Here is a 115,343-nt window from a genome sequence, read left to right as displayed (position 1 = left end):
AAATCGTATTTTTGTAAAGAAATCACACTCTTTAGAATAGTGTTTTTCATTTGCATATGAAGGAAAGCGTCTGTGAGTTCATCGTATATTTTTTGATGAAAGGTAAAAAAATATGTAGGAAAATGCATGTAGTTTTATAAAATCAAAAATACGTAAAAAAGCCACTGGAATTATCCAGCAGCTTTTTCCGTATTTTTGTCACCATGCTTTTGTTTTTTTACACTTGCAATGTAAATGAACAGGAAAGCAATAAGTAGTAGAGAGGAATAACGATATACAGTTGCGTAGTTTGTAAAATGTGCAATGAATCCAAAAATAATCGCGCCAGCACCAATTCCAAGGTCAAATGCTGAGAAGAATGTAGCTGTTGCGACTCCTCGTCGGTGCGGTGCTACTCGGTCAATCATCCACGCTTGTAGTGCAGGTTGAATCGCTCCGAAACCACTTCCGTAGCATGCTGCTGCAATAATTAAGCTTGGAATGGTAGTTGTATACGACAATAAAATAATCCCTGTAAACGTAATAATAACTCCTGGAATAATTACGAAGGAATGACCTTTCGCATCATATAACTTTCCGGAAAATGGACGAGTAACAGCGATTGCAAGTGCATTAAATAAGAAGAAGAGGCTTATATCAGCAATGCCGACTTCCGTAGCAAATAACGTAATAAAGCTTCCGATTCCCCCGTACATTAATGTAATACATAATATTAATAATGAAGGAAGTAAAGCTTTACGTTCAATAAATCCATCAAGGAAGGTACCAGATGTTTGCTGTGGTGATTGCGGCGATTTTTTGATTTGAAGTAGTTTCGTTAATATTAATGAAACAATTGTACAGGAAAGTGCACATAAAAAAAGAATCGTGAAGTTATATGTTTGCATAAGCCAAAGTCCGATAAGTGGACCGAGCGCCATTGCAATCGTTCCAGAAAGACCGAAATATCCCATGCCTTCACCGCGGCGAGCTTGCGGAATTAAATCTGAAACGACAGTTCCATATGTAGTCGTTGTAATACCAAAACCAGCTCCGTGTAAAATTCGAACGGCAAGCAATAGGAAAACAGTTGAAGCGAAAAGATAACTACCCATAGCGAGTAAACAAATAGCAGTACCGATCATTAAAATGATTTTTTTGCTGAATTTTTGCAAGGCATTTCCAGTTAGCGGTCTAACAAAAAGTGCCGCAACAGTAAACATACCGACAACAAATCCAATATTGGAACTTGTACCTCCAATTTCTTTCACATAAACAGGTAAAGTCGGAATTAACATTTGAAATCCTAAAAACATACATAAGTTTGCTAGAATTAGCGCAACAAATTCTTTCGTCCATAACGGTTCTCGTTTTACGAGTATTGCTTCTCCCATATATTCATCCCCTATATAAAAATTTCTGTTTTCTTTCGAGTATATGTATTGGCCAATGAAACAGTCAAGGAAGGTGCCTTGAAAACGTACAACAATTTTCGAGGTAAAAAACTGACAAATTTGTGGAAAGACTACACAACTATGAAAAAAAGATGTAAAGTATAGATGTATAGACTGGTAGTTGTTATGAATGATAGAAATTGTTTTTTCTTTAAAGAAAGCGGATTCAAAAAGTAGTGAATGAGAAGGGGATATATACTTTTTCACTACATATATTTGAAAAGGTTTACAAAACAATGAAGAAAGAGGCGTGTACATATGAGACGATTAGGTATTTCTATTTATCCAGAACATTCAACAGTAGAGAAAGATAAGGAATATTTAACATTAGCAAGTAAATACGGATTTACACGTGTATTCACATGCTTATTGTCTGTAGATGGAGAAAAAGAGAAAATTATAGAAGAGTTTAAAGAAACGATTTCTCATGCAAATGCATTAGGGTTCCAAGTATTAGTTGATATTAGTCCAGCTGTTTTTGAACAACTAGGTATTTCGTATAATGATTTATCATTCTTCCATGAACTAGGTGCGTACGGTATTCGTTTAGATGTTGGTTTCTCAGGATTAGAAGAATCAATTATGACGTACAATCCGTATGGCTTAAAAATTGAGATTAATATGAGTAACGGTACGAAGTATGTAGATAATATTATGAGCCATAGACCAAATCGTGAAAATTTAATTGGTTGCCATAATTTTTATCCGCATCGTTATTCTGGATTATCATACGATCATTTCATTAAATGCTCGAAACAATTTAAAGATTACGGTATGAGAACGGCTGCTTTTATTTCATCATTTGATGCAACATATGGACCTTGGCCCGTAACAGAAGGATTATGTACGTTAGAACAGCATCGTGAACTGCCAATGACAACACAGGCGAAGCATTTATTTGCGACAGAATTAATTGATGATGTTATTATTGCGAACGCTTATGCATCAGAAGAAGAATTACAAGCACTAGGTGCATTAAATAAAGAGAAACAAACATTTGATATAGAGTTATATGATACAACGACAGAACTAGAAAGAATTATCGTATTAGATGAACCTCATTTTTATCGCGGGGATGTATCTGAATATATGATTCGCTCGACACAAAGCCGTGTGAAATATAAAAAAGAAGAGTTTAAACCTCATCATACACGTGAAATTAAGCGTGGCGATCTTTTAATTGATAATGAGCAATATGGCCAATATAAAGGTGAATTGCAAATTGCATTAAAAGATATGGTGAATACAGGAAAAACAAATGTAGTTGGTCGAATTGTAGAAGAAGAGATTTTCTTACTAGACTATTTACAAGCATGGGATAAATTCGGATTTACATTAAAGAAATAGATAAATTTAAAAAAGGAAAAAACTACTGACCTCAGCAGCTTTTTCCTTTTTACCCCGCATTAACGGGCAGTAAGACCCACACCTCAAAATTTAGCGAAAACAAAGAAGTTAGGTGGGGATCAACTGCCCGTAAAAGCCCGATTGGTTCAACTAATAATCAGTGGGGGATGAACAAAACCCCCACTGATTAAAGTTTCACTTTATATAATTGCGAGAGGAAGAGCTATGACAAAGGTGCATCAGCGATTAGTTTCTATTTTAGAGGAGTTTTTAGAAGAGAAATCGATGTTAAATCGAGCTTTTTTAGCGAGCCGTTTACATGTATCAACGAAGACGATTCAAAAAGATATAAAATTATTAAATAATATATTGGAAGAAAATGGAGCGAAAATTGAATCGCAAAGAGGGACTGGATACGAACTAGAAATTATACAAGCGAAGAAGTTTGAAGAGTTTTGCGTGAGTCTATTTCAAAAACAGACAGAAAAAATCCCGACTTCTTATGAAGAAAGGGTAGCTTACATTCTGCAACGTATTTTAACGACTGAGGGATATGTGAAGCTTTCACAGTTAGCAGAGGAGATTTATGTCAGTAAATCGACAGTAAATTTAATTATGAAAGATGTTACAGATATATGTGGTCGCTATCAATTACAAATTGAAAAGAGACCGTATTATGGTATACGTATTGTCGGAGAGGAGTTTCATATTCGTTCTTGTTTATCACAATATGGTTTACCGCGTTATGACCATACTCCGTTTCATGAGCAATTTGAGCAGAGTGATACATACTTATCGTTACCTCATATACCGCTTATCCGTTCGGTTATACTAAAGTATATCGAAGGAGGAGCGATATATTTATCAGATATAGAAATTGATAATTTAGTCATTCATATTGCAATTGCATTAAAGCGTTGTGAAGATCAACATTATATGAAAGGACTACATGTAGAGCAAGCTGAACTTATAATAAAGAAAGAATATACAATTGCGAAAGAGATTTTAGAGGATTTAGAGAAAGAGTTGCATCTTTCATTTCCAGAAGAAGAAGTTTTATATGTGACGATGCATTTATTAAGCACTGCTGTTACAACGAAAGATCGTTATGAAAATGTGGAAGAACTATTAGGAAAAGATCTATATGCATTCATGCAACATATTCTTTTTAAAGTAGCGGAAGAACGGAATCTTATTTTTTATTATGATGAAGAATTATTATTTGGGTTTGGTGTTCATTTAAAAACGTTATTAAACCGTTTGAAGTATAAGTTAAATACGAGAAATCCTCTTTTGGCAGAAGTGAAAAAGAATTATCCGTATGCTTTTGAAATTGCGGTTCTCGTTGGAGATATAATTGGTGAATACACGGGAGAATCGATTCCGGAAAGTGAGATTGGTTATATTGCGATTCACTTCGGCGGAGCGATGAGCCGTTTACAGGAACAGAATCAAAAGAAAAGATGTTTATTAGTTTGTGCGACTGGTCAAGGAAGTGCTCAACTATTGAAATATAAAATTCTATCACAGTTCCGAGATAAATTAGAGATTGTAGGGATTACAGGTTATTATCAATTGAAAGTAGAAGATCTCTACAAAGAAAAGATAGATTGTATTATTAGTACGATTCATATACCAAGTGGTTTACCTGTGCCTGTTATAAAAGTAAACTCAATATTTGATGATAAAGAGATTAAGTCAATTGGTCAGCAGTTATTTACGCATGTGAATACTAGTGTGCAGCAATATATGAAGGAAGATTTAATCTTTTTAAATTACAGTGCTTCTACGAAGGAAGAGGTTATCCAATTTTTATGTGAGAAAGCTGCTGAAAAAAATTATGTACCAGAAAACTTTTATGACTCTGTTATGGAAAGAGAGAATACATCCCCTACAGCGGTTGGGAATTTAGTTGCGATTCCACATCCGATGCAGTTATTAAGTGAGAAAACATTTTTGATGTTTTGTACACTTGATAAAGCGGTTGACTGGGGAGATAAGAAAGTACAAGTTATTATTTTATTTAGTGTAAAGCGCAATAATAATGAAGATTTACAAAAGCTTTATGATTTTTTATATGATATTATGTCTAATCAAAATACGATAGAGAAATTAGCTCAGGCTGAAGTGGTTGAAGATTTTCAAGAGATATTATTATCGTTATAAGAGAAGTATATAAAAACTTCCGTTACATAACGGAAGTTTTTTATGTTTAATTGTATGCGTTTTCATAATAAGATAACAATATAGAAAAAAGATGGCTTGGGGGAATTTAAAATGACTGATATGCAAACTCCATTTGCGTTAATTTTACATGGTGGCAACGCGAGAAGCGCGTCACTTGAAGCAATTGCTTTTGCAAGACAAGGAGATTTTGAGAATGCGAGTGAAAAGATGAAACTTGCTAGGGAAGAAATTTCAGCAGCTCATCGTATTCAAACAGACTTAATTCAAGAAGAAGCAAGAGGAAATCATGCAGAAATCAGTTTACTGTTAGTGCATGCACAAGATCATTTAATGAATGCAATTACAGTGAAAGAACTTGCGGAAGAATTTATCACTCTTCATAAACGAATAGAAGAGAAAGTGACAGTATAAGATGTACATTTTATTATGTTGTGCAGCAGGCATGTCAACGAGTATGGTTGTAAGAAAAATGCAAGAAGAGGCAATGAAACAAGGGAAGGATTATAAAATTAAAGCAGTTGATTCAGAACTTGTGAAACTGGAAATAAAAAATGCTGATGTTGTTTTAATTGGTCCGCAAGTGAAATATTTATTTCCAGCCGTAGAGTTTCTTGCAAATTCATACAATATACCAGTTGCGATTATAGACCAACGAGATTATGGCATGTGTGATGGTTTGAAAGTATTGAAACAAGCAGAACAATTAGTTTTAGCATAATTATATTTTTTTAAATACAAACATTATAATGTTATAACTTTATTTCATTCTTTCATAGAAAAGAGAAAGAGGAGGGGTTTTGATGAATGGTTTTATGAGTTTTATGGAACAAAAGATTATGCCAACAACACAAAAGATTGCCGGACAGCGACATTTATTAGCAATTCGAAACGGGGTTATTTCTACATTACCGTTAACGATTGTCGGATCATTTTTCGTTATCTTTTTAAACTTACCAATTGATGCATATATGGAGTGGATTGCACCGTTTCGCCATATTTTAGATATTCCATTCCGATTTACAGTAGGACTAATGGCATTATATGCAGCATTTGGGGTAGGGGCTTCGCTCGCGAACTTTTATCAGCTCAATCAGTTAAGTGCAGGGTTATTATCTGTACTCGCCTTTTTACTAGCATCAGTTGAACCCATTCAAATTACGAAAGCCGTACCAGGTGTTATTGATGCAGGTAGATACATTTCAGTAGGAACATTAAGTGCAACATCTTTATTCGGCGCAATTGTTACAGCTTTAATTGCAGTAGAAATTTATCACTTTATGATTAAGCATAATATCTCAATTAAATTACCAGATAGTGTACCACCAGCAGTTTCAAATTCGTTTGCAGCATTAATTCCAACGTTAGCAGTTATTCTTTTATTCTGGGGCATTCGCTACGGTTTAAAATTTGATGTAAATACAACAATCACATATTTAATCGCACCACTAAAATCAGTATTAGTAGGAAATAATTTATTCGGCGGTTTATTAACAGTATTCTTAATCGTATTCTTCTGGTCATTCGGTATACATGGCCCTGCGATTTTAGGACCGATCATTCGTCCAATGTGGGATTCTGCAATTCTTGAAAATATGGAAGTATTCACAGCTACAGGAAATGCACATCAATTACCAAACTTATTTACAGAGCAATTTATTCAATGGTTCGTATGGATTGGTGGATCAGGCTCAACGTTAGCTTTAGTAATTATGTTTATGTTCTCTAAATCTAAGTTCTTAAAAGAGTTAGGTAGATTATCATTCGTGCCAGGCTTATTCAATATTAATGAACCAATTATTTTCGGGGCACCAATTGTAATGAACCCAATCTTAATTATTCCGTTCGTAATTACACCGTTAGTTACAACGACAGTATCATATTTCGCAGTTGTTTCAGGTATGATTCCGATGATGATGGCGAAATTGCCATTTACGATGTTAGCGCCAATTGCAGCGGTTATTAGTACGGACTGGACAATTATGGCTGGTGTACTTGTACTTGTTAACTTTGTTATCTCATTCGTTATTTACTATCCGTTCTTCAAAATGTATGAGAAACAACAATTAGCAGGAGAGGAGAAAGAAAAATGCTCGGAGCAATTATCATCTTAATTACATTTGTAGCGGGGCAGTGTATTGCACATTATTCAAAATGGGTACAAAGTAAATCTTTATTAGTTTTACTACTAGTATCAATTGTATTTATCGGTAGTTCAATGGGTGCCTATGTAATGCTAAGCTTACAATCACCGTACGTAATTATTGTACCAACGATTTTATGTGCAACATGTTTATCTGCAAAATATAGATTTACGAGCATGGCATTAATACAACGTGTGAAGGAGATGCAAAAGCATGGAGCGTAAATTAGGAATTTCACTTTATCCAGAGCATTCAACGAAAGAAAAAGATATGGCATACATTTCGGCAGCGGCACGCCACGGTTTTTCAAGAATATTCACATGCCTATTGTCTGTGAATCGTCCGAAAGAAGAAATTGTAGCTGAATTTAAAGAAATTATTCATCATGCGAAAGATAACAATATGGAAGTTATTTTAGATGTAGCTCCAGCTGTCTTTGATCAGCTCGGTATTAGTTATAGTGATCTATCATTTTTCGCAGAGTTAGGTGCAGATGGTATTCGATTAGATTTAGGGTTTGACGGATTAACTGAAGCGAAAATGACGAATAACCCGTATGGCTTAAAAATTGAGCTAAACGTAAGTAACGATATTGCGTACTTAGAAAATATTCTTTCGCATCAGGCGAATAAACCAGCTTTAATTGGTTGTCATAACTTCTATCCGCAAAAATTCACTGGTCTTCCGTATGATTATTTCATTCGCTGTAGTGAACGTTTTAAAAAACACGGTATTCGTACGGCAGCATTTATTACGTCACATGCAGCTAACATCGGTCCATGGGATATTAACGACGGATTATGTACGTTAGAACAACACCGTAACTTACCGATTGAAGTACAAGCGAAACATTTATGGGCGACAGGGCTTATTGATGATGTGATTATCGGAAATGCTTATGCGAGTGAAGAAGAGTTAGAGAAACTAGGAAACTTAAATCGTTACATGTTACAGCTAAAGGTACACTTTGTAGACGAAGCGACTGAAGTAGAGAAGAAAGCGACGCTGCAAGAATTACACGTAAGACGCGGTGACATAACAGAATATATGGTACGTTCTACAGAAGTGCGTAAAAAGTACAAAGACTATGACTTCCCAGTACGCGAAAGTGTATTACAGGAAAGAGGGCAAGTTGTAATTGGGAACAACTCATTCGGAAAGTATAAAGGTGAACTGCAAATTATTCTAAAAGAAATGCCGATAGATGAACGGAAAAATATTGTCGGTACAATTGTAGAAGAGGAGTTATTCTTACTAGATTATGTAGGAGCTTGGACGCAGTTTACTTGTGTGGAATAGGGAAGGGCAGGAGAGGATGCTGTGGCATCCTCTTTTTTCTGTTGAAATGGTAGTCTATCGTATATAGAATGCAAAGAGATAGACTTAATTTGGACGGGAGAGAAGGAGATGGAAGAGTATATAGATGATTTATTAAGGCGGATGGATGATGAAGAAGCAGGTATTCGGCAATGTGCGTATGAAGAAGCGAGGGAGTTAAATGATTTATCGCTTTTTTCTTGTTTCCAAGAGAAAGTAACGGAAGCACGAAAAGTATATATAAAAACGAGCCTTTATTTTTTAATTACACAACTTGCAATAAATACTAGAGAGATGTATATTGCAGATTATTTGATAAATCGGTTAGAAAGTGAAGAAAGCAGGGTAGTGTTGGATAGTATGCTTATAGATTTAAGTAAATTATCTGAAGCGAGCAATGCACATAAAATTATTCCTTACATATATCATAAAAATAGTGGAGTTCGTTATTCCGCTGTCATTGCTTTAAAGTTGTGTAAATCGTTAGAAGCAGAAGATGCCTTATTGAAGTTACTTACAGTGGAAGAGAATCGAGATGATATTGTAAATATATGTGCTACTTTACATGAGATTGGAACAAAGCGATCAATTTTATCTTTAACGAAACTTTTACACAGCGATAGTGCTTATATTCGTTCGGCAGCCATTGAGACTTTGGCAGAAATTGGAAGAACAGACTTACAAATAGTTTATATTGATTCTTTATCTGATAGAAGTGTCATGGTGAAATATGAGGCCATTCGAGCTATTTATGCATATGGAGATGAAATGGCGATTAAGCCAATTTGCGAACGTGTAACGAAAGTTGTTTCTAGAAGACGTAAAAATCAAGTAGAGTCTATTGATGAATCAGAAATCCTCATCGCTCTTCGTTTCTTACATAAGTTTGCTAATCATGAAGAAGTTCTAAAGACATTTGATAAAGTGTACAAAAAACGTGGAAACTTGTTTATGTCGGAGAGGAAATGGCTTCGAGATAATATTACTTACTTTCAAGAGAAAGAAAGAATGTAAGAATCATAAAAAAAGAGTCAGCCTCAATGAGACTGACTCTTTTTTTACAAACTAGTTTAATACTTTAACTGTAACTGTTTTACGTCCCCAGTTACTTGATGTACCTTTATCAGGCATTAAAACATCGATTTTGTTTCCTTTAATAGCTCCACCAGTATCACCAGCGATTGCTACTCCGTAACCTTCAACCCATACTTTTGAACCTAATGGAATGACACTTGGATCAACTGCGATTAGTTTCATGTTTGGATTAGCTGTTAAGTTGTGACCTAAAGCTGATTTTACTTGGTCGCCTGCTTTATAACCATTTTCAAGTGGATCTGCTGTGTAAGCTGTTGCTACAACGCGTAACTCACGAGAAGATGATGGTGCACTTGTTTCAGTTTCTTTTGCAACAGGTTGTTGTGTAGCTGGTTTTTGAGCTTTAGCCGCTTCACGAGCTTTAGCTGCTTCTTGAGCTTTAGCTGCTTCACGAGCTTCAGCTGCTTCACGAGCTTCAGCTGCTTCTTGAGCTTTAGCTGCTTCACGAGCTTTAGCTGCCTCTTGAGCTTTAGCCGCTGCTTGAGCTTCAGCTGCTTCTTGAGCTTTAGCTGCTTCACGAGCTTTAGCTGCTTCTTGAGCCTTAGCTTCTGCTTGAGCTTCAGCTGCTTCTTGAGCTTTAGCTTCTGCCTGAGCTTTAGCTGCCTCTTGAGCCTTAGCTGCTTCACGAGCTTTAGCCGCTGCTTGAGCTTCAGCTGCTTCGCGAGCTTTAGTTGCTTCCTCCGCTTTAGCTTTTGCTTGCGTTTCAGCTACTTCACGAGCTTTAGTTGTTGCCACGGCTTTAGCTGTATCTTGAACTGTAGTTGTTTTTGCAGCTTTAACTACTGGTTGAACTTTAACTGGAGCTTTACCTGTTAAGTAAGGAACGTGAACATAAGCTGTTTTTCCGTTATATTCAAATTGGATCCAACCATTTTCAACTTGGTGTGTTGTTTGGATTACGTCATCTTGTTTCAATTTACCAAGAATCTCTGAGTCTGTGTTTGCACCAGCACGCACGTTTAATACGTTAGCTGTTACGTAGTAAGTGTCTTTTGTGTAGTCAGCACTAATGAAAGCTTCTTTACCGCTATTCAATTTCACTTTTGACCATCCGTTTTCTGTATGTAAAACGTTAACTTTATATCCATCTAATAATTTTCCTACAACTTTTGATTCAGTAGTTGGGTTTTCTCGTACATTTAGTACATCAGTCGTTACAATTGTTTCTGCTTTAGCAGATGTTGTGAAAATCCCAAGACCAAAAACCGCTGCTGTTGCTATACCCATAAATTTTTTCATAATAGCCTCCATTGCATTTGTTTTCGTTGACCTCATTATAGCAACCATTATTTTCTTATTTGCGAAAAACATAAAATTACAAAGCTTTCGTAACGGGTCATTAATATTTTGTAATAATTCCAGTAATATCCTAAAAGCGCTTTCTTATAGTTTTTAGGGGAGGTTTGAGCATGTGATGCATAAAAAAGGTAGTATTTCAATTTCTGATAGGTTAATATTATTTCTATAGTGTTACTTAATTATTTCGTAATCATTACAAAAATGGCGTATTTTGCTGTCAGAACAGAAAAGTAGTTATGTAAAAATAACTATTTTAGTTGTGGAGAAATAAAAATGAGGTGAAATTTAATAAAATATCGCTATAATTGTTACAAAATAAGTCGAGGTATGGAAAAAATTACGCCTTGATTTTCGACTTTCACATAGTATTTTTGCAATAATAGGATTCTATAATAGATTTAGTAGATTAAAATAATGAAAGATGTTTATAACGTGAAACATATATAATAGAAGAAACATGATTTAATAGATAAATAAAAAACGTAGGAGTGAAAACTCCTACGTTTTTGTTTATTCATATCGTAAACATTCAATTGGATCCAGTTTTGCAGCTTTGTTAGCTGGCAGTAAACCAAATATAATACCGATTAACATGGAGATACCTACTGCAAGAAGTCCAAGTTCTTTTGAGACAACGAGTGGCCATCCAGCAAAGATGGAGACAATCCAAGCGAAGAAGATACCGAGCATGAAACCGATGAAACCACCGAGTCCTGTTAAAATACAAGATTCAATTAAGAATTGTGTTAATACTTTACCACGCGTTGCACCAAGTGCTTTACGAATACCAATCTCACGTGTACGCTCTGTTACAGATACAAGCATAATGTTCATTACACCGATACCACCAACAAGTAAGGAGATAGCGGCAATACCACCGAATACCATCTTCATCATACCGATTGATTCATCTAATTGCTTCGTAAATTCACCTAAGTCTTGTGCTTCGAATTTGTGCTCAAATTTAGGAGCTTTCATTTCGTTTAAAACAGAAACGGCTTGTTTTTCTACACTTTTACGTTCGGCCGGAGAGGTCATTGTTAATCTTACAGAGTCATACTCAGTTACTCCTGAAATGACAGGCGCGTTTTCAAGTGATGTATAACCTTCAGGCATAGGCATTCCGAAGTCGTTTTTCGTTTCGTATACACCGACTATTTTATACGGCTTTCCTTTTATATCTGTGTATTGATTTGATTCCCAACCACTAAATAATTTGTTGAAAGCTTCTTCATTTAATATAACAGCAGGGATTGCTTGGTTTAGCTCACTGTCGTTTAATTCACGACCGTGAACTAATTTTATTTTCGAATCTGTCATAAAGGCGCCTGTTCCGCCTTTTAAATCAAGATTTACATCTTTTGAACCAGCAGATGCTTTTACTTTCATACTTACATCTGGATACACATCTTTAACGCCTGGTACAGTTTGCAGTCGGTTTAGCATATCAGCTGTAATTTTGGCATTATCTGTTCCATAGTCAGGATTGTTGTAGTAAATCGTTACTTCGTTATCTTTTCCTTGGCCTAACTCTTTTTTAAACTTTGCGTTTGTACCATCACCCATTGAAATGATAGTAATAATGGCACTAATACCGATAATAATACCTAACATCGTTAAAATAGAACGCATTTTATGGGCAAAGATAGAGGAAAGGGCCATGCGTATATTTTCACTCGTGTTCAAAATTAACCTCTCCAATCTTGGACGATATTTCCGTCACGAATTACAATTTGACGTGCTGCAGCTTCCCCGATTTCACGATCATGGGTAATCATAATGATTGTTGAGCCTTGTTTGTTTAATTCGTAAAAGAGGTCCATAATTTGTGTACTTGTTTTCGTATCAAGTGCTCCAGTCGGTTCATCGGCTAAAATGAACTTTGGATTATTTACGATTGCACGTGCAACAGCGACACGCTGTTTTTGTCCACCTGATAATTCGTTCGGTAAGTGAGTAGCACGATCAGCTAAACCTACTTTTGTTAAAGCAGCTAATGAGCGCTCACGTCTTTCCTTTTTATCAACTCCAGCGTAAATAAGAGGTAGCTCTACATTTTGAAGTGCTGTAAGTCTCGGTAATAACATAAAGTTTTGGAATACGAATCCGATCTCTTTATTACGAACGCGTGCAAGTTCTGTTTCAGACATGTTTGAAATGTTTTGTCCAGCTAGTTCGTACGTACCTGTCGTTGGTTTATCTAAACAACCGATAATATTCATTAAAGTTGATTTACCAGAACCAGATGGTCCCATAATAGAAGTGAATTCTCCTTGGTTCAGTGTTACGTCAATTCCGTGTAATATTTGAACGGATTCTGCACCATTTTGGAAGGATTTCGTGATGCCTTTTAAGTTAATCACTGGGCGACAACCTCCATACCATCTTTTAAGTCTTTTTCCGGTTTAGAGATAATTTGTTCTCCTTTTTTCACTCCAGAAACTTTTGCTTCGCTATCAGTCTCGAATTCAACAGTAATTGCTTGTTCTTTCGCTTTACCGTCTTTTATGACGAAGACAACATTTTTGTCACCTTTTTTCACGATGCTGCTTTTCGGAACAATTGTACCAGTTGCTTCGCCAGATTTACTCGTTACGTAAACGTGGAAGCCGTTTTGTAATTCTTCACTATTATCTAATGTGACAGTGAATTGATAGTTAGAAACAGTTTTATTTTCGTCCATGCTCTTTAATGGTGTAGAACCGATTTCTGTTACTTTTCCTGTCCAAGTCTTACCAGCGACAGTTTTTGAAGAAACAGTTACTTCTTGCCCAACTTTCATACTAGCAAGCTCATATTCAGAAAGTTGACCTTTTACTTTAAATGGACCAGCATGACGAAGTGTAATACCGCTCATACCTGTTTTTTCATCAGCAATTTTTACGATATCATCAATTACGCCATCAGCAGGACTCGTTACAGAAAGTGTGTTTACTTTCTCTTTTGCAGCTTTAATCATTTCATCAGATTTTTCAACTTCAAACTTTTTCATTTCAAGCTGTGATTCTAATTGTTGTACCTCGATTTCTGATGCTTTTAATGCTTCAGCAGGAAGGCCTGCATTTTTATCTTTTTGTAACTTTTGTTTTGCTGCATCAATTTGTTTTTGGAACAATGTTACTTCTTTTTGTGCGATTTTCTTTTGCATTTCTGCTTCAGTTACACCTTGTTTCGCAGTTGGGTCATTGTATTTAAATAGAAGCTGCCCTTTTTTTACTTCATCACCTTTTTTTACAGCTAATTCATACGTACCTTTTGTTGGATCAAATGAAATTGTTTCAATTCCGTTTGGAATGACTTCACCGCCAAATTTTTGCGCGTTTTCAATTTGTTTTTCTGTTACTTTATATCCGCTATATGCTATTGCTACTTCTGAACCGCCGCCAGCAAATGCAAAGTATGATCCAGCTGCAATTCCGATTGCTACTACACTAGTAATTAACACTTTATTTTTCTTCTTCATCTATTTATCACCTTTTCGTTCGTTTTAGTATCTACATTAAGTATAGAAGAGGGAAAGAATCTGACAAATCGTTTTAGCTTACAATAACCTTACAGTTTTGTAAGGTATGAATATGTAAATGTAAGGTAGAGCTTGTCCCAGTGTAAGCAAATGAATTGACGCGTGTTTTTTTTCTTACAATAATATTGTATGAAGGAGAGGAGGAAGGAAGATGGAAGCTTATTTTAGTGCGCATCCATTAAAACCGTTTATTCCCTACTCAAGGCAACATGCCATTATATTATTTATTCTGTTGGTGGGAATCGTTTTTTTATATCAATACCAAGATGTATTACGTCAAAATGAGTGGAATATAACGGTTCGATATGCGATTGCATTTCTATTTATAGGGAGTGAAATTGGACTTCATATGTGGGAGTGGAAAGCAGGGATTTTTGAGCTAGCCACTTCATTACCATTTGAGTTATGTACGATTAGTTTGTTGTTAGCGTCAATTATGATCATAACGAAAAGTTACCGTATATATGAGATTGTATTTTTTACAGGAATTATCGGTGCATCACAAGCCATTTTAACGCCAAACTTGCAGTATGCTTTTCCGCATTTTCGGTTCATTGAATATTTTATCGCGCATATATTGCTCATTTGGGCTCCACTCTTTATGACTTGGGTGGAAGGATATCGTCCGACAGTACAATCTATTAAACGCACAATGATATTTTTAAACATATTGATTCCGATTGTTTCGTTTGTAAATTACAAAACAGGTGGTAATTATATGTTTTTAGCTCATAAGCCAGAAACAGCTTCATTACTTGATATGTTAGGACCACATCCTTACTATATTATTTCATTAGAACTCGCAGCGCTTATTGGATGTTTTATTTTGTATATGTCGTTTGCGAAAAGAGAAAAACAGTTACATAAAGAATCGTTAGGGTCATAACCTAGCGATTTTTTATGTATTAAATATTTACAATTCAGAAAATTAAGAATAAAATTGAAGAGTAAATTATAGAGAGAGAAGGGCGAAAATGGTCAAAAAAGTATTTTTGAATGGGATGGAAGTGACGGTTCAATTTCTTATTTCGATTTTGGGTATTATTTGTTTAGGGACATTGCCGAAACTATTTTATGGATTTGAGCTGCATGCATCACAGTACATACAGAGTTTACAAGAAGTGTTTGTGAATTTAATGGACATCTCCAATTTTAAATATGTGGGAGATAAATTTTTATTTCCACAGTTGTTTGTCCATTATAAAGAAACAATTATTATATTTTTAGCTGCTTTTTTCATTTCATTATTTGTAGCATTTTGTATTGTTTATGTAATTATGAGTAGTTCACCGCGTATACAACATCGAATTAAATCATTTCTTATCTTCCTAGAATCCATTCCAGATATCCTTCTTATTTTAGTATCACAAATTTTAGTTGTATGGTTTTTTAAACAAACAGGTTTTTTACCTTTTCAAATTGCTTCAATTGGAGGCGAGTCGATTAGAGGGTTGCCAATATTATGTTTGAGCATCCCAACTACGATTATGTTTGTAAAAATGGTAGTGCTCCGTTTTGAAAATGAACTAGAAAAAGATTATGTACTATTTGCTAAGGCGAAAGGGCTGGGGCGCTTTCATATTTTAAATCGTCATATTTTACGAAATGTGTTGCTTAGTACATTATTCTTTGCGAAAACGAATATCTTTTTTATGTTATCTAATTTATATATTATAGAATGGATTTTTAATACGGGTGGTATTTTTATGTTTTTGAAATCGTATGAGGGTATTAGAGTTGAAGTTTTTATCGTGAGTGTACTGCTTATTTATATTCCGATTTTTATTTTATTTAAATTGTTTCATTATCTCATTCCGGCTGCGATGAAGGAGAGATTATAATATGTGGACGTATATAAAACGTGATAAAAGATTTTGGATAAGTATTGGGTTTCTTCTTCTATTAGTTCTTTTGAGCATCGGAAATACGTTATGGAATGATGGACATATTAGACAAGTTACATTGCAATATGATGCGGATGAAAATCCACAAGTGCCACCGTTTCCACCTTCATTACAATTTTTACTCGGGACAGATCGGAAAGGGTATGACCTGTTACATTTAGTCATTGAGGGCGCGAAATGGACGGTTGGTATATCTATTTTAATTGCGGCACTTAGAATGGTAATAGGTGTATTTTTCGGTGTCGTGCTCGGAACGTACATAAAAAGAGGATTTTCAAAAATTGAGGCTTTCTTTGATAGTTTTACAGTTATTCCGACAGTTATGATTGCGTATTTTTTTCTTCAATTTGCAAGTACATTTGGAAGTGGGGAGGAAACAACAACCTTTTTTGAAAGGGCTTCGTTTCAAGTGGTCTTACTTGTAATGCTTGTAATGCCAGTTATTGCACTGTATGTTGCGAAGGAAGTTCGTAAATTGCGAACGGAGGAATTTGTTGATGCCGCGCGCATATTAGGTGGATCGAGAAGACATATTGTTATAAAACATCTTTTCCCGCATCTTTATATGACGTTTATACTTGTATTTTTTCAGCAGTTTACGCAGACTCTTACTATTTTACTGCACTTAGGGTTACTAGAAATATTCTTTGGCGGAACGGTTAAGTTTTTAGGACCGATAGAAGAAATAGAATCTTACACACATGAATGGTCAGGGTTAATTGGAGTCTATTTTAGATCATTAACAGTGAATCCGTGGATCCCTCTCGTTCCGATTACATTTTTTGGACTTACTATTTTTTCAGGAAATATGATTGTAAAAAGTATCGAAGAGGCGATGATGAAAGTAAGGTTAGGAGGAGAGCTAAAGAAGGATGTTGTAGAAGAGGAACAATCTGTTGTGCAGTCAAAGGAAGAGCTGTTTACGTTTAAACATACGATGTAAAGAATCTAGGAAACTAGGTTCTTTTTATTTTGTTATATTACAATATCGTAAGAGAGATGTAATGAAAATCGATAGGGGAGAAATACGATTTCGTATACACTTCATGTATAGAGAAATACGAGGGCGGGTGAAGGTATACGATGGATTTTTTAGAAGTATCAAAACGTAGTATAAAACGAAATATGAAAGATTATTTTCTATACTTTATTTCATTAGTAGGCAGCATTATTATTTATTTTACATTCGTATCGATTAAACGAAATGAAAGTGTAGTAGCTCTTTTAAAAGAATCGGATAAGGTGGAAACGACATTTACGTTTGCACAAATATTGTTGATTATCTTTTTAACGATATTTATTTTTTATTGCAATAGCTTCTTTTTACGAAAGAAGAAAAAAGAAATTGCACTATACAGTTTATTAGGTATCCGTAAAGAGGAGATTGCGAAGTTACTCTTTTATGAAACATTATTAGTTGGTGCTGCGGCAAGTGTGTTAGGTATTCTTGCTGGTTTATTTATAGCGAATATGTGCGCAGGGTTTCTCGTAAAGTTAATGGGAAGTGCATTTACTTTTACATTTACGATTTCATTTTTATCTATAGTAGAAGTTCTTATAACGATAGGTGCAATTTTCTTTATTGCATCATGGAAAAGTAAAAAGTTAATTTATAAGCATCGTTTAGTTGAATTACTATATGGTGAAAATCAAAAAGAAGAGGCACCTACGTATGCAAGTAAGAAGGCAAAACGAGCAATTGTTTTATTAATTACAGGTTATATTATTGCGCTACTTACACAAGTTTTTGGATTTGGAGCAATTTTTATTACAGGTCTACTTATTTTTGGTTGTATTGTAAAAGGTACGTTTTTACTATTTGAGCAATATACAGTGAAATCACTCCATAAAATAAAGGAAGATAAAACGAAATATTGGAATGGAACGAACATTTTATCCATTTCTTCATTGTTCTTCAGAATAAAAGGAAACGTAAAGATGCTCGCGCTATTATCTTTATTAAGTGCGGTAACATTATGTACCATTGGAATTAGTTCTAGTATGTATTATGGAGCGCAGAAGACAGCGGCATTAATGAATCCAGTTAGTTATGAGTATGTAACGACTGGAAAGGAATTAGATAAGAAAGTTAGAGAAGAAATTCAAAAACATGAGCTAGCAATTAAAAATGAAACATCTGTAGCTATGCTCTCTATGCAAGGAAAGATAGATGGAGAACAAATATTAACTGGGTACTTAATAGGTAATGGTAATGTGCAAATGATAAAAGTGACAGATTATAATAAAGTAGCTTCTATGTTAGGTAAGAAACAAGTTATTCTCGGTTCTGAAAAGGAAGTTATTTTATTAGATCCGTATAAGTCGTATAACATCGAAAACAATTCACTTGAAGGAAATAATGTATCCTTTGAAGGGATGAAGGATGATATTACAATCGTTGACCATCGAGAGGAAACAGTTGTGAGTGCGAAACTTGCACCAGTTGGACTTGTTGTTCAAGATTCATTATTTAATAAGTTGCAGCAAGGACATGCTGTTTCTACAGTTAGAGGATTTATCGTCGAAGGAAATGGTAATGCAGAGGTAACGAAAAATTTAGCGAATATCCTTTCCAAAGAAGCGAAATTCCAATCATTTGAAGAGGCAAGCCAATCTGAATTGCAAGATGGCGCAGTGTTATTGTTTGCTAGTGTATTTTTAGGGATTGTCTTTATTCTTGCAACAGGTTGTATTTTATACTTTAAACAAATAACAGAAGCGATGGCAGAGCAACCAGCGTACGGAATATTAAAGAAAATTGGACTAACGAAAAAGGAAGCAACAGAGTCTGTAAGAAAGCAAGTAGGTGCAATATTTTTAGTACCATTACTTCTTGCGATTTGTCATACATTCTTTGCATTTTTAAGTTTGATGGGCTTTACAGGAATGTTTGAATATAGTCTTCCTTTATTAGGAAGTATAGGTGTGTATATCATCATTTACTTTGGTTACTATATGTTAACGGTCCGTTCGTACACAAATACAGTATGTAGCGATAGAAAATAAAAAGAAGCAAGCATGAAATCCATGCTCGCTTCTTTTTATTTTGTAGAAACTTCGCCTTCAGCTTCTGTTTGCGGAATAAAGTAACCAATTATACCACCGATGATTGCTGGAATAATCCAGCCAATTCCTAAGTTGTAAAAAGGAATGGTGTGTACGATATTAGCGATAAAGTTTGGTATCATTTCCACATTATCAAGTGCGTGAATACAGCTAATAATGAATGCTGCGATCATTGCCCCGATGTAGACAGAAGGTTTACGTTTCGTATATTTATCTATAAATGATACGAAAATTAAAATAATCGTAATTGGATATAAAATAATTAATACAGGTAATGTAATTTTGATTAATAAACTTAAACCTAAGTTTGAAATCACGAAGCTGAAAATACAAACGTATAGTACGAGCTTTTTGTAAGAAACATTTGTTAGTACTGTTGCGAAATAGTTTGCAAATGCACTTACAACACCAATTGCTGTCGTTAAACAAGCGAAGATAATGGCGATGCTTAATAAAACATTCCCGCTTGTCCCAAAGAAGTGGTACATAACAGTCGCTAATAGTTGACCACCGTTCTCGAATTGTCCTAAGTTGCCGTTTGAAGCACCGATATAACCGAGTAAGAAGTACACAATTGTTAAAAATAGAGCTGCAATGCTTCCGCAAATAATTGTATATTTGGCGATAGATTTCTTCTCTTGTATACCGTTTTGGCGAATTGCATTTACAACAATCGTTGATAATACAAGTGCACCGATTGCATCTAACGTTAAAAACCCTTCAAGAAATCCTTTGAAAAATGGGATTTCTTTATAGTCACCAACAGGTTCTGCAAACGTTCCTGGTGAAAGAATCGCTTTTGTTGCCATAATTGCAATAATTCCAAGTAAAATTGGTGTTAATATTTTTCCGATATGATCTACTAATTTTGATGGATTTAATGATAAGAAGTAGACGACTGTAAAGAAAATCGCACTAAAGATTAACATAGAGTACCATTGGTCCGGGAAAAGTGGTGCAATCCCAATTTCATAAGATACAGATCCAGTTCGTGGAATAACAAATAGTGGGCCGATTGAAAGATAAATAATGATAGCGAATATTGCTGCGAATTTTGGGTGAACACGGCTTGCTAACGTGTTGAAACTACCACCGGCAAGGGCAACAGCGACAATAGCAAGTAGAGATAAACCGACGTCTGTAATAATAAATCCTGTAATGGAAATCCACATATTTCCTCCGGAAGAAAGACCGAGAAGGGGCGGGAAAATCATATTACCAGCACCGAAGAAAACTGCGAATAGTAATAAACTAATCGAAAGTATTTGCGCTGGTTTTAAAGTTGTACGCATATAAAGAAAATCCTCCTACTGAGTGTTTTTGTCGAAAATTCAAACAATTTGTCGAGTAACTGTTATTATTTTAAAGGTCTGATGACTAGAAAGCAATAGGGAATTTTGAAAAAATTAAAAAATAATGCATTAAATCGAATAAATATACTATTTATATGTTTGATAGGAAGGATTTAACTTTGAACGTAAAAAAACACATATCGCTAGGATATGTGTTTTAAAAAAATATTTTTTTATCACGTTCTTCTTTTAAAATTTCAACTGCTTCTCGGAAACGTTGTGAATGGACAATTTCACGTTCACGTAAGAAGCGTAGACTATCATTTATATCTGGATCATCGGATAAATTAATGAGCCATTGATATGTTGCTCGTGCTTTTTCTTCGGCTGCAATATCCTCGTATAGATCGGCAATTGGATCACCTTTAGCCTGTATATACGTTGCAGTAAATGGAACACCAGCCGCATTATGGTAATGAAGTGCACTATCATGATCAGCGTAATGAGGATCAAGTCCAGCGGCTTTCATTTGTTCAGGCGTTGCATCTTTCGTTAGTTTATAAACCATCGTAGCAATCATTTCAAGGTGGGCAAATTCTTCTGTACCAATATCAGTAAGTAGGCCAATGACTTTATCAGGAATTGTATAACGTTGATTTAAGTAACGTAGTGCAGCAGCTAGCTCGCCATCTGCCCCGCCGTATTGCTCAATTAATAATTTTGCAAGTGCTGGATTGCAAGTTCCCACTTTAACGGGGTATTGTAATTTCTTTTCATAAATCCACATAGTTTCTCTCCTTTATATTTGCCATGGCCAAGGACCTTTGCTCCATTCCCAAGGGGCATTCGAATAACTGTTTCCAAACTGTTGGAGTGGTCCGTATTTTTCTTCCATCTTTTGTTTTAATACTCTCCGTTTATAGGAAAAGTCATTAAATTGATTAATTGCAGCGGTGTCATCTGGATGTGTATCTAAATAAAGAGTGAGTTCAACTAGTACAAAGTCCAGTTCTTGAAGCTCCAGTAAAAGTTGATAGTATTCTTCTGGTAGCGATTGATTCACGTCAGTAGTCACCGCCCTTTTTTATAAGGATTTTCATAATAGTCATAAAAAACAGGCCATAAAGTTCCTTTTTGGAGTGCTTCTTTTGGCGTGAATTGCGGTAAGTTTGGCGGTTGAAAGCCTAAAAATAAATTAGGAGGAGTAGAATAATATTTTTTTCCGATAGGAGGACAAGGATCGAGAGGACTATGATAGGGCACAAATGATCTCATATATTTATTCACGAATAAACCTCCTTACATGTTCATTACTACGTATTGTATTCAGACATAATGAGCATTTATGACACATATAAAAAAGTAATAGGTACGGGGGGAATGAATGTGGAGACTGTGAAACAATTCATTGTATTGGAAGTGAAAAACTTAAAGGAAACGTTGTATTTTTACGAAGGGATTTTAGGAATCAAACCTAGTTTAGAAAGACCGCAATTAGATACAACAGGAGTTTGGTATCATTCTGATTCAAAGAGAATTAGTTTTGTCATGAATCGCGTGTTAGGTGGACGGGAAAAAACTGTTACAGATTCATGTGAGGTTTTAACGTTTACGATTTCTAACATAGAGAAATTGAAAAAGAAGCTAGCGTTTTATGAGATTTTATATACAGAAAATGAATATGCGAAGAGTATTGTAGTACAAGACCCAGATGGATATAAACTTGAAGTGATAGAGAAGAATGAATAGATGGAGGGGATTTGGTGGAGAGAAATTATGAAGAAAGTGCGTTGTTTGAGCATCAATTTTGGCTAAAGGTACTTACTGATCATGCGCAGTTTTTACTTGATGCATTAGCTCCAAAGGAAAAAGAAGATATAAAAAAAGCTATTTATTTTGTTGAAACATTTACGAATCTGTTAAATAAAGTTCATAATGTGAATCTCGTGGCATTTTCCAAAGAGGCGGAACAAGCAGCTAAGGAAATACGAATGTTTAAATTAAATATTATACAGAAACAGTTGGAAGGAAAAATTACCATTCATTTTACGCCAACTTTTATCAATCATATGGTAAATGAAGTTGAGGAGTATATAACGGTTTTAGAGTTTTTAAAGAAAGGGGAAGTACCGCCTGTTTTTCATGAATTACATTATCATCTTGTTTGGCTAACGGATGCGGCTGGTCATGCGGGCTCTATTTCTGGTGGGCTAGATCTTGTTGAAAAAAGATTAAAAAAGAAAAGTGAAGAATTCGAAAAGCACTTTGAACAATTTTATTTAAAGGCAGTTGAAATGACGGGGTATTTAAGAACAGAGCTTCATCATTTTCCTGCATTAAAGAAGTTTACAAAAGATGTTTCACTTGAACTAAAATTATTTTCACATTTTTTACATGAAGTGGAAGAGCTCGAGTTATCAAATGAAATATTAAGTGCATTATCAGCGAGAATGGCAGATCATATGGCAAGAGAAGAATGTTATTATTTATTAAAATTAGCCCAATCATCTGGACTCGAAATGCCGAAATGTAATCCGCTTTAAAGAAAAAGAGGTCAATTTTATTTGGCCTCTTTTTCTGTTTTATTGTCTCTTTTTATTTTTGCTTGTTCAATACTTGCCTGTAATGTCTCCATAATATTGATGATGTTTGGAGCAGGAGAGATGGTTTCCGTTTTTTCCTGTTCTTCAATTTTATTTTCTATTAATTCGGTAAGAGCTTCTTTATATTCATCTGTATATAACTCTTGTTCGAAAGGGTTTGTAAGATGGTGGATTAAATTAATTGCTGCGGTGAGTTCTTGTTTTTGAATCGGATAATTTTCGTTACTTGGTAAGTTAGGTGTATTTGTTATATCGCGAATTTCATTAGGATAGTGAATAGTTTGCAACATAAGCCCATCTTCAAAGTTACGGATAATAGCTAAATGTTGTTTTTTTCTAATGGAAATATGGATAAGACCAAGTTTATTCGTACGTTCAAGAGCTTCTTTTAATAATAAATACGATTTTTCGTGTCCTGGAGTAGGGCCTATAAAATAAGAACGATCATAGAGAACAGAATCAATTTCGTTATTTTGGATAAAAGATATAATACGAATAGATCGTGGTTCGTGAGCTTTTTGCAACGCAGATAATTCTTTTTCATCCATAATAATGTACTTATGAGGTGCGTATTCATAGGCTTTTACAATATCTTTATCATCGACTTCTTCATCTGTACAATCGGGAGCGAATTTTTTATATTTAATAGGTGTTAAGCATTCTTTATGGAGGCTTAAAAATTTTATATCGTTTTCATCTACGGCGCTATATAGTTTAATTCCTATATTTAATAGTCCAAGTGAAAGTGCACCTTTCCAGACGGTATGCAAATGAAACATCTCCTTTCGTTCAAAAATGGTTATGTATATTATGAGATAGTAGGAAATTTCCTATACGTGTATTTGTTTTTTATGGAAGGGATTGGAATATAAAAGATATTGACAAGCCCTCTGAAATATTTTAATGTGAGTGTATAAAATTGTGTATAAAGGGGAGTAACTTATTACAATAAAGTCGTCATTACAGGGAGAAACCCTCGGCTTTATTGGCAACGTTTCGTTGTTAGTGAGACCTTTACCAGCAATGGTAAAGGCCCCTTATTGTCTTTTTTAGGACCCTTACCATATTTGGTAGGGGCCTTTTTGTATACAAAGAGAGGAGAAATAAAAATGAAAAAACTGATTAGTAGATTAAGAGTTGTATTTCATGTTCGCCGATTTGTTCCATTCCTATTTGACTTTTTTACTTCAAAAGAGGTTTCAATAAAGAAGAAAATCTTATCCATTGCTTTTTTAGTTGGTTATGTAGCGATGCCGCTCGATTTAATTCCAGACTTCTTACCGTTCATCGGTATTTTAGATGATATTGGGATTGTGTTATTTATTTTGAACCGAATTGTAAAAATGGCGCCAGTTCAATTACAAGAAAAGCATAATGTAAACGTAGGATAGGAGTTAAAATATGGAGCAAATTATTTTAGATATAATTGAGTTTTTAAAGCAGTTTTCTTATTTTGGAGTTGTATTGGCTTTAACGTTTGAATTTATTCCAGCAGAAGTCGTTTTGCCTATGGTTGGATATTGGGTGTACGAGGGGGATATGAATTTTTGGCTAGCTGTATTAGCTGGAACACTTGGCGGAACGACAGGACCGTTAACGTTATACGCACTCGGTTATTACGGTGGTCGTCCTCTATTAATAAAGTACGGGAAATACTTCTTTATTAAAGAAGAACAAATTCAAAAAGCAGATGATTTCTTTGAGAAATATGGACCAGTTGTAGCATTTGTTGGACGCTTTGTACCGGGAGTTCGAACACTTATTTCTGTTCCATGTGGTATGGCAAAAATGAATATATGGAAATTTAGTATTTATACATTTGTAGCAATGTTCCCGTTAACAACTTTATATGTCTATTTTGGAATGAAATTAGGTCCGCATTGGGCAAAAGCGGCGGATGTTGTTGGACAATATATGCTACCGATATTACTAGTCGTAGTTATTGTTGTAGGTGGTATATTCATCTATAAATTTATGAAAAAAAGAAATAAAACTGAATCTATCTAGTCATTTGAATATTTTTTGAAAATAGATGAATCGTACAGGCAAAAGACTCTGGGGGACATACACATATAGGGAATAACAAAGAGAGAGGGGAAAGGCTATGGCTTGTGAATGCTCAAGTACAGTATTAACATGCTGCTCAGATAATAGCAGTAACTTCGTCCAAGATAAAGTATGTAACCCGTGGTCTAGTGCTGAAGCTAGTACATTTACAGTTTACGCAAACAATGTGAATCAGAATATTGTTGGTACAGGATATTTAACTTATGATGTTGGTCCTGGCGTAAGTCCTGCGAACCAAATTACAGTAACGGTTTTAGACTCAGGTGGAGGGACAATCCAAACATTCCTAGTAAATGAAGGGACTAGCATTTCATTTACGTTTCGCCGCTTTAACATCATCCAAATTACAACTCCAGCAACGCCGATAGGTACGTATCAAGGGGAATTTTGTATTACAACTAGATATTTAATGGCATAGAGAGGGGAATTAGTATGGGTAATTGTAGTACAAATCTTTCATGTTGTGCAAATGGACAAAAAACAATTGTCCAAGATAAGGTGTGTATTGATTGGACAGCAGCTGCAACTGCAGCAATCATTTATGCTGATAATATTTCGCAAGATATTTATGCTTCAGGATATTTGAAAGTGGATACTGGAACAGGTCCTGTTACAATTGTATTTTATAGTGGAGGAGTAACGGGGACTGCAGTGGAAACAATTGTAGTTGCCACTGGAAGTAGCGCATCTTTTACAGTTCGCCGATTTGATACGGTTACAATTCTTGGAACAGCGGCTGCTGAAACAGGAGAATTTTGTATGACTATTCGCTACACTTTGTCTTAATATATAGTGATTTAAAGATTACTAAAAAACGTGCAAACGATTCATAAGTTTGCACGTTTTTTAGTAGACTTTTGATTAGATTCAAAAGCAATAGTTTTTTTGTTATAGGCAATCTCGCTTTGATTTACAATAAGTTAATTGGAAGCAGTAACGCCCCTCGATATAAATAGAAGGATCTGATGGAATATCGATAACTGAAACGGATTGTAAATCAAAGCCTGTATATGAAATAGTGTTTCCAGGTAAAACTGTAAAAGTGTTTGTGGTAGAACTTATTATTTGGATAGATAGTGCATTGGTACTATTTCTATTGTTGTATATAGAGATAGTTCCAGATAATGAAATAATTCCATCTTTTTTCCAAATGTTTACTGTGGTGTTGGTTTGTTTTAGTTGTTTTTGAGAAATTGGAATAAAATCATTTGAGATAAGAATATCTCCAGCGAACTCATTGGTAACTAATTCGGCATCGCCTCTTTCAGGTGGGGAAATAGGAGGAGGACAGGGGCAAGTAGGTTGACAAATGATAGATAAAGGAGCAAAACAGCCGATATTTTTATGAGGTTTCAATGGGTTCCCTCCTTTTCATAAGATTGTTTACTATTATTAAATGTAACAGCATGGCCGATGTGTTAAGAATAGATAAAAAAAATAAAATCGTGATAGTTTCATAGGCCCATACCTCTTCACAGTTTTTATAGGAAAAAGTTAGTTAACTATTAGACAAAAGTACTTGTTTTATGTAAATGTGGCATTTAATATAAAATTGACTGTATATTTACAAAATTTAAACAAAATACATTTTTAGTTTAAATTAAGTTAATATATGTTCGATACAATAACCAATGTAATTAATTTATTATATGAGGAGGATTCATGTGGAAAGAACAGCTTTACGCAAAGTAAAAGGTCTTATTGGATTATTAATGGTTTTTGTATTAGCATTTGTATCATTTCCGTGGGGTACATCAGTTAAAGCGGAAGAGAAGAAGCAAGAAAAGGCACCGAGTGAGAAGAAGATCGTTTTTCCGGTTGTAAGTGATGTACATATTAAAAATAGTGGAACGGATGATACGTTTCGCTGGAAACGAGCGATTGAACAGCTTAATACGCTTGCACCAAAGCAAGATGCGTTTGTTATCGTAGGTGATTTCACAGATACAGGTTCAGTGCAGCAATATGATCGTTTCATGCAAGTATATAATGAAAATGCAAATAAAGATGCAGTACGCATGAATTCTCTAGGAAACCATGATTATTGGAACGGTTTATCTGTAGAGGGAGCGCAGAAGCGTTTCTTAGAAAAAACAGGAATGGAATCGATTTACTATCATAAAGTGGTGAAAGGGTATCATTTCCTTGTTATGTCTCCAGAAGATGGGACAACTCATGGATATTATTCAGATAAGCAAATTAATTGGTTAAAAGAAGAAATGGCAAAGGCACAAAAAGATGATCCAGAAAAACCAATTTTCGTATTTTTACACCAGCATATTAAAGATACAGTATACGGTAGCCAAGAGTGGGGAACAAAAGATAGCGCGAAAATTAACGAGGTGTTAAAAGAATATCCACAAGTTATTACGTTTTCAGGTCATTCACATTATCCGTTAGATGACCCGAGATCGATTCATCAAAAAGACTTTACATCAGTTGGTACATCTTCAGTAAGTTATATGGAAGTTGAAGGTGGTAAAGTACAAGGGACGATCCCGCCAGGAGCTAGTACATTAAGCCAAGGCTTATTAGTAGAAGTAGACGATAAAGAAGTAACGATCAATCGCCGTGATTTCCATACAAATTCTTGGACAGGCGAGCCTTGGAAAATTAAATTACCAGCAAAGAAAGACACATTTACACATGTAGAAGATCGTGATAAAGAAAAGCCATACTTTGCAAAAGATGCAAAGCTCGCGGTATCAAATGTAACAGAAAATGCAGCAACAGTAACATTCCCACAAGCGCTGGATAACCTTCTTGTTCACTCTTATCGTGTACAAGCTAGAGATAAGCAAACGGGAGAAATAAAGAATAAATTGTTGGCATTCTCAGAGTTTTATCGTGATCCAGTACCAAAAGATCTTACGTTTACGCTTGCAGGATTAGATGGTGGAAAAACATATATGCTTGAAGTAGTTGCAATCGATTCGTTCGGTAATGAAAGTGCGCAGCCGTTAACGGCAGAAGTTACTACGAAAAAAGATAATATTGACCCGAATGTGAAAGTACCAAAGGCTGATGTTTTCGATGTGAACTTTGCAGATGGTACATTTAAAGACAATTCACCATTTGCTACAAAAGGTGATGTGAAGGGCAATGTGACTATTGAATATGATAAAGCATTGAAAAAGAATGTTATGAAATTAAACGGAAAAGCAAACACATTTGGATACCTTCCATTTTTAGCAGCACAAAAAGAGAAAGTAGCAAATACGTTCACGCTAGAAACTGTATTTTCAATGAATGAAATTCGCGGACAAGGTATTTTACAAAATACAGAGAGCGGTGGAATTGGTTTTGAATCTACAGGAAGTGGATATGTTGAATTATGGGCTCACATTGGCGGCAGTTATAAACGCGTTGGCGTTCAATTAGAAGCAAACAAAACATATCACTTAACAGGAACGTATAACGGAAGTGAAGTAGCTATTTATGTAGATGGTAAAAAAGTAAATAGCCAACCGGCTACAGGAAAAGTGTATCATCCAAATGTACCATTTGCACTTGGAGCGGATCCTGATAGCAATGGAAATGGCGGTATTCCGTTAAATGGACAAATCGCGCTTGCAAGATTATATAGTAAAGCGTTAAGTTCTTCAGAAGTATTAGCGGCGTACAATGAGTTTTCTAACCGCACAAAGTTAGAGCAAGTGAACGCGTTATATGAAGAGCTTGGAAAAGTGAAAGAAGTGTTAGCTGGTACGTATGAGTTTGGTGATAAGCCAGGTCAATATTCAAAGGAAGCATTTCAAGAATTAGAGAAAAGCTATAATAATGCAAAGCAAGCATTTGAAAATGTAGGGAGTACAGGAGAGCAAATCGTTCAAACGTATAACGAATTAAAAACAGCTAATGTAACATTTATACAATCTAAAGTAGTAGAACAACCGAAAACACTGAAAGAAAAATTACAAATGAATATTGAATCTGCAAAAGCAGTAGTGAAAAAAGCGCAAGATGTAAATGTAACGGACGGTTCAGTGAAAGCACTGAGTCAAAAAATTACAGTGGCCGAAGCTGTAGTGAAAGATGTAAAAGTAAAAGATGCACAAGTAGAAACGATGAACCGTACGATGGAATATGCGATTTCACTCGTTGAAAAAAGCATAAACAAATAAGAGTGAAGAAAAGAAGCTTATCATGATAGGCTTCTTTTTTGTTATACTAAAAGTAGCATAGAATGAAGGAGCGAATAATTTGGAAGAGAAAAAGCTAAAAAGAATTCTTGAATATGTATGGATCGCGGTTGTGCTCCTTGTAGGATATTATTTCTTAAAAGAAAAAAGTATATTGGTTCTATTTTTAATGACGTTTTTATTAGCGGGTTTAGGCACGTTATTTATTAATTTCTTCTTTGATAGTTTAAATGCATGGAAGAAGAAAAAGAAGGGAACGAAGTAAAGGAGGGAATATATGCAAAAGTGGAAGCTCATATATCAGGTGATTATTTTCCTATTACTTGTAGGTATTGGAATTGTGAAATACGCAACGCCAATAGGAAATTGGGCATCGTTTACAGCTTGCATCGGCATATTTTTCATTTTACAATCGTTAACGAAAAAATATAATAGTACAGAAAAATAGCTCGCCGCTAAAACGGCGAGCTATTTTGTTATGCTTTTTTCTTTTCATCATTCGTTTTTTCGGTAGCTAAGTGACTATGCTTTCTAGAGTAGAAGAAATAGAAGCATAAGCCGACTATAAGCCAAACGGCAAAGCTAATCCATGTTGTTTTAGACAAATTGATCATTAAATATAAGCAGCAAAGAATCGCGACAACTGGTAGTACAGGTACGAAAGGTGTGCGGAATCCGCGTTTTAAGTCAGGGTGTGTTTTTCGTAAAATAAGTACTGCACAGCAAACGAATGTAAAGGCTGTTAATGTACCGATATTTACTAAATTCGCTAATACGTGCAGATCTAAAAGTCCTGCTAATAAAGCGGCGACAACACCAGTAATCCACGTATTTAATAAAGGGATTTTCACTCTTTTATTTACACGTGCTAACGCTTTTGGAAGTAAACCGTCACGGCTCATCGCATACGAAACGCGAACTTGTCCATACATAACGACTAAGAGAACGGTTGTCATTCCAGTCATCGCTCCAACAGCGAGTAGTCCTGCAATTGTATCTTCGCCAACGAAATGTAAGGCAAACGCAACTGGGTCAGAAACATCTAATTGTGTATAAGGAACCATACCTGTTAAAACGAAAGATACGATCATATATAAAACAGTACAAATAAGAAGGGAACCGATAATGCCGATTGGTAAATCGCGCTGTGGTTTTTTCGTTTCTTCCGCAGCGGTTGCGATTGCATCAAAGCCTAAGAAGGCGAAGAATACAGTAGCAGCTCCAGTAATAATACCGTCGTACCCGAATGGAATGAACGGCGTCCAATTTTCAGGTTTTACATATTTTGCACCTGCTACGATAAAGGCGATAATAACGGCTAACTTAATAAGAACCATAATGTTATTAATGCGTGCGCTTTCACGTATACCAAAACTTAAAAGGCCTGTAATGAGTAGTAAAATACAAACAGCTGGTAAATCGATGAGACCACCTTTTCCTACGCCAGGGGCCGAGGCGATTATGGCGGGAAGATGGACGTTAAATCCTTGTAGTAAAGATTGTAAATAACCAGACCAACCGACAGCTACTGCTGCAACGGCAAGTAAATATTCGAGCATTAAACACCATCCGACGATGAAGGCGACGACTTCTCCGACTGTCATGTATGCGTAAGTATACACACTTCCTGAGACAGGAATAGAAGAAGCAAATTCAGCATAACAAAAGGCTACACAAGCACAAGTAAATGCAGCAATAAGAAATGATAGCATAATACCAGGACCAGAATGTTTCGCTGCAACAATACCTGTTAATACAAATATCCCTGTCCCAATTACGGCGCCAATTCCTAAAAACGTTAAATCAAGTGCGGTTAATGTTCTTTGTAGTTGCCGTGGTGATTCAGTACTAAGCGCTTTTTTTCGTAATAATGACTTCACTTTGGACTCTCCCCCCGTTTTTCATTTCCATAACCGCGAGTGTAGTATGAGCCCACTAGAAAAGAGTATGTAAGTAAATGGAGGTACAGTTATGGTATATAGTTTTTGGAATTGCTGGGTTCATTTTATTATAATTCAGAATATTTTGTCAAATGAAAATGTGACAAATAAAATGCGAATGAATAGGGGAAACTACTTGCAGGAATGGACGGGGATTACCAATCTATTCGGATGGAGAAAACCCGCTGATTAAAGTTAAAGTAGGAGAAGATGCTATGCTATTTTATTTTGAACTTGTCGTCATTTTACTTTGTACGAAATTAGCTGGTGATATTAGTGTGAGACTCGGCCAGCCTTCTGTACTTGGGAAATTAATTGTTGGTATTATTATCGGTCCAGCTGTACTCGGTATTATTAATAGTTCTGAACTTATTGATGAATTGAGTGAGATTGGTGTTTTACTACTTATGTTTATGGCGGGACTTGAAACAGATTTAGAAGAGTTAAATCGGAATTTGAAATCATCATTTGCAGTAGCGGCTGGTGGAATTATTTTTCCTTTCATTGGTGGTTATGTAACAGGATTGCTGTTTGGATTAATACAATCTCATGCCATTTTTTTAGGGTTATTACTTTGCGCAACGTCAGTTAGTATTACAGTGCAAACGCTAAGAGATTTAGGAAAAATGAATACGAGAGAAAGTACAACGATTTTAGGTGCTGCTGTATTTGATGATGTCATCGTCGTTATTTTATTAGCGTTTGTTATGAGCTTTTTAGGAACGCAAGATGTGAATATAACACTTGTTATCGTAAAGAAAATTATCTTCTTTGTTAGCATTGTTTTTATTGCATGGAAAGTTGTTCCTTGGATTATGAAAATGCTCGTGCCGCTTCGTGTAACAGAAGCGTTAATTAGCGCGGCTCTTATTATTTGTTTCTCTTTTTCGTATTACAGTGAAATGATGGGAATTGCAGGTATTATTGGAGCATTTGCAGCCGGAATTGCCATTTCTCAAACAGAGTATAAGCACGAAGTAGAACATAAAATTGAACCGATTGCGTATGCGATATTTGTGCCAGTGTTCTTCGTAAGTATCGGAATGGAAATTACATTTCAAGGTATCGGAAGTCAGCTTTGGTTCATTATCATTATGACGCTCATTGCGATTTTCACAAAGTTAATTGGATCAGGTTTAGGAGCAAGACTAACAGGATTCAACCTTCAATCTTCTATTAGTATTGGTGCGGGAATGGTATCGCGTGGTGAAGTAGCACTTATTATTGCTGCAAATGGACTGGCGGCGAATTTACTAGCGAAAGAAAATTTCACAGCGATTGTTATTGTTGTTATATTGACAACGATTATTACCCCGCCGCTTTTGAAGAAGTATTTTGTATAGAGAGGAAGGGCTTATCTGAAGTAGATAAGCTCTTTTTTATAGTAAAAAGCAATAGTCATTAGCTTGAATAGGTTGTAATTATGGTAAAATCTATGTATGTAATATGACGAGGAGAGGGAAGGTTATCGGTATAATCATAATTATTGCAGTATGTACACCGTTTACTGCATGGAAAGAATCAAAAGCGAAAGATTTTCCGGTTTCTATTTTTTCTTCCTATGTAGAAGATGAAAACCCGAAAGACTATAAGTAGACTGCTTTTGTACCTGACTGTGCAGTTTGGATACATGGATGGGGAAAATACCGATTTTAAGGTGAAATAACGCTATATAAAAAAGGGATGGAACTGTAATTGTTCACCATCCACCTGGTAATGATGGTTTTTATCTATATGGTGTAAATGAGAGTAGAGAATATACGCAACCGTAAGAAGTGGAGGTTAAATAGTGAAAACTTCAACATTACTATTTAAAATTGAAAGTAATATGGATCAATTTTCACCAGCTGAAAAGAAGGTTGCCATGTACATAACGGAGAATGCAGAGATTGTTCCGAACTTAACGACGAAAGAAGTATCAACGAATGCAGGCGCAAGTGAGGCGAGTGTTGTTCGCTTTTGTAAGTCGATTGGAATCGGAAGTTTTAAAGCATTTAAAATCGCGCTCGTTCGCGAATTAACGATTGCTGATTATAATATTAACGATTTTTCAGTGATGAATACGGAAGATGGACCGTACGACTTGTTTAATAAAGTTACGTATGTGAATAAAGCTGCAATTGAGGCGAGCGTTACGGCGATAGATAAAAAAGAACTTGAGAAAGCTGCAGATCGTATTGTAAATGCGGATAAAATTATATTTTACGGAGTCGGTGGATCAGCTACTCCAGCGATGGACGGGGCTTATAAATTTACAAGGCTCGGATTTACAGCGATGATGCTGTCTGATTTTCATATGATGTTGCCGCTTGTGACGAATTTAAAAGAAGGCGATATATTTGTGGCGATTTCAACATCTGGTCGTACGAAAGATGTACTTGAAATGGCGCAATATGCGAAGAGACAGGGTGCAACAGTTATTGCGATTACAAAGCTTGATCAATCATCGCCGTTATATAAAGAGGCGGATATTCGTCTTTGTATGCCAGATGTAGAACAAGATCATCGCATTGCAAGTATTGCTTCAAGAATGACGCAATTGAACATGATAGATGCTCTATATGTGATTACCTTTAATCGCATTGGTAATAAAGTGCTAGATCAATTTATGGAAACAAGAGAAGAAGCTTTGCGATTACGGAAGCTGAAATGAGAAGATGGGGAAACCCATCTTTTTTGCATACGGACGGACATAAATTCGTCATGAAAAGAAATTAAATTTCATAAAATAATAAAGTAATATTGATTTTAAATTTCTTAAAGTTATAATGAAAGTATGAAATTAAATTTCAAAGTAGGTGGGAATATGTTAGAAAATTTATCGACAGAACATCGTAATGAGAAGACGATGAATTTAGATGAGATGAGCATAAAAGAAGTTCTGCAAAGTATGAATGAAGAAGATCGAACTGTTGCATTAGCAGTTGAAAATGAAATAGAGCAGATTGAAAAAGTTGTGCAGACTGTTATTAAATCTTTCGAAGAAGAGGGCCGATTAATTTACATTGGGGCTGGTACGAGTGGCCGTTTAGGTATTTTGGACGCAGTGGAATGTCCGCCGACATTTGGCACAGATGATAAAATGGTGCAAGGATTTATAGCAGGTGGGTTGAAAGCGTTTACTAAAGCGGTAGAAGGTGCCGAAGATCGCGAAGAGTTAGCGGAAGAAGATTTAAAAAGTATTGGATTAAATGAGAAAGATACAGTGATTGGAATTGCAGCAAGTGGTCGAACTCCTTATGTAATTGGTGGCTTGAAGTACGCGAATAGCGTAGGAGCGAGTACAGCTAGTATCTCCTGTAATAAAAATGCTGAAATAAGTAAATATGCAAAACTAAACGTGGAAGTAGAAACAGGCGCAGAAATTTTAACAGGATCAACGCGTTTGAAAGCTGGTACAGCGCAAAAACTAGTGCTCAATATGATTTCAACAGCATCTATGATTGGTGTAGGGAAAGTATATAAAAACTTAATGGTAGATGTTCAATCTACAAATGAAAAGTTAATAGAACGATCAAAACGAATTATTGTGGAAGCAACAGGTGTTAGTTATGAAGTAGCAGCGGAGTATTATGAAAAAGCAGAACGTAATGTGAAAGCTGCGATTGTTATGGTGTTATTGCAGTGTGAGTATGGGGAAGCACTGGAGAAACTAAAAGAAGCGAAAGGGTTTGTGAAGAAGGCACTATAAAATAATAGGGAGGGGGATTCTATTATGAAGAAAGAAGAGAGAATGGCCAGAGAAATTTCAGAGCAACTTGGGGGAGTAAAAAATATTCGTGGCATTGCTCATTGTATGACGAGACTACGATTAACGCTTCATGATGAAAGTAAAGTAAACATGGACCTTTTAAAAAAGGTTGAAGGGGTTATGGGCGTTATTGAAGATGAGACGCTTCAAGTTGTCGTTGGTCCGGGAACGGTAAATAAAGTAGCAGCAGAGATGGAAGGTTTAACGGGACTGCGAATTGGTGAGGTGGCAGATCATCACCTTGAAGATCTTGGGCAAGAGATGAAGTCAGAGATGAAGAAGAAAAATAATACACCGGTGAAAAACTTTTTAAGAAAAATAGGAAGTATTTTCATTCCGTTAATTCCGGGTCTTGTTGCGTCAGGTATTATAAATGGGGTTGCTAACTTTGCGAAAAACGCAGGTGCTGATCCGAATGCAACATGGCTACAAATGTTACTACTTATTGGCGGCGGTATCTTTACATTCTTAGGCATTTTAGTCGGTTGGAATACAGCGAAAGAGTTTGGCGGGACTCCAGTTCTTGGGGCAATTGCTGGTATTTTAATTTTCAATCCAGCGATGGCGAACGTAAAGTTATTTGGTGAAGCGCTCGTACCCGGACGGGGCGGATTGTTTGCAGTTATTTTTGCAGCGTGGCTTATGGTTGTAGTGGAAAGACAAGTTCGAAAAGCTGTACCAAATGCAGTTGATATTATCATAACGCCACTTATTACTGTGTTAGTCGTAAGTATCGTAACGATGTTAGCCATTCAGCCGGTAGCAGGTTTCTTATCTGAAGGAATTACGAGCGGAATTAATGGTATTTTAAGTATTGGTGGCGCGTTTGCGGGAGCAGTACTTGCAGGAACATTTTTACCGCTCGTTATGGTCGGATTACATCACGGTTTAACACCGATTCATATGGAGTTTATTAATCAAACGCACGTAACACCTTTATTACCAGTACTCGCAATGGCTGGAGCTGGTCAAGTAGGTGCAGCCATTGCGGTTTTTGTAAAAACAAAAAATAAACGACTTCGTAACGTAATTAAAGGGGCATTACCAGTTGGATTTTTAGGAATTGGCGAACCGTTATTATACGGGGTTACATTACCACTTGGGAAACCGTTTCTTACCGCTTGTTTAGGGGCAGCTGTCGGCGGTGCATTCCAAGCAGTTATGAAAACGGCTGCACTCGGAATCGGTGTATCCGGATTATCATTAATTCCGTTAATTGCTGATAATAAATATTTATTATATTTCCTTGGATTAGTAGTGGCATATACTTTCGGCTTCATCTTTACGTACTTCTTCGGATTTAAAGAAGAAATGGCAGAAAACATATAGAGAAAGGGATTCCTTTCTCTTTTTTATTCATAGAAAGGGAGATTCATATGCTAGGAGTATCAATTTATCTTTCAAAAGAGCGAGTAAAGAAACAAGAAGAATGGCTAAAAGTAGCGAAGAAAAACGGATTTTTATCTATTTTTACATCACTTCATATACCAGAAGATGATCCAAATACGTATAAAGAGTTAATTCAAATACTTGGGAAACAGGCTCTTGAAAATGAAATGGAATTAATGGTTGATGTTTCCCAAAAATCACTACACCATTTAGGAATGACGTACGAAAATGTGGAAGAGTTAGTAGAGTGGGGAATTACTGGTTTACGAATGGACTATGGCATCACGCCAAAAGAAATCGCACGCGTATCTCACAAGATGAAAGTAGCTTTAAATGCGAGTACGATTACAGATTCATTTTGGAAAGAGTTAATTACTGAAAAGATACGGGTCGAGAATGTAGAAGCGTGGCATAATTTTTACCCGCGCCCAGAAACAGGACTAGCAAAGTCCTTTTTACAAAAACAAAACGAATATTTACATGCGTGCGGAATAAAAACGATGGCATTTATTCCAGGGGATGGGGAGAAACGGGGGCCGTTATATGAAGGATTACCAACGTTAGAAAAGCACCGCAATATGCGCCCGCTTGAAGCGTATTTAGAACTTGTACAAGATTGTGGTGTCGATAAGGTGTTAATCGGGGATATAAGCGGAAGTCTAGAAAGTGTACAAGAGATAGCGAGTGCGAGTAGAGGGATTATTCCGCTGCGGTACAAATCGTTTATAACTGATAAAGAAGTATTAAAAATAGTGGAACAAGTGCATACAAATAGACTAGATCCAGCTCGTGATGTCATTCGCTCAGTAGAATCGCGAGAAGAACATAAAGTGATTTTACAGCCGATTCATACCATTTCAAGAAAGAAAGGTAGCATTACAATTGATAATGAATTGTACGGTAGATATGCTGGAGAGATGCAAGTTGCTATACATGATTTGCCTGTAGATGAGAAAGTGAACGTTGTTGGCATGGTTGTAGAAGAGGATATTTCTTTATTGCCGTATGTTGGCGCTGGAAAAATGTTTCAATTTTTTTGTGCGATAGAGTAAAAGCTTGAATTAACGCTACTTTGTAGGAAAACATTATCCGTAAAAGGGATAATGTTTTTTGTTTTCTTTAAAAAAGTATTTGACGAATGAAATGAAATACCGTATTGTTTTGACTTGTAAATAAAAGTTCACCATAACAAAACAAAAAGGAGAGAAAAAAATGAATCAATATATTGGGAATTTAATTATTCGTATCGTGTTAGGAGTAACGTTCTTTGCACATGGTTTAGCGAAGTTTCAATCAGGTATCGATAACGTAGCAGGCTGGTTTACAAGCATTGGCTTACCGGGTGGTCTAGCGTATGGCGTAGCAACAGTTGAATTAGTTGGTGGTATATTATTAATTATCGGTTTAGGCGTACGATATGTAGGATTGTTATTTGCACTAATTTTAGCTGGAGCTATCGTAAAGGTAAATGGAGCAGCAGGTTTATTAGGAGATGGAAAGAATCCAGGATATGAATTAGACCTTGCATTATTATCAATGGGTGCGTATTTATTCGTTGTAAAAGCAGAAGGATATGTAGATCGTTTCTTAAAAGAGAAAGTAATGAAAACGAAGTAGATTTTATTTATAAATTGTTGACTTGAATCATTATTGTAACTATAATAATTACAACGTATAGATTAAGAATAAAATAATTTAAATATTTTTTCGCACAAGTTGTAACGAAACTGGTTACACCTTGTGCGAAAAATAAATAAAACGGGAGGAAGTAACATGTCTAAATCAAATTTAGAAATAATTCGAAGTACATATGAAGGATCAGCTTCTTCGAATGCAAAACATTTAGCGGAAGCCCTCTCTGAAAAAGTAGAATGGACAGAGGCAGAAGGATTCCCATACGGGGGAACTTATATCGGTGTAGAAGCAATAATGGAAAATGTATTTAGCCGATTAGGATCAGAATGGGATGATTATAAAGCAAGTGTAAATACATATCATGAAGTAAGCGGAAAAGATGTAATTATTGCTGAAGGTATGTATTCAGGAGTTTATAAAGAAACGGGAAAATCATTTGAAGCAGAATTTGTTCATGTATGGCAACTTGAGAACGGAAAAATTGTGAAGTTTAAGCAATATGTAGATAGTCATCTTGTTAGAGAAGCGATGAAGAGTTAATGCTTTTTAAATGGGGCGTAGGTATATGCATTACAATTATAATAATTTTCTCGTCTATAGTTGGCGGAAAGAAATTGCTTGCATATGTGGAAAAAGAAAATAAAAATATTCAAACCCAGCAAGTGGCAAACGAAAAAGAGAAGAAAGTTGCAGAAGAATCTCCGCAAGTTAGTGAAGGTGAAATTATTTCTACTATGCACAAAATGGTACACCAAAAGGTAAAATCCTCTGAAAAATGGGGATTTGTAGAAATGACAAACAAGGAAATTTCTAATGTGAAAAGAGATATTGAAAATAGCACAGGTTTTCAATATAAAATGAAGTTATTTTCTATTATAAATAGATGGGAAAAAGGAGATTTTTCTCAAACTGTTGAGGAGCATAACTTTTTATGGAGCCTTCAAGGTGGAGATACTGGCAAGGCGACGGAACGTTTATCGCCAGAAGAGGAAAAGCAGTATATAAAAGAAATGAAGAGAAAATAAAAACATCGCCAACCCAGATGACGATGTTTTTTCATTAAGAATGTTTTCGCATTAAAGGTCTAACAGGCTGAACGGCAACTGTTTTGAAATGAGAAAATAAATAACATCCTGTCACAACGATCATTGTCCCTAAAATTTGAATCCACGTTAATTCTTCTCCGAGGAAAAGGAATGCTAAAATAGCTGTGAAAATGGGGTTGAAGTTTAGAAAAATGCCGGATGTAGTTGCTCCTAATTTTTGTACGCCAACATTCCAAAATACCATACAAAGAACTGTGGAAATGAGTCCAGTATATAAAAGTGATGTTATAAAAGAAGTGTTGATATTTGTAACAGTGAAGCTCCCTATGTTAAATGGTAGTAATAAAATAACACCGAAAATACCAGAGTAAAGCGTCGCCATGAGCGGTGTAGTTGTTTTTGTTGCCCATTTACTACAAACAGAATAGATTCCCCAAATACAAACTGCCGCAATCATCCATAAATCTCCGCTATTAAAGTGTAATGAAAATAAAAGTGAAAAATCACCTTTTAATAGGACAAGAATAACCCCAAAGAATGAAAGAATCATGGATAGAATTTGAAGTGTGTTTACTTTTTCTTTTAGAAATAATACTGAAAATAGTGCAATTGAAATCGCATTTAATGTAGAAATAAGCCCTACATTTGTTGCGGATGTTTTTTCTAATGCTAGAAATTGAAAGATGTTAAAAAGAGCAACCCCTGAAATGCCCATTAGTATTAACGGGAGTATCGCAGCGCGTGGTGGAATGATTTTCTTTTCTTTAAACCAAACCATTGGTAATAAACAAACGATCGCAATTATCCATCTTAAACTTGTAAGTGTCATTGGAGATGCGTGATCAACGAGTGATTTCCCAACGACGAAATTTCCTCCCCATAATAAGCTCGTTAATAATAGTAAAAAGACATAAAAATAAGGCATATTAAAATCCCCTTTGTTGTAATCAATGTGAATTGTAAATAATTTTAACATTTTTATTCATTGTGTAATATATTCTTTTGTATAATGGATAAAAATCGATAAAATGTTTTGTTATGAATAATATTTAAAGAAAGATGTTCAGTTTTATATAAGTTATAAGGTGTTTTTTCGAATAATCATCGGTAAGAAATAAGGGGGAATTATAATGGAGTCGTCTGTTATTAAAGTGTTGGATGATTTAGATGTACAAATTTTAGATATATTACAGAAGGAGTCACAAGTAAGTAATGCAGAGCTTGCGCGACGTGTTAATTTATCACCAGCTGCGATGCATGCGAGAATAAAAAGATTAGATGGAGAAGGATTCATTGATAAGCAAGTAGCCATTTTAAACCAAGAAAAGCTTGGTTTTGATTTGTTATGCTTCATTTTTATGAGTACGAATATTCATCAATCGGATAAACTTGAAGTGTTGGAAAAAGAATTAGAAGCGATGCCGGAAGTGTTAGAATGTCACTGTTTAACAGGGGAGTATGATTATTTATTAAAGGTTGCAAATCGTGATCGTAAAGAACTAGAACAGTTTATTAGAAAGCTAAATAAGCTTGGTATTACAAGGATACAGACGAGTTTAGCACTTCGTGAAATTAAATATTCGACGGTATTACCGATACGAAATGAGGAACCGAGCATCGATTAGATTGCTTGGTTTTTTGTTTGTATAAAGTGATTGACGAGAAGAAAAGAGAGATGTATTATTATATAAAATTGTGTATTAAAATTCATTTTGAGTTATAAATATTAATATCGGGGGCAAGGGGATAGCATATGAAAATCTGTAATGCGGTTACGAGTGATGTGAAAGAAATTTATAGTCTCATTGAAGTTTATGCAAAAGAGGGGGTAGTTTTACCGCGTTCTCTTTTGTCTCTCTATCAATATTTACAATGTTTATATGTTATGAAAGAAGAGGGGAAAATCGTTGGAGTTGCTGGTTTACATGTATTAGGGGAGGACCTTGCAGAAGTACGGTCGTTAGTCGTTTCGCATACATATGCAGGAAAAGGTATCGGACGTATGTTAGTAAACCATGTAATAAATGAGGCAGCGAAAATAAAAGTGAGTAGAGTTATTTCTTTAACATATGAAACGGAATTTTTTCAAAAGTGCGGGTTTGATTTTGTGAATAGAGAGGCATTGCCAGAGAAAGTATGGATTGATTGTAGACATTGTCCAAAGGTTGATTATTGTGATGAGGTGGCAATGATTCGGTATGTTGGGTGAAGCAAAAGAAATAAGAGCAGCTAGCAAAAGCTAACTGCTCTATTTAAGGGATCTCTCCAAGGGGGAGTGGAGAAAATATTATGTTACTAGCAGTATTGACAGATTATTAGGAAATATACAAATCGGATGAAAGAAATTTTAAATAAACTTTCGGCATTGACAGTTTTTAAAATATTCATGTACAATACATATGAATGACATTCAGTCATTTTCTGTGTCAGGATGTAGTTAGTTTGAAAACGGAACAAATACAAAAGGTAAATGAGGATGATAGTTGTTTATATATAGTAGTGAGGAAAGAGCATATTTTTTTAAAACAAAAATGACTGATAGTCAGTCATGAGAGGTGAGAGGTATGAAAAATAAAGCTTGGTTATATGTCATATTAACATGTATCTTTGAAATTTTTTGGGTGTTTGGTTTTAATACGGCCAATACGTGGTGGCATTGGATTATCATTTTAGGAGTTATCGCTGTTGATTTTCACTTCCTTTCTAAAGCGTGTGAACATCTTGCAACAGGGACCGTATATGCTGTGTTCGCCGGAGCTGGTACGGTAGGTACTTTCTTAATGGATGTCTTCCTTTTTGGCGGGAGTTTCAGTGTAGGAAAATTATTCTTTATCGTGATGGTTGTAGCTGGCGTTATCGGTTTAAAGCTAGCTGATAATAAGGAAGAAACTGTGGAAGGAGCTGCTTAAAAATGGGTTGGTTTTTCGTATTTTGTGCTGCAATTAGTGAAATAGTCGGTGTGATCGGTCTTAAAATGTATAGTAAAGATAAAACGTTAGCAAATGGTGCACTTTATATAGGTGGGTTTGCTACATCCTTTGCATTCTTGTATACATCTTTCTTATTTTTACAAGTAAGTGTCGCGTATGCGGTTTGGATTGGTATTGGAACAGCAGGTGCCGTTTTATTAAACATGTTCCTGTTTGGTGAGTCGAAAAGTAAAGCACGTATCATTAGTGTAGCTCTTATTGTATGCGGCGTGACAGGGTTAAAGGCTCTTTCTTAAAGGTATTTGGCATTTTTATCTCCTAATTTTTTGTTAGGAGATTTTATTATGAAAAAAATGATTTCCTCGCAAAGTTCACTATCATTGACAGTACAATCGATTATCTTATAAAATGAGTGACAGTCATTCAATACGCGTGTGAAAGGGTTTAGATGATGAATAAAAAAGAGAAAATTGTCTATGCAGCGATTGAAGTATTTCAGGAAAAGGGCGTTGAAAAAACGAAGATTTCTGATATCGTGAAATTAGCTGGCATTGCACAAGGAACTTTCTATTTATATTTTCCTTCTAAGTTATCTGTTATGCCTGCAATAGCAGAAGTGATGGTTGAAAAGATGATACTTGCAGTAAAAGAAAAAGTTCAAAACGATGCGCCTTTCTCAAGTAAAGTAACGCAAGTAATAGATGCGGTGTTTCACTTCATAGAGGAATATCGTGAAATACAAGCTTTAATGTATGCAGGACTTGCATCTACAGAACATATAAAAGAATGGGAAGCTGTGTATGAGCCTCTTTATATGTGGCTAAGTGAATTTTTAAGTGGGGCGAAAGAAGCTGGTGAAATTCGTGATTCGGTTCACGCAGAGCGAACAGCGAAGTTATTTATCGCTCTAGTTGAATCAGCAGCGGAACAAGTGTATTTATATGATCATAAAGATGATGAGCAAGTCGAGTTACAAAAGGCAGAAGTACTAGATTTTTTAACACATGCATTACATATAAAGAAATAGTGAGATGAACCTGTCTGAGAAGGTAGGTTCATTTTTGAGGAAAACTGAATGATAGTCATTCACCTAATGCGTATGTATGTGTGGAAGGATACAGTGAAATTCTAACGAGTAGGGGCATCTCTACTCATGATTAGCCCACAAATAGCAGGATAAAGAAAAAGCTTCTTGGGCATTATTTTTTGAGAGGAGCTTACGGGAAGAGGTGTTAAAAGTGAAAAAACCGATAAAAGAACAAAAGATGGTATTGGTCATTCTTTTGAGTAATATATTTATCGCTTTTTTAGGGATTGGATTAATCATTCCGGTTATGCCGTCCTTTATGAATGATATGGGTTTAACAGGTAAGACGATGGGATATCTCGTTGCAGTGTTTGCAATGGCTCAGCTTATTGCTTCACCTATTACAGGCCGGTGGGTCGATCTTTATGGTAGGAAGAAAATGATCATCATTGGATTATTTATTTTTGGTGTTTCAGAGCTTCTTTTCGGATTAGGAACTGATGTATGGATGCTCTATGCAGCGAGGGTGTTAGGCGGAATTAGTGCTGCTTTTATCATGCCTGGTGTTACGGCATATGTTGCGGATATTACATCTATACAGGAACGTCCAAAGGCGATGGGCTATTTATCTGCTGCTATTAGTACCGGCTTTATTATAGGACCTGGAATCGGCGGATTTATTGCAGAATACGGTATACGTGTGCCGTTTTTCGTTGCAGCTGCAATTGCTTTTATAGCATGTGTCATTTCGATCTTTATTTTAAAAGAACCGTTAACGAAAGAAGAGCTTGCAGAGATTTCTTCTAATACGAAGGAATCAAGCTTTATTGGTGATTTAAAGAAATCATTGCATCCAATGTATGCAATCGCATTTATTATCGTATTTGTACTTGCATTCGGTTTATCAGCATATGAAACTGTGTTTAGTCTGTTTTCTGATCATAAGTTTGGGTTTACACCAAAAGATATTGCGGCAATTATTACAATTAGTTCAATCTTTGGGGTAGTTGTGCAAGTATTTATGTTTGGTAAATTGGTTGATATATTCGGTGAAAAAGTGTTAATTCAAATATGTTTAATTGTAGGTGCAGTATTAGCGTTCGTTTCAACTGTAGTCTTTAATTATTGGATTGTACTTCTCGTTACATGTTTCATTTTCCTTGCATTTGATTTACTTCGTCCAGCTTTAACGACGTTTTTATCAAAAGCAGCTGGAAAAGAGCAAGGATTCGTTGCTGGTATGAACTCGACTTATACGAGTTTAGGAAATATCGCAGGACCAGCAATGGGCGGAATATTATTTGATATGAACATTCATTATCCATATGCATTTTCAGGAGTTGTTTTAATAGTGGGTCTCGCTATTACATTTATGTGGAGAGAGAAACAGTTAGCTGAAAGTTTTGCGAAGTAATAAAACCCCTTACGACGGTAAGGGGTTTTGTTTTATAAGCTTAATCCAAACCGTTTTAATTCAATAAATATGCCCTCTAATTGCTTTCCTTTATCCGTTAATGTGTACTCTACACGAGGCGGAACTTCTGGATATACTTTTCTCGTTATAATGCCTTGAGATTCTAATTCTTTTAGTCGAAGTGATAATGTTTTCGGACTAATCCCGTCCATTGATTTTTGTAAATCACTAAAGCGTAATGTTCCTTCGATAAGAAGATCACGAATGATTAAAAACGTCCATTTTGTACTGATTACATCAAGGGTTTTAGCGATGGGACAAGGTATGCCAGGTAAACCTTTCGTTAATTCAACTGGATCTATATTGTTCATGGAACTAGCCTCCATAAAATTTTTTTGAATGAATTTGCTTTATAGTATCACAAAACTATACTTTTGGTAACTATATGAAAAAAATATCACTACTTCCATAAAGAAAGTTAGTGCATATACAATAGCAATACGAAATACAAAGGATTTAGAGGAGGAGGTGGTGATTTTCATGGGGATAAAAAAGTTGTTTGGGTTTCTTAGTTTGTTTGTTATTTGTATTGTGCTCGTAGCATGTGGTGTGGAACAAAAAACGGAAGTTCAGTTATTAAAAGAAATGCCAAAGCCAAAAGCAATGACAATTGATCCCTCACTAAGTAAAAAAGAAGCGACAGAAATGGTTCATGCGGCGCAGCGTTTTTATGCATTTTGGGATACAGGTAAGGAGGAACTTATTCCGCAGACTGTTACTGAAAATTTCTTCGATAATACGTTGCCAAAAGGGCGACCACAAGGTGTTGAAGGGTTAAAGTTTGCAGCACAAAATTTTCGTAAAGTCGTTCCTAATATACATTGCGAGATTGAAGATTTATTAGTCGTCGGTGATAAAGTAACAGCTCGTCTTTCTTTTACAGGAACGCATAACGGTAAAAATATTAGCTTTTCTGCAATAGATATTTTGCATGTGAAAGACGGAAAGATTACGGAAGACTGGCATTTAGAAGATAATCTTACGTTGAAACAGCAACTTGGGTTAATAAGTGAGGAATAGAGTAGGGGAGAGGAAAACGATGAAAAATATATTTATTATAAATGGACATGAAAAATACGGTACAAAGGAAGGACGATTAAATAAAACGTTAGTGGATCATATGGTGACGGTATTAAGCGAGGACCATCAAGTGAAAACAACAACGATTCAAGATGGCTATAGTATTAAAGAAGAACAAGATAAATTTTTATGGGCTGATGTTGTGATTTATCAAACACCGATTTATTGGTTTAGTGTTCCAGGATTATTTAAAACGTATATGGATGAAGTATATGAATACGGTTTGTTCTTTAAAGGTGCAGATGAATACGGAACAGGTGGTTTATTAACAGAGAAAGAGTATATGTTCTCTACAACTTGGAATGCACCTGAAAATTCATTTGGAGATAAGACGAAGTTCTTTGAAGGGGAAAGTCTAGAATCAACGCTTAGTCATTTACACCGCGTGCAGAAGTTTCTTGGGATGAGTCCGTTAAAGAGTTTTGCTTGTTATGATGTGGTAAAGAATCCGGATATTGAGAAGTTTTTATTAAACTTGAAAGATCACTTAGATGAAATAATTCAATAATAGTTTGTATTGTGAAGAAGGTACTACTAAGGAGGTAGTCCCTTCTCTCTTATGAAATACGTTGAAAATCTTTACTTATACAGGACTGTTTTAGTTTTTTTGATTTGAGTAAATGTTTCATATCAGAGATGTTATTGTATGAAAGCTGAGTATGATAATAGTTAATGTACTCAAGTAATGCAAAAATATAAATAAATAGGATGAATGATACCCCGCCTAAAGGTAAGTCGGGATACAAAATTACAACATCAATAGTAAACGTAATAAATCCCGTGATAGTGAATGCTATATTAATCTTTTTAAGTATTTTTAAATATTGAATCATCCTAATGGGCGTAACAGATGTTTTCTCTTTTTTTAGTCGTTTCCACTTTACGTACCAGTAAATTACTCCTTGTAATAAGATAAACTCTAAAAGAAGAAATGAGACCCAAAAAGAATACAGGGAATATAAATGTAACGTAGGATAAGCATAATTAAGTAAGTAACTTGTGAAAATAAAAGTAATGACTGAAAATAATTCACCTGTGTATAGATAGGAAAGTCTTTTTTCTAAGGTGTGTTTCATGTTTTTCTCCTTTTATAAAAGCCCACATAATTTAATAAGTGGATGGCTGTACCCATAACTTCGCAAAATTTGCCCAGCCGAATGAATCAATTGTTACATTTTTTAAAGAAGAAGGGTATGTTTTTCTTTTTAAAACGTGATAGTTAAATAAAATGATGTGTTCTGTTTGTAAAAATTCTTCGATCTCATACATGAGTTCATAGCGCTTTTCTTTATTCTCTTCTAGTAAAAATGTATCTAGTAAACAGTTAATTTGTTTTTCGTAGTGCGGGTCCATGAACCGATTTACGAAGCAACTTTTATTTTTAAATACATTTAAGAATGCAATTTCATGATTGGCAGCAAATACTTCTCCCATGAAAATAATATCAGCATGTTTATCAATAGAGCGATTCATATAATCTGAAACGGGAAATGGGTGAAGCTCTACTTGTATACCTAAACTTTCACATCGTTCTTTTAAGAAATATGCATCATTTGCACTATCTTTAAATGCGAAGAAGTAAATATGTATCGTCTCTCCATTATAAGTGCTCTTTTTTAAATACTCTTTTGCTTTTTCTAAAGAGTAGGACCTTTTAGTAGCTTGGCGGCTTCTTTCAGGGAAAAAGCTTGATGCAGCAATTGTTCGTCTACCCTCTATGCTACGAAGTATCGTTTCAACATCATATAGTTCTCTCCAAGCCTTTCGAAAGTAAATGTCGTGATGAGGACCAGGTTTTTTAAAGTTGAAGCTAGCATAAATACAACCTATTTCTTCTATTTGTATATCATGCCTTTCATTTTCCTCTTCGTTTGGTAGTTCATAATCAGCATCGATTTGTACATGATCAGGAATACCCCAAAATTCAATACGGTCTAATAACGCGCGCTCTTTAAAATAATGAGTGAACGCTTCGAGCACGATATTATCTTCAGAGTAATGAGCAAGTTTGAAAGGTCCAGTACCTATGTAATGATGATTTTGGATACTCACATCACGCGGTAAAATTGCTAATTGTATGGAACTTACATAGTGTAAGAAAAATAAATTTGGTTTTGCTAAATGAAATCGAATTTGCAGTGGTGATGGCGTTTCAATTTGAACAATTTCTTCTGTTAACCATTCAAAAGGAGAGTGAACTTCTTTTAGTCTTTCAAATGAAAATCGTACATCTTTAGAAGTTAAAACTGTTTCGTTATGAAAATATACATCCTTTCGTAAATAAAAAGTCCACGTCAGCCCGTCTTCACTTAATTCCCACGTATGCGCAATGTGTGGTTCCATTTTTCCCGTAACATCGTTATAAACGACTAACGTGTCAAAAATTTGACTCGTAAGATGGCTCTCTGTAGTTACAGCCACAAAAGCCGGATCTAAGGGGAATATCTTTCTCGATATAGGAATCTTTAATATGTCGTACATATCATTTGAAGGTTCGTATCCAAAATGATGATGTAGTTTATTTTCTATCTTTTTTTGAAGTGCAAGGGGTAGGGGTTCTTTTAAAAGAAGAAAGATATCTTTTAATTTTTCTTGCGCTAACAGTTCATCTGTATAGGACTCAATCGCTTCTACGAAATTATGTATAAATAGAATTTCCGTTTTATTCCCGCGGCCTCGCCCTGGAGTCCAGTGAATTAATTGCTCCTCGCTCATTTTCTTTAATAAAATCTTTATGTTTTTCGTACTGCAATATAAAACATCCGCTAATTCTTGTAAGCTATTTCGCATATGTTGTTGATCTTGTGCATGTAGTCTTAGTCTAATGTAATAGTCCATAATTTTCATATATACACTTCCTTCTATTATAAAAGGGGAAACTCTTTAGAATATTCTAACCTTTTTCTTCCTTTTTTTCAAAGTAAAATAAGTAAGCATAAGGAGGGGGAAACAATGGGATTTTGGAGTATGCATCGAAATATAAAGATTAGAATTATAACTTCGTTTTTAACACGTACTGTATCCACGATGATTTTTCCATTTATGGCGATTTATTTTTCAATAAAGTTAGGTAGTGCGATTGCTGGTGCGTTACTACTTATTAATGTCATAGCTTCGTTAGTAATTGGTTTATACGGTGGATATGTTGGAGACCGGCTTGGTCGTAAAAAGGTGATGATTATCGGTCAAAGTATACAAGTCATTTCCATTGCTTGTATGGGGATTGCGAATTCCGATTATGTAGATTCACCGTGGCTAACATTTATATTTATGTTAGTGAATAGTTTAGGATCTGGACTTATGAACCCTGCGACAGAGGCAATGTTAATTGATGTAAGTACACCTGAAAATCGAAAAGTGATGTACAGCATTAACTATTGGGCAATTAATTTATCCATTGCGATTGGAGCGATATTTGGCGGATTACTATTTGAGAACTATAGATTGCAATTGTTTATCGGATTAACAGTGATTGCAGTTATTACTTTATATGTGATGGCTGTATATATGGAAGAAGTGTATGTAGCACGGAAAACGGTGGAGAAGAAAAATGTATTAAAAGATATGGCGGATAGTTATAAAGTTGTGATGAAAGATAAAGCATTTTTAATTTTTTGTGCAGCGAGTATATGTACATTATCGTTAGAGTTTCAAATTAATAATTATTTAGGAGTACGTTTGCAGAAGGAATTTGAAACGGTGCACTTTTTATTCGGGAATGGTGTTACGTTTGATTTAACAGGTATTCGCATGCTGAGCTGGATTTCTGCAGAGAATACAATTTTAGTTGTATTATGTTCAGCACTTCTTATTAAAATGCTGAAAAGCTTCAACGATTTGAAAATATTATATGTCGGCTTATTCATTTATACAATTGGATTTACAATACTCGGAACGAGCAATAGTTTATGGATTTTATTAATTGCAGGGCTTTTCCAAACGGTAGGCGAGATGATGTATGTGCCAGTGCGTCAATCTATTATGGCAGATATGGTACCAAATGAGGCGAGAGGTTCATATATGGCGATTAACGGAATGGTCTTTCAAGTGGCAAAAATGAACGGGGCATTAGGTGTTATGCTAGGTTCATTTATCGCATCTTGGGGCATGAGTGCTCTGTATTTTATCGTTGGTATGAGCAGTATTTTATTATTTATGAAAGCGATAGGGAAAGAGAAAGAGAAGTATGAGGAGGAGAGAAATGTTTCTCAAATTGGATGAAACTATATAAAAGCGAACCAGTTATACTGGGACTCGCTTTTTATATAATTTTTAGAACGGATCAACTTCAGCTAAATTCGGAGTGGTATCTGGCTGTAGCAAAAGATTTTTTAATGTGCCTACTTCAGAAAGAGTGACTAATATGTAGCCACTAATTAGTACAATAAGTCCGATGACGCGTAACGTTTGTAAGCTCACTTCATTATTATTCGTTTCCGTTGGATTTGGGGGCGTTGAAGGTGGATTGTTATTCATAAATATAGGCTCCCATCTTTTGTATTTATATATGTGTAAAAGCATGATTTAACTTATGGATAGGAATGATATAGTCATTTTCACTATATGAGAACTGCCTATGAAAAGTGATTAGAAATTTTGGGACGAAAAAAGGAGGTATCCAAAAGATTATTAAAACTGAACTTTTGGATTCCCTTCTTTTTATGTATCCCGCTATTTGTGGAGGTCGGATTTCCTGTAAACGACCAGTTGGTGAGGGCTGATTCATTATTTTCATGTAAATAAAAGGAGGTTAGTTAACCAAAGTAGCTATCCTAATATACGCAACGATTCTTCAATAAACGCCGGGATGTCCTCAGGTTGTCTACTTGTGACCAGCTGATTTTGGCATACGACTACTTCTTTATCGTGAAAGTTTCCGCCAGCGTTTTTTAAATCGACTTCAATAGATTTATATCCAGTCACATCGCGTCCTTCAAGTGTTTGTGCAGTGATGAGTAATTGGGGTCCGTGACAAATAGCGAAAACCGGTTTTTCCGTATCCATAAATGCTTTACTAAAGCGAACGAAACGCTCATCCGCACGAAGTATATCTGGAGAAAATCCGCCTGGTATGAAGAGTGCGTCAAAGTTTTCTGGAGAAACATCATCGATACCTTTATCAATTACAATTTCACTTTTTCCTTGTTTACCGTGTACCGTTTTCCCTTTTTCAGTTTCAATAGTTGTTAATTCATATCCCTTTTGTTTAAAAGCTTCTGCTGGCTCTGTGTATTCTGTGTCCTCGAAATAATCCGTTATTAAAATAGCAATTTTTTTACTCATTCTAATCCGCTCCTTATATTATATTATCGGTTCCAGAATCGTCCTTGGGCAATGCCTTCTATAAATGACTCAATTGAAGTGTTTGTTAAGTTGTAAATTCCTGCTCCATCTAATTTGATTTTACTATTGTCTAAAGCATGAGGATCGCTAAGGACATAGGCTATCGGTTTAAAGTGTTTAAAAGTAGTTTCTGCAAATTCTAAAACAGGGGGGTGAATGACAGATTCGCTACTAAACACTAATACCGCATCAAAAAGTGCAGAGTCTGCTATTGTATAAGTATCCGTTACTTTAATGGAATCATTGAAATGATGAATTTTATTATCTATGATGCCATAGTTCATTCGGTGTTGTACAAAAGCTTGAATCCATTCGGACAGAAGGGAGACGCTTGGGTCACCATTCAATAGAATTGCCACATTTTTGGAATCAGCTTTAAAAATAGTGTTGGACATACTTAGTGCAGGTGATTTTGCATCCGAATTTATTTCGTGATTTTCTTTAGGCAAAGGGGCTCCAATCATGTTAGCGACTTCCTTTGCTAATTGACGATCGACGTGGTTTAAAAGAGCAATTACATTTGCCTTCACCATGTCTGATTTGCACTTCCCAACTTCAAAGCAAAATGCATCTTTTATGTGCTGTTTTTCAATAGGGTTCATACTATTGTAGAAAAGTTTAGCTTGAGAATAAAAGTTAAGGAAGCTTTTACTGCGGCCTCTAATTTTATGTCCATCAATCTTTTCTTGATAATGCTCATATCCGCCCTGTTCGGCTTGGACGGTTGCTGGTTGATTATTATTCAAGCCATTAGGGTGATAGCTTGTTTGACCGCGATGAATCTGCATTTGATGCACGCCATCACGTTGATTATTATGAAAAGGACATACGGGCTGGTTAATAGGAATTTGGTGAAAATTAGGGCCTCCTAAACGAGATAATTGTGTATCTGTATAGGAGAACAATCTTCCTTGCAGAAGAGGATCATTTGAAAAATCAATACCTGGTACGACATGGCCAGGGTGGAAAGCTACCTGCTCCGTTTCTGCAAAGAAGTTATCAACATTTTTGTTCAATGTCATTTTACCAACTAGTTTTACAGGAACTTCTTCTTCCGGCCATAATTTCGTTGGATCTAAAATATCAAAATCAAATGCATGCTCATCTTCTTCTGGAATTAGCTGCAATCCAAGCTCCCATTCTGGATAATCCCCTTTTTCAATTGCTTCATATAAATCTTGACGATGGAAATCAGGGTTTTTCCCAGCAATTCTTTGAGCTTCATCCCATACTAATGAATGAACTCCGAGGGTAGGTTTCCAGTGAAATTTTACGAAGTGGGCTTTTCCTTCTTTATTAATAAGTCGAAATGTATGAACCCCAAAACCTTCCATCATTCGTAAACTACGCGGAATAGCCCGGTCGCTCATCTGCCACATAACCATATGAGTAGACTCGGGATTGTGCGCAACAAAATCCCAAAATGTATCATGAGCGCTAGCTCCCTGAGGAATATCATTATGTGGTTCTGGTTTAACTGCATGGACAAAATCAGGGAATTTTATAGCATCTTGGATAAAGAATACTGGCATATTATTACCTACTAAATCATAGTTACCTTCATCTGTATAAAATTTTGTGGCAAATCCGCGCACATCTCTTACTGTGTCATTGGATCCTTTAGAGCCTTGAACGGTCGAGAACCGTACAAATACAGGTGTCTTTTTTGAAGGGTTAGTAAGAAAATCTGCTTTTGTATATGCCTCTAAAGATTCATAAAGCTGAAAATAACCATGAGCGCCAACTCCGCGTGCATGAACAATTCTTTCAGGAATTCGCTCGTGATCAAAATGGGTCATTTTCTCTCGAAAGTGGAAATCCTCCATTAAGGTTGGGCCTCTTAAGCCCATCTTTAAAGAGAATTCATCCTCGGCTATTTTTACTCCTTGGTTTGTTGTTAAAGCATGTTTGCGTTGATTATCCGTAACGTGGTGTTCCAATTGCTCCATTTTTTTATTCACAATATAGGCCCCTCCTTTACGCTGTTAATTAATAGATACCCTTTTTGTTAGGATGTAAACATGTATTATCGTTTTTGTATGTAAAAATCATAAAACGTTGGTTGTACCAGTGATTCTTGTTTGAGAAGGGAAAATAAAAAAGCCAAGGAGATACTTTATTTTCTCCTTGGCATTTAAGATAATTCTTTTCGTTAAAACGAAGAAACGCGTTGTTTCGTTTTTGGTACAATAATAAATTTGATCCAGAGTAACCCGACAATCATAATGATAAGGCTATGTAAAATTTGACCTGTAGCAATGAGTATAACAATTGAAAATATAATGAGCTGAATGCTTAGCAATATAAAGATTAAGTGAAGAAATTGATTCATTCGTTTTTCAGTATGAATTGGATATAATGCTACAATAATATTTCCCGAAAAATATTTCCATAGGGAACGGAGCTGCATAGAAATCATATATAGGACGATATATGCGATAGCGCCTTTTACGTATATGTTTGGTATAAAATATAAGGCAAAGGCACCGATCAACCCTAAGCGAATATATATACCAAAATAATCATTCCCGCGTAAAAATGCGAGTGTATGTAAATAGAAGAAAGTTGCTCGTTTTTTATGTAATAAAGGTTCAATCCAAGTTGTAAGCCATTTTCTTTTATTTACTTGCTTATTTAGTTGCGGAACATCAGTGAAGATGCTAGCAAATTGATAAAAACGAACGTTCATTTTTTCTTCTTGCTCGATTATGTAATCCCATGGTATTCGTTTTGTAGGCTGTTTTTTCGTATAAAGAAGCAGGAAAGCAAGCAGTAAAAGTAATCCGCCCAATATGAGAACATTTGCCGCATAAAACAGCATGTAAATAAGGAGTGCGTTACAAGCAATACGAATAATCAGCCATATATTTTTTTCGTGACGATCACCCCACATCCAATGTATGTATATGTTCCAAGCTTTCGTAATCATTAAAATGATAAAGATTGTACATAAGAAAGGTATCGTTAATTGTAATGATTGCAGTGCAAGCGGAACGAGAATAAGAAACGTAAATAATAATGGGAAAAGCTGAATGATGTAATTGTATAGAAGAGATTTTTTGAAATAAGAAGTTAATTTCTCTTCTAGTGCTAGTAAATAGACAGCGTCAGGTTTCTGAATAAATGTACGAATAGGGCATCTCGTTATAATGAATGTAAGTACAATCGTGATGAGTAGTAAAGATATTCCTTTAGAAGGAGATGCTTTTAGAAACTGAGCATAGTAGTATGCGCCAACGCATGAAATAAAGATAAAGCTATATAGTAAACCGTTAATCATACGTGCAAAGTATGTAATGATATTTTGCATATGTTGTTGGAAACGGCTGCTCCATAGTGATTCGATTGACATGTTTTTCACCTCTTTGTTCTATTATATATGTTTTGTAAAAGAAAAAACGAGCAAATTGCGTTATGCAACTCGCCCGTTTTTCTTTTCGTTATTTTTTTTCTGATCACGATTCATTAATGGATAGAAGGCAAAGCCGATTACGAATAAACCAATTCCGAGAAGGAATGTTTTTATATCGGCTGCGCCCGTTTTAATAACCCATAGTGCGTAGCAAAGTGCAATAACTGCGACTATACCATCCGTAATTCTCGCCCGCATTTCATTTTTATACGTCTCACCAGTAGCGACTAGTTTTAACTGGAAGATTGGTGAAACGAGATATGGAATGAGGTAGGCCAGTGTCGATACAGTAATAACGAATGTATAAGCTTCCGCAATTGTTCCTGATAATGTTGAGAATAAGAACACTTGCGACATAATGTTTGTTAATCGTAATGAATAAATTGGACTTCCTTTTTTGTTTGTTTTTGTGAAGAAGGAAGGGAAGAAACCTTCTTTTGCTGCTTGATATGGTACTTCTGAGCTTAATAAAATCCAGCCTAAAATCGAACCGAACAGGGAAGTAAGAGCAAGTAATGCCATCAGTTTCCCGCCGCCGTGACCCATTGCAGCATTTAATGCATCTGCTAACGGACGTTCTGAGGCCTGTAATGTATCAACGTGAAGTACACCCATTGTTAAAATTGTAATTCCTAAGTAAATCGCAACTGTAATAAGTAATCCCGCAACTGTTGCGCGTTTTACCGTTTTTGGAGAAACAGCACGGTTTGATAAAAGAACCGCTGATTCAATTCCGATAAATGCCCAAAGCGTCGTAAGAGCAGCTAAGTTTACTTGTGAAAGAAGGCCGTGTGATGCACCTGATTTATCGATCATCGGTGTGTACCATTGTCCAAACTTAGAAGCTTCGAATGCAAATAACGTAACGACGATGAATAATAGGAATCCAGTTACTTTCGTTGTTGTTGCTAAGAAGTTTAGCTTTCCAGCTCCGCTTACACCGTTTGTTAATATAATATGAGTTCCCCAAAGTAAGATGGAACAAATCGTAAATGTAATTAGTTTTCCGACTTCTACATTAAAAGAACCGATTGAAAATAGTAGTCGTGTATCTTTCATAATTGGGAAGAAGAGTGATAAATATCCCGCAAATGATGTAATGATGGCAACGTTACTTGCCCAGTTTGCAACCCAATAGCCCCATACCATACTGAAACCAGCCATTTTTTTCTTTTTTGGTGTTGAGAATAAAGCATATGCATGACTTTGTGGTCCTGTCGTTAAATCAGGACGACGAATTGCTAAATTACCGAAAACAAGAGCTAGCATTAAAACACCAAACCCTGTTGTTAACCAAGCTAAAGTGACACCGAGAGGGCTTGCTGTTTGTGCCAACGTACTTGGCACCATGAAAATACCAGCGCCAACCATGTTACCGACAACGAAAGCTGTGAGTACCCAAAAGCCCCATTTTTTTTGTTGCATAGAAAATACCTCCAAAGTTAGTATAACCAAGTCAAGCGAGGAGATATGTATGTCTTCCTGAGTCAGGAAGAGAAGTTCCAAACAAAACAAAAAAAGCACGTAATTTGCCGCTACATGCTTTCTATCTTATAAGAAACCCACGACATACCTCTCGATAGCTCTCCACAAACGAAACGTTTGTGACAGTTCTGCACTTATTAAGTAGCAGACCCAGCAAGCGTGCATGGTGGACACGGGCTTACTTCGGCAATCATTCCTTTCTCATTCGTTCATCAATGCCACTACATCTCCTGAAATGATACTCTTAATGACTGCAACCTCTACCTCACCGAGATACGAATGAGGATTTAAATATTAATTTAACGTATTTAAGAGTAACAAATGAATTTTTATACGTCAATGGATATAGTAATAATCAGATTATAGAGAAGAGTTTGTGATTAAAAGTAAGAGGGATTATTATGTAATATTGAATTTTCATAATATAATAAATGTTATTGGTGCTAGATGATTGAAAAGGGGATGAAGTATATGTCTGTATGTCATAAACATTCAGTAATAGGTGTGTTAGATTCGGGAGTTGGGGGATTAACAGTTGCGAGCGAAATTATAAGACAATTGCCTAAAGAGAGCATTTATTATATTGGTGATAATGAGCGTTGTCCGTATGGGCCAAGAAGTGTAGAAGAGGTACAATCTTTCGTATTTGAAATGGTTGAGTTCCTCAAACAGTTTCCGTTAAAAGCTCTAGTTGTAGCATGTAATACTGCTGCAGCTGCTGCATTGACTGCGCTGCAAGAAGCACTTTCTATTCCGGTTATTGGCGTTATACATCCAGGAGCAAGAGCGGCAATTAAAGTGACAAAGAAAGGGGAAATCGGAGTAATTGGAACTGTAGGTACGATAAAATCTAATATGTACGAAAAAGCATTGCATGAGCTTGATACATATTTGAAAGTGCATAGTCATGCGTGCCCGACTTTAGCTACAGTTGTAGAAAATCAATTAGAAGATACAGCATATGTAACCGAGCAAGTGAAACAAGCTTTACTGCCATTAATGAAAGAAAATATAGATACGCTAATTCTCGGATGTACGCATTATCCACTTTTAGAGTCCTATATTAAAAAGGAACTAGGAGAGGATGTAACGATTATTAGTTCTGCGGAAGAAACAGCGATAGAGTTAAGCACAATTTTACAGCATAAAGGAATTTTGTCTGACAATCTGAATCCTGAGCATCGATTTTTTACAACAGGCTCTGCCTTATCATTTGAACATATTGCTGAGCGTTGGCTAGGATATCACATTTCTGTAGAATGTGTGGATTTACCCGTAAAGAATGCTCGCATCTGTAATTAGACTGTATGAAAGTACTTTTTGTTTAATAAATTAGGTTAGTTGCATAAGAAGGAAAAAATGTACTTTTAATTGAAAGGATTAAGGTCATTTCAATGAAAGGAGAGGTTTGATTATGGAATTATCAAGGTCTCAACTATTTGCTTTAGAGTATATTTCAAAATATGCAGAGAACGAAAAACGCGGAGCTAAAGCAACAATTAATCATATACTTAACATGTGTAATATTACAGATGAAATATTTGAAGAAGCTGTCGCTAACTTGAAATCTCATGTAAGGATTGCTTTACACTTTCATCCAGACAGACTCGATTCGAGTATGAAAAGTGTTGCTGAAGCATTGTTTGAACAAGGAATATATAAAAGTCAGTTTGAAACATTGCTATCTAATGGAAGTGTGTCTGCTTATCCTGGCGGTGAACGTGACCTTTGGGAACAGAGAATATTTGGAGGAGCATATCAATTGGAAGGTGTAACGAATGATCAACGGCCAAAGTATGGAGCGCTAAATTTGATGTTACATTCAGATGGGCCTGCTCCGCGTTTTGGATCATGTTACTTTCTCTTATCTCCAAAAGTTTCTTCTCGCTCTACATATACGTATTTAGATTCGCATCAAGATCCAAAAGAAAAGGGGACTTATGAGGAGTTTGATATGATTTTAGCTGCTCTTTTGGAAGAGACATTCGTAAGAGAGTGTGCAATTGGTGAAGGGAATTTGACTCCAACAAGATTAGTTAATCATTTACTGGCTAATCTGGAAAGGCCGTTTATAGATTTAGTAAGTAAAGAGCCAGCCCGTAATCTTAATCATTATATTGAAGCACAGATTCATGGAGAGATTTCTCTTAAAGAAGACGTGGAAGCGCTTGTTGTAGATCCTTCATTTAAGGGGACGGATGTAGGGAGAACTTTAGAAGAAATTTGTATGAAGTATGCTATTGATTTGTATTGGCACACAGGTTTTGTACTTATGGTAGACGACGTTCCAATGGATTTTAGAGGTTCAAAAATGCCATCTTTAGCAAGACGCATTGCACGGAATCATTGTATCGATGCAAATATAATCGGTTCTGCTGTAGCGGATTTGAAACGCAATCCATTATCTTGGAGTGATCGTGGAACTTATGAAGAAGTGCTTCAGGAATTAAAATTATTATGGCATGTTTTAGTTCGATTTGGAAAACCAAATCGGAAGTAGAACGAAATACCTCGTTTTTGGGAAGTGTCTATATAGAAAAGAAGCTGATCTAAAATTAGATCAGCTTCTTTGTATAAGATTAAACTAAGTTTAATACAGTTACTTTTTCACGTGTCATAGACTCAAGGCTCTTACGGATACCTTGTGCGCCCATACCTGAACCTTTTACACCGATGAATGGGAAGTGGTCAGGACCGCGCTCTGTGCGTCCGTTAATTTGAACAGAACCAGTTTCGATTTTGTTAGCAATTGCAAATGCTTTGTTAATGTCTTTAGTGAAGACACTTGCTTGCAGACCGAACTCTGATTTGTTAGCAATTTCAATTGCTTGCTCATCTGAAGAAACACGGATGATTGGAAGGATTGGGCCAAATGGCTCTTCCCAAGCAACTTTCATTTCTTCAGTTACGTGGTCGATTAATGTTGGGTAAATTAAGTTACGCTCACGTTTGTTACCGATAACGATTGTAGCACCTTTTTCTACAGCGTCGTCAACTAAGCCTTGAACGAAGTCAGCAGACTTATCGTCGATTAATGGAACGATTGTGCTGTCTTGTTCTGGAGATCCAACTGATAGTTTAGCTACTTGCTCTTTTAATAAGTCAACAAGCTCGTCTGCTACGTTTTCGTGTACAAGTACGCGTTTAATAGCTGTACAACGTTGACCAGAGTAAGAGAATGCACCGCTTACGATATGGTTTGCAGCATCTTGTAAGTCAGCATCTTCACGAACGATACCAGGGTCTTTACCACCAAGTTCTAATACAAGTGGAATCATGGAAGCTTTTTTTGCTAAATGTTTACCTGTGTTTGTACCACCTGTGAACGATACCATATTGATGCCTTCGTGTTCTACTAAGTAGTCACCAATTACAGAACCACGTCCCGTCGCTACGTTTACAAGACCTTTTGGAAGGCCAGCTTTATGAAGTGCTTCAACCATTTTAATCCCACTAATTGCACCTTGAGTTGCTGGTTTGAAAATAACAGCGTTACCCATAATTAATGCTGGTGCAAGTTTTGCAGCAGATAAGTTTACTGGGTAGTTAAATGGTGCGATTGCTAATACAACACCAAGTGGTGCGCGTTGGATAATCGCAAGTTTTGATTTTGTACCGCCCGGGAAGCTATCGCCCATCATGCTTTCTCCGTGCATATGTAAAGATTCTTCGATCGTATAACGAATGAAATCAGCTGTACGAACAACTTCTTTCTTCGCATCTTTATATCCTTTACCGACTTCTTTCATAATGATATCGGCAATTTCATCCTGCATATTTACGAGCTCATCAGCCCATTTATATAAATACTTTGCGCGATCTTGTAGAGAAGCTTCCGCCCATGATTTTTGAGCTTCTTTTGCAGATGCAATTGCTTCATCTACTTCTCCGCGAGTAATTGCTTGTACTTGTCCAATTACTTCGTGTAAGTATGGAGATGGAATTTCGATTGTTTCTCCTGAAGAGCTTTCTCTCCATTCTCCATTTAAATAAAATTTGTACGTATTGCTAGTTGTCATGATTAGTCCTCCTAAAATAGCAACTTGTAAGAGTGAGTATAAGGTGATTGTATGGGGTTTGATAACATTTTTCAAATGAAATATTTGTGAAAACGATTTCTTATGAAGTTTTTATTTTGTATGCCCTTTCTTACAGAACATTCCCTTATTTCGAAATGATGGATCATATATTTTTATTCAATTTGTAAAAAAACAATTGACAGAATACTCAATAAAGTTATAAGATTATAAATGGAAAATAAATGAAGGAGGTGTGCGTAATGATTGTAATCGTAAATGTAATGGGTTTAGCTCTGTTAAATGGCAGAAAACATTTATATCATTACGCAACCCGTGCGGATATATAGGGCATTTTTGTCTTATAAAAAGCGTACGTTGCGTATATCGTAACGTACGCTTTTATGCATTTTTGTGCATATCGTCAAGCGGCGGTATGCTTTTTTTTGTTTATTTTCCATGTTACTAAATAAAACTTTGGAAGGTGGAAAAATGTGATGAGATTGTATGGGTTACGAAATGTAAATGTAATGGGTCTGGATAGCGGATAAAGAAATGAGAGATAAATGAGAATGAGAAGGGAGAGATTACATTGTTTTCAGTATTACTAAAGTTAAAGTGGTTTTTTAAGGAGCACTGGAAGAGATATAGTATCGCCATTGGAGCTCTTTTAATTGTGAATATAGTGGAAGTTATCCCCCCGAAAGTGTTAGGGGTTACGATAGATAATATAAAAACAGGAACGTTATCGAACGAAGCTATTATACAGTCTATTCTTATTTTAATTGGGGTTACGATAGTTGGATATGGCCTCACTTTCGTATGGCAACATCAATTGTTTGGCGGTGCATTCGTGCTTGAGAAAACGATGCGCTCTAAATTTATGGGGCATTTACTTAAGATGACGCCGACGTTTTATCAAAAAAATCGTACTGGTGATTTAATGGCGAGAGCAACGAATGATTTAAAAGCAATCGCTATGACAGCTGGTTTCGGTATATTAACGCTCGTAGATTCGAGTTTATATATGCTTACGATCGTCTTTATGATGGGATTTACAATTAGTTGGGAGCTTACATTTGCGGCACTTATACCACTTCCAATTATGGCATATGCGATGAATATATATGGAAAGAAATTGCATGAAAGATTTACAGTTGCGCAAGATGCGTTCGGTGATATGAACGATAAAGTATTAGAATCGATTGCTGGCGTGCGTGTTATTCGTGCGTATGTACAAGAGAATGCAGACCAAGAAAGATTTCATCATTTAGGAGATGACGTCTACGAAAAGAATATGAAAGTAGCTAGAATTGATGCACTATTCCAGCCAACTGTGAAAATGCTTGTCGGTCTTAGTTATTTAATTGGTTTAGTGTATGGCGCATATCTTGTATTCCAATCAAAGGTGACACTTGGTGAACTTGTGTCCTTTAACGTGTATTTAGGTATGATGATTTGGCCGATGTTTGCAATTGGGGAATTAATTAATGTTATGCAAAGAGGAAATGCGTCACTCGACCGTGTAAATGAAACGTTAGCGTATGAACCAGATGTAAAGGATCCGAAACATCCAAAGCTTGTACAAGAGCCGGATTATATTCAGTTTGATGATGTTACCTTTTCATATCCTTCATCAACTGAAACAAATTTAAAAAAGGTTTCGTTTACATTAAAACAAGGGGAAACACTTGGGGTTGTTGGAAAAACAGGAAGCGGAAAAACGACGCTCGTACGTCAGCTTCTTCGCCAATATCCGCTTGGAGATGGAGATATTGCAGTCTCTGATGTGACATTAGATAAAATGACGAATGAAAATGTGCTTGGGTGGATTGGTTATGTACCGCAGGAACATATTTTATTCTCAAAAACAGCGAGGGAAAATATTTTATTCGGAAATAGGGAAGCGACTGAAGAGGAACTCGAGAAAGCGATTGAAATTGCGGCGTTTAAAAAGGATTTAGAGTTTTTACCAGAAGGGTTAGAAACGCTCGTCGGAGAGAAGGGTGTTTCTTTATCGGGAGGGCAAAAGCAAAGGATCTCGATTGCGCGAGCTGTTATTCAAAATCCAGAAATTTTAATTTTGGACGATTCTTTATCAGCTGTTGATGCTCGTACGGAAGCGGCGATTATTGAAAATATAAGAACAGAGAGAAGCGGAAAGACGACGATTATTACGACGCACCGTTTATCTGCTGTACAACATGCGGATTGGATTCTCGTTATGGATGAGGGAGAAGTAATGGAAGAAGGTACGCATGATCAGCTTATCCAAAAGGGAGGCTGGTATGCGGAGCAGTTTGAAAGACAACAAGGTGAAAGTGAAAGTGCGGATAGTGGGGTGAAAATATGAGCGTTTCAAAACGATTGTTTCAATACGCGATGAAAGTGAAAGGGACGATATTTGCAGCGATGTTAATGTTATTTATTTTCGTTATTGCAGAGCTTGCGGGTCCTTTCGTCGCGAAAACGATGATTGACGATCATATCGTTGGAATAGAGAAACCTTGGTATGAAACAGAAAAGAGTGACGAGGCTGTTTCGTATAATGGTGCCTTTTATAAGCGAAGCGATCGCTTCCAAGAAGGTGAGAAAAAAGGAAAAGAAGTACGCGTGATGCAAGTCGGTTTTCAATATTACTTTGTGCCGAATAAAGTGAATGCTGAAGGATCACGTACTGTAAAAGGTGATATGATTACCGTTCAAAATGGTAAGGCGGTGCAAGTGTATAAAGCGAAAGCATTAACGAAAGAAGAAGTGTTTGCGTTTTATAAACCAGAAATAAACCGACTATTATTACTGGGCGGTGGCTATTTTGCTTTATTAGTAGTCGTTTCATTGTTTGCATACGGAAAGCAATTTTTCTTACAGAAGGCAGCGAACAAAATTATTCAAATTATGAGGGAAGATGTCTTTTCTCATATTCAAACGTTGCCGATTCGGTATTTCGATCATTTACCAGCAGGGAAAATTGTATCGCGTGTAACGAATGATACAGAGGCTATTCGTGATTTATATGTAACGGTGCTTGCAACATTCGTTTCAAGTATCATCTATATTATTGGGATATTCGCTGCGCTATTTTTACTTGATGTAAAATTGGCGACGTTATGTTTACTCATCATCCCAATTTTAATTGTTTGGGCTATTTTATATAGAAAGTACGCGTCTGTATACAATCATAAAATGCGTTCTCGTTTATCTGATATTAACGGAACAGTGAATGAATCCATTCAAGGGATGCCAATTATTCAAGCGTTCCGTCAAGAGCGTGAAACGAAAAAAGAGTTTGAAGAATTAAATGGCGATTATTTTAAGTATCAAAATAAAATTTTGAATTTAAATGCAGCAACTTCTCATAACTTAGTAGGTGTATTAAGAAATATCGCTTTCACAGGTGTGATTTGGTATTTCGGTGGTGCTTCATTAAGTGCTACAGGCGTCATTTCTCTAGGGATACTATATGCGTTCGTTGATTATTTAACACGATTATTCTCACCGATTACAAATATGGTGAATCAGCTTGCTAACTTAGAACAATCGCGCGTTGCATCAGAACGTGTTTTTGAATTGTTAGAGGAAAAAGGGGAAGCAGTAGAAGAAGAACGTATACCTCGCTTACAAGGAAATGTGAAGTTTGATAATGTGTCGTTTTCTTATAATGGAAAAGATGAAGTGTTAAAAAATATTTCATTTGAAGCGAAACAAGGCGAGACAGTCGCACTTGTCGGTCATACTGGCTCAGGAAAAAGTTCCATTATGAATGTACTTTTTCAGTTTTACGAGTTTGAAAAAGGAAAGCTTACGATTGACGGTCATGATATAAAAGAGATGCCGAAACAAGCAACTCGTGAACATATGGGAATTGTACTGCAAGATCCGTTTTTATTTAGCGGAACAGTAGCATCTAATGTAAGTTTAGAAAATGAAAAAATTTCAAAAGAGCGCATCGTAAAAGCATTGCGTGATGTTGGTGCTGAAAGATTTGCGAACAATATAAATGAAGAAATTACAGAAAAGGGAAGCACGCTTTCCACCGGAGAACGTCAGCTTATATCGTTTGCTAGGGCACTTGCTTTTGATCCGGCCATTTTAATACTAGATGAAGCGACATCTAGTATTGATACAGAGACAGAAGCGATGATTCAACAAGCGCTAGAAGTTGTGAAAAAAGGAAGAACGACATTTATTATCGCTCACCGACTTTCAACAATTAAAAGCGCAGATCAAATTATCGTGCTTGATAGAGGGATGATTTTAGAAAAAGGGTCTCATGATGAATTAATGAAAAAGCGCGGGCGTTATTACGATATGTACAAAACGCAAATGGAAGGGAATCAGAGCGCTTAATAGGTATGGGGAGGAACTTGTGATTTTCACAAGTTCTTTTTTTAGTGAATCAGGACTGTTAAATAAGAAGTATTATTTTACCTTTCGTACAATAAATGCTATATTAAAAAATGTTACTTATTTTTTGTATGTAGCATTGTTTTTCCTTTTTGTTTGATTATGAAGAAAAAGGATAAACTAAATAAGAACATTTTCATTGAAAAATTGTTCAAGATTGCATACAATCAATATAGTTTTTAAATTCCTATCAGAATACTTGGAGGATTACCATCATGAAGAAATTATTTTCAGTGCTTGCAGTAACTACATTAGCGATCGGGATTGTAGCCGGCTGCGGTAAAGAAGAGAAAAAAGATACAGCTAGTCAAGACGCGTTACAAAAGATTAAACAAAGCGGCGAACTTGTAATTGGTACAGAAGGTACATACCCACCATTTACGTTCCACGATTCAAGCAATAAATTAACTGGATTTGACGTTGAACTATCAGAAGAAGTTGCAAAACGTTTAGGAGTAAAACCTGTATTTAAAGAAACACAATGGGATAGCTTACTTGCTGGTTTAGATGCGAAACGCTTTGATATGGTTGCAAACGAAGTTGGTATTCGTGAAGACCGTCAAAAGAAATATGATTTCTCTAAACCATACGTTTCATCTTCAGCGGCATTAGTTATCGCAAAAGATAAAGATAAACCTGCTACATTTGCTGATGTAAAAGGATTAAAAGGAGCACAATCTTTAACAAGTAACTATGCAGATATCGCTAAGAAAAATGGTGCGGAAATCGTTGGTGTAGAAGGATTCAGCCAAGCAGCAGAATTATTAAGTTCTGGTCGCGTTGATTTCACAATTAATGATAAATTATCAGTGTTAAACTATTTAGAAACGAAAAAAGATGCAAAAATTAAAATTGTAGATACAGAAAAAGAAGCTTCAGAAAGTGGATTCTTATTCCGTAAAGGTAGCACTAAGCTTGTACAAGAAGTAGATAAAGCGTTAGAAGATATGAAAAAAGATGGTACGTATGACAAAATAACGAAAAAATGGTTCGGTGAAAATGTATCTAAGTAGTGCATTGGTTTCAGATCGATTGTCTAATTGGATAGATATTATGCAGTCTTCCTTCATGCCGATGCTGAAGGAAGCTGTTTTTACGACAATTCCATTAACGCTTATTACATTTATTATCGGTCTTATACTTGCGACGTTAACGGCGCTTGCACGTATTTCAGGTAGTCGTATTTTACAATGGATTGCTCGTATCTATGTATCTATCATTCGCGGAACGCCACTTCTTGTACAATTATTTATTATTTTCTATGGTCTTCCAACTCTTAATATTGAAGTTGAGCCATATACAGCAGCAGTTGTTGGATTTTCATTAAATGTCGGTGCGTATGCATCTGAAATTATTCGTGCTTCTATCCTTTCCATTCCGAAAGGGCAGTGGGAAGCAGCTTACACAATTGGGATGACATATCCGCAAGCGTTAAAACGTGTTATTTTACCACAAGCAACGCGCGTATCAATTCCGCCGCTTTCGAATACATTTATTAGCTTAGTGAAAGATACTTCATTAGCATCGTTAATTTTAGTAACAGAAATGTTCCGAAAAGCGCAGGAAATTGCGGCAATGAACTATGAGTTTTTAATTGTTTATTTTGAAGCAGGTCTTATTTATTGGGTTATTTGTTTCTTATTATCAATCGTACAACAGATGTTAGAAAAGCGTTCAGAACGCTATACATTAAAATAATCCTTTTACAAAAGGAGTTTTTGTTTTTATGATTTCAATTCAGCACTTACAAAAAAGTTTCGGAGATAATACCGTACTAAAACATATAGATTTAACAGTTGAGAAGGGTGAGGTTGTTGTTATTATCGGGCCGTCTGGATCTGGTAAAACGACATTCCTGCGTTGTCTTAACGTATTAGAAACGCCAAACGCTGGTAATATTCGTATCGGTAATAAAGAGCTTAACTTCTCTCAAAAAGTAACGAAGAAAGATATTGTCAACCTTCGTACGCAAACAGGTATGGTATTCCAGCACCATAATCTATTCCCGCATTTAACAGCACTTCAAAATGTAATGGAAGGGCTTGTTACAGTGAAAAAGATGGGGAAAGAAGAAGCAAAGAAAAAAGCAAACTATTTCCTTGAAAAAGTGGGTCTAGCAGATAAAGTGGATTTATATCCGTTCCAATTATCAGGCGGACAACAACAGCGCGTTGGAATTGCGCGCGCGCTTGCGATGGAGCCGGAAGTGTTACTATTTGATGAACCGACGTCAGCACTTGATCCTGAACTCGTTCAAGAAGTTCTGAAGGTCATGAAAGAGCTTGCTAAAGAAGGCATGACGATGGTCATTGTAACGCATGAAATGCGTTTTGCACATCAAATTGCGAACCGTGTTATTTTCATGGATGGCGGTGTCGTTGTCGAACAAGGTACACCAGAAGATGTATTTACAAATCCAAAAGAAGAACGTACTAAGAAGTTTTTACAAATGTTGCAATAAAGTGAAACTTTAATCAGTGGGGGTTTTCTTCATCCCCCACTGATTATCAGCCCTCACCAATCGGACTTTTATGGGCAGTTGATCCCCCACCTAACTTCTTCGCTTTCGCTGAATTTTGAGGTGGGGGTCTTACTGCCCATTAAAGCGGGATAAATGAAGGAAGGTCTCAAGGCATATGCCTTGAGACCTTTTTGCCATATATATTTATTTGTGGAATCCGCCAAGGCTTTGCTCAGCCATTGCAACTAGACGTTTTGTAATTTCGCCACCAACAGAACCGTTAGCACGAGCTGTAGAATCTGCTCCTAATTGTACACCAAATTCTTGAGCGATTTCGTACTTCATTTGGTCGATTGCAGCTGTTGCTCCTGGTACTACTAATTGATTTGAAGAATTTTGGTTTGCCATAGGAATATATCCTCCTTAGAGTTATAAAAATTTTTTTGGTTGGACTAGCTGGAGTTGAACCAGATTATCGCCCCGTTTGGCGCTAATCCATCGGTAATTAAGTTTGTACTCATAGTATGGATGTTACCTAGAAAGATATACGAAATAATAATTTGTAAATTTTGTAAAAAATCTTAGTGATTTCGTAAATTATGAAATAAGAGTAATCGTTTTATTTTTTAGAAAGAAGGTAAAACTAAGAGCGATATGAAATATATTTTTCTTTTTGTATCCTGCTAATTTGAGGAGAATGTAAGTAAGAATGGGGCAAGCTGCTCCTATACGTAGCTAGATACAATTATATGGAGGAATCGTGATGGGAATTTGCCCGCTTTGCAACGCATTAGAATCACAAACATATTCTTGTCAAAATTGCCAAAGTATACTCCAAGATTATGGGAAGGCTGTAGATTACATAGACGATTATAGTGCGTATATGGACCAAGAATTATTAAGTGCAGTAGATGGATTGACACATAATAATTCAAATGAATATTGCAATCATATTTTTTATTGCGGAGTATGTAACGTGGAAACAGAGGTTGTAGTAAAACTTGTGTAAATAGAAAACTTCCACCTTATGAATGAGGTGGAAGTTTTTGTTTTTGTATTTGTGAGTGAATCATAGGGGACGGGATATGCTCGTTGTTTGAGGCAATCTCTGATTTTATTTGAGACATTTTTTCTTTTGTATCGCGCAAAGAATGTTCAGTTAAGTAGATGGCATATTCGTAAAATAATTGGCGCGTTAGTTCACTTTGTTCTTTTAACTTGGCATCTTGGAATACAGTTCGCCCTGGTTTAGAGTTTGCTTCAAAGAGCCATGGGTTTTCCTGTGTGTCTAAACCGATATCAAAACCGATTTCTCCGATATTTCCGGTTACTTGTTCATCGAGCGCGTAACTAATTTGTAAGGCGGTATGTTTTAACTTATTTTCAATTTGAACTTGTTTCGTTGAATCTGGAAAAAGTTCTTGCAGCAATTTTGTATCGCCACCGCTATTTACATGCGTTGTTAAGCTACCTTTGCCAGCAATTTTTGCCACGATTGCACTGACCATCCATTGGCCGAAATGATTTTTATTTGTATGAATGCGGAAATCAACAGGTTGCCCATCGAAGCGTAGCAAGGAGATACCTTGTTGTACGATAAACTTTTTTAAATCATGTCCTTTTAACACATGGTTCAGAAGTGTTTCTAATGATTGGTACTTTCTTAGTTTATTTTCTTCATTTTCGCGATAACGACAGTAGTAGCAATTCTCTGTTTGGGAATAAAATATTTGATGAATGTTTCTACCGAAGCTACCATGAATCGGTTTCATATAAATGGATTTATACGTTCCGAGAAATCGTTCCACTTGTTCGAAGTGCTGAAATGTTTCTGTGTTTGGTAATAATGGCATAATGGATTCATCTTTCATAAGAAGTTGATGCACTTCCCATTTATTAAAAAAACCTGGGTTAAACCATGGAATCGCATAGTCATGCTCTAGCTTTCTTTTTGCTCTTACGATCGGTTTATAATTTTCGGCTTTCCGATTTGGTAATCGATCGTAAATGACATTCGGTAAAGGGACTTTTTTCTTTATCCATTTTTCCTCTTGAAAGAAATACCCTTCAATTGTTTCGTCTTCCCAGTCTATATGTTGCACACCAAAAACGAATACAAATGGTCGTAAGGTGAATGGTGGCGTTAGTAACTCGCCAAGAGAAGTTGAACGGTTCCCTAAAGGATTAGAAGCGTCATCGTTAAAACCAGTTGTGAAAATCCCGATTAATGGTCCGAAAATAATCGTTTGGTTTTGTGTGAATGCATGGATAGTAGTGGAATGAGGCAGTAAAAGTTTCTCTGCAATTTGTTTTCCAATAATGATTTCGCGAGTAAAGGAATAATGAATTTTTACCTCTTCACTTGCAACATGGCGTAGGCCGAAGGAAAGGGATGTAATTGGTGGTGTGATGGAAAAAATATAAGGTAAAGTAATACTATTTGGATGTTCATCTGAAATATTTAACGTATATATGTGCTCTTTCAAAATAGACTTACCCCCTTTCTTTATGGTGTAAAGCGACTAAATTGTAATGGTCCGTGATATATTTTTTCGGCTAATGAACCACTATGGCGAATGTAATGTTCGTAAGGGGGAATTGTGTTGACATACATAAGCCAAATTGCCCCTTTTTGATCCATAATAGTGGAAAGCTCTAGCTCGAATAATGAAGAATAAGATGCATCTAGCGTTTGAAACACTTCATTTATAATGTCTTGTAAAGCGTCTTGTAACAATTGTACACCGGTACTAGATAGTACGTATTTAATTTTTGAAAATGCATGCAGCGAGGAATCATCTGTTGCCGAAAGTAAAAGTTGATTCGGAAATGAGCTTTTTTGTATAAACTGACCGATAACGTTCCACTTCTTTTCTTTATTTTTTTGTAAAATGGTTCGAATATGGAGTGGGTATGTTAATTGATTTGGAGGTTGCAGCATTGTATGGGTGATGTACCGTGCTGATCGTATATGAGATTTGTACCAAGATATAAATTCATCAGTCCGTTTAATTGGAGTAGAAGTATGGTAGGCATCATTTATCATATCAACATGAAACGTTTTATTTTTATAAACGACCCGGTACAAACTTTCATTGGAATGTGCGTTAGTAGGACGTATAATAATATCTTTTGTTTTTAATAACAGTTTGAAAACGTTGTGTATCGTTGCTATTTCAAATTTTGGTATATAAGGAGATAATTTTTTATTCGTGAGAAATACATCATGTAGTTTGCTTAAGTCAATGAGTGTGTTATTTAAAAAGGTAGTGGAAGGACGGTTGTGTAATGAGTGAATAATTGACTTTGCTTTTTCGACGTCTGTTTCCTCGTTAAAAGAAGAACGATCATATATATAAGAAGGAATAGGGAATATTTGCTCTTTCCATTTTCCTGTATCCGTATCATAAATCAGACCAGAAACAAGATCTGTTTTAGGATCAATACCAAATAGCGTAAACTGGGCAACGACATTATGATAAAGCCGAGCGCGTTTAGCGATTTCGGTGTAATACGTTTGCTCATAATGAGGGTGAGAAGTTAAAATACCGAGAACCAACGAAATCACTCCTTTACTAACAAAATGTTGGCATAATAGGCGAAGCTATATATTGCAAATACGTTTTTATACCATTATACTTTTGTCCGTATGATGATATGCTATAGTTTTGGAGAAGCGAAAGGTTGATTGTAATGAATATATGGTTAAGTATGTTAACGACGACAGGGCTCGGAGCAATTATTGGAGGATTTACAAATCATTTAGCGATAAAAATGTTATTTCGTCCTCATCGCCCTATGTATATTGGGAAGTTTCAAGTGCCATTTACACCAGGATTAATTCCGAAGCGCCGCGATGAGCTTGCTGTTCAATTAGGGAAAATGGTTGTAGAACATTTGTTAACGCCAGAAGGAATCGGCAAGAAGTTAACAAATGAAGAGTTTCAAAAAGGTTTAATTCACTGGGCACAAGTAGAAGTGGATAAAGTAATTACGAATGAACAGTCACTGCGACACATGTTAGAAAAATGGGACGTAGCGCATGTAGAAAAAGAAGCAACTGAGAAAATCGAACAGGTGATTACAGAAAAGATTCAGGCATTTTTAGAAGAGTACTATACATATACATGGGAACAAGCTTTACCTCATTCTGTTCATGAGAAAATAGAGAATGCGATTCCAAATGTTTCGGCATTTATTTTAGGGCGAGCAACTCAGTTTTTTGAGAGTGAAGAAGGTAAAGCACGTCTTTCAAAAATGATTGATGATTTCTTTGCTTCTAGGGGAACGCTACTTAACTTAGTCGGAATGTTTTTAGGGAATGTAAGTGTAGTGGATCGTGTGCAGCCTGAGGTTATTAAGTTTTTAGGGCAAGATGGCACAAAGCAGCTTTTAACGGATGTACTGCAAAAAGAGTGGGAGAAGTTAAAAGGAAGAGATGTAAAAGAATTAGAAACGTTTGTAGAAAAAGAAATGATTGTAAGCTCTATATTGTCAGCAGTTAAAGTTGAGGAAACTGTGAGTAAATTTTTAAACCAATCTGTGCAGAAAGTATGTGAGCCAGTTCGGGAAACAATTATTGAAAAGATAGTCCCAGGCGCAGTAACGAAAGGTTTGGAGTGGGGGGCAGAAAACGTAGAAAGTATACTACATAATCTCCACTTAGCGGAAATTGTCCAACAAGAAGTGTCTACATTTTCAACGGAGAGACTAGAAGATTTAGTTCTGTCCATTACAAAAAATGAACTAAAAATGATCACGTATTTAGGTGCCTTATTAGGCGGAGTGATTGGAATCGTGCAAGGGGTATTACTGTTGTTTCTGAAATAATAAAATACGTACATACAAATAAAAGTGAAATTTCTTCACATCTCTTGCATAGTTTGATATGGTAAGAAGAGGTGCGTATGTAAATGCACGTAAAAGGCAGTGCGTATGAAAAGCGCTAGCCTTCTAAAGGAGGAAAATAAAATGACAAAAAACATTCATGATGTAGCATATGAATTACAAAAAGCAATCGCTGAAAACGATGACTTCAAAACTTTAAAAGAGAGCTACGCAGCAGTTCAAGCTGATGCAGCTTCAAAGAACTTATTCGATGAGTTCCGTACAATGCAACTTAGCCTACAACAAAAAATGATGCAAGGTCAAGAAATCACTGAAGAAGACAACCAACAAGCACAAGAAGTTGTAGTTCGCATTCAACAAGATGCTAAAATTACAAAGTTAATGGAAACTGAGCAACGCTTAAACGTTGTAATCGGCGACGTTAACAAAATTATCATGAAGCCACTTGAAGAATTATATAGCGCGCAACAACAAGCGTAATGAGAGAAGACGCCCTAGTATAGAGGCGTCTTTTTTGTTTAGGGAATTTGATAGTTAGACCACAAAACCTCACTTTCAAAATAGCTATTTTGAAAGTGGTATGTAGTACATCCGTTAATTCTTTTTATTGCTGTTAATTGAAGTTTTAATGTTTTTTTCGTTTAAAAACTTTTCAATCTCTTTTTGTTTCCGTCCATTAGCTTTCTCAAGGTGCTTCGTAAAAGAAAAATCAGCTTTGAATAAGTTACCATCTTGGGCGAGTTTGTTTAATTCTTGATCTAGTTCTACGAAAATAGCTGTAGATGATGACATAAATTCATAGATTTCTTTTGAAGGTTTTTTATAATCAGTAGGTAAATTATTATTACTAATAAACTCATGGAAATTCATATCGTTTTGTTTCGCTAGATCGATTAGTTTTTGTAATTTTTTTCGATCGGAATCAGTGAAATTCTTATCAGGAGTTGTTGAGGCAAGTGGAATGATGTTTTCAGATAACTCCCAGCTATAATCTATATAATCTTTTATATTTTTTCTCATTTCATCTTCATTAATCGTTTCATTCTTTTTGGAGGAAGTGAATATAGTTTCCGGAATTTTAATCGTAACATCTTTAATAGATTGTACATCGTTTTCTTCCTTAGGTTCTGCACTGTTTGAACAAGCTGATAGAAATAACATTGTAAGTAGCATGAGTGAATATAAAGTATATTTCTTCATTTTAATCTCCTTTTACATTCATTAGTGTCTTTGTAAAATAGCTATATTCCATTTCAAATACTTTACTAAAAGTGCATATAGATGTTTTATCATTTGATAACATATGACGGATATGAGTAAACCGACGCAAAAAGCGATGAACACATTATAAACATCGGAGTAACTAATTTGATGAAACCCTTTAAAAAATCCTAACCCTATTAATAAAATAGGGGAAATGATTAATACTGGAGTGGCAATGATAAGTGCTAGAATAATCGGTAATAAAAAGAGTAGTACGAAAAAGGCGACAAAGATAAAGGCAAAGTTTAAAGCACTTAAGCTCATAACAGAAAATAGTGCAGTTATCATATTTTTGAAGCTGCGTTTCTTGTCAGCATTGCTTATTGCATAGGAAACATTCAGTTCTTTCGCGATCATTTTAGGGTTTCCTAGTTTTCTAGCAATTTCTTCTTCACATTTTCCGTCTTGTTTACCACTAATAAAATGAGTTTCATATTCTGAAATAATATCCTCCTTTTCTGAATTAGGTATATTCCGTAGGTAGGAACTAAGTTGGCTTAAAAACTCACTTTTGTTCATTGCGATCACTTCCCTTTATAAAATAATGAATTATAGCTGAGAATCCGCTCTTTGTTGAGAGGGGGATATACTAACTACGAATGTTATTCCAATTAATGGGTGTTCCAATATTTACAAATATATCATTTAGTAGTGTTCTTTGCAAGGTACTATTATTTTTAAAATACTGTGATGAGATGGAAGTTTTTTAGATTTTTTCGAGAAAATATAAAAATATTATTTTAGGATAAATAAAGGGTTGTAAGCGTATTCCTTAATGAGCGTCATAAAACTGTCAAATTCATATCGTTGGAAAAATAATGCATTTGTAATATAATGATAAATAATATTTCACCACATTAATTAATCAGGTGAAATTAAAATCTTTATTACACAAATTATGAAACAAAGGAATGATTAGTTTGAGTACAGGTGTAAAAGCAAACGACGTGAAGACAAAAACAAAAGGAGCAGATCTTGTTGTTGATTGTTTAATTAAACAAGGTGTTACACATGTTTTCGGTATTCCAGGAGCGAAGATTGACTCTGTATTTGATGTACTGCAAGAAAGAGGACCAGAGTTAATTGTTTGTCGTCATGAACAAAATGCAGCATTTATGGCAGCTGCGATTGGTAGATTAACAGGAAAACCGGGCGTATGTCTTGTAACTTCAGGACCAGGGACATCAAATTTAGCGACAGGTCTTGTTACTGCGAATGCGGAGAGTGATCCCGTTGTTGCTTTAGCTGGTGCAGTTCCGCGTACAGATCGATTAAAACGTACGCACCAATCTATGGATAATGCTGCACTATTCGAACCAATCACAAAATATAGCGTAGAAGTAGAGCATCCTGATAATGTGCCAGAAGCATTATCAAATGCATTTCGAAGTGCGACTTCCACAAATCCAGGCGCTACTTTAGTAAGTCTTCCGCAAGACGTTATGACTGCGGAAACGAATGTAGAGTCTATCGGTGCGCTTTCTAAGCCACAGCTTGGAATCGCTCCCACACATGATATTACATACGTAGTAGAAAAAATAAAAGGAGCGAAATTGCCGGTTATTTTACTCGGTATGAGAGCAAGCACAAATGAAGTGACGAAAGCTGTTCGTGAATTAATTGCGGATACAGAACTTCCTGTCGTTGAAACATATCAAGCAGCTGGTGCGATTTCACGTGAATTAGAAGATCATTTCTTCGGCCGCGTTGGATTATTCCGTAACCAACCAGGTGATATTTTACTAGAAGAAGCGGACCTTGTTATTTCTATCGGTTATGACCCAATTGAGTATGATCCGAAATTCTGGAATAAACTTGGGGACAGAACAATTATTCATCTTGATGACCATCAAGCAGATATCGACCACGATTACCAACCAGAGCGTGAATTAATTGGTGATATCGCTTTAACTGTAAATAGCATCGCGGAGAAATTACCGAAACTTGTATTAAGTACGAAATCAGAAGCAGTGTTAGAACGATTACGCGCGAAATTATCAGAACAAGCAGAAGTTCCAAATCGTGCTTCAGAAGGTGTTACACATCCGCTTCAAGTCATTCGTACACTTCGTTCTTTAATTAGTGATGATACAACTGTTACGTGTGACATCGGCTCCCATTACATTTGGATGGCAAGATGTTTCCGTTCTTATGAACCACGTAGATTATTATTTAGTAACGGTATGCAAACGTTAGGTGTTGCACTTCCTTGGGCAATTGCTGCTACTTTAGTAGAACCAGGTAAGAAAGTAGTTTCCGTATCAGGTGACGGTGGTTTCTTATTCTCAGCGATGGAATTAGAAACAGCGGTACGTTTAAATTCTCCAATTGTACATCTTGTATGGAGAGACGGTACGTATGATATGGTTGCGTTCCAACAAATGATGAAATACGGTAGAACATCAGCTACAGAGTTCGGTGATGTTGATATTGTAAAATATGCAGAAAGTTTCGGTGCGACAGGTCTTCGCGTTAACACGCCTGATGAATTAGAAGGGGTATTAAAAGAAGCATTAGCAGCAGACGGTCCTGTCATTATTGATATTCCAATCGACTACCGTGATAACATTAAATTAAGCGAAAAATTATTACCAAACCAATTAAACTAATGGAGGCAGATTTGAGATGACTGTTGCGCAATTAATTGATATTGATGCAAAAAAAACGAAAATGAGTAATGAAGTATATCAAACATCTACAATGCTTGCGCTATTAGATGGTATATATGATGGTGTGATTAGCTTTGAGGAATTGAAAGAACATGGTGATTTCGGTATCGGCACATTTGATCAATTAGATGGGGAAATGATTGCGTTTGATAACGAATTTTATCATTTACGTTCAGACGGTTCAGCAGAAAAAGTAGAGCCAGAAGAAACAACACCATTTGCGACTGTAACGTTTTTTGAAAAAGAAATGAGTTATACGATAGAGCGTCCGATGAATCGTGAAGAAGTGGAAGCATTATTACATGAATTAATGCCGAGTAAAAACTTATTTTACGGTATTCGAATGGATGGTACATTCCGTGAAGTAAGAACGAGAACTGTTCCAAGACAAGAAAAACCGTATACACCGCTCGTTGAAGTGACGAAATCACAGCCGATCTTTTCGTTTAAAGAGACAGAAGGTACGCTAGCTGGATTTTGGACACCAGATTATGCGCAAGGTATTGGTGTAGCTGGTTTCCACTTACATTATATTGATGATGAAAGAAGCGGAGGCGGGCACGTTTTTGATTATGTTGTTGAAAACTGTACGATCCAAATTTGTCAAAAAGCTCATATGCATTTAGCACTTCCAGAAACTGCTGACTTTATGGCAGCTGAATTATCTAGAGAAAACTTAGAGGATAATATTGCGACTGCGGAAGGTGCGGAGTAAAAAGGGAGAGACTGTTCCATTTTGGAACAGTCTTCTTTTATGAATATTTTTTGTTGAATCATTTATTTCTTTGAAACAAACGGATGCCCCTCATAATAAAAACGCCACGGATAATGTACAGCTTCTTCTGCATAGTCAATGTTAATTCGAGGTCCGGCTGTTATTTTGTATTGTGATGATATGTGTTCTTCGTCTGGGACGAGTTCAATATGTAATGTGTCACTTTGTAATGATACGCCTCGTTCTTCTAAAGTAATGCCGAGTGCACGGCATAGTTTGCCAGGTCCGTTCGTTAAATTTTTATACTGCGCTTTTGTAAGGTCTGTTTTGTTATAGCGTGCTAGTTTTATTTCTTCTATTCCATCTACCGGCTCAAGGGCTCGAATGAGAACACCTTGCGGGGTGCCCACTGGTGCTGTAATGACGTTGAAACAATGGTACATACCGTAAATTAAATATACGTAAGCATGTCCTGGTGCGCCAAACATGACTTCCGTGCGATCAGTCCGTCTGCCGCCGTAACTATGTGCGGCCTTATCACCCGGCCCTTTGTATGCTTCTACTTCAACAATGATTCCACTTCGTTTTATTCCATCTACAATATGAACAAGTTTCTGTCCGAGTAATTTTTTTGCGACTTCTAACGTATCGCCTTCATAAAAGGAAGGAGGTGCCTGCATTGTACTATCTCCTTTACTGAGTGTATATGTATATAGTAAACCAAATTTTCAGTAGAAATTCTAACTCGTTCTATTTGCTACATTTATTTCATAAATTATGGATAGAGTACAACAGCGAAGAGGGGGAGTGCGACATGATTTATCGCTTACTAGCACTTAACATAGATGGGACACTACTATACAACAACGGAAAAATTGCAAAAGGATTACGAGAAACAATTGAATTTGTAAAAAGAAAAGATGTATACGTTACATTATTTACGAGTCGTAATTTTCAATCCGCTCATAAAGTAGCAAAGGCGTTAAAATTAGATTCTATATTAGTGACACATGGTGGTGCTTTCGTTTCAGCAACGTTAGATAAGCCGTACGTTCAAAGAAGATTATCGGAAGAGAAGACGTTTAACATTGTGCAAGTGTTAGAGCACTTTGATTGTAACGTCCGTATTTCTCATGAACGGTTTTCAATCGGAAATCGTGAAAGAAATACACCCAACTTAATTGCGCGTACTGTATTATCAAGCGCAGATCCACTATTTTATCCAGTTCAATTTGTAGATTCGTTAGGTGATGCGCTTCGTGATCATCCAGTCGCGGCGCCAAAAATTGATGTTCTTTTCCAAACGAAAGGTGAAAAAGAAAGAGGACTGAATACATTAAGAAAAGCGTTTCAAGATATAGAGTATATTGAATGTGATTCAAAACGAATAGAAATTTTGCCACAAAATGTATCAAAATTACGTGGATTACAATTGCTTGGAGAGCATTTAAATATTTCGCTAAACGAAATGGTTGCCATTGGAGATAGCATGGAAGATTTAGAGGTTATTGAAAATGTGGGTCTCGGGGTAGCGATGGGGAACGCACCTGTAGAGGTAAAACAAGCGGCCGACTGGATTACACGTTCAAATAGTGAGAACGGCGTAGAGTATATGATTAAAGAACATTTCCGCAAGCAATTCCCGCTTCCGTTTTTGAAGAATCATAAAAATACACCGAAACGATAAAGGAAAAACGTAGCTTTTGGCTACGTTTTTTTGTTTAAGCTTCAATAACTTTAAGCATTCGATTTAAAAATGCGGCTGCTTCAGCGCGTGTTGCTGTGCCTTTTGGTACGAATTCATTTCGTTCGTTACCTTTTACAATTCCGTATGCGTAAACATTTTGTAATGCTTTTTTATCGTATGCTAAGTGTTGGTCAGTGAATGGTAATTTCACTTCTTTTCTATAAATCCAGTTATATTCTAATGCACGGTCAATCATAATAACAGCTTCATCACGTGTTATTGTAGCATTGGGATCAAATTTATTATTCCCACGACCATTAATGATACCTGCGCTAGCGGCGCGGTTAATTCCATCTATTAAAGATGGGTGTGCTTCGTTTAAGTCTGTAAATGTAGCGTTTCCAGCAGGTAATTTTAAAGCTCTCGACATTAAATTTGCAAACTCAGCTCGTGTCACGAGGCGGTTTGGCCAGTAAGAACCATTGCCGTCACCGAACATGATTTTTCTAGCAGCTAATTGACGAATGTCTTGCTCATACCAACCACCTGTAATGTCGTCTTTTTCATGAGGGACTTCTGGCGGCGGCATAACATCTTTACGATGTTCGTTATAGTAAGCGTTCGTGCCCTTTAAGAAAGCATCCCATTGTCCGCGCTGAATCATAAATGCAGGGCAGTTTTTTCCGCTCCAAAATTGATGCTTTTGAACGTGATCTAGAGATATGTTTAATTCATTCATTAAGAAAGCAGCTAACTTGCGCGCATTTTCTACCGCTTTCGTATAATTTCCATCACTATTCACAGCAATTTCAATTCCGATAGATTCATAGTTTCCAGTTTTATTTCCGGCATGCCATCCAACTTCATTTAGTGGAAGATGTTGATAAATTTCTTTGTCATCTACTGTAAAATGCCAAGATGCTGAACGATCCGTATTTCCGCGAGCTTGATTATCTAAGTACTTCGCATGATTTAAAGCGTTCGCACCTTTACTTGTATTAGCAGTTTCATGAATTGTAATGTATTTCGGTTCCATTGCGTAGCCAGGACGAATGTTTTCATTTCCTTTTGGAACAATCATTTCTTTAAATGTAACACCATAAACGTTATTTGTAGGCAAATTAGATGGTGTTTTGAAGAAAGTTGCGCTTCTCTTTTCGATAGTACTTGTTTTTTCAAATAATGATGCTTTTGTACCTTCAAATGTAGCTGAAGGAGCATAAATCCATTTCTCAGTTCCGTTCATTTGAATGTTAAACCAATTCCCAGCTTGTTCAGTAGGAGCTACTGTTTGTGGCTGTAATTTCGTTTCTTCTTTAAACGATTGGAAAGGGAAGGAATATACTGATGTTTCTTCTGATACAATTAGTTTTTGATTCGAAAGTTTATGAATCTCTTGTACTTCTAAACTATTACTTTCCTTATTAACCCAGCCAGCACCAAATGTAGTTTGTATATAATATGCATTCCCTTTTTTCTTCGTTGCTTTTACTACTGGTTCAGCAATTTCAATATTTGTTTTCGTTTTTAAGTCGTTTGAATCGTATAGTGGAAGTTTTGTTGATAAGTGGAGAAGATATTCACCCGAGATTTCAAGGTCGTTTTCTTCGTCATGTCTATGCTGTTTTGCATGTTCTTCAATGCTTTTTAAAGCTTGCTCATCCGTAGACAATTCCGCAGTTTTCTCTATGCTTTCCGCGAATGAATGGATAGGTGCTACAAATGTTTGTAATGCTAAAGATAGTGCTAAAATATTGTAAAACTTTTTTTTCATAGTTGTTTTAACACGTGATAGTCTTTATGTCGTGTTAAGAGTCCTCCTTTATATGTATTTAAATTAGTAGCAAGTACTAATACGTTCTAGATTGTAACAAGAGTATATTCTAATGTCTATACAACTAGAGAAAGTTCGTTAAAAATCAATATTCAGTTTGTTTTAAATAGGATATGAAAATAAGGTAAAACCTTCTGTATTGACCTGCAAACGCCCTTCAAGTAAACTAAAGAGAGTTTGCAAATGAAAAGGTGATAATGTTGTTAATTTCAATTAAAACGTTACAAGATGATCGTTTTTTACGTCCGCTACAAAATATTGGCGGCTTATTTTTTGAAGAGAGTACGATTGGATTTGAACAAGAGGAAGCAAATCTTATCGTTGATATACACATTGAAGAGAATGTGAAAGCATCAGCTCGTTTAACAGATGTTGCGACTGGAAATGTGTATGAAGAAACATTCGCAAAAGATTTATCTGCTTTTACAGATGAAAAAGAGCGTATGAAGCAAGTGAAGCACGTTGTTTCTTATGTATATCTTTCTGTTCTTCAGCAGTTAACTGGTATTGAACAAAGCTGGGGTATTTTAACTGGAGTTCGTCCAACGAAACTTCTTCATAAAATGCTTCAAAATGGTATGTCAAAAGAAGAAGCACACCAAGAACTTCGTGAAAGTTATTTAATTCATGAAGAGAAAATTGAACTTCTTCAACGTATCGTTGATTGCCAATTAGCGGTAGTTCCGGATTTATATCGTTTGAAAGAGGAAGTAAGTATTTATATCGGTATTCCATTCTGCCCAACAAAATGTGCATATTGTACATTCCCGGCGTATGCAATTAACGGACGCCAAGGCTCTGTTGATTCATTCTTAGGTGGGTTACATTATGAAGTTCGTGAAATTGGTAAGTTTTTAAAAGAAAAAGGTGTAACAGTTACGACGATTTATTACGGCGGCGGTACACCGACAAGTATTACAGCAGAAGAGATGGATATGCTGTATGAAGAAATGTATGAAGCGTTCCCAGATGTGAAAAATGTTCGTGAAGTAACAGTTGAGGCAGGTCGCCCAGATACAATTACGCCAGCGAAGCTAGAAGTGTTAAATAAATGGAATATTGACCGTATTAGTATTAATCCGCAGTCATACCATCAAGAAACATTAAAAGCAATTGGACGTCATCATACTGTAGAAGAAACAATTGAGAAGTATCATTTAGCTCGTGAAATGGGAATGAATAATATTAATATGGATTTAATTATTGGTCTTCCTGGTGAAGGGTTAGATATCTTCAAGCACACGTTAGATGAGACAGAAAAGTTAATGCCAGAATCGTTAACAGTTCATACGTTATCATTCAAACGTGCTTCTGAAATGACGCAAAACAAACGGAAATATAAAGTAGCAGGTCGCGAAGAAATTACAGCGATGATGCACGAAGCAGAAGAGTGGACGCAAAAGCATAATTACGTACCATATTACCTATATCGTCAAAAGAATATTTTAGGTAATTTAGAGAACGTTGGTTATGCAATGCCGACGCAAGAAAGTATTTACAACATTGTCATTATGGAAGAAGTACAATCAATTATCGGACTTGGTTGTGGTGCATCAAGTAAATTTGTTCATCCGAAAACGGGAGCAATTACGCACTTTGCGAATCCGAAAGATCCAAAATCATATAACGATGGCTTCGTAAAATATACAGAAGATAAACTGAAAATTTTAGAAGAGCTATTTGCATAAAAAGAAAGAGGTTATTCCGAGTCGGAACAACCTCTTTTTTATATTGTCAGTTTTTGTCGGTAAGTCGATATATTCGAAAAATCGCTGATATAATTCAAGTTGCGCTGATATATTTTGAAAATCGCTGATATAATTCAAGTTGCGCCGATATATCCGGAAAATCGCCGATATAATTTCACTTACCGCCAAAAGCGGAACTGTTTGTAAAACTATGTTGATAATAATCAGAAAAATTAGTCAAATCATTAAAGGACAATGTCTACTTATGGACGAAATGATAGATTTATGAAAGAGAAAAGGGGGAAATTGTTGGCATGTACATGACGATAGGGAGAATTTTCGATTTATCTGTTGGTAAGTATCCGAATAAAGAGGCATTAGTGGAACCAGAAAAAAATATTCGCTGGACGTATAAACAGTGGGATGAGCAAATAAATAAAACGGCGCATGCTCTATTAGAAGAAGGGGTAAGAAAGGGCGATACGGTATCTGTTTACTTATATAATTGCCGTGAATTTGTAAACGTTTACTTAGCTTGTGCGAAAATAGGGGCAATCTTTAACCCGATTAATTTCCGCTTAAAGGCAAAAGAAGTATCGTATATTCTCCAAGACGCAGCCTCGAAAGTAGTAGTCTTTGAAAAAGCAGTTGAATCAACTGTTGCTATCATTGAACGAGATTTTCCGAATTCGTCTTTTTGGTATGTAGAAGACGATACACCTTCTTATGCTAGCTCCTACCATGAAAAAGTAAATGAAGCATCTTCCGAAAAAGTAGATATTGAAATTGGTGAAATGGATTATTGTTCTATGCTGTATACAAGTGGTACGACAGGTCATCCGAAAGGTGTATTACATCGTCATCGCGAAATGGCTGAGCATAGTATGATTTGTACGTATTTCCTAAAATATAATCGAGATAGTATTGGGCTTGTTGTAGCACCGTTATATCATTGCGGTGAGTTGAATGCTGGAATTATACCGCGCATTCAAGTTGGTGGAAAGAATGTTATTTTACATCATTTTGACACAGAAACAGTATTACATACAATTCAAGAAGAGAAGATTACGACGTTTTTTGCAGCGCCGACGATGTGGAATATGTTGTTGCAAAAAGATTTAACACAGTACGATTTAACTTCCATGAAGATTGGTATATACGGCGGGGCTGCAATGGCACCAGCATTAGTGAAGGAATGTAAAGAACGTCTTTATATTGATCTTGTACAAATTTATGGAATGACAGAAATGGGACCTGTTGTTGCGTTTCTCGTAGAAGAGGATCAAATTACGAAAGCAGGTTCAGCAGGAACACCGTGCTTTAGTCATGAAATCCGCATTGTGAAACCGAATGAAGATGCACCAGCAGAGCCAAATGATGTATTACCTCCTTATGAAGTAGGAGAGATTATTTTGCGCGGTCCAACTATGATGGCTGGTTATCATAACCGAGAAGAGGCAAATGCAAAATCGATGTATAAAGGATGGTATCACTCTGGTGATTTAGGTTACTTCGATAAAGATGGCTATTTATTCGTCGCAGATCGTGTGGATGATATGGTAATTAGCGGAGGCGTTAATATTTATCCACGTGAAATTGAAGATTTCCTTCATAGTCATCCTGGTATATTAGATGTTGCGGTGCTTGGTGAGCCGGATGAATTATGGGGAGAACGTGTTGTGGCAGTTGTTGTGAAAAAAGATGAAACAATTACAGAGGCTGATTTAGAAACGTATTGTAAAGAAAGTGATGAATTAGCGGATTATAAACGTCCACGTCATTATTTATTTTTGGATGAACTTCCTCGTAATGCAAGTGGGAAATTACAAAAATTTGTCCTGAGAGAGTCGTTGAAAGGCGCCAAAAAGTAAGTGGTAGAGCGGTTGTCTATACAGATAAAGCTACCTTTTCTAATACGAAAAGGTAGCTTTATTTTTAAAAAACGATTAAAAAAATGGTATTTATCTTCTAGTCAAATTCTCTTTTATTATTATTCGAAAATACTTTTTGTGGCATTGCACTTTGATTAAAAATGCCGTATATTGCGCTTTAAATAAGGTTTTAGTAAATTACTTAGGTGAGTTTTATAGATGTTGAAATAATAATTTTAGTAAGAGTGGAATGAAGTTATGAAGGAGAATTATCGGTAAAAGATAAAGAAATTCAGTCATCAGATGACCTGATGGACAAAGTGGTCATTTAGTATATTTTGGTAGCATGAATATAGTAACAAATTAATATGTAAATGAACAGTCTTGTAATGTATTTTTATTGGGACTAGTATTTATTGTTGGCTGCCCGAAAAAAGTAAAAATGATGCAATATAAGTTAATGAATTGTGCTGTTTATTACTTTATGTGTAGAACTAACGATGGTTTGATGCTGCAAATAATCTTTAGTCCGTATCCCCTTAGTTTAAGGGGTATTTTGGGTGGAATGGATCTCACGGCAAAAAAGAGTAACAATTAATATTGGAGGTTTTATGAGTACATATTTAAAAAGAATATCTGTGATTTGTTTTATTTTTACGGTTTTTATTGGACAAATTTTTATGCCTATTATAGGGCATGCTCAAGAATTAAATACGACAGGATTTGTGGATAGTTTTTCATTTGAAAAGACGAAATTAAATTATGGAGAAAAGAATACGATACATGTAAACTTTAGTGAAAAGCCTGGAAAGAAGATGAAATCTGGGGATACATTAACGTTAGCACTGCCACCAGAATTAAAAGGTTATAGTGGCACAATTCCATTAAAGGATGATTCAGGGCGTATTTTTGGTACGTGCCAGATTAATGCAAATAATGTAGTTTGTACATTTAATGATACGGTAGAAAAGCTTGAAAATATTAGAGGGAACTTTAATTTCACTGTTCAAGGTACGAATGTTGAAGCCGGAAAGACGAAAGATGTACAAACGAATTTAGGGACAGATTTAGAAAAACAAATGGTAAGTATTACGCATCCAAAAGGAGAAGGTACAGAACCGGGAATCTTTTTCTATAAGTCTGGTGATATTCAGCCAGACAAAAGTAATGAAGTGCGTTGGTTTTTAAATATAAATTTAAAGAAACAATATTTACATGACAACATCGTTTTAAAAGATACGTTACAAGAAGGACAAACGCTAAATAAAGATAGTTTTACTATTACTATCAACAATAAAGAGTATGTATCTCTTAAACAATTTCAAGACCGAGGTTATGGATACATTAAGCTTACTAGTGATAACTCATTCGAAGTTGTAATTTATAGACATATGGCGAATGCTACGTCGTTTACCATTTTCTATACATCAACGATTACTGATAGCGGGAAAAAGTTGAAACATCTACAGAATGACTACAAGCTTGATTATCAAATTTTATATGAGAAACCTAGTACTGAATCTAATAGTGTAAAGGTTGAAAATATATCATTTGGCGGTGGGGCTGAAGGGGTTTTACCTGCGAAAGGAACGCTGCAAATTGTAAAACATATTGAAGGAGACGAGAATAAGTTTATTCCAGGTGTTTCTTTTAAATTGTTTACAGAGTCAGGTCAGCAAATTGGTGATTCCTATACAACAAATCAAGACGGAATAGTTGAAGCGCCAAACCTTACTCCAGGTAATTATTACGTACAAGAAATATCTGCTCCGAACTATGTAGAGTTTGATTCACAAGCGAAAATTCCTTTCACAATTAAGACGGATGCTACAAATGGAATAAAACTTATGGTTCCAAATAAGTTAAAAACTACATCTGTTGCAGGAACGAAAACGTGGGAAGGCGATAAAGTAAACGATCGCCCGAAAACGATTAAAGTAGATTTACTGCAAAATGGTAAAGTCATTGCAACGAAAGAAGTTACGGCAGAAAATGATTGGAAATATGAGTTTGGAAAGTTACCAGCAGTTGATAGTGAAGGAAAAGCTCATACGTATGAAGTGAAAGAACAACCAGTATCAGGATATCAATCGAAAGTTAACGGATATAATATTACAAATATAAAAATCCACGAAGTAACAGAAGTGGAAGAACAAGGTAAAGAAGAATCGATAGAAGAACTGGAAGCTCCAACTAACCCAGAAACACCGAAAGTAACAGAAGAGCCGAAAGAGCTAGAGAAACCGGAAGTTACGGAGAAACCGGAAATTCATGTAAAACCAGAAGAAGAACAAGTTGAAGAAGAAACAACAGAAGAAATTAAAGAAGAAAAACCGGAAGAGCCAAAGGTAACAGAAGAGCCGAAAGAGCTAGAGAAGCCAGAAGTTACGGAGAAGCCGGAAATACATGTAAAACCAGAAGAAGAACAAGGTGAAGAAGAAACAATAGAAGAAATAAAAGAAGAAAAGCCGGAAGAACCGAAAGTAACAGAAGAGCCGAAAGAACTAGAGAAGCCAGAAGTTACGGAGAAGCCGGAAATACATGTGAAACCAGAAGAACCAAATAAGTCAGAAGTAAAAGAGCAGCCAAAAGTTTCAAACAAACCAGAGATTCAAGGTAAAGTAGAAGCAGAAAACAAACAAGATGTACAAAATAAAAATGAAGTACCATCTAGTAAAGAAAGTAATAAGCAATTAAAATTACTTCCTCAAACAGGTGGAGCGGCAGTAGAATCTACTTCTATTCTTGCAGGTATGTTCGCATTAATTTTGGGAGCGATGATGTTTAGACGCCAAAAAAATTAATGGATGTGAGAGCATTAATTTCTTATGTTTTTAGTTTGGGAACAGATGTATAAAAAAAGCGGAGACGATAAGTCTCCGCTTTTTATATTATTTACGTGAAAATCCTTCTTCATCAAGGTATTCCGCAGCTTCTGGATAAGAGTTGAATGTACCGTCTAAATTTACACCAGCGTACACGTTCCACATATCGTCCTCTGAGATAAGAGTAAGGATATGACCGTCTTCGTTCTGCCATTCTTCTTCTTTCGCAGGTTCTGCAGGAATTACTACTTCTTCTTGTGAAAGTAATTCAATTGATTGCTCAATTACTGAACGTAACTCATCTGCTGAAAATTCGCGGATGTTAACCATACCTTTATCATCCGTTTTGTAACCTTTAATACCACTTGCATATACAAATCCGTTTCCGTTTGGATGTAAGTGATAAACAACGTTCTTTTTATCTAAACGACTTTCTTCAAAGTGAAAGTTCACGCGTTTTAATGATACGTTTTTTCTTTCTAATTCAGGGAAAGATTCAATGATCGATAATTTTTCTTCAAAAGTTAGCATAGTGCCTCCAAATATATAATAAAAGATTTAATTTATCCATTATATCATAGTTATAATAGTTTCCAAAGATGCGGTAGGGGCTTGTAATTGAATGCGTTTACGTCACGATACTGTAAAAAGTGGACTAACGAATGTATCTATTTAGGTGTACAATGGAAAATGGACTTTATACAAAGGTGGTTATTATATGTTTCAAAAAATAGCAAAGGAATGTTTAGCAGGTTTTACTGTTGCGATTGTTGCGTTGCCACTTGCCATTGCATTTGGTATTGCTGCAACGGGAACGTCTGAGGGAGCACTAGTCGGATTGTATGGTGCAATTTTTGCAGGCTTATTTGCGGCGTTATTTGGTGGTACACCTGGGCAGGTTACAGGCCCAACTGGACCGATTACGGTTATCGCAACAGGGGTTATTGCGACGCACGGATTAGAGGCGAGTTTTATAGCATTTATGATGGCGGGACTGTTTCAAATTTTATTCGGTGTATGTAAGCTTGGATCTTACGTGCGGTACATTCCGTATCCTGTCGTTTCAGGATTTATGAACGGAATCGCATTAATTATTATTTTAGGTGAAATGAAACATGTGCAAAATAGTTTTCTACTCGTCGTATTAACGATTATTGTCATGATTGTTTCTGGAAAGTGGATTAAGGCAATCCCATCTAGTTTAGTCGCATTAGTAGGTGTGACAGCTATGCTTCCTTTATTTTCTTCTGCGTTAGAAGGGCTTACAGTGAGGTTACCGGTTATCGGAATTTTGTCATTAAATAAGGTGATTGAAAAGATTGGGACGATTCCAGAAGCGATGCCAACGCTTCATATTCCATCTTTAAGTGGAACAGGCGTAGCAGAACTTGTTTTACCAGCGCTTAGTATTGCTTTATTAGGATCGATTGACTCGTTGTTAACATCGGTCGTAATGGATAACGTGACGGGGACACGTCATAAAAGTAATAAAGAACTGGTCGGACAAGGTATCGGTAATGTGATGAGCGGATTGTTTGGCGGATTAGCAGGGGCAGGTGCGACGGTACGATCTATCGTTAATATAAGAAGTGGTGGTAAAACGGCGCTTTCAGCAAGTATGCATAGTGTTATATTATTTATTTTCATTATGGGACTTGGATCAGTCGTACAATACATTCCACTTGCTGTATTATCAGGTATTTTAATTTTAACTGGTATTGGCATGTTTGATTGGGAGAGCATGAAGAAAATGCATGTAGCGCCAAAAGGTGATGTCGTTGTTATGCTCGTAACGATGATTGTCACAGTGAAGTTTGATTTAATGATCGCGGTTGCGTTCGGTATTATTCTTTCATTCATTATATACATGGTGAAATGTAAAGAACGTAAAGTTTTTATTGTAAAAGAAAAGGAAGCAACATATAAAATTAAGGGACCACTTTCGTTTTTAACAGTGGATCGTGTTTTTTATGCTTTACAAGACGTAAAATCTCCGGTTGTTTTACGTATGAAAGATGCACGCTATATGGATGTATCAGGAGCTATGGCGTTATTGAATTTCATTGAGCAGTCGGATAAGTCAGGATTGAGTGTAACGCTAGAGCAAGTACCTGCTCATATTAAAAAGATGTTAGTAGTGATGGCGAGTAATGAGCAGAAAGATAAATTACTATTTGTAAAAAAGGAAACTATATGAAGAAACACCCTTATATAAGGGTGTTTTTGTTGTTTATAACATCTGTATATCAAGATGTTATACGCCTGTTGACATTTATTCCTCTTAGCAGTATAGTAACATTCTAGATTAGGTATGTGATATTATAGTAATGTATATGAATTTTGAGATTCCTTTTTTGTCAGAAGGAAGAGCTTTAAGCTGGAGGGAATAATTGATGTACAAACAGTTACCACACGGAGTGAAGATTGGGATTACACGCTCAATTGTTGTTTCTTTTGAGAAGTATATGAAAGAAATTGAATGGAACGAAGAAAAGTTTGATATGCAACAATTTGTTGAACAGTGGAAACAGTATTTATACACAAAATCAACTTGGATCAATAAAGTAGATGACGAGTTGAAAGGACATCCAGATTTCCATCAAGCGTTAGCAATGAAAGTAAATGAAAAAATTAACGAGCTTATTAATGAAAAACCGAGCGAAGAACAAGTGGAGCAATTAAAAAGAAATAAAGTAAAGCATGCAGATGAAATGTGCAAATTAGAAGCTGAATATCATATTGAACGTTTATTCGTAACGAAATAAATTTTACATAAAGAAAAAGCCTGTCCAAAGAGGTGTGATGACCATCTTTTTGAGCAGGCTTTTTGTATGAAAAAAAGTAAGAGAGGCGAGCCTCTCTGTGATTAGTCTTGTGGTACAAGTGCCTTCCAAGAAGATAGGTCTATATCTTCTTTTAATATAGATGAAGCAGGGAAGACAAATGACCACGGTTTTGTAGTGTTCGCTTTAATTTCAAGGTTCGGTAATGTGAAAGCGCCTTTAACAACAACTGCACCTGTGGCATCTTCAATATGAAGAGGAAGTTGCTCTAGTTGAATGTTGTCTTTACAACCGTTACGAATAAGAAGCGTTGTATGTAAATCGCCGTTTTCTTTTCGTGCAGCTTGCAAACCTAGGAAGTTCATTTCACCATCATTTGGAGGTGTTAAATTGTCCACGAAATTACGTAAAGCTTCTTTGCTTGCTTCAGGTAACTGAGCTTCCCAAGATGGATCTAAATCTAATACATGCTTACTTTCAAGTTCGAACGCTAATTCCCAATCCGTTTGCGATAATGCAGCATCTGTAATTGTTTCTTGCTCAAATGTAAAAATAAACGGCATATTTACATTTGCAGGAATATCTCCTAATGCAGAAAGGTTGAATGTTTTTCGCGCGCATAATTTTTTCTCTTTATTTAGAAGAATTAATGTAACTTCTTCTAAAGAAATTGGTTTCGGAACAGTGCTGCGAATAAATACAGCTACGTCATAACCGTTATCACGCTTTTCAATCTCAATTCCAGATAAAGAAATTTGATATTCTTCTAAACGCGGTAGTTCTTTATGTAAAAATTGATAAATGTATTTTTGTTCTTGTCCTACTGCACCCCAGCTAGGGTGGAAGTAAAGCGTTGGTTTTACAGTTTTATTTTCAGTATTTGTGCTTTCTTGTCCGAATAGTTGATTACTAGAGACAGTCGTATCTTTTCCGTTTTTCTTAGCTTTTTTTAGGAATGATAACATAATCTTTCACCTCGTTATTGTACGTTTTCAGGAACACCTAAATGTCTTGCAACATAGCGGCACATTTCTTTTTCGAAATTACCATATGTGTATAAAAAGATATCTAAAGCTTCTTTTTGATAAAGACGAGTAGGGTCTTCTTGTTGATATTGTCTTAGTCCGATGCCTTCTTTTAAGTGGGTCATTGCATCTAAGTGATTGACCCAGTTCTGATCTAGGAAATGAAGGGCAACATATCGTAGCGACTGTTGTAAATCAGTATGGCTATCTAGCTCATTTACGCGCTCTTTATAAAGAGATAATGTTTCTTTCAAAACGGATTGTAAATCTTCCGGTGAATGTACATTATTTGCTGATAATGATGGCATATTTTCTACTGATAAAATTTCGTTTAGACTTGCTGTTAAACTAGCAAAATCCCATTCTTCTGGAAGCATACCTTCTACAAGATATTGCTTAGAAATGGCTTCTACAGCATGATCAATCATTGGAATAATAATTTCAATCATATTTGTATCTTCTTGTAATAAGTTATTACGTAATTTATAAATAACGTTACGTTGGTCATTTATTACATCGTCTAACTTTAAATTGTACTCACGCATTGAGAAATGGCTACCTTCACAAATTAATTGTGTACGGTTTACAAAATCATGGACTTTAGAAGTTAGAATAAGTCCTGTTTCATCTGTTTTCAGTGATTTCATTAATTTCTCGACTTCTTCTTGTGCGAAACGTTTTAGCATTTCATCTTCTAAAGAAAGGAAGAATTGAGAGCTACCTGGGTCACCTTGGCGACCAGCACGACCTTTTAGCTGATTGTCAACGCGTCGCGATTCATGGCGTTCTGTCCCGATTACATGTAATCCACCAAGTTCGTGAACACCCTCACCTAGTAAAATATCAGTACCTCGTCCGGCCATATTCGTCGCAATTGTAATTTGACCTTTTTGTCCAGCAGTTGCGATTAAATCAGCTTCTTGTTCTGCGCTTTTTGCATTTAATAATTGATATGTAATATTTGCTTCATCTAAGTAACGAGCAACGGTTTCTGATTGTAAAATAGACATTGTCCCAATTAAAATCGGGCGTCCTTGTTTATTGTGTTTTAGAACATCTTCACGTACAGCTTTATATTTAGCATCGGCTGTTGCGTATACGACGTCCTTTTTGTCTTCACGAATGATCGGACGATTTGTCGGAATCGGCATAACTTCCATGTTATATACACGGTTAAATTCTTTTTCTTCCGTTTTTGCTGTACCTGTCATACCAGATAGTGCTGGATACATACGGAAGAAGTTTTGAATTGTAATGGATGCTTGTGTTTGATTTTCTTCAGTGATTTCTAAGCCTTCTTTTGCTTCAAGAGCTTGGTGTAAACCGTCACTTAAAGAGCGACCATCCATAACACGACCCGTGAAAATATCTACAAGTAGAATTTTTTCATCGTGTACAATATAGTCAACATCACATTGGAAAGCGACATGAGCTCGTAATGCTTGAATCATATAATGATATAAAGTTTGATGTTCTAAATCATATAGGTTATCGATATCAAATAAATCTTCTATTTTTGTAATACCGTCTTCTGTAAAACTAGCAGATTTCGATTCTGCATCGTATGTGTAATGAAGAGTATCCTGAAATGATTTAATAACTTTTGCACATAAATAGTGTAAATCAGAGCTGCTTGATTTCTTACCAGCGATAATAAGAGGTGTCTTTGCTTCGTCAATTAAAACGCTATCAATCTCATCGATAATAGCAAAATGATAAGGACGTTGTACCTGTTCATTTTTTGAAGAGGCCATATTATCACGTAGATAGTCAAAGCCAAATTCTGTTCCAATACCGTATGTAATATCAGCTTCGTAAGCAAGTTTCTTTTCGGCAGGATCGATTTGAGGAATATTTAATCCAACCTTTAAACCTAGAAATTCATGAACTTGGCCAATTAATTCTTTATCTCGTTTTGCTAAATAGTCGTTTACAGTAATAACGTGAACGCCTTTTCCTTCAAGAGCACGTACGTATGTTGGAAGAGAAGAAACTAATGTTTTTCCTTCACCAGTTGGCATCTCTGCAATATTACCTTCTAATAGTACAAGGCCACCAATTAACTGCACATCGTAGTGACGTAATCCAAGTACACGTTTTGCTGCTTCACGTACAACAGCGAACGCTTCAACTTTTATATCATCCACTGTTTTTCCGTCACGAAGCATGTTTTTAAATGTGATCGTTTTATGACGCAATTCTTCATCAGATAAATCAGATAGTTTTTCTTCCAGATTATTAATTTCTTGAACAAGTTGTTCATACTTTTTTAGTTTTCTCTTCTGAGAATCTCCTAACAGCTTTTTTACCGAATTCAGCATGTTGTAAACACTCCTCTTACTGACAATAGCTACATTATAGCACATGTTTATCCCGAATAAGTAGAAGTAGTAAATTGAAGAAATAACTGGATATAAATAAGGCGTTATTGTACATACTATATTTAAAACATAGAAAGAAAGAGAGTATTCAATGTATAAGAAATTTGGTATGATAGCTAAATGAGATAAAGTGAAATTTTTCAAAAAAGAGAAGAATATAGCTATCTCGTTTTATGTTGTAATATGTATGGAAATTATATATTGAAAGAAAAGAGCTAGAAGATGAATAATAAGTTTGTGAAAGGCGCTGCGATTTTAACGATTACAACGTTTCTATCGAAAGTGTTGGGAAGTTTTTTTCAAATCCCATTACAAAATATAGCAGGAGATGAAGTACTGGGGATTTTTCGCCTTGTTTTTCCTGTGTATATGATAGCTTTAACTTTATCAGTAGCGGGAGTACCGCTAGCTATATCAAAATTAATCGCTGAACTTCATGAGAAGAATGACGAGAATGGAATTGCCAAACTATTTACTTCAGCATCTATTATTGGAGTAATATTTGGAGTGCTTGGATTTTCAGTTATTATGATTGGATCAAGTATGTTTGCAAATATGCTTGGTGGACAAGAAACAAGACTTCCATTAATCGTAACTTCGTTTGCGTTATTAATCGCACCATATATGGCGGTATATCGAGGATATTTCCAAGGTTTTGGAGATATGATTCCTACCGGGGTGTCACAAGTAATTGAGCAGTTCATTCGTGTTTTCTTTATGTTAGCAATTGCATTTTTATTTGTATATTGGAATAAAGAGAGTGATGTTGTAACAGGCGGCGCAATGATTGGTTCTTGCCTTGGAGTAATTACGTCACTTATCTATTTGAGAATGAAGTATGTAAAAAGTATATATCGTTATAAAAGTAATACATATTCACTACAAGATTTTAAAGATAATGCAAAAAAGATACTTCAGGTCTCGATTCCAATTGCAGTTGGAGCATTATCGATGCCGGTGTTAAATTTAGTTGATTCTGTAACGATTCCACATATGTTGTATGAATCCACTACAACGATTCAAGAACAATTTGGTATATATAGTCGTGGATTTGCGTTTACACAATTAATTGTCGTGTTTGCAAGTGCGATGGTATTTCCGTTAATCCCATTGTTAACTGCTGCATTAACAAAGAAAGATAGAGTGTTAGCAAAACAAACAATTGAACGGACAAATGAGCTTGCTCATGTTTTAACAACGCCGATAACAATCTGGCTCATGGCACTTACAATCCCGTTAAATGTTGGATTGTTTACAGATGCGAAAGGGAGCGGAATGTTAGCTATTTTAATTGGTAGTTCGTATTTTACGTCACTTATGGTATTATCAATAGGAATTTTGCAAGGAATTAACCGTTCTAAGCAAGCGGCGTGGATAGTTGTTGGAGCGAGTTTTGTAAAAGTCATATTAAATATAGTACTTGTAAGTCAATTTGGTATAACTGGTGCGGCTTATAGTACACTTATCATATATATCATGATTTGTATCGTAAACTATATATACATTCGAAAAGAATTGGCTTATTCGATTCACATGGGGAGATTTTTTGCTGTAATTGGGGTATCTAGTATAGTAGGTATAGGATTATATTTCACATCTACTTTCATAAATGTGGTAGATTCTAGACTTATTGCAATAATATATAGTGGTTTAGCGTTTTGTGTGGCCTTGTTCATATATGGCATATGCGCATTAAAGTTGAACTGGATATCCAAAAAGCAAATCCCATTTTTACGTAAGTAAATGAGTCCATAAATGAGTATGGCTATTTGTATGTTTGTGAAAGAAATCAATTTAAAGTTATCCAACTTTTCTTATTAAAGAGTTGATAGCGATTTGTTGAATGACAAAAAGTTGATTGCGAAATGTTGGAGGAGATTAAGAGTGCGGTTAGTTTTATCAGGATATTATGGTTTTTATAATGTTGGGGACGAAGCAATTTTGCAATCAATTATTAAAGCGCTACATGAAGAGGATCCTACTCTTGAGCTTGTTGTACTTTCGAATGACCCCGACTATACAAGAAAAATGTACGGTGTAGAGGCAGTAAATCGCTGGGATATAAGAGCAATTTATAAGGAAATAAAGAGAAGTAATGGCTTAATTAGCGGAGGAGGAAGCCTCCTTCAAGATAAAACGAGTATTAAAAGTATTTTGTACTATACGGGTATTATGCGAATTGCTCGTTTTTTGAAGAAGCCGTATTATATTTATGCGCAAGGAATTGGTCCAATTACGAAAAGACAAAATCGTTTATTAGTGAAATGGCAAGTATCAAAAGCGGAATATATATCAGTTCGTGATGAAGATTCATTTTTGTATTTAAAAGAAATTGGTATTAAGAAGGATATCGAACTAGTTCCAGATCCAGTATTGGCATGTCAACCAGAAGGAATGAAGTCGGAGTGGTTGCAAAAACATGCGATTCAAGGGAAAGTAATTGCAGTTAGTGTGAGGTATTGGGACGCGAAAGAAGATTATATGAAGAAGCTAGCAGATACGCTGAAAAAATTTAAGCGTGATGGATACCATATTTTATTCGTACCAATGCATGGACCATTTGATCAAAATGCATCACGCGATATTATTAATTTAATGGGAGAAGAAGCTCATATGCTTCCGTATAAGCTCGATATTCATGAGAAAATTTCAATTTTGTCGGAATGTTCGCTTCTAATCGGTATGAGACTTCATGCGCTCATACTATCTGCGGTTGCTAATATTCCTATGGTCGGTATTTCATATGATCCAAAGATCGATTCATTTTTACAACAAGTAAATCAGCCGATTATCGGAAACGTAGATGGTGATTGGACGTCTGAAACTTTGTATAATGTTGCAACGAAGCAATTAGAACAAAAAGAATATGTACAAGAAACATTGGAACAAAGAGTAGAAGAATTACGAGAGCAAATTTCAACAGCGTCTCGATACATCATAAGTGACTTGAATTCAAAAGAGTTCAAAAAAAGAGGAATGGGATCTTAATTTAAGAGGACATCCTCTTTTTTATTTTTTGAAAAAAGAAAATGTCGAAAGAAAAAATAAATTTGTAGAAAAATGTCGAATTACGTAAGTGATTGTAAACATATGCTCATAAAGAAAGAAGTTTGAGAGATAAGATGTATGTTTAAAAATCCTAACATTAATATATAATGAATGTTGGTATTTAACGTTTTATTTAGTAAATGATAAGAAAATAGGTATGGTAATTTTGGAAAATCTGATGGTAATAAAAATGTCGAATCATAGAAAAATAAGTTGTCGATTAATGTCGTAATATCTCTATAGTTAGATATTGTAATTGGAAAGCTTTTTCTGTTATAGTTGTAAATGGTTATAAGAAGTTTGTTATAAATGTAATTCTGACGCGTTTTTCTATTCATTTAAAATATTCTGATTTTTAGATCTGGATCCTTTAAAATGAAAGTCGAAAAAACGATCGTTTCGAATTGTGAAAATTCACTTTTTTGTCGAATTTAAGGTTTTAAATTAGATGAAAAGAGTGTATGATTTCTTTATGATTCTTTAATACGGGATATTCTATTATTCTGTATAAAGAATACTTTAACCACATTTATATCTACTAGTTTCAAAAATAAATAGAATATCTATTTAAAACAGTATGGAACTAGTATTACATTCCTAAGGAGGAAATATATAAAATGGCAAAGACTAACTCTTACAAAAAAGTAATCGCTGGCACAATGACAGCAGCAATGGTAGCAGGTGTTGTATCTCCAGTAGCAGCAGCAGGTAAAACATTCCCAGACGTAGATGGTCACTGGTCTAAAGAATCAGTTTACTACCTAGTAGAAAAAGGCGCTATCGCAGGTAACGACGATGGTACATTCGCTCCTGATCGTGAAATCACTCGTGCAGAAGCAGCTACAATGATGGCTAAAATTTTAAACTTACCAATCGAAAAAGGTGCTAAACCATCTTACGCTGATTCTCAAAACCACTGGGCTTCTGCAATCATCGCAGCAGTTGAAAAAGCTGGCGTTGTTAAAGGTAAAGGCGACGGCACATTCGATCCAGACGGAAAAATCGACCGCGTTTCTATGGCATCTCTTCTTGTAGAAGCTTACAAATTAGATACTAAAGTAAACGGTCCTTTAGAAACTAAATTCGATGATTTAAAAGATAGCTGGGGTAAAGATAAAGCTAACATCCTAGTTAAATTAGGAATCTCTGTTGGTACTGGCGACAAATGGGAACCAAATAAATCTGTAACGAAAGCAGAAGCAGCTCAATTTATTGCTAAAACTGACAAGCAGTTCGGTACAACAGCAACAACAGTTGAATCTGCTAAAGCAGTTACAACTCAAAAAGTAGAAGTTAAATTCAACAAAGCTGTTGAAAAATTAACTAAAGAAGATATCAAAGTAACTAACAAAGCTAACAACGATAAAGTACTAGTTAAAGAAGTAACTTTATCAGAAGATAAAAAATCTGCTACAGTTGAATTATATGGTAACTTAGCAGCTAAACAAACTTACACTGTAGATGTAAACAAATTTGGTAAAACAGAAGTAGCTGTAGGTTCTTTAGAAGCAAAAACAATCGAGATGGCTGACCAAACAGTTGTAGCTGGTCAAGCAACTAAATTACAATACAAAGTTACAGATGAGAATGGTACGGAAGTTATTTCACCAAAAGGTATTGAATTTGTAACGCCAGCTAATACAATTGATGCTGAAGGTAATATTACTTTAGCTGAAGGTACTTCAACTACTGTAAAAGCTGTTTATAAAAAAGACGGTAAAGTAGTAGCTGAAAGTAAAACAGTGAAAGTTTCTGCTGAAGGTACTGCAGTAGCTTCGATCTCTAACTGGACAGTAGCAGCAGATAAAGCGGATTTCACTTCTAAAGATTTCAAACAAAACAATAAAGTTTATGAAGGCGACAATGTTTCTGTTCAAGTAGAATTAAAAGACCAATTCAATAACGTGGTGAAAAACGTTAAAGCTGAATATGAGTCATTAAATACAGAGGTAGCTGTAGTAGATAAAGCTACTGGTAAAGTAACTGTACTAGCAGCAGGAAAAGCACCAGTAAAAGTAACTGTTAAAGATGCAAAAGGTAAAGAACTTGTTTCAAAAACAGTTGAAATTGAAGCTTTTGCTCAAAAAGCATTAAAAGAGATTAAGTTAGAAAAAACTAGCTTAGTAATGTCTACAAATGATGTAACTGACTTAGCTGTAAAAGCTCCAGTACTAGATCAATATGGAAAAGAGTTCGCAGCTCCTGTAGAAGTAAAAGTACTTGATAAAGACGGTAAAGTAGCTAAAAATTTAAAAGCAACTTATGCTAATAAAGAAGTAGTTTTAAATACAAATGGCCAAGAAGCTGGTAAATATACTGTAGAATTAACAGCTAAATCTGGTAAAACAGAAGTGAAATCTAAACTAGCTTTAGAATTAAAAGCTCCAGGTGTATTCTCTAAATTTGAGGTTCGTGGTTTAGAAACTGAATTAGATAAATACGTTACTGAAGAAAACAAAAAGAATGAAATGGTAGTTTCTGTTCTTCCAGTAGATGCTAATGGTTTAGTTTTAAGAGAGAAAGAAGCAGCAACACTTAAAGTTACTACTACAGATAAAGATGGTAAAGTAGTGGATGCAACTCCAGGTCAAGTAGCTGTAAATGATGCTGCTGGCACAATTACTGTAGGAAATGAAGCAAAAGCTGGTGAAACATATAAAGTAACTGTAGTAGCAGACGGTAAGTTAATCACAACTCATTCATTTAAAGTTGTTGATTCAGCACCTGCAGCTAAAAAATTAGCAGTAGATTTCACAAGCACATCTCTTAACGAGGTTGCTAAAGATAGCCAATTAACAAATGAACTTCTAAATATCTTATCAGTTGATGGTGTTCCAGCAACAACTGCGGGTGCAACTGTAACTGATGTGAAATTTGTTTCTGCAGATACAAATGTTGTAAGTGAAGAAACTGCTAAGTTTGGTGCAAAAGGTTCTACGTCAATCTTTGTAAAAGAACTTACTGTTAAAAAAGGTGAGCAAACACAAAAAGTTGAGTTTGACAAGCCAGTACGAGTAGATGTTTCTATTAAAGAAGTAAAATAATAATTATTAAAGCCTATGAGAAAATAGACAAAAGTCTATGAGTATCATAGGCTTTTTATTTTGCTCTTATTTCATATACATTTGAGATTGAAAGGAGTAGCCTTATTGAGAAACAAATAAAAAGCGCTTTCAAAAATAGAAGAATACCTCATTGATATGTAAAATATTTGTAAATTAACACCTTTTTCTGTTAAAAAATCATTCGAAAAAAAGAAGAAATTGTCGAAACAAAATAATTTCAGTCGAATTTAGTCTGAAAATTGTATTTATTGTAAAAAATATTTGAGTGATAAAGTGTAAATATGTGCTATAATTCCAATTGTGTATTCGATATGAAAAATATACGAAGCGCATTGAGAGTGGTTTATAGGAAAACAGTTTATTCATTTCTATATTTAAGTATTATCAATATCCTAATAGTACGATTAAAAGACTGAATTATCAGAATGTGTCGAATCTTCTTTTGAGAAAGTTCTTGATAACGAATGGTTTTGTATAGTATGATGAACTTGTTTCATAAAATGGTATTTAAACCTTATATTTACATTAAACGGTTTGTATCATTTTTTATGTGAACTACTTTTCATTATAGTGTTTTTGTTTATGTTTTTATTGTTTTATGGCTTTTCTAACTAGCTAGTTTTCAAATTTAATATGATGTGAAACTAGTAGCATATTCCTGAAGGAGGAAATTTATAAAATGGCAAAGACTAACTCTTACAAAAAAGTAATCGCAGGTACAATGACAGCAGCAATGGTAGCAGGTGTTGTATCACCAGTAGCAGCAGCAGGTAAATCATTCCCAGACGTTCCAGCTGGACATTGGGCAGAAGAATCTATTAACTACTTAGTAGATAAAGGTGCAATTGTAGGTAAGCCAGACGGTACATATGGTCCAACCGAATCAATCGATCGTGCTTCTGCAGCTGTAATCTTCACTAAAATTTTAAATTTACCAGTTGATGAAAATGCTCAACCTTCTTTCAAAGATGCTAAAAATACATGGGCTGCTAAATATATCGCAGCAGTTGAAAAAGCTGGTATCGTTAAAGGTGACGGCAAAGAAAACTTCTATCCAGAAGGAAAGATTGACCGTGCTTCATTTGCTTCTATGTTAGTAAGTGCTTATAACTTAAAAGATAAAGTTAATGGCGAGTTAGTTACAACATTTGATGATTTAAGAAAACATTGGGGTGAAGAAAAAGCAAACATCCTAATTAACCTTGGAATCTCTGTAGGTACTGGTACGAAATGGGAGCCAAATAAAACTGTAACTCGTGCAGAAGCAGCTCAATTTATCGCATTAACAGATAAAAAATATGGTAAAAAAGATAATGCACAAGCATATGTAACAGATGTGAAAATTTCTGAACCAGCGAAATTAACATTAACAGGTACTGGTTTAGATAAACTTTCTGCTGATGATGTAACTCTTGAAGGAGATAAAGCTGTTGCGATTGAAGCAAGCGCTGATGGTACTTCTGCTGTAGTAACACTTGGTGGCAAAGTAGCTCCTAATAAAGACTTAAGCATTAAAGTTAAAAATCAATCATTCGTAGCGAAATTCGTATACGAAGTGAAAAAATTAGCTGTAGAAAAACTTACATTTGATGATGATCGTGCTGGTCAAGCAATTGTCTTCAAATTAAACGACGAAAAAGGTAACGCTGATGTTGAGTACTTAAACTTAGCAAACCATGACGTCAAATTTGTAGCAAATAACTTAGACGGTTCACCAGCAAACATTTTTGAGGGTGGAAAGTCAACTTCTTCTACAGGTAAACTTGGTGTTGGCCTTTCTCACGGTGATTACAAAGTAGAGGTTCAAGTTACAAAACGCGGTGGTTTAACTGTTTCTAACACTGGTATTATTTCAGTGAAAAACCTTGATACACCAGCTTCTGCAATTAAGAGTACTGTATTTGCGGTAGATGCAGATAAAAACGGTGTAGTATACGGTAATACATTGACTGGAAAAGACTTCAAACTAAACAGTCAAACGTTAGTGGTTGGTGAAAAAGCACAAATCCATAACGTAGTTGCTACAATCGCTGGAGAAGATAAAGTAGTTGATCCAAACTCAATTAGCATTAAATCTTCAAACAGCGGTATTATCTCTGTAGTAAACAACTACATTACAGCTGAAGCTGCTGGTGAAGCTACACTTACTATTAAAGTAGGCGACGTTACAAAAGACGTTAAATTCAAAGTAACGACTGGTTCTCGTACGTTAAAATCAGTAAAAGCTAATCCAGATAAATTACAAGTTGTTCAAAACAAAGAGTTACCTGTTACATTTGTAACAACTGACCAATATGGTGATCCATTTGGTGCTAACACAGCTGCAATTAAAGAGGTTCTTCCAAAAACTGGCGTAGTGAAAAAATTAGATGTAACAACAGCTGATGCTGGCTCAATCGGTACAAAAACAATTGGTGTTACAGGTAATGAAGTGGGAGAAGGTACAGTTCACTTCCAAAATGCTAACGGTGAAACGCTAGGTTCATTATATGTGAACGTAACAGAAGGTAACGTTGCATTCAAAAACTTTGAACTTGTATCTAAAGTAGGTCAATACGGTGCATCACCTGATACAAAAGTTGACCGAAATGTTTCTACTACAGTTGAGTACCAATTATCTAAGTACACTTCAGATCGTGTATACTCTGATCCTGAGAACTTAGAAGACTATAAAGTTGAGTCTAAAAATGAAAAAGTAGCTACAGCTGAAATTGTTGGGAATAAAGTTGTTGTAACTACTATAGCACCAGGTAAAGTTGACATTCACTTAACTAAAAATGACGCAACTGCGGGTAAAGCTACAATCGAAGTTGTTCAAGAGAAAATCGCTATTAAATCTGTAGACTTCAAACCAGTTCAAACAGAAAACTTCGTTGAGAAGAAAATTAACATCGGTACTGTATTAGAACTTGAGAAGAGTAACCTTGATGATATCGTAAAAGGTATTAACTTAACAAAAGAAACACAACATAAAGTACGTGTTGTGAAGTCTGGCAAAGATAAAGGAACTCTTTACCTTGATACAAATGGTAATGCTCATTATGACATCTTTGACCAAAAACTTGGCGATGTAACAGTAACAGCATCAAGTGATTCAGTATTCAACAACTTTAAAGCAGACATTTATGATGCTTTAACTACGAAGTACACTGACAAAGGTACATTAGTATTCAAAGTATTAGGCGATAAGAATGTTGTAACAAGTGAAATTGGTTCACAAGCAGTACAAGTGAACGTTCTTAACAACCCAAATCTATAAGTCGATTATAGATAAAGTGAAAAATCAGCGGGATTCATCTCCGCTGATTTTTTAATAGAAAGAAGGCTCTTGTATTTTTACAAGAGCCTTCTTTCTATTTCTTAAACTTAAACATATCCCCGCTCAAATTCGAATCACTATACACAAACAATACCATGTTAATGTTGTTGTCTTGAATGTATTGATATACATCTTTTTCGTGATAGTGACGCAGGTCGAGGATAGATGTGTGTTTGAAACTTTGTGCTAAGTGTGGCACGATTGCGTTTGCGAATGAGTCTTTTAGGACTAGGGCGCGTACTTCATTTTGTGCATTGTTATTTTTGATGACGATTTCTGGATAGTCATCTGTGTAATAACCTGCGTATGATGTTGTATCTTTTTGTTTTTCTACGCCGTATAGTTCATCTAAGTTTTGGTGAACAGTACCTTTCACATCTTTTGCGGTTACGCTTGTGAAGTTGAAACCGTCTTTCGGTGTGTAGTAGCACAATTTTTCACCCGTTGCATCGATGAGTTGGTATAGTTGGTTGTTAAAACTTCCGACTAAATGTTTATTTTGCGCACATGTCCGAGTGTAGTCTTCTTTTTTTATTTCTTTTCCTTTATATATAGAAGATTGTTGCCCGATTGTGTTCATTATATATTGGTAACCTAAGAAGGCACCGTCCATATTCCAATGATGATCTGTTTTGAAATACATGTCTTGTATTTCTTCGTTTGTATAGTTCTGTTTAAAGTGTTCCATAAGTTTTATTGGCTTTACGTCTGCTGGAAGCTTCTTTAGAAAGTAATTTAAATTTTCCTGTGCATATGTATGAATATGAGAAGGTAATTTAAATGATAATGCATTCGTTTTTGACGGTGGTAAAGCAAAGTAAAACTCAACGTTTTGTTCTTTTAAAAACTGAGATAAATCGTTTATAGCGGGCATGGATTGGTCAATTTCATTATATTTTTTTGTCCACGCCGGGTTTTTCAGGAGCCATTTATCATCAGTTAAAATAATGTCGTTAATGAGAGATTTGCCCATATTAATTTGAGCAATTGTATAGTTTTTAATAAGCTCATCTCGTCCGATTAGTTGATCATTTGTGTATGTTTCGAAATCTTTAAAGAAGCTACCAGTTAGGAGAGCTTCTTTCGTAAGTGCTGGTTTTTGAGCGAGCGGCCGATTTTCAACTGGTGAAATGTCTCGGTCTGTTTTGAGTAACGATAATATGCCAAATGAAAAGATAATGGTGAGAAAACCGATAAACAGGATGAGGTTCCCCAATTTTTTCATAATAACGTTTCCTTCCTACATCAGTTAAAACCTGAAATAAATAAATGGATTATATGTTGAGTTAATCAAGTACATAACCGAAATCATAAATAATGTTAGTAATAATATAGGACGTACAAATTGCATTGTGAACATATACGTTTTTGGCGCAAGTTCTAGTATGTTTTTCATTCTTTTTAAAATTGGTGTCGCTGCGATAAAGGCAATGAGAAATACGATAATGTATTCATGTACGTATAACATCGTATTGTCATCGATGAAAGATTGGCCACCTATGCCGAACATCGCTTTTAAATATTGGAAAGAGTAAGCGAAGTTGTCAGCTCGGAAGAAGACCCAACCGATCATAACGATTAGTAATACGTATGCATGTTGCAGCGGCTTCCATAGTTTATTTAATATTTTTTCGAATCCAGCTTTTTCAATTGAAATAATAAAGCCGTAATATAAGCCCCAGGCGATAAATGTCCAGCTCGCCCCGTGCCATAAACCAGTTAATCCCCACACGATGAAGAGGTTACGATAATTCGCTAGTTTTGAAACGCGGTTTCCGCCGAGCGGGATATATATGTAATCGCGGAACCAAGAGCCGAGTGTAATATGCCATCTTCTCCAAAACTCTGAAATAGATTTAGAGATGTACGGATAGTTGAAGTTTTTCGGGAAATCAAAGCCGAACATTTTTCCAAGTCCGATTGCCATGTCAGAGTATCCTGAGAAATCGAAATAAATTTGCAAGGTATAGGCGATAATACCAATCCATGCCGTTCCAACACTCATTTCAGATGGTGGTAAGGCAAAGATTTTATCAGCGACAAATCCAACTTGGTTAGCGATTAATATCTTTTTTGCTAGTCCGAGAACGAAAATTTGAATGCCTTCTGTGAATCGTTCAAAAGAATGGATGCGCGTTTTAATTTGCTCAGCGACGATATTGTAACGAACAATTGGTCCGGCAATAAGCTGAGGGAAAATAGAGATATATAGTGCTAAGTTAAGTGGATTTTTTTGAACATCCCCATCTTTACGGTATATATCGATGACATAGGACATCGCTTGGAATGTATAAAATGAAATTCCAATTGGTAGTGGAATAGGTTCCACATGAATAGATAAGTGCAAGACGTTGTTTAAAATGTCTGTGAAAAATGAAATATACTTAAAATAAGAAAGTAATAGTATATTTCCGACTACAGCCATAATTAAAAATGTGACTTTCATATTTTTTCGTTTATCATAATGATGCACGAGTAGGCCGAAGCAGTAGTTTAATACGATGGAAAAGAGCATTAAAAGAACGAAACGTGGTTCGCCCCATGCATAGAAAATTAAACTAAATGCAAGTAATACGAAGTTACGTAGCTCGGCACGCACTATAAAATAGAGAAATAATACGAGAGGTAAAAAGATAAATAAGAAAATCGAACTACTAAATACCAAAGGACTCTCCTCACTTTTTCGAAATACATTTCGTAAAAAAAACGACATATCTATTATATATTCTTTTTTATAATAGTGCCTTTAATATTTTAGCATGTTAATAATTCGATTAAAATAATTATTCTATATAATAGAAGAAAAGCGGTATGGAATCCTTTTGACACCCACTATCTGGATAAGATAAGATGAATAAGGTGTGATTTGTTTAGAAGGGAAGAGATGGTGTGTTATTTAACTCGTTTGAGTTTATTTTTTTATTTTTACCGATAGCATTTCTTTTATATTTTTTATTAAATAAATTTGGACAAACTACTTTAGCGAAAGCTTGGCTTGTGGCAGCATCTTTATTTTTCTATAGTTATTGGAACATAAAGTATTTGCCGCTTATGTTAGTATCGCTCATTGTGAACTACTTTATCGGAATGAAGCTCGTAAAGCATAAGAGTAAATTTCTTTTAACAGTAGGCTTACTATTTAATATTGGAATGCTTAGTTATTTCAAGTACTATGATTTCTTTTTGCAAAATGTAAATTCGTTATTTGGAACTCATTTTACATTATTATCATTAACGTTACCGCTTGCGATTAGTTTCTATACATTCCAAAAGATTGCGTTTTTAGTAGATACATATCGCGGGGAAACGGAGGCATGTCATTTTCTTGATTACGCTCTGTTTGTAACATTTTTCCCGCAACTTATTGCAGGACCAATTGTACACCATGCGCAAATTATGCCGCAATTTGCGGATCGTAGTAAAAAGCGTTGGCAATCAAATTATATCGTTCTCGGTATTTTTGTATTTGCCATCGGTATTTTCAAGAAAGTAGGGATTGCAGACGTTTTATCTCCTGTCGTACGGGAAGGGTTTGATGTACAGCAGTCGCTAACCTTTGTTGAAGCTTGGCTTTCATCATTAGCGTTTACATTTCAGTTATACTTTGATTTCAGTGGATATAGCGATATGGCAATTGGAATTGCGTTAATGTTCAACATTAAATTGCCTCAAAACTTTAACTCACCTTATAAAGCGGTGAGTATACAAGACTTTTGGCATCGTTGGCATATGACATTAAGCCAGTTTTTAACGAAATATGTGTATATTTCTCTTGGAGGAAATCGAAAAGGTATTACGCGTACATACGTCAATATTATGATTGTCTTCTTAATAAGTGGACTTTGGCATGGGGCTGGTTGGACATTTATTTTCTGGGGATTTCTGCACGGATTAGCTTCTGTCGTTCATCGTTTGTGGAACAAAGCAGGAGGGTGCATGCCGGCCTGGGCGGGATGGCTCGTGACGTTTTTCTTCATTAATATAACGTGGGTATTCTTTAGAGCAACATCGATGCATGATGCGGTGAAAGTGTTAAAAGGAATGTTTGGATTTAATGGATTCGAACTAGCAAATAGCGTATTCCCGGTATTTGTTATTGAGAAGCTACAATTTTTAAAAGGGTACGGTGTTTCATTTACTGAAGCATACCATGTTTCATTATTAAATACGGAAATAGTAGCGTATATTTTCGGAGCATTATGTATTAGTTTCTTCTTAAAAAATTCAATTCAGTTAAAAGACTCATTCCGTCCGACAGTATGGACGGCGTTATTTACTGCAATATTACTTGTGTATAGTGTATTGCATTTAACGAGTATTAGTGAGTTTTTATACTTTAATTTCTAGGTGGAGAATATGAAAAACAAACAGTGGCTTATTTTCGTTTTTGTATGTGTTTTTGTTCCACTTGCAGGTGTTGGAATATTTAATGGCTATGCAGATTCACTTTGGTTATTCTCGCATAAAAATAAGTGGAATAATGTTCAGTTTGGGTTTAATGAGAGACAACAAAAAACGAATTATATAACATATCGTCCGTTTACTTATGATGGCGTTATACTTGGCAGTAGTAGAACAACGTTTATCAATGAAAATGATTTTACCGGATTAAACGCATTTAATTATGCGGTAAGTAGTACAGATCCGCGTGAGTACGATGCGTACATTGAATATGCAAAAGAGAGAAAAGGTAGTGAATTATCTTCTATTGTGATTGGTTTAGATTTCCTTGGAACGAACAAAAATAGAGAAATCGGTTTTGAAAAGCCAGAAGTATATATTAATGAGGCACAAAGCTTACTATATCCAATTAAATCGTATGTGAGTATGGATGGGATTACATATTCCCGAAATACAATTCAAAACTCCATTCATCACAATAAGACTATTGATGTATATAATCGCGATAACATAAAATCGATGCGTGAGTATACGAAAGAAGAGCGTGACACACAAATTGCCGCGCAAGTAGATAAATTTAGTAGAGAGATTTATGGCGGGAATTATGAGTATCAAAATATGAAGGGAATATTAGGAACTGTAAAATCTCATAATCCAAATACAAAGTTTTATATTTTTACAACTCCTGTTTCAGAGCCATTGTTCCGTGCGATGATTCAATCAGGGCGTTGGGAAGATTATAAAAGGTGGCTCCATGATGCTGTCGATGTATTTGGAGAAGTGCATCATTTCATGTATTTAAATTCAGTAACAAAGAACTTAGATAACTATATGGATGGACATCATTTCAGGCCAGAAGTCGGAAAGATAATTGCACATAAAGTTGTAAATGAAGAAGATCGTAATGTGCCGAAAGATTTCGGTATTGTTATTACGAAGGATAATATTGATGAGGTGCTGGAGCAGATTCATACATCGTTTCAATAGAAAGAAATAGTTTTGTTTCAAAGATCGAATCGTTATGTGATTCGATCTTTTTTTAGTAGTCCACAAAAAATTTAATTAAGCGAGAAAAAGCAATTATGACTGGAGTAGAAAGAAGCAGCATCCAAATAGATGCTGCTTCTTTCTATTCTATTTCTAAATCAACAATTAAGTAGGCAAGTATAACGATGAAAAAAATGCTAACAGATGGCGCTGTTAATACGTGACCAGACATAAAGCCAATGCCAAGTGATAGGATGAGTGTACTAGATAATAGCATATATTTTACAGTTATAATTTTCTTAAAGTTTGTGATCATACGGATGAATAGTTTAATACCGAAGTATAGAAGTGGTATTAAGTAAATAAGGAAACCGATAATTCCAAAGGCGAAAAATAGGTCATGGAAGTCCATTTCAATTAATTTAATTTTAACTGTGTAGTTACCAGCGTAACCCATTCCAAAAAGTTTTTGTGAGAGCGGTGCTTCTTTATAGTATTGTTTGTATACTTTTAAGAATTTGTCCCGATCACTATAAATTAAACTCTTCACTTCAGAGTCTGTTAGTTCACCTTTTGCGTGTTTTTTTGCATCCTCTGGATTTTCTTTAATTACTTTTCCTTCTTTTTTATCCTGTTCTTCTTGTACTGATTTTTTGTATTCGTATATTTGCATGTGGATTCCCATATTTTTTGCGATAGGAGTATGCGGTGTAAGAACAATTAAACCTCCTAGTACAACTGCTGCAACGATGGTGTTTACAAGATATGTGAATCCTTTTTTTTCTTTTTTACGGTTTATCATATATTCAATGAACGAGAAGAAAAGTGCTACGCCTAATGTTAGCACAATTGCACCATATCCAACTTTTGTTCCGACCATAATACTTGCATACATCGCAAGTATTGTTGGAATCCAGTAATATATTTTCGAGAAAGAAGTTGTTTTATAAATCGAATATAAGACAACGATTGGGAACATAATCGCGAAGAGAGCACTTAAATCATTTCCAGCAAAGAACCAACCTCTTGAGCCAATTTTTGAGTGAGGATAGCTTGGGAAATCAGTGCCAGTTTGCATTGCGATAATCATTGTGATGCTTAAAATTAAAGTTGCATATAAGAAATATGTAATGATTTTATGAAACACATATTCTTTATTTTTTAGCTCTTTAAAGACGATAATATATCCAAACAGTAGCACAATTGGATATATGCTCTTTAAAATAAATTTAACTTCTTCTCCAAATGAAACTGGATATTTAACCATCATATTATTTACAAGACCGATTGCCAGTGCAATGCCGAGTAAACATAAATAGAGAATGTACTTTTTCGCGCCTTGTTGTTTATGATGAAGAAGTAGATAACCTAATGCAAGAAGCATAAAGGCGAAACGGACTACGATTCCGACTGTTGCGCTCATGTGTAATATATAGATTGAAAAAGACGTTAATAAATCTAAAATTGGTTGAAACACGATGAATAGCAGTAGGAAATGCGGGAAGTAGTTATCCGTCTGTTTTAACTTAGTAACCATATGTTCCTCCATTTCTTCATTCCTTTATTTCAGCACCCCTCTATATAATAGGAAGGGGAATGAATTTCTATATTTAATTTTTATATCAGACTTAAGAATACACCATTTCATTGTAATGGTAAATAGATGAAGAGCCGGGATAAACCGACTTTAATTTCTATATTTTTCAACGAAATTGTATGTTTTATGCAAGGTGATATACAAATTACGAGATTATTAGACAGAAAATTAAGAAAAAAGAAGGGTTTTTCACATCCTTTCTATAATTATATAAGTATAATCTTTGTCCCGCTTTAATGGGCAGTAAGACCCCCACCTCAAAATTCAGAGAAAGCAAAGAAGTTAGGTGGGGAATCAACTGCCCATAAAAGTCCGATTGGTTCAACTAATAATCAGTGGAGTGGGGGATGAAGAAACCCCCACTCCACTGATTAAAGTTTCACTTTATGTAGAAAAGAGGGGTATTTATAATGGAAGTAACAAGTAAAACAGAATCTGTCATTGTGAAATATGAAGGGCACGTTGCAACGGTTATGGTCAATCGCCCAGAGGTGTTAAATGCATTAGATGAGCCAACGTTAAAAGAGTTATTACAAAAGCTGAAAGAAGTAGCGGAGAGTTCTGCACACATTGTTGTGTTATGCGGGAACGGCCGTGGTTTTTCTGCGGGTGGAGATATTAAATCGATGCTTTCAAGTAATGATGAAAGCAAGTTTGATGGTATTATGAATACTATCTCTGAAGTCGTTGTGACTTTATATACGATGCCAAAGCTCGTTATTAGTGCGATTCATGGACCAACTGCTGGTCTTGGATTAAGTATTGCGCTAACAGCTGACTATGTGATGGCAGATATTTCATCCATTATTGCGATGAACTTTATTGGAATCGCTTTAATTCCAGATGGCGGCGGCCATTTCTTCCTTCAAAAGCGCGTTGGTGAAAATATGACGAAGCAAATTATTTGGGAAGGAAAGAAATTATCGGCGAGCGAAGCGCTTGATATCGGTTTAATTGATGAAGTAATCGGTGAAGATTTCCAAACGGCTGTGAAGCAAAAGATTAGTGAATGGTCACAAAAGCCAATCAAAGCGATGATTCAAACGAAGCAAATTTTATGTGAAGTAAATCGCTCCAATTTAGAACAAACGCTGCAGCTTGAAAAACGCGGCCAATATGCGATGAGACAAACAGCGGATCATAAAGAGGGCATCGCTGCATTTTTAGAAAAACGTTTGCCAGCATTTAAAGGAGAATAAAGTGTAGTGGTAGTTTTACTGCCGGCTAATTTAGGATAAAGGGGAGAAAGTGCTAACACATTTTAGTATAATTGTGTTAGCACTTTTTTTAGGAGTAATATATGAAGAAAATTATTGGTGTTATCGTTATTATTTTACTTACATATTATGCTTTGCATAGTACACCATCTCTTGCGGTACGAACTGCACTATTCTTTGAAGGGCATCCAATTGTTGCTTTCTCAGGTGAAGTGGAGAAAGAACGGGATGTGAAAAAAGAGGCGATTCCTGATGAGTACCAAACCTTATATGGCGATAAGAAAGAAGAACCAGAGCATTATTTCTTTCCGGCAGTAAGGGCACACGGATCAGGAATTGATATGTTAAGTGCTTGTGTGAAAAAAGAGTGGTTATTTTATAAGGCAGAGCTCGGCTGCTATTAAACATAGGAGGATGGATGATGTCAGCATATAACAAGTTAGTAAGAGATCGTGTTCCAGAGAAGATTTTAATGTCTGGAAAAACATATACAGCACAAAAATTAACAGGACAAGCATACATACAAGCTTTAGCGAAAATTGGAACAGAAGAAATTCGTGAATTTGCTTCTATGAAAGAGCGTGAACATGCGCTTGATTCTCTTGCGGATGCACTGGAAGTAATCATCTCATTAGCGCGTGCAGAAGGTGCGACAATTGAAGATGTAGAACGTCTTCGTAAGCAGAAAGAGATAGAGCGCGGTGGGTTTGAAAGAGGTATTTACTTGTTGGATGTTTCAGAAGAATAGATTTGTAGGGAAAGCATAGCGTTACTCATTAACGCTATGCTTTTTTGTTGCAATTAAACTAATAATGAAGAAGATAGCTGTTAATACCCAGCCGATTGTAATAGAAGTAGTAGTATGAACTGCATAAGAAACTTGTAAACAAAGTAATGATGCTAGAAACCAAATGAGTGCAATGTGTACATATTTTTTTGATATATTCATATTGTATAACTCCTTTTATATACTAAAGTGAATTTTACTATAATTTAGAAAATTAAGCTATATGAGTAGAGGATTTATAGTAAATTCGGTATACTAAATAATAGGAAAAATGAGGAGGAAATGACAATGGCACATTATGCGAAAGAAACGATGGAATTGATTAAGGAGCTTGTCTCTATTCCAAGTCCATCTGGAAATACAGAGAAAATTATTCGTTTTATTGAAAACTATGTAAGTGAGTGGAATGTAGAAACGAAGCGTAACAATAAAGGTGCTCTTATTTTAACGGTAAAAGGGAAAAATGATGCACAGCACCGTTTATTAACAGCACATGTTGATACGTTAGGTGCGATGGTAAAAGAAATTAAGCCAGATGGTCGTCTGAGTCTTTCTATGATTGGCGGATTTCGCTGGAACTCTGTAGAAGGGGAATATTGTGAAATTGAAACATCAAGTGGTAAGACGTATACAGGAACGATTTTAATGCATCAAACGTCTGTACATGTATATAAAGATGCAGGTGAGGCGAAACGCGATGAGAAAAATATTGAGGTTCGCATTGATGAGCGCGTATTTTCAGCTGATGAAGTACGTGAATTAGGAATTGAAGTAGGAGACTTCGTTTCATTTGATCCGCGCGTTCAAATTACAGAGAGTGGATACATAAAATCACGTCATTTAGATGACAAAGTAAGTGTTGCGATTCTATTAAAATTAATTAAGCGATTACAAGATGAAAACGTAACATTACCATATACAACTCATTTCTTAATTTCTAACAATGAAGAGATTGGATACGGTGGTAACTCTAACATTCCAGAAGAAGCGGTTGAATATTTAGCGGTTGATATGGGAGCGCTAGGTGATGGACAAGCATCTGACGAGTATACAGTATCTATTTGTGCAAAAGACTCTAGTGGTCCGTATCATTATGCACTACGTAAACATTTAGTAGAACTTGCGAAAACGAACAATATTGAATATAAAGTAGATATTTATCCGTACTATGGATCGGATGCATCAGCTGCAATTCGCGCTGGATTTGATGTGAAACATGCATTAATTGGAGCAGGTATTGATTCTTCTCATGCATTTGAGCGTACACATGAAAGTTCGATTGCTCATACAGAAGCACTTGTTTATGCATATGTATTATCAGAGATGATTGCAGAATAAGAAAAGAAATGGGCTACCTCTAGTAGCCTATTTTTTGTTTGCAGAGAAATCGACTTTATTTAACAAAGAGTAAATTAATTGTAATTTATTTTACAATATTAAGAAAGTAGGTTTACTACATAATTCGAGTATTATAAAATAATAGAGGCGCACTAATTTTTTTTGTTCGAATTTGTCGAAATTTATATATTAAGATTACGCGTTATTAAAAGATGATTGTCGAGAGGAGTATTATTTTTTATGAAGTATCGTGCAGTCGCGGCAGGTATTTTAGCCGCAAGTTTATTATCGTCTCCAGTAAGTAGTTTCGCAGCAGCAAAGAAGTTTTCGGATGTTCCTTCATGGGCGCAAGAATCAGTTGATTATTTAGTAGGAAAAAAGGCGCTTGATGGAAAGCCAGATGGAACGTTTTCTCCATCTGAAGCAGTAGATAGAGGATCAGCTGCAAAAATTTTAGCAGTCGTTCTTGGTTTACCAATTGATCCAAAAGCAAAGCCATCTTTTAAAGATGCACAAAACCATTGGGCAGCTCCGTACATTGCTGCAGTGGAAAAAGCAGGTGTAATTAGTGGAGATGGTACTGGTAAATTTAATCCATCAAGCCAAATTAACCGTGCATCTATGGCATCTATGTTGGTACAAGCATACTCATTAGATAAGAAAATTATTGGAGAACTTCCAACACAGTTTAAAGATTTGGAACCTCATTGGGGTAAGAAACAAGCTAATATTTTAGTAGCTTTAGAGATTTCTAAAGGTACGGGAAATGGTTGGGAGCCTGAAGGAACTGTAACTCGTGCAGAAGCAGCTCAGTTTATTGCGATGGCTGATCAAAATAAAACAGATACATCAAAAAGAATGTATATGAACAGAAACTTTATTACATATCATCAACCATCATTATCATCTGGTATTACTGATGTTCAGCATAAGCCACAAATGGTTGTAGTGAAAGAACAAAGAGCAGACGGCTGGTTAAAAATTGTAACAAGTAAAGGTGAGAAATGGACACCTCTAACAGAAAAAACAGAAACGATTAATGAAGGATTTACTACTTATGAAACAGCTTCACATAGTTCTAAAGTGCTAGGTACATATAATGCACAAACAGTAACGGTTATGGAAGAGAGTGGAAGCTGGATTCGTATCCGCGTAGGCGCTGGTTTCCAATGGGTTGATAAAAATCAATTAAACCCAGTAAAACAAGAGAACTTCTTAGAAGGTAAAGCAATTATTATTGATCCAGGTCACGGTGGAATTGACTCGGGTAATGTTGGTTATTACGAGAAAGAAAGTCAAATCGTATTAGATACATCTTTACGATTACAAAAACTATTTGAGAAAAAGACACCATTTACTGTTAAGTTAACACGTACGAACGATACACGCCCAGGAGTAGATTCTAGTGATTCTTTAAGAAAAAGAGTAGAATTTGCTAATGAAAATAATGGTGATATTTTCGTAAGTATTCACGGTAACGGTTCTACAGGTAAAGATGGACATGGTACAGAAACATTCTATTATGCAGCAGCACCGACAAGATCAACGAATCCACATACGGAAGACAGTCGCTTATTAGCAGAAAAAATTCAAAAGCGTCTTGTAGCAGCTCTTGGAACAAAAGATCGTGGTGTGAAAAAGGATAATTGGTACGTAGTAAAATATAATACAATGCCAGCTGTATTAGCAGAATTAGCATTTGTAGATAATAAGAATGATGCAAATAAACTCGCTACACCAGCACAGAAACAAAGTGCAGCAGAAGCAATTTATCAAGGTATTTTAGACTATTACGAAGCAAAGGGTAATAACGTATCTTCTTTCCGTTAATACATTAAAAGAGATTGCCGATAGGCAATCTCTTTTATTTATTAACGTTTCTCTTTATTTCAGGCATGTGATATCATTTAATTTTATATAAGAAAGTATTGTAATTATAACGATATAGAGGATGATCATAGATTGAATAATCATAGGAAAACACCTGCATGTATATATACGTATGCATTTCGTGAGGAGGAGCGTGCTTTATGTTACTTGGAAATGCGCTCGTTCTTTGGAATGGAGTCTCACGTTAATATTTTGAAAAGTGATGTCAAAATTGACCCGAGTAGAAGTCCTTTTATGAAAGAGCGCGTTGAGGTTATGTATGAAGGAGACGACTTAGAAAGTATTTTGGAACAAGTAAAGGAAATTGAATTAGGAGAAATGACGTTTAAAGTTATCTTCGTGAAAATCAATGATCTTGAGGGGAAAAATAAAATAGAGTATGCGGAAAGGCGTATCATTGAACGACGTATTGGAGATTGTATTGATGCGGAAGCAGATGTGCGCAATCCAGAGCGTACTTTTGGTATTGTTCCATTAGGCGGACGTTGGTATTTTGGACATTATGTAGAGAGTAAGCCAGTTTGGTATCATCATATAAAAAAACCACGTAGCTATTCGACATCTCTTAGCACACGCGTTGCAAGATCCGTTGCAAATATTGCGGTGCCAAATCCAGAGGGAGTAAGAGCGATTGATCCGTGCTGCGGCATTGGAACGGTTGTAGTAGAAGCTCTTTCGATGGGAATTAACATCGTTGGTAGAGATATAAGCCCGCTCGTTGCGATTGGAGCGAGAGAAAATATTGCACACTTCGGATTCGATGGGACGATAACGAAAGGACCGATCGAGGAGATTACGGATAATTACGACGTCGCAATTATCGACATGCCATATGACTTATTTACGCACGCAACACCAGAAAATCAGCTCTCCATTCTTTCAAGCGCGCGCCGCATTGCTAAAAAGGTAGTCGTTGTTACAATGGAAACAATGGACGATATGATTCATGAAGCAGGATTTGAAATTATAGATCGCTGCACTACAAAAAAAGGAACATTTTCTAGACAAATTCTTGTTTGTGAATAAGGAAGAAAGGTCACCCGTTTGGGTGACCTTTTTTGTTTGGTATTGATGTGTGATTGATTGGTGGAATGGAGGAATGGTTTGGCGAAATTTGTCGGTAAGTCGATATTCGATGTCGAATCGTCGATAAATTTAAAAAATCGCCGATATATTGTGTGAAATCGCTGATATATTGATGATGTATAAAAGTATGTGTAAACATTTTTAGGCAAAAAATAAGGCAAAGTACCCCCTAGGTTTATCCAGAACCTAAAATGAAAGGAGACTTTG

The 115,343-nt window shown here is 35.7% G+C and carries 104 protein-coding genes, 1 pseudogene and 1 riboswitch; of the genes and pseudogenes, 69 read left to right on the top strand and 36 right to left on the bottom strand.

The window, feature by feature from the left end; genetic code table 11:
- Positions 1-170 precede the first annotated feature (170 nt).
- Positions 171-1,373, bottom strand: coding sequence for an MFS transporter (locus ACTFSI_RS19905; RefSeq protein ID WP_440045593.1), 1,203 nt, complete (start codon positions 1,371-1,373; stop codon positions 171-173).
- A 318-nt stretch (positions 1,374-1,691) separates the two neighbouring features.
- Between ACTFSI_RS19905 and ACTFSI_RS19900 the strand changes: the two genes are divergently transcribed.
- From ACTFSI_RS19900 to ACTFSI_RS19865, 8 genes are all read left to right on the top strand, one after another.
- Complete coding sequence (locus tag ACTFSI_RS19900; protein ID WP_001253341.1) at positions 1,692-2,780, top strand: DUF871 domain-containing protein; 1,089 nt, start codon at positions 1,692-1,694, stop codon at positions 2,778-2,780.
- A gap of 225 nt (positions 2,781-3,005) precedes the next feature.
- Positions 3,006-4,946: a BglG family transcription antiterminator gene (locus ACTFSI_RS19895; protein WP_000169846.1), complete on the top strand. Its 1,941-nt coding sequence runs from the start codon at positions 3,006-3,008 to the stop codon at positions 4,944-4,946.
- A 111-nt stretch (positions 4,947-5,057) separates the two neighbouring features.
- Complete coding sequence (locus tag ACTFSI_RS19890; RefSeq protein WP_000131335.1) at positions 5,058-5,378, top strand: PTS lactose/cellobiose transporter subunit IIA; 321 nt, start codon at positions 5,058-5,060, stop codon at positions 5,376-5,378.
- Between the two features lies 1 nt (position 5,379).
- Positions 5,380-5,685: a PTS sugar transporter subunit IIB gene (locus ACTFSI_RS19885; RefSeq protein WP_000275647.1), complete on the top strand. Its 306-nt coding sequence runs from the start codon at positions 5,380-5,382 to the stop codon at positions 5,683-5,685.
- An 82-nt stretch (positions 5,686-5,767) separates the two neighbouring features.
- Positions 5,768-7,078, top strand: coding sequence for a PTS sugar transporter subunit IIC (locus tag ACTFSI_RS19880; RefSeq protein WP_001013055.1), 1,311 nt, complete (start codon positions 5,768-5,770; stop codon positions 7,076-7,078).
- Positions 7,054-7,332, top strand: coding sequence for a hypothetical protein (locus tag ACTFSI_RS19875; protein ID WP_000900037.1), 279 nt, complete (start codon positions 7,054-7,056; stop codon positions 7,330-7,332). Before ACTFSI_RS19880 ends, ACTFSI_RS19875 begins: the two co-directional genes overlap by 25 nt.
- Positions 7,322-8,407, top strand: a complete 1,086-nt coding sequence (locus ACTFSI_RS19870) for a DUF871 domain-containing protein (protein ID WP_440045592.1) — start codon at positions 7,322-7,324, stop codon at positions 8,405-8,407. The genes ACTFSI_RS19875 and ACTFSI_RS19870 overlap by 11 nt, the downstream gene beginning before the upstream one ends.
- 108 nt (positions 8,408-8,515) lie before the next feature.
- The gene (locus ACTFSI_RS19865; RefSeq protein ID WP_000393381.1) at positions 8,516-9,439 is read left to right on the top strand and encodes a HEAT repeat domain-containing protein; all 924 of its coding nucleotides are present in this window, start codon (positions 8,516-8,518) and stop codon (positions 9,437-9,439) included.
- A 51-nt stretch (positions 9,440-9,490) separates the two neighbouring features.
- On the opposite strand, the gene entC is transcribed toward ACTFSI_RS19865, so the two are convergent.
- The 4 genes from entC to ACTFSI_RS19845 all read right to left on the bottom strand — a co-directional run bounded on the left by entC (position 9,491) and on the right by ACTFSI_RS19845 (position 14,282).
- Positions 9,491-10,882, bottom strand: a complete 1,392-nt coding sequence (gene entC, locus ACTFSI_RS19860; protein ID WP_440045601.1) for a cell wall-binding protein EntC — start codon at positions 10,880-10,882, stop codon at positions 9,491-9,493.
- Positions 10,883-11,329: 447 nt separating this feature from the next.
- Positions 11,330-12,481 carry an ABC transporter permease gene (locus ACTFSI_RS19855; protein ID WP_002020451.1) on the bottom strand — a complete coding sequence of 384 codons (1,152 nt, stop codon included), beginning with the start codon at positions 12,479-12,481 and terminating at the stop codon, positions 11,330-11,332.
- A 26-nt stretch (positions 12,482-12,507) separates the two neighbouring features.
- Positions 12,508-13,182, bottom strand: coding sequence for an ABC transporter ATP-binding protein (locus ACTFSI_RS19850; RefSeq protein ID WP_000609103.1), 675 nt, complete (start codon positions 13,180-13,182; stop codon positions 12,508-12,510).
- Positions 13,179-14,282 (bottom strand): efflux RND transporter periplasmic adaptor subunit, encoded by a 1,104-nt coding sequence (locus tag ACTFSI_RS19845; RefSeq protein ID WP_000728813.1) that lies wholly within the window; start codon positions 14,280-14,282, stop codon positions 13,179-13,181. Before ACTFSI_RS19845 ends, ACTFSI_RS19850 begins: the two co-directional genes overlap by 4 nt.
- A 211-nt stretch (positions 14,283-14,493) precedes the next feature.
- Between ACTFSI_RS19845 and ACTFSI_RS19840 the strand changes: the two genes are divergently transcribed.
- The 4 genes from ACTFSI_RS19840 to ACTFSI_RS19825 all read left to right on the top strand — a co-directional run bounded on the left by ACTFSI_RS19840 (position 14,494) and on the right by ACTFSI_RS19825 (position 19,252).
- Complete coding sequence (locus ACTFSI_RS19840; protein WP_000388675.1) at positions 14,494-15,228, top strand: YwaF family protein; 735 nt, start codon at positions 14,494-14,496, stop codon at positions 15,226-15,228.
- 88 nt (positions 15,229-15,316) lie between these two features.
- Positions 15,317-16,183 (top strand): ABC transporter permease subunit, encoded by an 867-nt coding sequence (locus tag ACTFSI_RS19835; RefSeq protein WP_000239704.1) that lies wholly within the window; start codon positions 15,317-15,319, stop codon positions 16,181-16,183.
- A gap of 1 nt (position 16,184) precedes the next feature.
- On the top strand, positions 16,185-17,189 hold the full coding sequence (locus ACTFSI_RS19830) for an ABC transporter permease (RefSeq protein WP_000269964.1): 1,005 nt from the start codon (positions 16,185-16,187) through the stop codon (positions 17,187-17,189).
- 140 nt (positions 17,190-17,329) lie between these two features.
- The gene (locus tag ACTFSI_RS19825; protein ID WP_044791226.1) at positions 17,330-19,252 is read left to right on the top strand and encodes an FtsX-like permease family protein; all 1,923 of its coding nucleotides are present in this window, start codon (positions 17,330-17,332) and stop codon (positions 19,250-19,252) included.
- A 35-nt stretch (positions 19,253-19,287) separates the two neighbouring features.
- On the opposite strand, the gene brnQ2 is transcribed toward ACTFSI_RS19825, so the two are convergent.
- The 4 genes from brnQ2 to ACTFSI_RS19805 all read right to left on the bottom strand — a co-directional run bounded on the left by brnQ2 (position 19,288) and on the right by ACTFSI_RS19805 (position 21,891).
- Positions 19,288-20,604 (bottom strand): branched-chain amino acid transport system II carrier protein BrnQ2, encoded by a 1,317-nt coding sequence (brnQ2, locus tag ACTFSI_RS19820; RefSeq protein ID WP_440045591.1) that lies wholly within the window; start codon positions 20,602-20,604, stop codon positions 19,288-19,290.
- Positions 20,605-20,821: 217 nt separating this feature from the next.
- Positions 20,822-21,391 carry a spore coat protein CotJC gene (gene cotJC, locus ACTFSI_RS19815; protein ID WP_000265273.1) on the bottom strand — a complete coding sequence of 190 codons (570 nt, stop codon included), beginning with the start codon at positions 21,389-21,391 and terminating at the stop codon, positions 20,822-20,824.
- Between the two features lie 12 nt (positions 21,392-21,403).
- The gene (locus ACTFSI_RS19810) at positions 21,404-21,667 is read right to left on the bottom strand and encodes a spore coat protein CotJB (RefSeq protein ID WP_001076510.1); all 264 of its coding nucleotides are present in this window, start codon (positions 21,665-21,667) and stop codon (positions 21,404-21,406) included.
- Positions 21,668-21,675: 8 nt separating this feature from the next.
- The gene (locus ACTFSI_RS19805; protein WP_001046257.1) at positions 21,676-21,891 is read right to left on the bottom strand and encodes a spore coat associated protein CotJA; all 216 of its coding nucleotides are present in this window, start codon (positions 21,889-21,891) and stop codon (positions 21,676-21,678) included.
- Positions 21,892-21,924: 33 nt separating this feature from the next.
- Here ACTFSI_RS19805 and ACTFSI_RS19800 point away from each other — a divergent pair, with 33 nt between their 5' ends.
- Together ACTFSI_RS19800 and ACTFSI_RS19795 are read left to right on the top strand one after the other, a co-directional pair.
- The gene (locus ACTFSI_RS19800) at positions 21,925-22,353 is read left to right on the top strand and encodes a VOC family protein (RefSeq protein WP_130983620.1); all 429 of its coding nucleotides are present in this window, start codon (positions 21,925-21,927) and stop codon (positions 22,351-22,353) included.
- Between the two features lie 14 nt (positions 22,354-22,367).
- Positions 22,368-23,147, top strand: coding sequence for a DUF2935 domain-containing protein (locus tag ACTFSI_RS19795; RefSeq protein ID WP_000440971.1), 780 nt, complete (start codon positions 22,368-22,370; stop codon positions 23,145-23,147).
- 17 nt (positions 23,148-23,164) lie between these two features.
- Here ACTFSI_RS19795 and ku read toward each other — a convergent pair whose 3' ends face one another.
- Positions 23,165-23,977 (bottom strand): non-homologous end joining protein Ku, encoded by an 813-nt coding sequence (gene ku, locus ACTFSI_RS19790; RefSeq protein ID WP_138322445.1) that lies wholly within the window; start codon positions 23,975-23,977, stop codon positions 23,165-23,167.
- 339 nt (positions 23,978-24,316) lie between these two features.
- Here ku and ACTFSI_RS19785 point away from each other — a divergent pair, with 339 nt between their 5' ends.
- The 4 genes from ACTFSI_RS19785 (at position 24,317) to ACTFSI_RS19770 (ending at position 26,060) form a co-directional block, all read left to right on the top strand.
- Positions 24,317-24,598, top strand: coding sequence for a YkvA family protein (locus ACTFSI_RS19785; protein ID WP_000733844.1), 282 nt, complete (start codon positions 24,317-24,319; stop codon positions 24,596-24,598).
- 10 nt (positions 24,599-24,608) lie between these two features.
- The gene (locus tag ACTFSI_RS19780) at positions 24,609-25,214 is read left to right on the top strand and encodes a DedA family protein (RefSeq protein WP_139895744.1); all 606 of its coding nucleotides are present in this window, start codon (positions 24,609-24,611) and stop codon (positions 25,212-25,214) included.
- Positions 25,215-25,311: 97 nt separating this feature from the next.
- The gene (locus ACTFSI_RS19775; protein WP_000742049.1) at positions 25,312-25,692 is read left to right on the top strand and encodes a DUF3992 domain-containing protein; all 381 of its coding nucleotides are present in this window, start codon (positions 25,312-25,314) and stop codon (positions 25,690-25,692) included.
- Between the two features lie 14 nt (positions 25,693-25,706).
- Complete coding sequence (locus tag ACTFSI_RS19770) at positions 25,707-26,060, top strand: DUF3992 domain-containing protein (protein WP_000526007.1); 354 nt, start codon at positions 25,707-25,709, stop codon at positions 26,058-26,060.
- Positions 26,061-26,162: 102 nt separating this feature from the next.
- Here the strand turns inward: ACTFSI_RS19770 and ACTFSI_RS19765 are convergent, their stop codons facing one another.
- The gene (locus ACTFSI_RS19765) at positions 26,163-26,630 is read right to left on the bottom strand and encodes an S-Ena type endospore appendage (protein ID WP_139895743.1); all 468 of its coding nucleotides are present in this window, start codon (positions 26,628-26,630) and stop codon (positions 26,163-26,165) included.
- Positions 26,631-26,938: 308 nt separating this feature from the next.
- Here ACTFSI_RS19765 and ACTFSI_RS19760 point away from each other — a divergent pair, with 308 nt between their 5' ends.
- From ACTFSI_RS19760 to ACTFSI_RS19750, 3 genes are all read left to right on the top strand, one after another.
- Complete coding sequence (locus ACTFSI_RS19760; protein ID WP_440045590.1) at positions 26,939-29,398, top strand: LamG-like jellyroll fold domain-containing protein; 2,460 nt, start codon at positions 26,939-26,941, stop codon at positions 29,396-29,398.
- 79 nt (positions 29,399-29,477) lie between these two features.
- Positions 29,478-29,681, top strand: coding sequence for a hypothetical protein (locus ACTFSI_RS19755; protein ID WP_440045589.1), 204 nt, complete (start codon positions 29,478-29,480; stop codon positions 29,679-29,681).
- Positions 29,682-29,693: 12 nt separating this feature from the next.
- Positions 29,694-29,864, top strand: coding sequence for a hypothetical protein (locus ACTFSI_RS19750; protein ID WP_001174836.1), 171 nt, complete (start codon positions 29,694-29,696; stop codon positions 29,862-29,864).
- Positions 29,865-29,892: 28 nt separating this feature from the next.
- Here ACTFSI_RS19750 and ACTFSI_RS19745 read toward each other — a convergent pair whose 3' ends face one another.
- Positions 29,893-31,296: an amino acid permease gene (locus ACTFSI_RS19745; protein WP_000838739.1), complete on the bottom strand. Its 1,404-nt coding sequence runs from the start codon at positions 31,294-31,296 to the stop codon at positions 29,893-29,895.
- Between the two features lie 275 nt (positions 31,297-31,571).
- On the opposite strand from ACTFSI_RS19745, the gene ACTFSI_RS19740 reads away from it, so the two are divergent.
- From ACTFSI_RS19740 to ACTFSI_RS19700, 9 genes and pseudogenes are all read left to right on the top strand, one after another.
- A complete protein-coding gene (locus ACTFSI_RS19740; RefSeq protein WP_000899806.1) occupies positions 31,572-32,699 on the top strand; it encodes a cation:proton antiporter in 1,128 nt (375 codons plus the stop codon).
- A 103-nt stretch (positions 32,700-32,802) separates the two neighbouring features.
- Positions 32,803-33,128: pseudogene (locus ACTFSI_RS19735) on the top strand (outer surface protein).
- A gap of 17 nt (positions 33,129-33,145) precedes the next feature.
- On the top strand, positions 33,146-34,009 hold the full coding sequence (locus tag ACTFSI_RS19730; RefSeq protein WP_138322442.1) for a MurR/RpiR family transcriptional regulator: 864 nt from the start codon (positions 33,146-33,148) through the stop codon (positions 34,007-34,009).
- 153 nt (positions 34,010-34,162) lie between these two features.
- Positions 34,163-35,047, top strand: coding sequence for an N-acetylmuramic acid 6-phosphate etherase (gene murQ / locus ACTFSI_RS19725; protein WP_277616687.1), 885 nt, complete (start codon positions 34,163-34,165; stop codon positions 35,045-35,047).
- Positions 35,048-35,071: 24 nt separating this feature from the next.
- Positions 35,072-36,436 carry a PTS transporter subunit EIIC gene (locus tag ACTFSI_RS19720; RefSeq protein ID WP_440045588.1) on the top strand — a complete coding sequence of 455 codons (1,365 nt, stop codon included), beginning with the start codon at positions 35,072-35,074 and terminating at the stop codon, positions 36,434-36,436.
- A gap of 47 nt (positions 36,437-36,483) precedes the next feature.
- Entirely contained in the window at positions 36,484-37,548 is a 1,065-nt protein-coding gene (locus tag ACTFSI_RS19715) for a DUF871 domain-containing protein (RefSeq protein WP_138322440.1), read from the top strand.
- A gap of 160 nt (positions 37,549-37,708) precedes the next feature.
- On the top strand, positions 37,709-38,113 hold the full coding sequence (locus ACTFSI_RS19710) for a DoxX family protein (RefSeq protein WP_001077751.1): 405 nt from the start codon (positions 37,709-37,711) through the stop codon (positions 38,111-38,113).
- A gap of 156 nt (positions 38,114-38,269) precedes the next feature.
- Positions 38,270-38,671 carry a nuclear transport factor 2 family protein gene (locus tag ACTFSI_RS19705; RefSeq protein ID WP_000045918.1) on the top strand — a complete coding sequence of 134 codons (402 nt, stop codon included), beginning with the start codon at positions 38,270-38,272 and terminating at the stop codon, positions 38,669-38,671.
- A complete protein-coding gene (locus tag ACTFSI_RS19700) occupies positions 38,671-39,156 on the top strand; it encodes a PRK06770 family protein (RefSeq protein ID WP_000897971.1) in 486 nt (161 codons plus the stop codon). Before ACTFSI_RS19705 ends, ACTFSI_RS19700 begins: the two co-directional genes overlap by 1 nt.
- Positions 39,157-39,190: 34 nt before the next feature.
- Here the strand turns inward: ACTFSI_RS19700 and ACTFSI_RS19695 are convergent, their stop codons facing one another.
- Positions 39,191-40,102, bottom strand: a complete 912-nt coding sequence (locus tag ACTFSI_RS19695) for a DMT family transporter (RefSeq protein WP_138322439.1) — start codon at positions 40,100-40,102, stop codon at positions 39,191-39,193.
- A gap of 205 nt (positions 40,103-40,307) precedes the next feature.
- Here ACTFSI_RS19695 and ACTFSI_RS19690 point away from each other — a divergent pair, with 205 nt between their 5' ends.
- From ACTFSI_RS19690 to ACTFSI_RS19665, 6 genes are all read left to right on the top strand, one after another.
- Positions 40,308-40,802: an Lrp/AsnC family transcriptional regulator gene (locus ACTFSI_RS19690; protein WP_000446106.1), complete on the top strand. Its 495-nt coding sequence runs from the start codon at positions 40,308-40,310 to the stop codon at positions 40,800-40,802.
- A gap of 128 nt (positions 40,803-40,930) precedes the next feature.
- A complete protein-coding gene (locus ACTFSI_RS19685; protein WP_000686674.1) occupies positions 40,931-41,386 on the top strand; it encodes an N-acetyltransferase in 456 nt (151 codons plus the stop codon).
- A gap of 355 nt (positions 41,387-41,741) precedes the next feature.
- Positions 41,742-42,086: a DMT family transporter gene (locus ACTFSI_RS19680; protein WP_000790626.1), complete on the top strand. Its 345-nt coding sequence runs from the start codon at positions 41,742-41,744 to the stop codon at positions 42,084-42,086.
- Between the two features lie 2 nt (positions 42,087-42,088).
- On the top strand, positions 42,089-42,403 hold the full coding sequence (locus tag ACTFSI_RS19675) for a DMT family transporter (protein WP_000539674.1): 315 nt from the start codon (positions 42,089-42,091) through the stop codon (positions 42,401-42,403).
- Positions 42,404-42,555: 152 nt separating this feature from the next.
- Entirely contained in the window at positions 42,556-43,134 is a 579-nt protein-coding gene (locus ACTFSI_RS19670; RefSeq protein ID WP_041184075.1) for a TetR family transcriptional regulator, read from the top strand.
- A gap of 211 nt (positions 43,135-43,345) precedes the next feature.
- Entirely contained in the window at positions 43,346-44,548 is a 1,203-nt protein-coding gene (locus ACTFSI_RS19665) for an MFS transporter (RefSeq protein WP_000742937.1), read from the top strand.
- A gap of 32 nt (positions 44,549-44,580) precedes the next feature.
- Here the strand turns inward: ACTFSI_RS19665 and ACTFSI_RS19660 are convergent, their stop codons facing one another.
- Positions 44,581-44,919 (bottom strand): winged helix-turn-helix transcriptional regulator, encoded by a 339-nt coding sequence (locus ACTFSI_RS19660; RefSeq protein ID WP_001059470.1) that lies wholly within the window; start codon positions 44,917-44,919, stop codon positions 44,581-44,583.
- A gap of 169 nt (positions 44,920-45,088) precedes the next feature.
- Here ACTFSI_RS19660 and ACTFSI_RS19655 point away from each other — a divergent pair, with 169 nt between their 5' ends.
- Positions 45,089-45,628, top strand: a complete 540-nt coding sequence (locus ACTFSI_RS19655; RefSeq protein ID WP_139895737.1) for an ester cyclase — start codon at positions 45,089-45,091, stop codon at positions 45,626-45,628.
- Between the two features lie 19 nt (positions 45,629-45,647).
- Positions 45,648-46,196 (top strand): NAD(P)H-dependent oxidoreductase, encoded by a 549-nt coding sequence (locus ACTFSI_RS19650; protein WP_440045587.1) that lies wholly within the window; start codon positions 45,648-45,650, stop codon positions 46,194-46,196.
- Positions 46,197-46,245: 49 nt separating this feature from the next.
- Here the strand turns inward: ACTFSI_RS19650 and ACTFSI_RS19645 are convergent, their stop codons facing one another.
- Together ACTFSI_RS19645 and ACTFSI_RS19640 are read right to left on the bottom strand one after the other, a co-directional pair.
- Complete coding sequence (locus ACTFSI_RS19645; protein WP_139895735.1) at positions 46,246-46,764, bottom strand: general stress protein; 519 nt, start codon at positions 46,762-46,764, stop codon at positions 46,246-46,248.
- Positions 46,765-46,795: 31 nt separating this feature from the next.
- Positions 46,796-48,535: an SgrR family transcriptional regulator gene (locus ACTFSI_RS19640; RefSeq protein WP_440045586.1), complete on the bottom strand. Its 1,740-nt coding sequence runs from the start codon at positions 48,533-48,535 to the stop codon at positions 46,796-46,798.
- 105 nt (positions 48,536-48,640) lie between these two features.
- Here ACTFSI_RS19640 and ACTFSI_RS19635 point away from each other — a divergent pair, with 105 nt between their 5' ends.
- The gene (locus tag ACTFSI_RS19635) at positions 48,641-49,909 is read left to right on the top strand and encodes an MDR family MFS transporter (protein ID WP_440045585.1); all 1,269 of its coding nucleotides are present in this window, start codon (positions 48,641-48,643) and stop codon (positions 49,907-49,909) included.
- Positions 49,910-49,960: 51 nt separating this feature from the next.
- On the opposite strand, the gene ACTFSI_RS19630 is transcribed toward ACTFSI_RS19635, so the two are convergent.
- From ACTFSI_RS19630 to ACTFSI_RS19610, 5 genes are all read right to left on the bottom strand, one after another.
- Positions 49,961-50,164 carry a hypothetical protein gene (locus tag ACTFSI_RS19630; RefSeq protein ID WP_001063865.1) on the bottom strand — a complete coding sequence of 68 codons (204 nt, stop codon included), beginning with the start codon at positions 50,162-50,164 and terminating at the stop codon, positions 49,961-49,963.
- A gap of 291 nt (positions 50,165-50,455) precedes the next feature.
- Complete coding sequence (locus ACTFSI_RS19625) at positions 50,456-50,971, bottom strand: type 1 glutamine amidotransferase domain-containing protein (protein WP_136363058.1); 516 nt, start codon at positions 50,969-50,971, stop codon at positions 50,456-50,458.
- A gap of 23 nt (positions 50,972-50,994) precedes the next feature.
- Positions 50,995-52,992 carry a catalase gene (locus ACTFSI_RS19620; protein ID WP_440045584.1) on the bottom strand — a complete coding sequence of 666 codons (1,998 nt, stop codon included), beginning with the start codon at positions 52,990-52,992 and terminating at the stop codon, positions 50,995-50,997.
- Positions 52,993-53,183: 191 nt separating this feature from the next.
- On the bottom strand, positions 53,184-54,383 hold the full coding sequence (locus ACTFSI_RS19615) for an ABC transporter permease (protein WP_440045583.1): 1,200 nt from the start codon (positions 54,381-54,383) through the stop codon (positions 53,184-53,186).
- A gap of 60 nt (positions 54,384-54,443) precedes the next feature.
- A complete protein-coding gene (locus ACTFSI_RS19610) occupies positions 54,444-55,868 on the bottom strand; it encodes an amino acid permease (protein WP_440045582.1) in 1,425 nt (474 codons plus the stop codon).
- A 147-nt stretch (positions 55,869-56,015) separates the two neighbouring features.
- Positions 56,016-56,199, bottom strand: a riboswitch (Lysine riboswitch).
- Positions 56,200-56,399: 200 nt separating this feature from the next.
- On the opposite strand from ACTFSI_RS19610, the gene racE reads away from it, so the two are divergent.
- A complete protein-coding gene (gene racE, locus ACTFSI_RS19605) occupies positions 56,400-57,230 on the top strand; it encodes a glutamate racemase (RefSeq protein ID WP_070805320.1) in 831 nt (276 codons plus the stop codon).
- Between the two features lie 112 nt (positions 57,231-57,342).
- Entirely contained in the window at positions 57,343-58,428 is a 1,086-nt protein-coding gene (locus ACTFSI_RS19600; RefSeq protein ID WP_440045581.1) for a DUF3626 domain-containing protein, read from the top strand.
- Positions 58,429-58,507: 79 nt separating this feature from the next.
- Here ACTFSI_RS19600 and gapN read toward each other — a convergent pair whose 3' ends face one another.
- The gene (gene gapN, locus ACTFSI_RS19595) at positions 58,508-59,947 is read right to left on the bottom strand and encodes an NADP-dependent glyceraldehyde-3-phosphate dehydrogenase (protein ID WP_440045580.1); all 1,440 of its coding nucleotides are present in this window, start codon (positions 59,945-59,947) and stop codon (positions 58,508-58,510) included.
- 589 nt (positions 59,948-60,536) lie between these two features.
- Here gapN and ACTFSI_RS19590 point away from each other — a divergent pair.
- The 5 genes from ACTFSI_RS19590 (at position 60,537) to ACTFSI_RS19570 (ending at position 66,812) form a co-directional block, all read left to right on the top strand.
- A complete protein-coding gene (locus ACTFSI_RS19590; RefSeq protein ID WP_440045579.1) occupies positions 60,537-62,297 on the top strand; it encodes an ABC transporter ATP-binding protein in 1,761 nt (586 codons plus the stop codon).
- Positions 62,294-64,294, top strand: coding sequence for an ABC transporter ATP-binding protein (locus tag ACTFSI_RS19585; RefSeq protein WP_440045578.1), 2,001 nt, complete (start codon positions 62,294-62,296; stop codon positions 64,292-64,294). The genes ACTFSI_RS19590 and ACTFSI_RS19585 overlap by 4 nt, the downstream gene beginning before the upstream one ends.
- 272 nt (positions 64,295-64,566) lie before the next feature.
- Positions 64,567-65,364 (top strand): amino acid ABC transporter substrate-binding protein, encoded by a 798-nt coding sequence (locus tag ACTFSI_RS19580; RefSeq protein WP_000732861.1) that lies wholly within the window; start codon positions 64,567-64,569, stop codon positions 65,362-65,364.
- Positions 65,351-66,049 carry an amino acid ABC transporter permease gene (locus ACTFSI_RS19575; protein ID WP_044791270.1) on the top strand — a complete coding sequence of 233 codons (699 nt, stop codon included), beginning with the start codon at positions 65,351-65,353 and terminating at the stop codon, positions 66,047-66,049. Before ACTFSI_RS19580 ends, ACTFSI_RS19575 begins: the two co-directional genes overlap by 14 nt.
- Positions 66,050-66,077: 28 nt before the next feature.
- Positions 66,078-66,812 (top strand): amino acid ABC transporter ATP-binding protein, encoded by a 735-nt coding sequence (locus tag ACTFSI_RS19570; protein WP_000623609.1) that lies wholly within the window; start codon positions 66,078-66,080, stop codon positions 66,810-66,812.
- Between the two features lie 204 nt (positions 66,813-67,016).
- Here the strand turns inward: ACTFSI_RS19570 and sasP are convergent, their stop codons facing one another.
- A complete protein-coding gene (gene sasP / locus ACTFSI_RS19565; protein ID WP_000013338.1) occupies positions 67,017-67,220 on the bottom strand; it encodes a small acid-soluble spore protein, SasP family in 204 nt (67 codons plus the stop codon).
- A gap of 355 nt (positions 67,221-67,575) precedes the next feature.
- On the opposite strand from sasP, the gene ACTFSI_RS19560 reads away from it, so the two are divergent.
- Positions 67,576-67,821: a hypothetical protein gene (locus ACTFSI_RS19560; RefSeq protein ID WP_000510468.1), complete on the top strand. Its 246-nt coding sequence runs from the start codon at positions 67,576-67,578 to the stop codon at positions 67,819-67,821.
- Between the two features lie 16 nt (positions 67,822-67,837).
- Here ACTFSI_RS19560 and ACTFSI_RS19555 read toward each other — a convergent pair whose 3' ends face one another.
- A complete protein-coding gene (locus tag ACTFSI_RS19555; protein ID WP_000658079.1) occupies positions 67,838-69,298 on the bottom strand; it encodes a YheC/YheD family endospore coat-associated protein in 1,461 nt (486 codons plus the stop codon).
- Positions 69,299-69,318: 20 nt separating this feature from the next.
- Positions 69,319-70,371 (bottom strand): YheC/YheD family protein, encoded by a 1,053-nt coding sequence (locus ACTFSI_RS19550; RefSeq protein ID WP_138322430.1) that lies wholly within the window; start codon positions 70,369-70,371, stop codon positions 69,319-69,321.
- Between the two features lie 134 nt (positions 70,372-70,505).
- Here ACTFSI_RS19550 and ACTFSI_RS19545 point away from each other — a divergent pair, with 134 nt between their 5' ends.
- Together ACTFSI_RS19545 and ACTFSI_RS19540 are read left to right on the top strand one after the other, a co-directional pair.
- Positions 70,506-71,642: a DUF445 domain-containing protein gene (locus ACTFSI_RS19545; protein WP_138322429.1), complete on the top strand. Its 1,137-nt coding sequence runs from the start codon at positions 70,506-70,508 to the stop codon at positions 71,640-71,642.
- A gap of 141 nt (positions 71,643-71,783) precedes the next feature.
- A complete protein-coding gene (locus ACTFSI_RS19540) occupies positions 71,784-72,140 on the top strand; it encodes a YlbF/YmcA family competence regulator (protein ID WP_000164606.1) in 357 nt (118 codons plus the stop codon).
- A 114-nt stretch (positions 72,141-72,254) separates the two neighbouring features.
- Here ACTFSI_RS19540 and ACTFSI_RS19535 read toward each other — a convergent pair whose 3' ends face one another.
- Positions 72,255-72,860, bottom strand: coding sequence for an NDxxF motif lipoprotein (locus tag ACTFSI_RS19535; RefSeq protein ID WP_138322428.1), 606 nt, complete (start codon positions 72,858-72,860; stop codon positions 72,255-72,257).
- A 21-nt stretch (positions 72,861-72,881) separates the two neighbouring features.
- Positions 72,882-73,442: a DUF1700 domain-containing protein gene (locus ACTFSI_RS19530; RefSeq protein WP_044791289.1), complete on the bottom strand. Its 561-nt coding sequence runs from the start codon at positions 73,440-73,442 to the stop codon at positions 72,882-72,884.
- Positions 73,443-73,843: 401 nt separating this feature from the next.
- Here ACTFSI_RS19530 and alsS point away from each other — a divergent pair, with 401 nt between their 5' ends.
- Positions 73,844-75,532 carry an acetolactate synthase AlsS gene (alsS, locus tag ACTFSI_RS19525; protein ID WP_138322427.1) on the top strand — a complete coding sequence of 563 codons (1,689 nt, stop codon included), beginning with the start codon at positions 73,844-73,846 and terminating at the stop codon, positions 75,530-75,532.
- 16 nt (positions 75,533-75,548) lie between these two features.
- Positions 75,549-76,307, top strand: a complete 759-nt coding sequence (gene alsD / locus ACTFSI_RS19520) for an alpha-acetolactate decarboxylase (RefSeq protein WP_138322426.1) — start codon at positions 75,549-75,551, stop codon at positions 76,305-76,307.
- A 62-nt stretch (positions 76,308-76,369) separates the two neighbouring features.
- Here the strand turns inward: alsD and ACTFSI_RS19515 are convergent, their stop codons facing one another.
- Complete coding sequence (locus ACTFSI_RS19515) at positions 76,370-76,987, bottom strand: DNA-3-methyladenine glycosylase (protein ID WP_138322425.1); 618 nt, start codon at positions 76,985-76,987, stop codon at positions 76,370-76,372.
- A 134-nt stretch (positions 76,988-77,121) separates the two neighbouring features.
- Between ACTFSI_RS19515 and ACTFSI_RS19510 the strand changes: the two genes are divergently transcribed.
- A complete protein-coding gene (locus ACTFSI_RS19510) occupies positions 77,122-77,994 on the top strand; it encodes a Cof-type HAD-IIB family hydrolase (RefSeq protein WP_000640425.1) in 873 nt (290 codons plus the stop codon).
- 34 nt (positions 77,995-78,028) lie between these two features.
- Here the strand turns inward: ACTFSI_RS19510 and ACTFSI_RS19505 are convergent, their stop codons facing one another.
- Entirely contained in the window at positions 78,029-79,768 is a 1,740-nt protein-coding gene (locus ACTFSI_RS19505) for an S-layer homology domain-containing protein (protein ID WP_000726505.1), read from the bottom strand.
- A gap of 257 nt (positions 79,769-80,025) precedes the next feature.
- Here ACTFSI_RS19505 and ACTFSI_RS19500 point away from each other — a divergent pair, with 257 nt between their 5' ends.
- From ACTFSI_RS19500 to ACTFSI_RS19490, 3 genes are all read left to right on the top strand, one after another.
- Entirely contained in the window at positions 80,026-81,516 is a 1,491-nt protein-coding gene (locus ACTFSI_RS19500; protein WP_014481578.1) for a coproporphyrinogen III oxidase, read from the top strand.
- Positions 81,517-81,830: 314 nt separating this feature from the next.
- The gene (locus ACTFSI_RS19495) at positions 81,831-83,387 is read left to right on the top strand and encodes a fatty acid--CoA ligase (RefSeq protein ID WP_440045577.1); all 1,557 of its coding nucleotides are present in this window, start codon (positions 81,831-81,833) and stop codon (positions 83,385-83,387) included.
- A 611-nt stretch (positions 83,388-83,998) separates the two neighbouring features.
- Entirely contained in the window at positions 83,999-86,191 is a 2,193-nt protein-coding gene (locus tag ACTFSI_RS19490; RefSeq protein WP_440045576.1) for a Cna B-type domain-containing protein, read from the top strand.
- Positions 86,192-86,278: 87 nt separating this feature from the next.
- Here the strand turns inward: ACTFSI_RS19490 and ACTFSI_RS19485 are convergent, their stop codons facing one another.
- Positions 86,279-86,743, bottom strand: coding sequence for a hypothetical protein (locus ACTFSI_RS19485; RefSeq protein ID WP_000955016.1), 465 nt, complete (start codon positions 86,741-86,743; stop codon positions 86,279-86,281).
- Between the two features lie 187 nt (positions 86,744-86,930).
- Between ACTFSI_RS19485 and ACTFSI_RS19480 the strand changes: the two genes are divergently transcribed.
- Positions 86,931-88,409 (top strand): SulP family inorganic anion transporter, encoded by a 1,479-nt coding sequence (locus ACTFSI_RS19480; protein ID WP_440045575.1) that lies wholly within the window; start codon positions 86,931-86,933, stop codon positions 88,407-88,409.
- Positions 88,410-88,605: 196 nt separating this feature from the next.
- Positions 88,606-88,977, top strand: a complete 372-nt coding sequence (locus ACTFSI_RS19475; RefSeq protein ID WP_000278023.1) for a hypothetical protein — start codon at positions 88,606-88,608, stop codon at positions 88,975-88,977.
- Positions 88,978-89,078: 101 nt separating this feature from the next.
- On the opposite strand, the gene ACTFSI_RS19470 is transcribed toward ACTFSI_RS19475, so the two are convergent.
- Positions 89,079-89,960 carry an accessory Sec system S-layer assembly protein gene (locus ACTFSI_RS19470; protein ID WP_440045574.1) on the bottom strand — a complete coding sequence of 294 codons (882 nt, stop codon included), beginning with the start codon at positions 89,958-89,960 and terminating at the stop codon, positions 89,079-89,081.
- 14 nt (positions 89,961-89,974) lie between these two features.
- Entirely contained in the window at positions 89,975-92,341 is a 2,367-nt protein-coding gene (secA2, locus tag ACTFSI_RS19465) for an accessory Sec system translocase SecA2 (RefSeq protein WP_113741918.1), read from the bottom strand.
- Positions 92,342-92,623: 282 nt separating this feature from the next.
- Between secA2 and ACTFSI_RS19460 the strand changes: the two genes are divergently transcribed.
- The 4 genes from ACTFSI_RS19460 (at position 92,624) to ACTFSI_RS19445 (ending at position 101,773) form a co-directional block, all read left to right on the top strand.
- Complete coding sequence (locus ACTFSI_RS19460) at positions 92,624-94,144, top strand: putative polysaccharide biosynthesis protein (RefSeq protein ID WP_138322424.1); 1,521 nt, start codon at positions 92,624-92,626, stop codon at positions 94,142-94,144.
- 141 nt (positions 94,145-94,285) lie between these two features.
- On the top strand, positions 94,286-95,389 hold the full coding sequence (csaB, locus tag ACTFSI_RS19455; RefSeq protein ID WP_001241608.1) for a polysaccharide pyruvyl transferase CsaB: 1,104 nt from the start codon (positions 94,286-94,288) through the stop codon (positions 95,387-95,389).
- A 677-nt stretch (positions 95,390-96,066) separates the two neighbouring features.
- Positions 96,067-98,493: an S-layer homology domain-containing protein gene (locus tag ACTFSI_RS19450; RefSeq protein WP_044792076.1), complete on the top strand. Its 2,427-nt coding sequence runs from the start codon at positions 96,067-96,069 to the stop codon at positions 98,491-98,493.
- 700 nt (positions 98,494-99,193) lie between these two features.
- Positions 99,194-101,773: an S-layer homology domain-containing protein gene (locus ACTFSI_RS19445; RefSeq protein ID WP_440045573.1), complete on the top strand. Its 2,580-nt coding sequence runs from the start codon at positions 99,194-99,196 to the stop codon at positions 101,771-101,773.
- A gap of 94 nt (positions 101,774-101,867) precedes the next feature.
- Here the strand turns inward: ACTFSI_RS19445 and patB1 are convergent, their stop codons facing one another.
- Both patB1 and ACTFSI_RS19435 read right to left on the bottom strand, forming a co-directional pair.
- On the bottom strand, positions 101,868-103,058 hold the full coding sequence (gene patB1, locus ACTFSI_RS19440) for a secondary cell wall polysaccharide O-acetyltransferase PatB1 (protein WP_440045572.1): 1,191 nt from the start codon (positions 103,056-103,058) through the stop codon (positions 101,868-101,870).
- A gap of 24 nt (positions 103,059-103,082) precedes the next feature.
- Positions 103,083-104,498 carry an MBOAT family O-acyltransferase gene (locus tag ACTFSI_RS19435; protein WP_429670838.1) on the bottom strand — a complete coding sequence of 472 codons (1,416 nt, stop codon included), beginning with the start codon at positions 104,496-104,498 and terminating at the stop codon, positions 103,083-103,085.
- A 224-nt stretch (positions 104,499-104,722) separates the two neighbouring features.
- On the opposite strand from ACTFSI_RS19435, the gene ACTFSI_RS19430 reads away from it, so the two are divergent.
- Together ACTFSI_RS19430 and ACTFSI_RS19425 are read left to right on the top strand one after the other, a co-directional pair.
- Positions 104,723-106,180 carry an MBOAT family O-acyltransferase gene (locus tag ACTFSI_RS19430; protein ID WP_044793672.1) on the top strand — a complete coding sequence of 486 codons (1,458 nt, stop codon included), beginning with the start codon at positions 104,723-104,725 and terminating at the stop codon, positions 106,178-106,180.
- A gap of 9 nt (positions 106,181-106,189) precedes the next feature.
- Entirely contained in the window at positions 106,190-107,221 is a 1,032-nt protein-coding gene (locus ACTFSI_RS19425; RefSeq protein ID WP_044793670.1) for a hypothetical protein, read from the top strand.
- 142 nt (positions 107,222-107,363) lie between these two features.
- Here the strand turns inward: ACTFSI_RS19425 and ACTFSI_RS19420 are convergent, their stop codons facing one another.
- Positions 107,364-108,758 carry an O-antigen ligase family protein gene (locus tag ACTFSI_RS19420; protein WP_440045571.1) on the bottom strand — a complete coding sequence of 465 codons (1,395 nt, stop codon included), beginning with the start codon at positions 108,756-108,758 and terminating at the stop codon, positions 107,364-107,366.
- Between the two features lie 470 nt (positions 108,759-109,228).
- Here ACTFSI_RS19420 and ACTFSI_RS19415 point away from each other — a divergent pair, with 470 nt between their 5' ends.
- From ACTFSI_RS19415 to ACTFSI_RS19405, 3 genes are all read left to right on the top strand, one after another.
- A complete protein-coding gene (locus ACTFSI_RS19415; protein ID WP_000454170.1) occupies positions 109,229-110,017 on the top strand; it encodes an enoyl-CoA hydratase in 789 nt (262 codons plus the stop codon).
- A 101-nt stretch (positions 110,018-110,118) separates the two neighbouring features.
- Positions 110,119-110,439, top strand: coding sequence for a hypothetical protein (locus ACTFSI_RS19410; RefSeq protein WP_000720155.1), 321 nt, complete (start codon positions 110,119-110,121; stop codon positions 110,437-110,439).
- Between the two features lie 17 nt (positions 110,440-110,456).
- Complete coding sequence (locus ACTFSI_RS19405; protein WP_001277353.1) at positions 110,457-110,783, top strand: nucleoside triphosphate pyrophosphohydrolase; 327 nt, start codon at positions 110,457-110,459, stop codon at positions 110,781-110,783.
- A gap of 21 nt (positions 110,784-110,804) precedes the next feature.
- Here the strand turns inward: ACTFSI_RS19405 and ACTFSI_RS19400 are convergent, their stop codons facing one another.
- Positions 110,805-110,984 (bottom strand): hypothetical protein, encoded by a 180-nt coding sequence (locus ACTFSI_RS19400; protein WP_001995412.1) that lies wholly within the window; start codon positions 110,982-110,984, stop codon positions 110,805-110,807.
- A 126-nt stretch (positions 110,985-111,110) separates the two neighbouring features.
- Here ACTFSI_RS19400 and ACTFSI_RS19395 point away from each other — a divergent pair, with 126 nt between their 5' ends.
- The 3 genes from ACTFSI_RS19395 (at position 111,111) to ACTFSI_RS19385 (ending at position 115,076) form a co-directional block, all read left to right on the top strand.
- On the top strand, positions 111,111-112,160 hold the full coding sequence (locus ACTFSI_RS19395) for a M42 family metallopeptidase (protein WP_440045570.1): 1,050 nt from the start codon (positions 111,111-111,113) through the stop codon (positions 112,158-112,160).
- Between the two features lie 240 nt (positions 112,161-112,400).
- Positions 112,401-113,990, top strand: coding sequence for an N-acetylmuramoyl-L-alanine amidase (locus ACTFSI_RS19390; RefSeq protein WP_044793667.1), 1,590 nt, complete (start codon positions 112,401-112,403; stop codon positions 113,988-113,990).
- A 132-nt stretch (positions 113,991-114,122) separates the two neighbouring features.
- Positions 114,123-115,076: a TRM11 family SAM-dependent methyltransferase gene (locus ACTFSI_RS19385; RefSeq protein WP_197225589.1), complete on the top strand. Its 954-nt coding sequence runs from the start codon at positions 114,123-114,125 to the stop codon at positions 115,074-115,076.
- Positions 115,077-115,343: the final 267 nt, after the last annotated feature.

Source organism: Bacillus cereus group sp. MYBK101-2 (assembly GCF_051918845.1).
Lineage (GTDB): Bacteria > Bacillota > Bacilli > Bacillales > Bacillaceae_G > Bacillus_A > Bacillus_A paranthracis.
This window is presented reverse-complemented; position numbering and strand designations above follow the sequence as displayed.

Bases quoted from the DNA above. Each gene is read 5' to 3' on its own strand.
- ACTFSI_RS19905 (WP_440045593.1), bottom strand. From the start codon at position 1,373: ATGGGAGAAGCAATACTCGTAAAACGAGAACCGTTATGGACGAAAGAA.
- ACTFSI_RS19900 (WP_001253341.1), top strand. From the start codon at position 1,692: ATGAGACGATTAGGTATTTCTATTTATCCAGAACATTCAACAGTAGAG.
- ACTFSI_RS19895 (WP_000169846.1), top strand. From the start codon at position 3,006: ATGACAAAGGTGCATCAGCGATTAGTTTCTATTTTAGAGGAGTTTTTA.
- ACTFSI_RS19890 (WP_000131335.1), top strand. From the start codon at position 5,058: ATGACTGATATGCAAACTCCATTTGCGTTAATTTTACATGGTGGCAAC.
- ACTFSI_RS19885 (WP_000275647.1), top strand. From the start codon at position 5,380: ATGTACATTTTATTATGTTGTGCAGCAGGCATGTCAACGAGTATGGTT.
- ACTFSI_RS19880 (WP_001013055.1), top strand. From the start codon at position 5,768: ATGAATGGTTTTATGAGTTTTATGGAACAAAAGATTATGCCAACAACA.
- ACTFSI_RS19875 (WP_000900037.1), top strand. From the start codon at position 7,054: ATGCTCGGAGCAATTATCATCTTAATTACATTTGTAGCGGGGCAGTGT.
- ACTFSI_RS19870 (WP_440045592.1), top strand. From the start codon at position 7,322: ATGGAGCGTAAATTAGGAATTTCACTTTATCCAGAGCATTCAACGAAA.
- ACTFSI_RS19865 (WP_000393381.1), top strand. From the start codon at position 8,516: ATGGAAGAGTATATAGATGATTTATTAAGGCGGATGGATGATGAAGAA.
- ACTFSI_RS19855 (WP_002020451.1), bottom strand. From the start codon at position 12,481: ATGGCCCTTTCCTCTATCTTTGCCCATAAAATGCGTTCTATTTTAACG.
- ACTFSI_RS19845 (WP_000728813.1), bottom strand. From the start codon at position 14,282: ATGAAGAAGAAAAATAAAGTGTTAATTACTAGTGTAGTAGCAATCGGA.
- ACTFSI_RS19840 (WP_000388675.1), top strand. From the start codon at position 14,494: ATGGAAGCTTATTTTAGTGCGCATCCATTAAAACCGTTTATTCCCTAC.
- ACTFSI_RS19835 (WP_000239704.1), top strand. From the start codon at position 15,317: ATGGTCAAAAAAGTATTTTTGAATGGGATGGAAGTGACGGTTCAATTT.
- ACTFSI_RS19830 (WP_000269964.1), top strand. From the start codon at position 16,185: ATGTGGACGTATATAAAACGTGATAAAAGATTTTGGATAAGTATTGGG.
- ACTFSI_RS19825 (WP_044791226.1), top strand. From the start codon at position 17,330: ATGGATTTTTTAGAAGTATCAAAACGTAGTATAAAACGAAATATGAAA.
- brnQ2 (WP_440045591.1), bottom strand. From the start codon at position 20,604: ATGCGTACAACTTTAAAACCAGCGCAAATACTTTCGATTAGTTTATTA.
- cotJC (WP_000265273.1), bottom strand. From the start codon at position 21,391: ATGTGGATTTATGAAAAGAAATTACAATACCCCGTTAAAGTGGGAACT.
- ACTFSI_RS19785 (WP_000733844.1), top strand. From the start codon at position 24,317: ATGAAAAAACTGATTAGTAGATTAAGAGTTGTATTTCATGTTCGCCGA.
- ACTFSI_RS19780 (WP_139895744.1), top strand. From the start codon at position 24,609: ATGGAGCAAATTATTTTAGATATAATTGAGTTTTTAAAGCAGTTTTCT.
- ACTFSI_RS19775 (WP_000742049.1), top strand. From the start codon at position 25,312: ATGGCTTGTGAATGCTCAAGTACAGTATTAACATGCTGCTCAGATAAT.
- ACTFSI_RS19770 (WP_000526007.1), top strand. From the start codon at position 25,707: ATGGGTAATTGTAGTACAAATCTTTCATGTTGTGCAAATGGACAAAAA.
- ACTFSI_RS19750 (WP_001174836.1), top strand. From the start codon at position 29,694: ATGCAAAAGTGGAAGCTCATATATCAGGTGATTATTTTCCTATTACTT.
- ACTFSI_RS19740 (WP_000899806.1), top strand. From the start codon at position 31,572: ATGCTATTTTATTTTGAACTTGTCGTCATTTTACTTTGTACGAAATTA.
- murQ (WP_277616687.1), top strand. From the start codon at position 34,163: ATGTTAGAAAATTTATCGACAGAACATCGTAATGAGAAGACGATGAAT.
- ACTFSI_RS19720 (WP_440045588.1), top strand. From the start codon at position 35,072: ATGAAGAAAGAAGAGAGAATGGCCAGAGAAATTTCAGAGCAACTTGGG.
- ACTFSI_RS19715 (WP_138322440.1), top strand. From the start codon at position 36,484: ATGCTAGGAGTATCAATTTATCTTTCAAAAGAGCGAGTAAAGAAACAA.
- ACTFSI_RS19710 (WP_001077751.1), top strand. From the start codon at position 37,709: ATGAATCAATATATTGGGAATTTAATTATTCGTATCGTGTTAGGAGTA.
- ACTFSI_RS19705 (WP_000045918.1), top strand. From the start codon at position 38,270: ATGTCTAAATCAAATTTAGAAATAATTCGAAGTACATATGAAGGATCA.
- ACTFSI_RS19700 (WP_000897971.1), top strand. From the start codon at position 38,671: ATGCTTTTTAAATGGGGCGTAGGTATATGCATTACAATTATAATAATT.
- ACTFSI_RS19695 (WP_138322439.1), bottom strand. From the start codon at position 40,102: ATGCCTTATTTTTATGTCTTTTTACTATTATTAACGAGCTTATTATGG.
- ACTFSI_RS19690 (WP_000446106.1), top strand. From the start codon at position 40,308: ATGGAGTCGTCTGTTATTAAAGTGTTGGATGATTTAGATGTACAAATT.
- ACTFSI_RS19685 (WP_000686674.1), top strand. From the start codon at position 40,931: ATGAAAATCTGTAATGCGGTTACGAGTGATGTGAAAGAAATTTATAGT.
- ACTFSI_RS19680 (WP_000790626.1), top strand. From the start codon at position 41,742: ATGAAAAATAAAGCTTGGTTATATGTCATATTAACATGTATCTTTGAA.
- ACTFSI_RS19675 (WP_000539674.1), top strand. From the start codon at position 42,089: ATGGGTTGGTTTTTCGTATTTTGTGCTGCAATTAGTGAAATAGTCGGT.
- ACTFSI_RS19670 (WP_041184075.1), top strand. From the start codon at position 42,556: ATGATGAATAAAAAAGAGAAAATTGTCTATGCAGCGATTGAAGTATTT.
- ACTFSI_RS19660 (WP_001059470.1), bottom strand. From the start codon at position 44,919: ATGAACAATATAGATCCAGTTGAATTAACGAAAGGTTTACCTGGCATA.
- ACTFSI_RS19655 (WP_139895737.1), top strand. From the start codon at position 45,089: ATGGGGATAAAAAAGTTGTTTGGGTTTCTTAGTTTGTTTGTTATTTGT.
- ACTFSI_RS19650 (WP_440045587.1), top strand. From the start codon at position 45,648: ATGAAAAATATATTTATTATAAATGGACATGAAAAATACGGTACAAAG.
- ACTFSI_RS19645 (WP_139895735.1), bottom strand. From the start codon at position 46,764: ATGAAACACACCTTAGAAAAAAGACTTTCCTATCTATACACAGGTGAA.
- ACTFSI_RS19640 (WP_440045586.1), bottom strand. From the start codon at position 48,535: ATGAAAATTATGGACTATTACATTAGACTAAGACTACATGCACAAGAT.
- ACTFSI_RS19635 (WP_440045585.1), top strand. From the start codon at position 48,641: ATGGGATTTTGGAGTATGCATCGAAATATAAAGATTAGAATTATAACT.
- ACTFSI_RS19630 (WP_001063865.1), bottom strand. From the start codon at position 50,164: ATGAATAACAATCCACCTTCAACGCCCCCAAATCCAACGGAAACGAAT.
- ACTFSI_RS19625 (WP_136363058.1), bottom strand. From the start codon at position 50,971: ATGAGTAAAAAAATTGCTATTTTAATAACGGATTATTTCGAGGACACA.
- ACTFSI_RS19615 (WP_440045583.1), bottom strand. From the start codon at position 54,383: ATGTCAATCGAATCACTATGGAGCAGCCGTTTCCAACAACATATGCAA.
- ACTFSI_RS19610 (WP_440045582.1), bottom strand. From the start codon at position 55,868: ATGCAACAAAAAAAATGGGGCTTTTGGGTACTCACAGCTTTCGTTGTC.
- racE (WP_070805320.1), top strand. From the start codon at position 56,400: ATGTCTGTATGTCATAAACATTCAGTAATAGGTGTGTTAGATTCGGGA.
- ACTFSI_RS19600 (WP_440045581.1), top strand. From the start codon at position 57,343: ATGGAATTATCAAGGTCTCAACTATTTGCTTTAGAGTATATTTCAAAA.
- gapN (WP_440045580.1), bottom strand. From the start codon at position 59,947: ATGACAACTAGCAATACGTACAAATTTTATTTAAATGGAGAATGGAGA.
- ACTFSI_RS19585 (WP_440045578.1), top strand. From the start codon at position 62,294: ATGAGCGTTTCAAAACGATTGTTTCAATACGCGATGAAAGTGAAAGGG.
- ACTFSI_RS19580 (WP_000732861.1), top strand. From the start codon at position 64,567: ATGAAGAAATTATTTTCAGTGCTTGCAGTAACTACATTAGCGATCGGG.
- ACTFSI_RS19575 (WP_044791270.1), top strand. From the start codon at position 65,351: ATGTATCTAAGTAGTGCATTGGTTTCAGATCGATTGTCTAATTGGATA.
- ACTFSI_RS19570 (WP_000623609.1), top strand. From the start codon at position 66,078: ATGATTTCAATTCAGCACTTACAAAAAAGTTTCGGAGATAATACCGTA.
- sasP (WP_000013338.1), bottom strand. From the start codon at position 67,220: ATGGCAAACCAAAATTCTTCAAATCAATTAGTAGTACCAGGAGCAACA.
- ACTFSI_RS19560 (WP_000510468.1), top strand. From the start codon at position 67,576: ATGGGAATTTGCCCGCTTTGCAACGCATTAGAATCACAAACATATTCT.
- ACTFSI_RS19545 (WP_138322429.1), top strand. From the start codon at position 70,506: ATGAATATATGGTTAAGTATGTTAACGACGACAGGGCTCGGAGCAATT.
- ACTFSI_RS19540 (WP_000164606.1), top strand. From the start codon at position 71,784: ATGACAAAAAACATTCATGATGTAGCATATGAATTACAAAAAGCAATC.
- ACTFSI_RS19535 (WP_138322428.1), bottom strand. From the start codon at position 72,860: ATGAAGAAATATACTTTATATTCACTCATGCTACTTACAATGTTATTT.
- ACTFSI_RS19530 (WP_044791289.1), bottom strand. From the start codon at position 73,442: ATGAACAAAAGTGAGTTTTTAAGCCAACTTAGTTCCTACCTACGGAAT.
- alsD (WP_138322426.1), top strand. From the start codon at position 75,549: ATGACTGTTGCGCAATTAATTGATATTGATGCAAAAAAAACGAAAATG.
- ACTFSI_RS19515 (WP_138322425.1), bottom strand. From the start codon at position 76,987: ATGCAGGCACCTCCTTCCTTTTATGAAGGCGATACGTTAGAAGTCGCA.
- ACTFSI_RS19510 (WP_000640425.1), top strand. From the start codon at position 77,122: ATGATTTATCGCTTACTAGCACTTAACATAGATGGGACACTACTATAC.
- ACTFSI_RS19505 (WP_000726505.1), bottom strand. From the start codon at position 79,768: ATGAAAAAAAAGTTTTACAATATTTTAGCACTATCTTTAGCATTACAA.
- ACTFSI_RS19500 (WP_014481578.1), top strand. From the start codon at position 80,026: ATGTTGTTAATTTCAATTAAAACGTTACAAGATGATCGTTTTTTACGT.
- ACTFSI_RS19495 (WP_440045577.1), top strand. From the start codon at position 81,831: ATGTACATGACGATAGGGAGAATTTTCGATTTATCTGTTGGTAAGTAT.
- ACTFSI_RS19490 (WP_440045576.1), top strand. From the start codon at position 83,999: ATGAGTACATATTTAAAAAGAATATCTGTGATTTGTTTTATTTTTACG.
- ACTFSI_RS19485 (WP_000955016.1), bottom strand. From the start codon at position 86,743: ATGCTAACTTTTGAAGAAAAATTATCGATCATTGAATCTTTCCCTGAA.
- ACTFSI_RS19480 (WP_440045575.1), top strand. From the start codon at position 86,931: ATGTTTCAAAAAATAGCAAAGGAATGTTTAGCAGGTTTTACTGTTGCG.
- ACTFSI_RS19475 (WP_000278023.1), top strand. From the start codon at position 88,606: ATGTACAAACAGTTACCACACGGAGTGAAGATTGGGATTACACGCTCA.
- ACTFSI_RS19470 (WP_440045574.1), bottom strand. From the start codon at position 89,960: ATGTTATCATTCCTAAAAAAAGCTAAGAAAAACGGAAAAGATACGACT.
- secA2 (WP_113741918.1), bottom strand. From the start codon at position 92,341: ATGCTGAATTCGGTAAAAAAGCTGTTAGGAGATTCTCAGAAGAGAAAA.
- ACTFSI_RS19460 (WP_138322424.1), top strand. From the start codon at position 92,624: ATGAATAATAAGTTTGTGAAAGGCGCTGCGATTTTAACGATTACAACG.
- ACTFSI_RS19450 (WP_044792076.1), top strand. From the start codon at position 96,067: ATGGCAAAGACTAACTCTTACAAAAAAGTAATCGCTGGCACAATGACA.
- ACTFSI_RS19445 (WP_440045573.1), top strand. From the start codon at position 99,194: ATGGCAAAGACTAACTCTTACAAAAAAGTAATCGCAGGTACAATGACA.
- patB1 (WP_440045572.1), bottom strand. From the start codon at position 103,058: ATGAAAAAATTGGGGAACCTCATCCTGTTTATCGGTTTTCTCACCATT.
- ACTFSI_RS19425 (WP_044793670.1), top strand. From the start codon at position 106,190: ATGAAAAACAAACAGTGGCTTATTTTCGTTTTTGTATGTGTTTTTGTT.
- ACTFSI_RS19420 (WP_440045571.1), bottom strand. From the start codon at position 108,758: ATGGTTACTAAGTTAAAACAGACGGATAACTACTTCCCGCATTTCCTA.
- ACTFSI_RS19415 (WP_000454170.1), top strand. From the start codon at position 109,229: ATGGAAGTAACAAGTAAAACAGAATCTGTCATTGTGAAATATGAAGGG.
- ACTFSI_RS19410 (WP_000720155.1), top strand. From the start codon at position 110,119: ATGAAGAAAATTATTGGTGTTATCGTTATTATTTTACTTACATATTAT.
- ACTFSI_RS19405 (WP_001277353.1), top strand. From the start codon at position 110,457: ATGTCAGCATATAACAAGTTAGTAAGAGATCGTGTTCCAGAGAAGATT.
- ACTFSI_RS19400 (WP_001995412.1), bottom strand. From the start codon at position 110,984: ATGAATATATCAAAAAAATATGTACACATTGCACTCATTTGGTTTCTA.
- ACTFSI_RS19395 (WP_440045570.1), top strand. From the start codon at position 111,111: ATGGCACATTATGCGAAAGAAACGATGGAATTGATTAAGGAGCTTGTC.
- ACTFSI_RS19390 (WP_044793667.1), top strand. From the start codon at position 112,401: ATGAAGTATCGTGCAGTCGCGGCAGGTATTTTAGCCGCAAGTTTATTA.